Source organism: Pantoea sp. JZ2 (genome assembly GCF_035191405.1).
Classification (GTDB): domain Bacteria; phylum Pseudomonadota; class Gammaproteobacteria; order Enterobacterales; family Enterobacteriaceae; genus Pantoea; species Pantoea stewartii.
Genome location: NZ_CP045247.1, coordinates 916127 through 1031469, shown reverse-complemented (window position 1 = coordinate 1031469; position 115343 = coordinate 916127). Strand labels below are relative to the sequence as shown.

The following is a 115343-nucleotide window of genomic DNA, read 5'->3' as shown; positions in this document are numbered from 1 at the left end:
AAATGGAAAAAATTAATACGTCATTAGCCATTTTAATGGGCGGCGGCTGCCGCCCATCGGCTTAACGGGTGACCGCAGTTTCCGCGTCAGGTTTGTTCACCTGATGCAGATGGACATCCATCTGTGGGTAAGGAATACCAATGCCTTTGTTATCCAGCGCACGTTTGAAGTTCTTGAGCAGATCCCAGTAAACGTCCTGCAGATCGCTACTGTTGCTCCAGCAACGCACAACGAAATTCAGCGATGAAGCGCCCAATTCATTCAGGCCAATCTGGATGCCACGATCTTTTAAGACACGCTGATCGGCTTCCACCACTTCACGCAGCAGGGCAATCACCTCATCCACATCGGCTTCATAGGCCACGCCGACAATGAATTCATTACGGCGCACGGGTTCACGCGAGAAGTTGATGATATTCCCGCTGATGATTTTGCCATTGGGCACCACCACAATCTTGCCATCCGCCGACCGCAGTGTGGTCGAGAAAATCTGCACATTCAGTACGGTGCCCATCACGCCGCCCAGATCAACAAACTCACCGGTACGGAAAGGACGGAACGTGACCAGCAGTACACCGGCTGCCAGATTGGACAATGAGCCCTGTAGCGCAAGCCGACGGCCAGACCTGCCGCACCCAGCACGGCAATGACCGACGCGGTTTGCACGCCAACGCGTCCCAGCGCAGCAATCACCGTAAACGCAATGACGCCATAACGAACCAGCGCGGAAAGAAAGTCTGCCACGGTGGCGTCAATATGACGCGCGATGAGCAGACGATTAACGGCGTTTGAAATCACTCTGGCGATGACCATCCCGACAATAATGATGGCAACAGCCGCAACGATATTCACGGCATAACTCAGAATCAGCGCCTGGTTGTGTACTAACCAGCCACCGGCACTATTGATACCATCCACAACATTCAAGTCTTCCATTTGTAAGCCCTGTTGATGAATCCCCGAGGGGAAAAACAAAAACTGCCAGATGTAATCCGACACCCAGGGATTAAGGGTAATCAATTATTTAGCCTGGTGCCAAATTACATGGCACCATAATGAGGACGGGCAGCCTGAATCGTCGCCACAATGCGTTTGACTCCCCTCGCTTCGCCCTTCCCTGTTGAGAAGTTTTTGAGCATAAAAGGTGGTAAGCGATGCCGCTGTAACCGGACGTCGACTCATCAAAAGCGCAAAGAGAAAGGTGTGCAAAGGCGGGATAAAAAAAGTCCCGATCAGCTGATCGGGACAGAGTCAGTCACGCTGACGTCCTGACGACCTCAGCGCTGAGCAACGCTACTTACAGAACGTCAACGGCGTTGAGTTCTTTGAACGCCTGCTCCAGACGCACCACCATGGATGCCTGCGCAGCGCGCAGCCAGACGCGTGGATCGTAGTATTTCTTGTTCGGCTTATCAGCGCCTTCTGGGTTACCCAGCTGCGCCTGCAGATAGCCTTCGTTCTTTTTGTAGTACTGCAGAATACCGTCCCAGGTCGCCCATTGAGTATCGGTATCGATGTTCATCTTGATCACGCCGTAGCTGATAGACTCTTCGATTTCTGCAGCAGAAGAACCTGAACCACCGTGGAACACGAAATCCAGCGCATTGTGCGGCAGGCCATGTTTTTCACAGACAAATTTCTGGGAGTCACGCAGGATGGTTGGGGTCAGTTTCACGTTACCGGGTTTGTAAACGCCGTGGACGTTACCGAAGGATGCCGCAATGGTGAAACGCGGGCTGATCGCATTCAGTTTTTCGTACGCGTAGTTCACGTCTTCTGGCTGGGTGTACAGGGCAGAAGCGTCCATGTGGCTGTTGTCCACGCCATCTTCTTCACCGCCGGTGCAGCCCAGTTCGATTTCCAGGGTCATGTCGATTTTCGCCATGCGCGCCAGGTATTTGCTGCTGATTTCGATGTTTTCTTCCAGTGACTCTTCAGACAGGTCGATCATATGAGAAGAGAACAGCGGCTTGCCGGTTTTTTTGAAGTGCTCTTCGCCTGCGTCAAGCAGACCGTCGATCCACGGCAACAGTTTTTTGGCACAGTGGTCGGTGTGCAGGATAACCGGCACGCCATACTGTTCAGCCATCAGATGCACGTGCTGTGCGCCAGAGATCGCACCGAAAATGGCGGCGCCCTGTGGCTTGTCGGTTTTAAAACCTTTACCGGCGATGAACGCAGCACCGCCGTTAGAGAACTGTACGATAACCGGGGCTTTAACTTTCGCGGCGGCTTCCAGCACAGCGTTTATTGAGTCAGTACCGACGCAGTTAACCGCTGGCAGAGCGAATTTATTCTCTTTCGCTACTTTGAAGATCTTCTGAACGTCGTCACCAGTGACAACGCCGGGTTTTACGAAATCAAAAATTTTAGACATGATTGTGTCCTGTTTCGTGACCGGTTATCCCCAACATGGGGACAGCGATTTAAACGCCCGGTATCGGGCGAGTTTTCAGGCAGTGCCGCCAGGCACCGCCCCCAAAGGATTACTGCTTCGCACGCTCTTCCAGCATGGCAACGGCAGGCAGTTTTTTGCCTTCAACGAACTCAAGGAACGCGCCGCCGCCCGTCGAGATATAGGAGATTTTGTCTTCAATGCCAAACAGATCGATAGCAGCCAGCGTATCACCGCCACCTGCAACAGAGAACGCGTCACTGTCTGCAATCGCGTTAGCGACAATCTCGGTGCCTTTACGGAAGTTCGGGAACTCAAACACACCAACCGGGCCATTCCACAGAATGGTTTTCGCATTCTTGAGGATGGTTGCCATGGCCTGAGCGGTTTCGTCGCCGAAGTCCATAATCTCTTCGTTATCTGCCACTTCCGAAACCTTTTTCACGGTTGCCGGGGCAGTTTCAGAGAATTCCGTGCCAACGCGTGAGTCGGTTGGGACAGGAATACCGTACTGATCGCGCAGGCCTTTTGCCGCTTCAACAAAGTCTGGCTCATACAGCGATTTACCCACTTTGTTATCGATAGCGACGAAGGTGTTCGCAATGCCACCGCCGACAATCACGGTGTCAGCAATCTTGACCAGCGACTGCAGCACATCAAATTTGGTTGAGACTTTTGAACCACCGACAACGGCCACCAGCGGACGCTCAGGGTTTTTCATCACTTTACCCAGCGCGTCCAGCTCAGCCGACAGCAGCGGGCCCGCACAGGCGACAGGCGCAAATTTACCCACGCCGTGTGTAGAGGCCTGGGCGCGGTGCGCGGTGCCAAAAGCATCCATCACGAACACGTCACACAGTGCTGCGTATTTTTTTGCCAGCGCTTCGTCGTCTTTCTTTTCGCCTTTGTTAAAGCGAACGTTTTCCAGCACAACCAGCTCGCCCGCGCCGATATCGACGCCGTCAAGGTAGTCTTTCGCCAGCGTTACCGGGGTGCCGTTCAGTTTTTCTTTCAGGTAGTTCACTACAGGCAGCAGTGAGAATTCGTCGTTGTATTCACCTTCGGTCGGACGACCCAGGTGAGAGGTAACCATCACTTTAGCGCCCTGCTTCAGGGCTGCTTCGATGGTAGGCAGAGACGCACGGATACGTGCATCTGACGTCACTTTCCCTTCTTTTACCGGCACGTTGAGATCGGCGCGGATTAGAACGCGTTTGCCAGCAAGATCCAGATCGGTCATCTTAATTACGGACATGGTGAACCCTCTCGTTGATTCTCATAAGTTTTGCCAGACGCAAACCGCGTCTTACCTGAAACCGCTTGCGGCCATCGCTAACGTCGTGTCGATCATTCGGTTAGCAAAGCCCCATTCGTTGTCGCACCAGACCAGGGTTTTGATCAGATGCTGACCGCTGACCCGCGTTTGTGTACCGTCCACAATGGCACTGTGCGGATCATGGTTGAAATCTATTGAGACTAACGGCAACTCCGTATAGTCAACTATACCACGAAACGCCCCTTCTGCCGCGCTCAGCAACAAGGCGTTAACCTCACAGGCCTTAACCGGCTGACGCACAGAAACGCTGAGATCAATGGCGGTCACGTTGATCGTCGGCACACGCACTGCGATGGCTTCAAAGCGATCGTTAAATTTCGGAAAAATACGCGTAATGCCTGCCGCCAGGCGCGTGTCCACCGGAATAATAGACTGACTGGCTGCACGCGTGCGGCGCAGATCGCTGTGATAAGCATCGATCACCTGTTGATCGTGCATCGCCGAATGGATCGTCGTCACCGTGCCCGACTCAATCCCAAACGCATCATCCAGCAGCTTAATCACGGGAATAATGCAGTTGGTGGTGCAGGAGGCATTCGAGACAATGCAGTCCGTTTGTTTCAGTTCCTGCTCGTTAACACCGTACACGACGGTGGCATCAAGATCGTGACCACCCGGATGGGAAAACAGGACTTTTTTAGCGCCAGCGCGCAGATGGGCTTCACCATCCTGGCGGGAACCATAAACGCCGGTACAGTCCAGTACCACATCGACATTGAGTTCGCGCCAGGGCAGCGCGTCCAGTCCGGCGTGGTGCAGAATACGAATAGTATCTTCTCCCACCCACAGCAGGTCCCGCTCCTGGCGAACATCCAGTGCAAAACGGCCATGACTGGTGTCGTATTTTAATAAGTGCGCCATGCCTGCGGCTTCCGCCAGCTCATTAATCGCCACCACGGTGATTTCAGCACGGCGTCCCGTTTCATACAGTGCACGCAACACGTTGCGTCCAATGCGACCAAAGCCGTTTATTGCAACCCGAATGGTCATCTTTCTCCTGCCAAACCAGACTGAAAAAAAGGTGCAGATAGCCTGAGCGTTTCACCACGTTTTGTACAGGAGATTCTTACCCGATGCAGGGTGAACGCGCCATAACTGAAACGGTTCAGCGAGAATAATAGAAGTGAGGAATAACAGGAATGACTGCGATCAAGCGAGCTGCGAATTTTTGGATCTGCATCACATAATTGAGCAAAAATGAGCGATTACTCCAGGAATAATTGCGTCAGTCAGGGGGCAGAAAGCGCCCCCTTTTTATTGCAATCCTGACGCGCAGGCACGCGTCAGGATTGTGGCATTACGCCAGCAACGCTTTTGCTTTTGCGACAACGTTGTCGAGCGTGAAACCGAACACTTCGAACAGCTTCTCAGCAGGAGCCGACTCACCAAAGGTGGTCATCCCAACAATAGCCCCGTTCAGCCCGGTGTATTTAAACCAGTAATCGGCAATACCAGCCTCAATAGCGACGCGCGCCGCAACGGCTTTTGGCAGAACAGATTCACGGTATTCTTCGGACTGTTTATCGAAAGCATCGGTCGATGGCATAGACACCACGCGCACCTTGTGACCTTCTTCAGTAAGTTTCTGGTAAGCCGCGACGGCCAGTTCCACTTCGGAACCGGTGGCAATCAGAATCAGTTCTGGCGTGCCTGCGCTGTCTTTGAGGACATAACCACCGCGGGCCACGTTGGCCAGTTGCTCGGGTGTACGCTCCTGCTGTGCCAGGTTCTGACGCGAGAAGATCAGGGCGCTTGGGCCGTCTTTACGCTCAATGGCATATTTCCACGCCACGGCAGATTCAACCTGGTCACATGGACGCCACAGGCTCATGTTCGGCGTCGTGCGCAGGCTTGCCATCTGCTCAACAGGCTGGTGCGTCGGGCCATCTTCACCCAGACCGATTGAATCATGGGTATACACCATGATCTGACGGATCTTCATCAGCGCAGCCATACGTGCCGCGTTACGCGCATATTCCACGAACATCAGGAAGGTTGCGGTATAAGGCAGGAAACCGCCGTGCAGGGCCAGACCGTTAGCAATCGCGGTCATACCAAACTCGCGCACACCATAATGGATGTAGTTACCCGCAGCATCTTCATTGATTGGCTTAGATCCCGACCAGATAGTCAGGTTACTGGGTGCCAGATCCGCTGAACCGCCCAGATATTCCGGCAGGATCTTACCAAACGCTTCAATCGCATTCTGCGAAGCTTTACGGCTGGCAATTTTCGCCGGGTTCGCCTGCAACTGCTCAATGAATTTTTGCGACTCTTGCTGCCAGTTAGCTGGCAGTTCGTTGCTCATGCGACGTTTGAATTCGGCAGCCAGTTCCGGGAAGGCTTTAGCGTAAGCGGCAAATTTTTCATTCCACGCGGCTTCTTTCGCCTGGCCCGCTTCTTTAGCATCCCACTCGGCATAAATCTCAGACGGGATAACAAATGGCGGGTACTCCCAACCCAGTTGCTTACGGGTCAAGGCCACTTCGTCGTCACCCAGTGGCGCGCCATGTGAATCATGGGTGCCCGCTTTGTTTGGTGAACCGAAACCAATCACGGTTTTGCACATCAGCAGTGAAGGCTTATCGGTTACGGCTTTCGCTTCTTCGATGGCTTTCGCGATCGCATCCGCGTTATGCCCATCCACACCGCGCACCACATGCCAGCCATAGGCTTCAAAACGCTTAGCGGTGTCATCGGTAAACCAGCCGTCGATATGGCCATCAATTGAAATACCGTTATCGTCATAGAAGGCCACCAGCTTACCGAGCTTCAGCGTACCGGCCAGTGAGCAGACTTCGTGTGAGATGCCTTCCATCATGCAACCATCGCCCATAAACACCCAGGTGTTATGGTCTACGATGTCATGACCCGGACGGTTAAACTGCGCCGCTAATGTGCGCTCAGCAATGGCAAAACCCACGGCATTGGCAATGCCCTGGCCCAGCGGACCGGTGGTGGTTTCCACACCAACGGTGTAGCCGTACTCAGGGTGCCCCGGGGTTTTAGAGTGCAGCTGACGGAAGTTTTCCAGTTCGCTGATGGGCAAATCGTAACCGGTCAGATGCAGCAGGCTGTAGATCAGCATCGAACCGTGACCATTTGACAGCACAAAACGGTCGCGGTCAGCCCACAATGGGTTAGTTGGATTATGATTCAGGTAGCCACGCCATAACACTTCGGCGATATCCGCCATGCCCATAGGGGCACCCGGATGTCCCGATTTAGCTTTTTGCACTGCATCCATACTTAACGCGCGAATGGCATTGGCAAGATCTTTACGAGAGGGCATCTTCTACTCCATTTCGGATTAACGATTTGCGCCTTAACCTTTTGTAATTAATCAGTTATCGGGCAAAGCGAGGGGAAACTTTCACAACAATGTACATGAAAAACGGCCTAAAAGTAATGTTGTAAAACGCGAAATATGCCCGGCGCGTTTGGCTTTTCCGGTAATGTCTGCTAGCAAAACGGTTTACCGCCGACTATAACCAGTAAGTTCGATCACCAGCCACCGCGTCAGGTGATTGTTTTTTATCTTGTTACTATTGGGAAGATGGAATGAAAATTCAGAAAACGGTACTGGCTTTGGGGATGATCGCGCTGTTAAGTGGCTGCGAGGGGATGAATAACAACGGCCTGCTGCAGTCAGGTGCACAGGCTTTCCAGGCGTACACATTAAGCGATGCCCAGGTGAAGCAGTTGAGCGATCAATCCTGTGCCCAGATGGACAAAGACAATCAGGTCGCGCCGGCGAACAGCGAATACCAGCAACGTCTGAATAAAATCGCGGCCGCACTGGGCGACAACATTAACGGTACGCCGGCTAACTATAAGGTCTACCAGACCAAAGATGTGAATGCCTGGGCGATGGCCAACGGCTGTATTCGCGTTTACAGCGGCCTGATGGACATGATGAACGACAATGAAGTGGAGGCGGTGCTGGGGCACGAAATGGGTCACGTCGCGCTGGGCCATACACGTAAAGCGATGCAGGTTGCCTTTACCACGACCGCCGCGCGCACCGCTGCCGCGTCCGTAGGAGGCATCATTGGCTCGCTGTCGCAGTCACAACTGGGCGATATGGGCGAAAAACTGGTGAATGCGCAGTTCTCCCAGACTCAGGAAACGCAGGCGGATGACTACTCTTACGATCTGCTTAAAAAACGGGGAATTGACCCTGTCGGATTAGCGACCAGCTTTGAAAAACTGGCGAAACTGGAACAGGGTCGCCAGAGCTCTATGTTCGATTCGCACCCTGATTCTGAAGCCCGCGCACAACACATTCGCAATCGTATCGCGGCAGACAGCAAGTAAGCCTGAATCAGCGGGATAACGCTGCGTTATCCCGCTGTGGCATTAGCCTTTGTTGGCGGCCTGAACGTGTAACATATCCAGTGCCAGCGTTGCGGCAGCCAGCGCGGTCAGATCGGCGTGATCATAGCCCGGGGCCACTTCCACCAGATCCATCCCGACAATATTCATGCCCTGCAAACCCCGAATCAACTTGGTCGCTTTGTCGGTCGTTAAACCACCGATCACTGGCGTACCGGTACCCGGCGCATGCGCAGGGTCCAGGCAGTCAATGTCAAAGGTAAGGTAAACCGGCAGATCGCCAACGGTGCGCTTAATTTCCGCCAGGATATCGTCCACGCTGCGGTCGTTAACCTGTGCCGCATCCAGCACGTTAAAGCCCAGGCTCTTATCGAACTCGGTACGGATACCGATCTGGACGGAGTGCTGCGGATCGATCAGGCCCTCTTTTGGCGCCGTAAAGAACATGGTGCCATGGTCAAACGTGGGGCCGTTAGAATAGGTATCGGTATGCGCGTCGAAGTGCACCAGCGCCATTTTACCGAAGTGCTTCGCGTGGGCACGCAGTAGCGGCAGCGTGACGTAGTGATCGCCGCCAAACGTCATCATACGTTTACCGTTAGCCAGCAGCTTCTCTGCGTGAGCCTGCAACTTGTCAGACAGATCCTGAGAGTCGCCAAAGGCATAAACCAGATCGCCACAGTCCACGACATTCAGGCGCTGACGCAGGTCAAAATCCCACGGCCAGCGACAGCCTTCCCAGGCCAGATTCGTTGAAATCTGACGGATGGCACCAGGGCCAAGACGGCTGCCTGGACGGCCAGAGGTTGCTGCATCAAATGGAACGCCGGTGATCACCCACTCTGCGTCGCTGTCGTAAGGCTGAAAATTGACTGGAAAACGCATAAAACCAAAGGCGTTAGAAACCAGTGAATTGTCGTACTGATTACCGAGGGTATTGTACATAAGTCGTCCTCTGTTAATGTCTGAACCGGGCCGGGCCCGCACACCTTTCAGGTTGAGATAAAAAAAATCCCCTCCGCGTCGTTAGGCCCGACGAGGAAGGGATGTGTTGCCGCCGATTATCAACAATGTCCCGCCCGGCTGCAAGCGCTTCGCAGGGCGTTATTCGTCTTCTAAATACGTGTAGCCATACAGACCGCTTTCAAACTCCTGCAGGAACTGCTCACGCAGGTCTTCGTCCAGTTCAGAAGTCTGAATCTGTTTACGGAACAGCGTCATCAGCTCATTGGGGTCCAGCTGCACATACTGCAACATGTCGGCCACGGTATCGCCTTCATCGGAAAGCTGTACTTCCACTTCGCCATCCTGGAATGCGAAGACATCCACCGCTTCGGTATCACCAAACAGGTTGTGCATGTTGCCCAGAATTTCCTGGTACGCGCCGACCATAAAGAAGCCCAGCATCGGTGGGTTCTCCACATCATATTCCGGCATCGGCATGGTCGTCGCGATGCCGTCGCCATCCACGTAATGATCAATGGTGCCATCGGAGTCACAGGTGATATCCAGCAGCACGGCCCGACGTTCGGGCTTTTTATTCAGGCCTTCCAGTGGCAGCACCGGGAACAGCTGATCGATGCCCCACGCGTCCGGCATCGACTGGAACAGCGAGAAGTTCACATAGATCTTATCCGCCATGCGCTCCTGCAGCTCATCAATAATCGGGCGATGTGCGCGGTTGCTGGGATCCAGATGCTGCTGAATATAATGGCAAATGCTCAGGTACAGCTGTTCAGCCCAGGCGCGCTGCTTAAGGCTGTAAATGCCTGACGAATAGCCGGTGTGAATATCAAACAGGTCCATCTGGCTGTCGTGCAGCCATTCACGCAGAGAGCGGCGCGTATTCGGCTCGTGCATCTCCTGCCAGGTTTCCCACATGCTCAGGATAGGACGTGGCGCATCATCGATATCGGGCGCTTCAGGTTTGCTGAATTCGTTCCGCTCAACACCAATGATGTTAGAGACCAGCACCGTATGGTGCGCCGTTACGGCGCGACCGGACTCGGTGATGACGGTAGGATGTTCAAGTCCGTGTTCGTCGCAGGCGGCACCGATGGCCCAGATAACATTATTAGCGTATTCATTCAGCCCGTAGTTTACCGAGCAGTCAGACTGTGAACGCGTCCCTTCATAATCCACGCCCAGGCCGCCGCCGACGTCGAAGCACTTAATGTTGACGCCCAGCTTCGCCAGCTCCACGTAAAAACGTGCCGACTCGCGCACGCCGGTGGCGATATCGCGAATATTCGCCATCTGAGAGCCAAGGTGGAAGTGCAGCAGTTGCAGGCTGTCAATGCGTCCGGCTTCGCGCATGATTTCAACCAGCTTCAGCACCTGCGTGGCAGACAGGCCAAATTTGGATTTCTCGCCACCGCTCGACTGCCATTTACCGGAACCTTGCGACGCCAGACGCGCACGTATGCCGAGGCGCGGCACCACATTCAGGCGTTCCGCTTCTTCCAGCACCAGGCGCACTTCGGTCATCTTCTCCAGAACCAGATAAACCTTGTGCCCCATTTTTTCGCCGATCAGCGCCAGACGAATGTATTCACGATCTTTATAACCGTTACAGACAATCACTGAGCGGGTGTGGCCGGCATGCGCCAGCACCGCCATCAGTTCCGCTTTTGATCCGGCTTCAAGGCCCAACGGCTCACCGGAGTTCACCAGCGATTCAATCACGCGTTTGTGCTGGTTAACCTTGATGGGATAAACCAGGAAGTAGTCACCGGTATAGCCATAGGATTCACGCGCGCGTTTGAACGCGGCGTTGATTGAGCGCAGGCGGTGCTGAAGGATCTGCGGAAAACAGAACAACGCCGGCAGACGCTGGCCTTGCGCCTCACGTTCTTTCACCAGTTTTGCCAGATCAACGCGCACGTCCGGGCGATCCGGGTCGGGACAGACACTAATATGACCCAGTTCATTCACGTCATAATAGTTATTGCCCCACCAGGCAATGTTATAGGTCCGCAGCATCAGGCTGGCGTCCTGATCGTTCATCGCCACCTCCTGCATAGAGCGGAGAGCACCTTGTTCGCCAGCTGACGAACCCTTGATATTCTTCATGCCGTCAGACATCACGAACCTCAATTTTCCGTTGAAAGATAATACTGTAATCCGACTCAACAGCCGGATGTAGGGAAATTCGTTGCCACATATTACGTCATGCTCTGTCAGCGTCACGCGCCCAGATAATCCCCTTGCATGACCTAAGTGTAAAACACTCCGCCACGACAGGGGAAAAAAGGGCCGCGAATAATTCACACCACGTCGGTCGGGCCACTTGCCCACGTTGACGTGTCAGAGGTTAGCCAGCGCTTGTGTCGGGATAATTACCGAAGCGAATAAAAGGGTGGCAGGAAAGAAATAAAGACGGGAAACAGGATAACGCTGACGCAAAGCCAGCACGCAAAGAAGCCGTGAAGGAGAAGATAAGGCTCATGACGTGTATCACCTCCGCACATGACGCCGTCATGTGGCAAACCATCAGGGTGAAAGCCAGACAGTGGTCTGACGGGCGCGACGCGATAGCGCGTCATCCTTTTTCTGCTGCAAACGCAGCGGCGTTTTATACAATTTGCGCCTGAAAAATGCAAAGAGATTATTCGCTTAATGCTGGCCCTGCCCGCAGCATTATTCACTACTCAGCACCAGGCCGGCAGTGCATCAGAAAAAAGGGCTGGTAATTCGCTCATCTCGTAACCTAAAATAGACGTCCAGATGGTTTTCCATCTAAACAGGTTAATATCCAGGCGGTGTTGGCCTGGCGTGCTGACACTACCTGACTGCTCTCGGCTTTGCCTTAAGGGGCGTTAAGTCAGCTAACACTCACTTGCGCTACGCAGTCGAACTCAAACCATTGGTAAGGTAAAGAACATAATGGCTAAACATCTTTTTACATCCGAGTCCGTATCAGAAGGACATCCTGATAAAATCGCTGACCAGATTTCCGATGCGGTGCTTGATGCGATCCTGGAGCAGGATCCTAAAGCGCGCGTGGCCTGCGAAACGTACGTGAAGACCGGTATGGTTCTGGTCGGCGGCGAAATCACGACCAGCGCCTGGGTTGATATCGAAGAAATCACCCGTAATACCGTACGTGAAATCGGCTATGTTCATTCCGATATGGGCTTTGATGCCAATTCCTGCGCTGTGTTAAGCGCCATCGGTAAACAATCTCAGGACATCAACCAGGGCGTTGACCGCAGCGATCCGCTGGAACAGGGTGCAGGCGATCAGGGCCTGATGTTCGGCTACGCAACCAACGAAACCGACGTGCTGATGCCCGCCCCGGTAACCTATGCGCATCGTCTGGTTCAGCGTCAGGCTGAAGTCCGCAAAAATGGCACGCTGCCATGGCTGCGCCCGGATGCGAAAAGCCAGGTCACTTTCCAGTATGACAATGGCAAGATTGTAGGCATCGACGCGGTCGTGCTCTCGACTCAGCACAGCGAAGCCATCAGCCAGAACGATCTGCAGGAAGCGGTGATGGAAGAAATCATCAAGCCGGTACTGCCTTCTGAGTGGCTGAACGCGTCCACCAAATACCACATCAACCCTACCGGCCGTTTTGTTATCGGCGGTCCAATGGGTGACTGTGGCCTGACCGGTCGTAAAATCATTGTCGATACCTACGGCGGGATGGCGCGTCACGGTGGCGGCGCATTCTCAGGTAAAGATCCCTCAAAAGTTGACCGCTCCGCGGCGTACGCTGCGCGCTATGTTGCCAAAAATATCGTGGCGGCTGGCCTGGCCGATCGGTGTGAGATTCAGGTTTCCTACGCCATCGGCGTGGCAGAGCCGACATCTATCATGGTGGAAACCTTTGGTACCGAGAAAGTCTCTACTGAACAACTGACGCTGCTGGTCCGTGAATTCTTTGACCTGCGTCCATACGGTCTGATTCAGATGCTGGATCTGCTGCACCCAATCTATAAAGAAACGGCCGCTTACGGTCACTTTGGTCGCGAACATTTCCCATGGGAAAAAACCGACAAAGCGGCACAGCTGCGCGAGGCTGCTGGTCTGTAAGCATTGGTGAGTAAGTGCACCTGAAAGCCCTGCCCGATGGCGGGGCTTTTTTATGGGCTTTATCCCGCATTCGTCCTCCGCTTTTTTCCTGCGGCACATTTTTTTAACTCAACTACACTTTCTTTCAGTTTGTACCCTGCCCTTGTGTTAACGATTACAATTTGAAACGCTTTAAATATCGGCTATTTAGGAATTTATCGCCGTAGTTATTCTTTTAAAAATGCGTTATTTTCAGCGTCATCTGATAGGCGTTAATCAGGACATTGTCAGAAACTTCGAGGGTACTATACCTCACTGGTTACTTGACCTTTCTGGGTTGTAAATGCTGGATTTCAGGGTTTCAGCATGTGTAAGCGATTACATCAATGTGATCGGGCTCACTTTTAACCCAGATAAGGTTTTTTAACATCGATAACAACAATGATGGATAATTTGGAGGCAACCATGCCTGGCAACTCACATAAAAGCAGAACCTCAAATAAGGCAATGACCTTATTTGTCTGCTTTCTGGCAGCGCTCGCAGGCCTGCTCTTTGGGCTGGATATCGGCGTTATCGCAGGTGCCCTGCCCTTTATCGCTAAGGACTTTAATGTTACTGCCCACCAACAGGAGTGGATTGTCAGCTCCATGATGTTTGGTGCAGCCATTGGTGCTATCGGCAGCGGCTGGATGTCATCACGTCTGGGCCGTAAAAAAAGCCTGATGGCCGGTGCGATTCTGTTTGTCATTGGATCACTCTGGTCAGCGATGGCACCTAATCCAGAAATGTTGATCTGCGCGCGCGTCCTGTTAGGTCTCGCCGTGGGTGTCGCCTCGTATACCGCGCCACTTTACCTTTCTGAAATCGCACCAGAGAAAATCCGCGGCAGCATGATCTCGCTGTACCAACTGATGATTACCATCGGTATTCTGGGTGCGTATCTCTCCGATACCGCATTTAGCTTTACCGGAAACTGGCGCTGGATGCTGGGCGTGATCACGATCCCTGCCATTCTGCTGCTGATTGGTGTGTTCTTCCTGCCGAACAGCCCGCGCTGGCTGGCGGCGAAAGGCAACTTCCGCGACGCACAGCGTGTTCTGGATCGTCTGCGTGACACCAGTGAACAGGCAAAACGCGAACTGGATGAGATCCGCGAAAGCCTGAAAGTGAAGCAGTCTGGCTGGGGTCTGTTTACCAATAACGCCAACTTCCGCCGCGCGGTCTTCCTCGGCATTCTGCTTCAGGTGATGCAGCAGTTCACCGGGATGAACGTCATCATGTATTACGCGCCGAAAATCTTTGAGATCGCCGGTTTTGCGAATACGACTCAGCAGATGTGGGGAACGGTTATTGTCGGTCTGGTTAACGTACTGGCCACCTTCATCGCCATTGGCCTGGTGGATCGCTGGGGCCGTAAGCCTACGCTGATTCTGGGCTTTCTGGTCATGGCTGCCGGTATGGGCATCCTGGGCACTATGCTGCACATGGGCATCCATACACCAGGCGCGCAGTACTTCGCCATTGGTATGCTGCTGATGTTTATCGTGGGCTTCGCCATGTCAGCCGGTCCGTTGATTTGGGTACTGTGTTCCGAAATTCAGCCGCTGAAAGGGCGTGATTTTGGTATCACGGTTTCAACCACCACCAACTGGATTGCCAATATGATCGTTGGCGCAACCTTCCTGACCATGCTGAACACGCTGGGTAATGCACCGACCTTCTGGGTTTACGCGCTGCTGAACGTGTTCTTTATTGTGCTCACCGTTATGCTCATTCCGGAGACCAAAAACGTGTCGCTGGAACATATTGAACGTAACCTGATGGCGGGTAAAAAACTGCGCGATATCGGCCAGTAAATTCCTTCGCGCCCGCGCCCGTGAAAGCCAGTCAGTGTAAACTGACTGGCTTTTTTTAACCCTTTACCCACGCCAACAGCTCAGCGTATTCACGCTAAAACCCTGCCACGCCTGGCTTGCGCCGCCCCGCTTCGCTTTTCTTTCGTTAAAGTCGAAAAAATATACGCCGATAAATGACCTGACGTTTCCCTTATAAAAACCCGTTTTCAGACTTTATTTTCATCAGGAAATCCAATGAACAACCCCAGCGTTAAAAAGACAATGAGCACCCGGGCTCAGATGCTGCTGGCAGGGGGAATGACGATTGTCGTGGGCTTTGCAGCGACCATCGGATTGCTCAGCTGGCAGTCTTCAAAAGCGCAAAAATCTCTGGCCGCTGACTACCTGCAACAAATTGCTGCCAGCCATGCCGGACAAATTCAACAGGAACTGACACATGCACTGGACGCGGCACAAAACCTGGGGCAAAGCCTTGCCGCGCTGCCTGCGGCCGGCGTGACCGATCGCAACGTTGCCCATAAGCTCATGGAATATGCCCTGCAGAAAAATCCTGACTTTGTATCGATGACCGTGGTGTTCGAACCCAACGCCTTCGACGGTCGTGACAGTGCTTTCGCCGGCCAGCAGGGAATGCCACCCGAGGGGCGCTATGCCTGGTATATTGATCGGGATAAAGACGGGCATTTTAAAATGAATCCGGCGCTGGATTTTTTACAACCCGGTGCGGGCAATTACTATCTGCTGCCGAAAGAAACGCTTAAAGACACGCTGATTGAACCCTACAGCTTCGCCTATGATGGTGCGAAACCCGAGTGGTTAACCTCAGTCGCCACGCCTGTCATGGTGAACGATAAGCTAAAACTGGTCGTCAGCTCGGATATTCTGCTGTCGTCTATCCAGAAAAAAATCAACCAGATCAAACCCTGGCAAGGCACCGGTTACGCGCTGCTGATTTCGAACAGCGGTAACGTGATTTCCTCCCCCGATACAAGTGAAGCGGGCAAGAAATGGCCGGGGAACGTAAACAGCACCAGTACCAACGTGACGGAGCAATACGATCCGGTGCTCAAAGAACAGGCCATGTATACGTGGTATCCCGTGCGCGTTGGGAAGAGTGATAAACCCTGGTATGTCGGGATCGTGGCGCCCGTCAGTCAGGTGATGGCGGCCGCTGACCGCCAGCTGTACTGGGCAATCGGGCTGATGATCATCAGCATCCTGTCGGTGGGTGCCGTACTGGGGCTGCTGTTCAGTCGCAAAGTGATGCGCCCGCTGGGTGGTGAACCGGCAGAGGCTGCGCGTATCGCGCTGGCTGTGGCTGAGGGGCGGTTAAACAACAGCATTGGCGTTGCGCCCGACGATAGCCGTAGTCTGTTCTACGCGTTGAGTACCATGCAGTCACAGCTTAGGACGATGGTCGGCCAAATCAAAGATGCCAGCCTCTCTGTCCAGCAGGGCGCGGGCGAAATCGCCAGCGCCAACCTGAACCTGTCCTCCCGAACTGAGGAGCAGGCTGCCGCCCTGGAGGAAACTGCGGCCAGCATGGAACAGATTAGCGCGGCCATTCGTATGAACGCTGACAACGCACAACAGGCGACAGGCCTGACGGAAAATGCCACCCGTATCGCTAACCGTGGCGAAACGCTGGTGGATCAGGTCGTGACAACCATGGCGAAGATCGATGAAAGCTCGCAGAAAATTGGTGATATCACCACGCTGATTAACAGCATTGCTTTCCAGACCAATATTCTGGCGCTTAACGCCGCCGTTGAAGCGGCACGTGCAGGGGAACAGGGACGCGGATTTGCCGTGGTGGCCTCAGAAGTGCGTAACCTGGCGCAGCGCACCACCAGTGCCGTAAAGGACATCGCCGCCCTGATTGAAGAGTCAGCGCTGCGCGTCGAGAATGGCGTTGTGCTGGTCAATGATGCGGGCAAAACCATGCATGAAATGACAAATGCCGTTTCATCCGTGCAGCGCATCATCGGTGAAATTGTTGCCGCATCCGATGAACAGGCGCGCGGTATCGCTCAGGTCACCATTGCCGTTAATGAAATGGACGGCACGACTCAGCAAAATGCGGCACTGGTTCAGCAGATGTCGGCGGCCTCCAGTTCGCTTGAGGATCAGGCCCGCCAGCTGGCACAAACCGTCGCGCAGTTCCATTAAGCCGTGGCGATGTCCGTCGTGACAGACGGGCATCGCCATCTTTGCCCCGCGCATTCATATTGAGTTCCGCCTCTGCGGCGCTTATGCTGAGCGCCATGAAAACACCTCGTCTTCCGATTGCCCTGCAACAAGCCGTTATGCGCGCCCTGCGTGATGCTCTTGAGCGCGCTAATCGCACGCTTGAACGCACCTACCCTGAGCCCACGCTGGTTTATCATCAACGGGGCACCGCCGCCGGTACCGCCTGGCTGGAAAAATGGGAGATTCGCCTCAATCCTGTGCTGCTGCTGGAGAACCAACAGGCGTTTATTGATGAAGTCGTTCCTCACGAACTGGCCCATTTGCTGGTGTGGAAGACCTTTGGTCGCGTGGCACCGCACGGGAAAGAGTGGAAGTGGATGATGGAAACCGTCCTCGGTGTTCCGGCCCAGCGTACCCACCGTTTTGAAGTCGCGTCCGTCCGTAGTCGCACCTTTGCCTACCGCTGTCAGTGCCAGCAGCACCACCTTACCGTACGGCGTCATAATCGCGTGATTCGCGGCGAAAGCGAATACCGCTGTGTCCATTGCGGCAACGTATTAAAAGCCGGCCTTTTCCTTCCATCCTGACCGGATTCTCATTCCGCCTGCCCCCGCATTCTGGTACCCTGCCGCCCTTTTTAGGATCAAGGTGATAACTGGAATATGTCTCGCAAAATAATCATGACCGCCGCGCTGCTGCTGGCCTCCTTTCATGCTACCGCGCTTAACCTGAATAATTACCATCAGAATAATTTTCAGCAGGCAAAAGCTTATGCGGCCGAGATTAATGCCGATGCACCGGGCAGTTTTTATTGCGGCTGCAAAATGACCTGGCACGGTAAAAAGGGCGAACCTGATCTGAGCAGCTGCGGTTATCAACCGCGTAAAAATGCCAACCGTGCCGCGCGCATCGAGTGGGAGCACGTGATGCCTGCCTGGGAGTTCGGTCATCAACGTCAGTGCTGGCAGAATGGTGGACGCAAAAACTGCAGTAAAGATGCCGACTATCGCCATATGGAGACCGATCTGCACAATCTGCAACCGGCAATAGGTGAAGTAAACGGCGACCGGGGTAACTTTGCTTACAGCCAGTGGAACGGGACAGAGAAGCAATATGGTCAGTGCAGCATGCACATTGATTTTAAAAACAAACAGGCAGAGCCACCAGAACGGGCCCGCGGTGCCATCGCGCGCACCTACTTCTATATGCGCGATCAATATCATCTGCGCTTGTCGCGCCAGCAAACCCAGCTATTTACGGCCTGGAACAAGCTCTATCCGGTCAGCCAGTGGGAATGCGAGCGAGACCAACGTATCGCACGGGTACAGGGGAATCACAATCCTTATGTGCTCGAAGCTTGCAAGCGTTAAAATCCCTGCCCTAAACTAACTGTCTTTACGGCCTCGCCGCGTGGATCGCGCGGCGTTTTGCTCTCAGGTACTTTATGCGCATACCTCGCATTTTTCACTCACAGCCGCTGCATGTTGGCAGTGAGATTACACTGGATGACGATGCCTCTAACCATGTTGGTCGCGTATTACGCATGACCAGTGGACAGCATCTGGAACTGTTTGATGGCAGTAATCTGACTTTCGCAGCAGAAATCACGCAAGTTGATAAAAAACGTGTAAAAGTATCCATCACAACGAGTCAGACAGACGATCGTGAATCGCCCCTTTATCTCCATCTCGGTCAGGTGATGTCGCGTGGCGAAAAAATGGAATTTACCATCCAGAAATCAATCGAACTGGGCGTTAATGTTATCACGCCGCTGTTTTCTGAGCGCTGTGGTGTCAAACTGGACGCCGAACGTCTGGCGAAAAAAATTCAGCAATGGCAAAAGATTGCGATTGCCGCCTGTGAACAGTGTGGCCGTAACCGGGTACCGGAAATCCGTCCGGCGATGACGCTGGAAGCCTGGTGCAGTGAAGCGGAAAGTGGGTTAAAACTGAATCTGCATCCGCGCGCCAGCCACAGTATTAACACCTTGCCCCAACCGGTCGAGCGCGTCAGGTTGCTGATTGGCCCGGAAGGTGGGCTGTCCGCTGAAGAAATTGCCATGACGGCACAGCATGGATTTACGGATATTTTGCTTGGCCCACGCGTTTTACGCACCGAAACCACCGCGCTGACGGCCATTACGGCACTTCAGGTGAGGTTTGGCGACCTGGGTTAAGCGATACTTTTAGCACGTTCAGGTCATGCAGCCTCACCGCCAGCCTGAAAGATCAGCCCCTTTTGCCCGAACGGAACGAGACGGTTAGTGCCGCCTCCTTCAGGAGAGAATAATGATTAAGCTTGGCATCGTGATGGACCCGATCGCATCCATCAACATTAAGAAAGACTCCAGCTTTGCAATGCTGCTGGAAGCCCAGCGCCGGGGCTACGAAATTCACTATATGGAGATGAACGATCTCTCCCTGCGCGGCGGCGTGGCCTTTGCCCGCACGCGCCTGCTCAGCGTGGAACAGAATGCCGCGAGCTGGTACCAGTTTGGCAGCGAACAGCAGATCAAACTGGCCGATCTTGATGTCGTCCTGATGCGCAAAGACCCACCGTTCGATACCGAATTCATCTACTGCACCTACATTCTGGAACGTGCCGAAGAACAGGGCACGCTGATCGTTAACAAGCCGCAAAGCCTGCGCGACTGCAATGAAAAACTCTATACCGCCTGGTTTGCCGAATTTACGCCGGATACGCTGGTGACCCGTTCGAAGCAGCAACTCCGTGCATTCTGGCAGGAGCATGGCGATGTGATTATGAAGCCGCTGGACGGCATGGGTGGCGCATCCATCTTTCGCGTGAAGCAGGATGACCCAAACTTTGGCGTAATCGCCGAAACGCTGACAGAGCATGAAAGCCGCTACTGCATGGTGCAAAATTATCTGCCAGCGATCAAAGAGGGCGACAAACGCGTACTGGTCGTCGATGGCGAACCCGTTCCCTATTGCCTGGCGCGTATCCCTCAAGGCGGTGAAACCCGTGGTAACCTGGCCGCCGGTGGACGCGGTGAAGCGCGCCCGCTGAGCGAAAGTGACTGGGCGATCGCCCGCAAAGTCGGACCCACGCTTAAAGCCAAAGGCTTGATTTTTGTCGGACTCGATATTATTGGTGATAGACTGACAGAAGTTAACGTGACCAGCCCAACATGCATTCGTGAAATCGAGGCCGCTTTCCCTGTGTCCATCACCGGTATGCTGATGGATGCCATTGAGAAGCGTCTGGGCTCAGCATAACGCTGGGACCATGCTCCGTGATCAACCCAACACCGGTGCTGACGTTACGCACCGGTTATCTTTGGTAAAGCATGTGAGAATGAATTTACAGCATCACTTTTTGATTGCCATGCCAGCGTTGCAGGATCCCTTTTTCAAACGTTCTGTGGTCTACATTTGCGAGCACAACGAAGAAGGGGCAATGGGGCTGATTATTAACAAGCCTATGGAAAACCTGACGGTTGAAGGCATTTTGAAAAAGCTCAAGATTGCCGAGGAAAACCGCGATCCGGCAATCAACCTGGATAAGCCGGTATTCAGCGGCGGCCCGCTGGCAGAAGATCGCGGGTTTATCCTGCACTCTGCCCAGCGCACGTTTACCTCCAGCATCCGTGTCTCAGACAACACGGTGATCACGACATCACGCGATGTCCTGGAAGCCATAGGTACCGCCGATCAGCCCGATCATGTTCTGGTGGCGCTGGGCTATTGTGCCTGGGAAAAAGATCAGCTTGAAAATGAGCTGATGGAAAACGCCTGGCTGACCACCCCCGCAAACAGCAATATTCTGTTTCAGACGCCCATCGCTGAGCGCTGGCGCGAAGCGGCACGAAGCATCGGGGTGGATATTCACAATATGGCCAGCGATGCAGGTCACGCCTGATGACACACCAAACCTTGTTAGGCTTCGACTTCGGCACCAAAAGCATTGGCGTTGCCGTCGGGCAGCAGCTGACGGGCAGCGCCCGTCCGTTAAGTGCCCTCAAAGCACAGGACGGTACGCCTGACTGGCTGCAAATCGAAAAGTTGCTGAAAGAGTGGCAGCCTGATTTTGTGGTGGTGGGATTGCCGCTTAATATGGACGGCAGCGAACAGCCACTGACCGCGCGTGCGCGCAAGTTTGCCAACCGCTTACACGGGCGTTTCGGCATTCGCGTGGAGCTGCAGGACGAACGCCTCAGTACCGTTGAAGCTCGTGCGGGCCTGTTTGAGCGTGGCGGTTACCGTGCGCTGAACAAAGGGTCGGTCGATTCACAGTCAGCGGCCATTATCCTGCAGGACTGGTTCGACACTCACTAGCGAATGACCCCTTCAGCCTGACGGGCTGCGCGGCTCTGTTCGAACGTCTGCATCCCGGCCCGAGCGCCGGTTTGCAGAAGCGCCGGAATCTGATGCATTTTGCCTTCCCGAATCAGATTGACCACGGCACTGGTCGCCATCAATACTTCAAACAGCCCGGTCCTCTTCTCATCACAGGCTGGCACCAGTTGCTGCGCGATCACTGCGTTGAGGCTGCTTGCCAGTTGAGTGCGCACCAGATTTTTTTCTTCCGCAGGAAACACATCCACCAGCCTGTCTACCGCCTGCACCGCACCGCGCGTGTGCAGCGTGGCCAGCACCAGATGGCCGGTTTCTGCGGCCGTGAGCGCCTGACGAATGGTATCGCTGTCGCGCAGTTCCCCCAGCATAATAACGTCAGGATCTTCCCTGAGTGCGGCTTTCAGGCCCTGGCTGAAACTCCGGCAATGCACACCGACTTCACGCTGTTGAATCAGGGATTGCTGACTGCGATGGATAAACTCAATCGGGTCCTCCAGGGTCAGGATATGGCGGGCCTGCTGCCGGTTAATCGCATCCACCATTGCCGCGAGGGTGGTCGACTTACCGCTGCCCGTCGCCCCGGTGATTAATATCAGTCCGTCCCGTTTCTTTAGTAACGCCTGCACCCCTTCCGGTACGCGCAGATCGGTCAGCGTCGGGCATTCGCTGGCGATGGTGCGTAGCGCCAGAGACAGCCCGTTACGCTGCATAAACAGGTTGGCGCGCAGGCGCTGTCCCGCCGCCAGGGTCAACGCGAAATCCAGTTGCCCTTCCCGCTTAAGTTGCTGCTGCTGTTCGCTGTCCAGCCACACCGACGTAAACTGCGCCATCCAGTCAGGTGACAGCGCAGACCGATCGGGCAGCGGCTCCAGCCTGCCCTGACGCCGCCAGTACGGCAAATGTCCGCTACAAAGGTGCAGATCGGCAGCGTTATGCTTTACACTAAGCGCCACGATTTCATCCAGATTCATTGTGTTCTCCCGACTATGACTTCAATCCAGCACAACCTACAGCAAGTCCGCCAGCGAATCGCCGCTGCTGCAACGCGTTGCGGCCGGGCTCCCGAAGAAATTACGCTACTTGCAGTGAGCAAAACGAAACCTGCGAGCGCAGTCGAAGAAGCGGCGGCGGCGGGTCAGCTCGCGTTCGGGGAAAATTACGTTCAGGAAGGGGTTGAAAAGGTTCAGGCGCTGACCTCACATCCCAATCTGATATGGCACTTCATTGGCCCGCTGCAGTCCAATAAAAGCCGACTGGTGGCAGAACACTTTGCCTGGTGCCACACCCTTGATCGTCTGAAGATTGCACAGCGGCTTAACGATCAGCGGCCTGAACATCTGGCACCGCTCAATGTGCTGATTCAGGTAAATATCAGTGACGAAAACAGCAAATCTGGCATCATGCTGGAGGCCGTCGACGAACTGGCGCAGGCTATTGCCGCGATGCCGCGTTTGCGTTTGCGCGGGCTGATGGCGATTCCGGCACCCGAACAGGATTATCAGAAACAGCTGGCGGTATGCCAGCAAATGGCTGATGCATTTCACCAGTTAAAACAGCACTATAGTGATGTTGATACGCTGTCGATGGGAATGAGTGATGATATGGAGGCGGCGATTGCCGCAGGCAGCACCCTGGTGCGCATTGGCACCGCAATATTTGGCGCACGTGATTACACACAGCCTTCACAACAATAATTGAGGAACTTCATGTTAACAATGACGTTTTTGGTAAAAACGCTAATCGATCTCTACGTCATGGTGCTGTTGCTGCGCATCTGGATGCAGTGGTCACGTTGCGATTTTTATAATCCGCTTGCCCAGTTTGTCGTGAAGATCACTCAGCCGATTGTGAAACCGTTGCGTCGCATTCTGCCTGCGTTGGGTCCGATTGATACGGCTTCTCTGCTGCTGGCGTTTGTGCTCACTACGCTGAAATATCCGCTTCTGCTGCTGATTCAGGTCGGCGTGTTCTCTGTCGATCCCGCTAACTTGCTGGTCGGCCTGCTGTCGCTACTGAAATCCGCCGGTTATCTGGTGTTCTGGGTCATTATTATCCGTTCCCTGATGAGCTGGATCAGCCAGGGCCGCGGTCCGATGGACTATGTGCTGATTCAGCTGACCGAGCCGTTAATGGCGCCGATTCGCCGCATTCTGCCCGCGATGGGCGGCATCGACTTCTCCGCCATGATCGTCATTCTGGTGCTGTATGCCCTGAATTTCCTCGGCATGGACCTGTTCCCGGGTCTCTGGTATTTGCTGTAAATGAACCAAACTGGAACTGTTATGCAAAAAGTTGTTCTTGCCACCGGTAATCCCGGCAAAGTCCGTGAACTGGCGGATCTGCTCTCCGCCTTTGGTCTGGATATCGTGGCGCAAACCGACCTCGGCGTTGAATCCGCCGAGGAGACCGGCCTGACCTTTATTGAAAACGCCATCCTGAAAGCGCGCCATGCCGCGCAGGTGACCGGGCTGCCCGCTATCGCAGATGACTCCGGGCTGGCCGTCAACGCGCTGGGCGGCGCACCGGGCATTTATTCGGCCCGCTATGCCGGTGACGACGCCAGTGACCAACAGAACCTGGAAAAGCTGCTTCAGGCGCTGGAAAGCACCCCGGACGGACAGCGTCAGGCCCAGTTCCACTGCGTGCTGGTGTATTTACGTCACGCTGCCGATCCCACGCCGCTGGTGTTTCACGGCGCCTGGGACGGCGAAATCACCCGCACCCCAGCCGGTGAAGGCGGCTTCGGCTACGACCCGGTGTTCTACATTCCGGCATTGGGTAAAACCGCCGCCGAGCTGACAAAAGCAGAGAAAGGAAAAGTCTCTCATCGAGGTAAAGCATTGACGCTGTTACTGGAAGCGATGCGTAATGCCTGATTTACCCCCGCTGAGTTTATATATCCATATTCCCTGGTGCGTCCAGAAATGCCCTTACTGCGATTTTAATTCTCACGCGTTAAAAGATGAGGTGCCGCACATTGAGTATGTGCAGCACCTGCTGCGCGATCTTGAAAACGATCTGCCGCTGATTCACGGACGTGACGTGCGCACGATATTTATCGGTGGCGGAACGCCAAGCCTGTTAAGCAGTAGCGCGATGCAGATGCTGATGGATGGCGTACGCGCGCGCCTGACGCTGGCAGAAGGGGCGGAGATTACGATGGAGGCGAATCCAGGCACGGTCGAAGCCGACCGTTTCAGCGCCTATCAGCGCGCCGGGATTAACCGCATCTCCATTGGGGTACAAAGCTTTAGCCCGCAGAAGCTGGAACGTCTCGGTCGCATCCATGGTCCCGAGGAAGCGAAGCGCGCCGCGGCGCTGGCGCAGGGCCTGAACCTGCGCAGCTTTAACCTCGATCTGATGCACGGTTTGCCCGACCAGTCACTGACGGAAGCGCTGGACGATTTGCGTCAGGCGATCGCGCTTAATCCTCCGCATTTGTCCTGGTATCAGCTGACCATCGAACCGAATACGTTGTTTGGCTCACGTCCGCCTAAATTGCCCGACGACGATGCGTTGTGGGACATCTTTGAGCAGGGACATCAGCTGCTGACCGCTGCCGGTTATGAGCAATATGAAACATCGGCCTATGCCAAACCGGGATACCGCTGTGAGCACAACCTGAATTACTGGCGTTTTGGCGATTATCTAGGGATTGGCTGTGGTGCCCATGGCAAGCTGACCCAACCCGATGGCCGTATTGTTCGCACGGTCAAAGTGCGCCATCCGCGGGGTTTTATGAAGGGCAACTATCTCGATAAACAGTACGAGGTAGCAGACAGTGACAAGCCGTTCGAGTTCTTTATGAACCGTTTCCGGTTGCTGGAGCCTGCGCCACGCGCGGACTTCAGCCGCTATACCGGGCTGAATGAAGCGCTGATTCGTCCACAGCTCGATCAGGCTATTGCCGCAGGTTACATCACTGAAACAGCGGACATCTGGCAAATTACCGAGAAGGGCAAACTGTTTCTGAACTCGCTACTGGAACTGTTCCTGGCCGACGAGTAACGCGCTTCGGGTTCGGCGTGCAAACTGCGGCTGTATGAAGGAGGCCGAATCCTTATCCGCGCTCAGTATTCTGTCTCAGTTGCAACAACCGGGTATTGATGATGGCAATGTTCACCTCGCAGGGCATGCCATCATCCAGATAAACCGTCTCATTAATCTCCAACGCCGCCTCATTCGCACTAAAATTCAGCAGTCTGAGCTGCTCACTGTCGGTCACGTTAATCGCATTAAGCTGCTGGTCGCGGCGCTGAATCTTTTTGCCGGTGATTTGTTCAATGTAAGAGTATTTCGAGATTTCCAGCCGGCCAAACTCCATGCTGCTGAACAGGCTGACAGGCAGGTGGATATATTCCAGCGCCACGGGAATATCGTCAAAGCACATCAGTCGAAGAATTTTGTATATCTGATCGCTGTTTCTGATACGTAACGCCTGCGCCATCTCCGGTCCGGGCACCTTGATGATGCTGGCAGTGAGCACCTTCCTGACCGCTTTATGGCCTTTTTTATGAGCCTGATAATCAAAGGGCGAAAGCGCATGGAACCGGCCGGCGTGATTGCTCTTGCCGATAGAACCGACAAACAGTCCCGACCCCTTCACGCGATAAATACGCTGCTGCTCAATCAGAATACGGGTTGCTTCCCGTACCGTCGCCCGGGTGATACCGATGTTCTTTGCTATCGCAATTTCGGTATCCAGCTTGTCGCCCGGCAGCAGTCCGTCCTGCATGATCTTGGTCAGAATATAGTCGACAACCTCTTTTTGTTTCTCTGTTATGCCATCGAACATCACGCTGTTCCCGAATAGTAAGCCCGTGCCTGCGGTGCGCCGCCGCATCGCCTGTATGCCTGATTTCCGTCACTGCGTATGAGTGAGACAGGAACCAGTGTGATCCAGCTAACGATTTTGCACTCCAGTGTCGCCTGTCCAGCCAGAATTGATTCTTGCATATTGTATCTGTACAGGTCGAGGTGCATCATCAAGATGACTAGACACGTTAAACATGTCTATACGTATAAATAAATTTGTGCAACAGGCAATTGTCAGAACTGACGCCTGCTTTAGCAATAAAAGTCATTACTAATCAAATAACTGGTTTTGACTTTTTATCTACCCTGACGTGTGTGGAAGAGAATCAGGAAAAACAAACAGGTTGACCGCCTAAAAAAGGCAAAAAGCTGACTGTACATCTTGCAATGACAAGCAGCCTGCCTGCTGGCCCAACTTTTTTATCCAGGACACCGTATGGCAAATCTTACCCAATGGCTGAATGCTGAAAAAATTCAATACATTGAGCGCGTTTCCGACTGGAAAGAGGCGATTCAGGTCACCGGTAATCCTCTCTGCCGTGAAGGCGCCATTTCGCAGGATTACATTGACACCATCGTCCGGCTCAAAGAAGAGACCGGCCCCTACTTCGTGATCGCCCCCCGAATCGCGATGCCACATGCGCGTCCTGAACAGGGCGCGAAGAAACTGGGCTTGTCCGTCGTGAAACTGGCAACCCCTGTCAACTTTGATGCTGATGAAAACGATCCTGTCGACATCCTTTTTATGTTCTCGGCCCCTGACAGCAACAGCCATATCGAGATGATTTCGCAGCTGGCTGAAGTGCTGACAGACGAGGACATCATGCAACGCGTTTATCACGCACAAAGCCAGCAGGAACTGTGCACGGTTCTGCTGGCAGACGACCTTATCAGTTAACAATTTCAAATAAGAAGAGGTAGTTATGAAAATTATGGCAGTGTGTGGTTCAGGCCTGGGAAGCAGCTTCATGATGGAAATGAACATCAAAAAAGTGCTTAAAGCGATTGATATGACGGCGGAGGTCGAACATGCCGACCTCGGCTCGGTGACGCCGGACGTCGCAGATGTATTCGTGATGGCAAAAGACATTGCCTACAGCGCTAATCTGCCCCCGGAAAAAGTCATTATCATCAACAACATCATCGACCTGAAAGAAGTTGAGCAGAAAATTCGCGACTACTTCAACAAATAACACCGTTATCCCCTTTGATAAGAACACTTACCGCTGAGGTTATTATGTTTATACAAAACCTTTTACTGGTAGTTGTCGATGTGCTGAAAGTCCCTTCGATTCTGGTCGGGTTAGTCGCGATGTTCGGCCTGATCGCGCAGCGCAAGCCGTTGCCGGATGTGATAAAGGGAACGGTAAAAACGATTCTGGGCTTTTTAGTGCTGGCAGGCGGTGCCACCGTTCTGGTGGGCTCGCTGACGCCGCTCGGCGATATTTTTAAGCACGCATTCAACGTTCAGGGCATTATTCCTAATAACGAAGCGATGGTATCCATCGCGCTGGCGAAATACGGCGCGCCTACCACGCTGATTATGGCGTTCGGCATGGTGGCAAACATTACCGTCGCCCGCTTTACCCGCCTGAAATATATCTATCTCTCTGGCCACGTCACCTTCTATATGGCCTGTATGATTGCCATTATTCTGTCCGTTGCCGGTTTTGAAGGTGTGCAGCTGATTTATACCGGTTCGCTGACGCTGGGCATGCTGATGGCCTTTTTCCCGGCCCTGGCTCAGCCCTATATGCGTAAAATTATCGGTCACGATCAGGTTGCGCTGGCTCATACCGGCACGGTGGGTTATGTCCTGTCAGGCTGGATAGGCTCTATAGTGGGCAAAGGTTCAAAGTCCACCGAAGAGATGAACATGCCCAAAAACCTGAGCTTTTTGCGCGACAGTACCATCTCCATCTCTCTGACCATGATGATCATCTATTTTATTTTGTCCGTCTCGGCGGGCAGAGAGTATGTTGAAAGTCAGTTCAGCCATGGTCAAAACTATCTGGTGTATTCGTTTGTGCAGGCCATTACCTTTGCTGCCGGGGTCTTTATTATCCTGCAGGGCGTGCGCTTAATTCTGGCGGAGATTGTACCGGCCTTTACCGGGTTTTCAGAGAAGCTGGTGCCCAGCGCGCGTCCTGCTCTGGACTGCCCTATCGTGTTTCCCTATGCGCCCAATGCCGTTCTGGTCGGCTTTATTTCCAGCTTTATCGGTGGACTCGTCGGGTTGTTTATCCTTGGGCAGCTGCACTGGGTGCTGATTTTGCCCGGCGTGGTGCCGCACTTTTTCTGCGGGGCGACGGCGGGCGTCTTTGGCAATGCGACGGGCGGCAAGCGGGGTGCGATGATTGGCGCCTTTGCACACGGTATTCTGATTACCTTCCTGCCGGTTGCGTTACTGCCTGTGCTGGGTGCGATTGGTCTGACGAATACCACATTCTCCGATACGGACTTTGGCGTGACAGGGATTCTGCTGGGTAATATGGCGAGGTTCCTCGATAAAGGCACCATTACCATGATTATTACGGGCATCTTTGCGCTGCTGGTGATCTATAACTATGTCGCCGGTAACAAGACCGTGACCAAAGAAGCTAACGGCGACTGAGACAAAACGGGGCTGATGATTCAGCCCCTTCTTAACAGGGCAGGACATAAAACGGGTTAGTTAAATGATTTAACCAGCGTTTTACGGTCTTTTTCCAGCGAGATAACCCGGTTACAGACGTCTTTACCAAACTGCTGGAAGTCCGTTTCCTGATTATTCCATTCGCTCTGAATGGCGTTCTGCAGACCACCAAGGTTACCCATCAACCCCTGCAGCCCGCTGCCGCCACCGTTGGTCATGGCTTTCGTCCCCATCTCATTAATGCTGTCCTGCAGGATACCGCCCATCGCCTGATTCACCAGTTGCTGCCCATCGGCACGAACCTGATCGATCGCCTGGTGATGGAACGTCAGTCCGTCACTGCGATGTTCAATAATGCGGTTCATCTGGGTTTTTAACTGGGCATTCAGCGTGGCCAGTCGGCTGTGCAAGCGGCTTGATTCCCCTACCTGCTCAGTGATGATCTTATCCAGCGCCAGCCGACCTTTCTCCAGACGGGAGGTGGCACCGTTATCGATCCACGGCAGATCGCGACGTAACGCATTTTGGTAATTAATGGCCTGCTGACGACTGGCGGCGTTCATCGTGATTTTTTGCCCGTTGAACTGCACATCGCCCTGCGGCGAAATCACAAGATTGCCGTTTGCGCCAACAACCTGCACGTTTTGTGGGCTAATGACCACATCATCCTGTGGTTTAACGCTGCATTCCCAGGCCGCCTGGGCCTGCGTTGCCGCCAGCAAGAGGCCAGCGACCAGCACGTTACGAATCATACGTTCTCCCTGTCTGGGTGTGAAAGCGATATCGCTGGTAACTTAGTCCCACCAGACGTCAAAGAGTTCGGTCACCTTTACATCCAGTAACTGGCGATCTTCCAGCCATTTACGTACCAGCTCGCGATGTTCCTCGGTACATTTACCGGTTTGCTGCAGGCAGATTAGCCCTTCCCAGGCCAGATAGCCGCTGCCGTCATAAGCCAGGCCATTGGGATCGATCGCTTCGTTAATAAACTGATTCAGCGTTTCGTCGATAACCTCTTCAGAGGTGCCGTCCGGGAAGCGCCAGGCTACGGAAAAGCCCAGCTCCTGAAACTCATCAATATGCAATTTTTTACGTAAACGACGGCTGCGTTGTGTGGCCATTATTTCACCCTCTCAAACATTAAATCCCAAACGCCATGGCCCAAACGCTGCCCGCGCTGCTCAAATTTGGTCAGTGGACGCGTCTCAGGACGCGGCACATACGTATTGTCTTCAGACAGGTTTCGATAACCCGCGATGCTGCTCATCACCTCAAGCATATGCCCGGCATAGGCTTCCCAGTCGGTCGCCATATGGAACACACCGCCCAGTTTCAGTTTACGCATCACAAGCTCGGCAAACGGCACCTGCACGATACGGCGTTTGTTGTGACGGGCTTTATGCCACGGATCGGGAAAGAACAGCTGAACCATGCGCAGTGAATTATCCGGGATCATTTTCTCCAGCACTTCCACCGCATCATGACACATCACCCGCAGATTGCTGACATTGGCCTCTTTCGCCGACGCCAGGCAGGCTCCCACGCCGGGCGCATGCACTTCAATGCCCAGGAAGTTTTGATGCGGATTATTTTGCGCCATGGTGACCAGCGACGCGCCCATACCAAAACCGATCTCCAGCGTGACAGGCGCATCGCGCCCAAACAGCGCGGGCAAATCAATGGGCTCTGGCTGATATTCAACACCCATTTCCGGCCAGTGGTTGTCCAGCGCCTGCTGCTGGCCTTTGGTTAAGCGGCCCTGGCGGCGCACAAAACTACGAATCCGACGCAACGGGCGTCCATTTTCATCATATTCTGGGGTGATGACGTCATTAATCATGTTGAAGCCTGCTGGTTAGCCTGTTCAGGGAAACGGGCATTATGCAAAGTTCAAAAGCAGAAGCAAGCCTTTGCCACTTTCCGCGCGCACCCGGCGTGTTTTGACATGCGTTTTCCTGCCTGAGTGTAGAGTAATGCAAGAAAATTGCCTGGGAGGCTGCTGGCCGGAAACAGAATTATAACGTCATGGTCTGCCGCCGTTGCTGACTGAGCTTGCGGTACTGTTGTGGCGACATGCCGACATACCTGGCAAAGGTGCTGTAAAAGCGACTACTGGAACGGAAGCCGGCCGTCAGCGCCACATCCAGCACGGTAATATCGGTATCGCTCAGCAGCGCCCGGACGTGATTAATGCGCATCGCGGTAATGTACTGTTTTAGCGTAAGCTGCATGACGCGTTGAAAGATACCCATGGCATAGTTTGCATTAAGCTTGACGTGCTCTGCGACGTCATTGATTGTCAGGGCCTGGTCATAATTGTCGGCAATATAGCTCAGCATCTGGCTGACATAAAACTGCGCATGGCGCGACACGCTGTTTTTGTGTGTCCGCGACGTTTTGTTCACCAGCACAGGCTGCCACCCTGACAGACTAAAGCGTTTAAGCATCAGGCCAATTTCATCCACAGCAAGCTGGCGAATCTGTTCATCCGGGCTGTTCAGTTCCTGCTGCCAGCGCTGCACTTCAAAGGCGCTGAGCTGCTGTTTTGCCACAGACTTAATCACCATGCCATGTGTGACATGATTGATGAGTTCCCGGTCGAGCGGCCATGACAGAAACAGATGCATCGGCAGATTAAGGATAGCCATGTTCTGGCAGTTACCGGGCCGGGTAAGCTGGTGCGGTGTACAGGCCCAAAACAGCGTGATATAGCCCTGCTTAATCTGTACGACTTCATTATTGATTAAATATTCCACGTCCCCGTCGAACGGCACATTGACCTCAACCTGCCCATGCCAGTGACAGCTGCTCATCGCCAGCGGCCGACGCAGTTCGATATCCATACGTTGATATTCGGAATAGAGCGACAGCGGGCTGCGGGTTTGCTTTTCGTCACTGCTGCACATATGCGGATCGGGCGGCAGCGTGGCAACGGGCTGTAATGTCGTCATGATTCTCTCCTGAATTATCAGAACCCCGCCCAGCGTACCCGCGGAGACGGCCAAAAACAGCAGTGGATTCCCTATACTAAGCGCTCTTTCAGACCAGATACTCTTCTTTTTACGTTAATTTATCCCAAAAACTCAGATCTGTTCGTTGCCAGCATCTGATCTGAGTTTTTGGGAATGCTCATCCGATAAGACGGAAGTTTTCGCCCGCACAGCGTGCCACCATGAGATTATCCCACCCTGTCATGGAGCGTTCTGATGTCTGCACCCAAAATTACCTTTATTGGCGCGGGTTCCACTATCTTCGTCAAGAATATCCTTGGCGATGTTTTCCATCGCGATGCGCTAAAATCGGCCCATATTGCCCTGATGGATATTGATGCAACCCGGCTTGAAGAATCCTATACCGTCGTCAGTAAACTTATGGATTCCGCGGGCGCGGCTGGCCAGATTACCTGCCACAGCGAGCAGAAAGCGGCCTTAGCGGATGCGGATTTTGTCGTGGTCGCCTTTCAGATAGGCGGCTATCAGCCCTGTACCGTCACCGATTTTGAGGTCTGTAAACGCTATGGTCTGGAGCAGACCATAGCAGATACGCTGGGCCCCGGCGGCATTATGCGCGCCCTGCGCACCATCCCGCACCTGTGGCAGATTTGCGAAGACATGACGGAAGTCTGCCCGCATGCCACCCTGCTTAATTACGTCAACCCCATGGCGATGAACACCTGGGCAATGTATGCGCGCTATCCCCATATCAAACAGGTTGGGCTGTGCCACTCGGTACAGGGAACGGCGGAGGAACTGGCCAACGATCTGAATTTAAATCCTGCCGATCTGCGTTACCGCTGCGCCGGGATTAATCATATGGCGTTTTATCTGACGCTGGAGCGTAAAACCGCTGACGGCAGTTACGTTGATCTCTATCCCGACCTGCTGGCGGCCTGGAACGCTGGCCAGGTGCCGAAGCCCAACCTGCACGGCAATACGCGCTGTCCCAACATTGTGCGCTATGAAATGTTCAAAAAGCTGGGCTATTTCGTCACCGAATCCTCAGAGCACTTCGCAGAATATACGCCGTGGTTTATCAAACCAGGCCGCGAAGATCTTATTGAACGGTATCAGATTCCGCTGGATGAATATCCCAAACGTTGTGAAGAACAACTGGCGGAATGGCGAGCAGAACTGGCACGTTACCGTCGCGCCGAACGTATTGAAAGCAAACCCTCACGTGAGTACGCCAGCACGATTATGAACGCTATCTGGACCGGCGAACCGGCGGTCATTTATGGCAACGTGCGTAATGATAGCCTGATCGATAATCTGCCGCAGGGATGCTGCGTGGAAGTCGCTTGTCTGGTCGATGCCAATGGGATTCAGCCCACCAAAGTCGGCACGATTCCGTCACATCTGGCCGCCATGATGCAAACCAATATCAATGTGCAGACGCTGCTGACCGAAGCCATTCTGACTGAAAACCGCGATCGGGTTTATCACGCCGCCATGCTGGATCCGCATACGGCAGCGGTATTAAGCCTTGATGAAATCTATGCACTGGTGGACGAACTCATCACTGAGCATGGCAGTTGGCTGCCCGCCTGGCTTCATCGTTAATTCTTTGTCGCCGGATGCTATGTCCGGTCGCGATTCTACGTCATAACAGTGAGCGGGCGCTGGCAACAGCGACCCGGCAACCGATGAGCATTTCGATAACGACAAAACTCAGTTACGGATGTGGTGCGTTTGGAAAAGACTTCGCGATTGACATTGTTTACCTCTACCTGATGTATTACTACACCGACGTGGTGGGATTATCGGTTGGCATGGTCGGCACGCTGTTTTTAGTCGCCCGAATCTGGGATGCGATTAACGATCCCATTATGGGATGGATCGTTACCATTACACGTTCTCGCTGGGGGAAATTTAAACCCTGGATTTTAACTGGCACGCTGACAAACTCGCTGGTGCTGTTCGCGTTATTTAGCGCCCACCTGTTTGAAGGGACGACACAGCTGGTTTTTGTCTGGGTCACCTACATTCTGTGGGGAATGACCTATACCATAATGGATATTCCGTTCTGGTCACTGGTACCGACCATTACGCTGGACAAACGTGAGCGCGAAGAGCTGGTGCCCTGGCCACGCTTTTTTGCCAGCCTCGCCTCCTTTGTCACGGCCGGCATTGCGCTACCGTTTGTCAGTTATATCGGGGGCGACGATCGCGGCTTTGGCTTTCAGATGTTTACCCTGCTCCTGATCGTGTTTTTCATCGCGGCAACCCTCATCACGCTGCGTAATGTTCATGAGGTTTATTCATCAGACGGCGCGCAGACCCAGGACGGCGGCCGGATGGGACTGAGCGCGATCGTCGGCCTTATCTACCGCAACGATCAGCTTGCCTGCCTGCTCGGTATGGCGCTGGCCTATAACATTGCGGCGAATATCATTACCGGTTTTGCGATTTACTATTTTACCTATGTGATCGGCGATCCCAGTCTCTTCCCTTACTACCTCTCCTATGCTGGCGCGGCGAACCTGGCAACACTGGTTCTTTTCCCCAAATTAGTGAATCTGCTGTCACGCCGGATACTATGGGCGGCGGCGTCTGCCCTGCCGATTCTGAGCGGCGGTGTGCTGTTCGCTATGGCATTAGCAGGCAGTCACGCGACATCCTTAATCGTTATTGCCGGGATTTTATTCAATACCGGAACGGCGCTTTTCTGGGTGCTTCAGGTAATTATGGTGGCGGATACCGTAGATTACGGCGAATACAAACTGCATGTGCGCTGTGAAAGCATTGCCTATTCGGTGCAAACCATGGTCGTTAAAGGCGGCTCTGCGCTGGCGGCTTTCTTTATCGCTGTCGTGCTGGGCATGATTGGCTATCTGCCCAACGTCAACCAGTCGCAGGAAACCCTTGCTGGCATGCAGTTTATTATGATCGTGCTGCCCGCTGTCTTTTTTGCCCTGACGCTGCTGCTCTATTTCCGTTTCTATACACTGAACGGCGACATGCTACGGAAAATTCACATCCGCCTGCTGGATAAATACCGTAAGCCACCGGAAAAGGAAGCGGTGCCGATCGCAGCAACCAAAGAGATAAAAATTTAAACGCGAAGCCCCGACCCGGGGCTTCTGTTTTAAGTCTGACTTTCGGCTATGCCCGAAAACGAGAAACAACCCGTGTTTTATCAGCAACATTTCCATCGCCTTCTTGTGTGTAACCGGCCTTATCTGACAACCGGGCGTCAGTGGCCACCAGAAAGAAACAGGCCTTTGCAATCTTCAGGTTTACTCTCAGTGGCGCTTATGCTGGAATTCCCGCCTGAATGTCGCGTAATCACGGAAATATCCCCTTTATGATGCAAGCCCCGCAGTTCGCGCAACAGGTGCTGGACTGGTATCAACGCTTTGGCCGCAAAACCCTGCCGTGGCAGTTGGAGAAAACACCTTATAAGGTGTGGCTGTCCGAAGTGATGTTACAGCAAACCCAGGTCGCCACCGTTATCCCCTACTTTGAGCGCTTTATGGCGCGCTTTCCGACCGTCAGCGATCTGGCCGCCGCGCCGCTGGACGAAGTGCTGCATCTCTGGACCGGTCTGGGTTACTACGCGCGTGCGCGTAACCTGCACAAAGCCGCCAAACAGGTGGTTGAGGTGCACGGCGGCGAATTCCCGCGCAACTACGATGACATCGCCGCGCTGCCCGGCGTAGGCCGCTCGACAGCGGGTGCGATCTTATCGCTATCGCTGGGCCTGCACTTCCCGATTCTGGACGGTAACGTGAAACGGGTTTTGGCTCGCTGTTACGCAGTGGCTGGCTGGCCGGGCAGGAAAGATGTTGAAAAACGGCTGTGGCAAATTAGTGAAGACGTGACGCCAGCCGAGGGCGTCAGTCAGTTTAACCAGGCCATGATGGATCTGGGCGCCATGGTTTGCACCCGGTCGCGCCCGAAATGTGAAATCTGCCCGCTCAGCGATGGTTGCGAAGCCCGCGCGACGAACAGCTGGGCAAACTATCCGGGCAAAAAACCTAAGCAGACGTTGCCTGAACGCAGCGGCTGGTTTTTGATGATGCAAAACGGCGACAATGTCTGGCTTGAACAGCGTCCGCCGGTGGGTTTATGGGGCGGTTTATTCTGCTTCCCGCAGTTCACCAGCGAAGACGATCTGAACGCCTGGCTGTCGACGCGCGGCATCCATGCCAAACCGCAGCAGCTTACGGCATTTCGTCACACCTTCAGCCATTTTCATCTGGATATCGTTCCCATGTGGCTGTCATGGCCTTCTGCCGGGGCATTAATGGATGAAGCTGGCGGTCTCTGGTATAACTTAACGCTGCCGCCATCTGTGGGATTAGCCGCACCTGTAGAGCGTCTTTTACACGAACTGCGCCATCCCCAGCCGTTGCCTGTGGGCGACGGTGAGATTAATGAGGAAGAGTAATGAGCCGCACCATTTTTTGTACTTTTTTACAACGCGACGCTGAAGGGCAGGATTTTCAGCTCTACCCTGGCGATCTGGGAAAACGCATTTACAATGAAATCTCGAAAGAAGCCTGGCAGCAATGGATGGCTAAGCAGACGATGCTGATCAACGAGAAAAAACTCAATATGATGAATCCCGACGATCGCAAAGTGCTGGAAAAGGAAATGATCAATTTCCTGTTCGAAGGTAAAGACGTTCATATTGAAGGCTACACGCCACCCGAAGCATAACTTTATTGGCCTCCGTGTTGAGGCCGTTTTCCAGGTCAGGCACGTATTTTAGATGAATAAAAAGCTGATAGCCCTGCTGGTGATTGCCCCCCTTTTGGTGTCCTGCTCCGGTAAAAAACATCCGGAATATTCAGAGGAATGGGTCAAAGATACCAACGGATTTGACATTCTGATGGGGCAATTCGCCCATAACATTGAGAACATCTGGGGTATCAATGAGGTCCTGATCGCCGGACCGAAAGACTACGTTAAATACACCGACAATTATTACACCCGCAGCCACATCAACTTTGAAAGCGGGAACATCACCATTGAGACCATTTCCGGTACCGATCCTGCCGCCAGTCTGCGTCAGGCGATCGTGACTACGTTACTGATCGGTGACGATCCGGGAAATGTCGATCTCTACTCTGATGCCAACGACATTCAGATCAGTAAAGAGCCGTTGTTGTACGGACAGGTGCTGGATAACACCGGTCAGGCGATTCGCTGGCAGGGACGTGCTCAGGCCTTTGCTGACTACTTGATTGCCAATAAACTGCAACGCCGTACGTCCGGCCTGCATGTGATCTACTCGGTCACGATTCCGATGGTGCCAAACCATCTGGATAAGCGTGCGCATAAATATCTGCCTATGGTGCGTAAAGCCGCCGAAGAGTACGGTGTAGATGCGTCTCTGATTCTGGCTATTATGCAGACCGAATCCAGCTTTAACCCCTACGCAGTCAGCCATTCTGATGCGCTCGGCCTGATGCAGGTAGTGCAGCATACCGCCGGTGTGGATGTATTCCGCATGAAGGGCAAATGGGGCAAACCGAGCCGCAGCTATCTGCTGGATCCCGAGAACAACATTGATGCCGGTACTGCCTATCTGTCGTTGCTGCAGAGCAACTATCTGGCCGGTATTCAGGATCCGGTTTCACGCCGCTATGCGGTTATCACCGCCTATAACGGCGGCGCCGGTAGTGTACTGCGCGTGTTCTCCAGCGATAAAGATCGTGCCTTTACCATTATTAACAGTATGTCGCCGGGTCAGGTTTATCAGACGCTGTCGAAGCAGCATCCGTCGGCGGAATCGCGGCGGTATTTGTATAAGGTGAGTTCGGCGCAGCGGAGTTATCACAGGTATTGATTTGGCGGGGTTCCGCTCAGCAGGTGCTGCGGGTTGCTCTGAGCGGGTTCTGCTCACCAGGTGGCGGGGGCTGCGGGTTGCTCTGAGCGGGGTCCGCTCACCAGGTGACGGGGGCTGCGGGTTGCTCTGAGCGGGTTCCGCCCGCCTGGTGGCGGGAGCTGCGGATTGCTCTGAGCGGGTTCCGCCCGCCTGGTGGTGGGGCTGCGGGTTGCTCTGAGCGGGTTCCGCCCGCCTGGTGGCGGGAGCTGCGGGTTGCTCTGAGCGGGTTCCGCCCGCCTGGTGGCGGGGCCTGCGGGCTGCTCTGAGCGGGTTCCGCCCGCCAGGCGACCGGGAGTTTCAGCCTGCCCGTGCAGGCGGACGTGTTAAGGGGCTCGCGCCAGCCCCTTAACAATCCCGGCGGCCGTCAGCCGTCGCTGTTCCTTCGTCTCTCACTCCGGCCCCACGGGCCGTCCGGATGCGCCCTCCCTGCCGCGCCGCCCTGGCCTCCGTTCTCTCCTCAGCGCGCCGGATGCCGGCAGAACCCCCCCCCGCCTGCCAGTCCTGGTTTCTTTTAAAAGCGGGTGTTGTCTGTTTGAATGTGTTCAGTGAGGCTTAAAAAGAGCAGACTTGATAAACGGGGAGTGCTTCAGAACCCACAAAAGCAGGTTTTGCGATTACTTACAGCGGCACCGGAAGTGGCTTTAACACAGAGACAGTGAAGCGGGGGTTTGGGGCGGCCTTCCCACCCGCTGAGCGGATGAGGGATTTCCGGATGAGCCGACAGGACGTCGGCGAGAGCCGGGCCGCGCCACGGATGGCGCGTCCTGGCGGTCCGCAGAAATCCTGAAGGAGCGAAGGCACCGCGAAGCGGCGGGCGGGCAGGACGGGAGCCCGGGGTCAAGGGGCCGCGGCGGCTGGCGGCCCCTTGTCGGTCGCCCGCACCGGGCTGGCTGAAACTCCAGGCCGTCTGGCGAGCGAAACCTTCTCAGCGTTTCATAAGCAGTCAGCGACTCAAACCTTCCCAAAGCCTGCTCACGCAAGCATCACTGCCGCGCCGCCCAGGCCTCCGTTCTCTCCTCAGCGCGCCGGATGCCGGCAGAAAAACCCCCGCCTGCCAGTCCTGGGTTTTTAAAAAGCCGGTGTTGTCTGTGGTCAGTGTATGAAGTGAGGATCAAAAATGAACGCTTTAATAAACAGGGCATTGACTCAAAACCAGCCGACTGTAGGACTTTCCGGTCACCTACAGCGACACCGGAAGTGGCTTTAACACAGAGATAGTGAAGCGGGGGTTTGGGGCGGCCTTCCCACCCGCTGAGCGGATGAGGGATTTCCGGATGAGCCGACAGGACGTCGGCGAGAGCCGGGCCGCGCCACGGAGGGCGCGTCCTGGCGGTCCGCAGAAATCCTGAAGCAGCGAAGGCACCGCGAAGCGGCGGGTGGGCAGGACGGGAGCCCGGGGTCAAGGGGCCGCGGCGGCTGGCGGCCCCTTGTCGGTCGCCCGCAACGGGCTGGCTGAAACTCCAGGCCGTCTGGCGAGCGAAACCCTCTCAGCGTTTCATCAGCTGCCAGCGACTCAAACCTTCTCAGTACCAGCCATGGCCCCTGATTCCAGCCAGGCTGTGCAAACAGCCACCCAGCACTTACCCCTGCATCATGTTCGCCACCAGGTACTTACGTCCCTCGGCATCTTCCTCGGTGTAAACGCCCTGTAGCTCGGGTGAAAAACCCGGGAGCTGGTTGATGCCTGCTTCCAGCGCAAGAAAATAACGCTGTACCGCCCCACCCCAGGCTTCACCGGGAACAACACAGAGTACGCCAGGCGGATAAGGCAGCGCGCCTTCCGCGGCGATGCGCCCTTCTGCTGACGCAATCGGCACCAGCTCCACATCACCGCGAATATAAGCCTGATGTGCGTCCTGTGGATTCACTTTGACCTGAGGTAAGCCCTGCTCACGGAACATGAGACGTTGCAGATCTTTCACATTGAAGCTTACGTACAGGTCATGCATCTCCTGGCACAGGCGGCGCAACGTGTAACCGGCGTAGCGTTTGGCGTTCTTACGGTAAAGCGTGGGCAGGACTTCAGCCAGCAACGTGTCGTCTTTTACATGCTGCTCAAACTGCGCCAGCATGGCGACCAGGTTGGCCATTTTCTCCGGGCTTTCCGCTGGCGTAAGCAGAAACAGGATGGAGTTAAGGTCACATTTTTCCGGCACGATGCCGTTTTCACGCAGATAGTTGGCCAGGATCGTCGCCGGAATCCCAAAGTCAGCATATTCGCCGCTTGCCGCGTCAATGCCCGGCGTGGTCAGCAGCAGTTTGCAGGGATCGACGCGGTACTGATCGCGATCGTATCCCGCAAAACCGTGCCATTTGGCGTTGGGTTCAAAGCTGAAATAGTGCAGATCCCGCGCGATCTCCTCTGTGGGCGCATCCTGCCAGCGTTTGCCGTTCACCGTTTCAGGAACAAAAGGCAGGATCATATCGCAGCGCTCAAAGATTGCCTTGCGCGCCTCAATGCCCAGCATGACGCACTCGTCCCACATGCGACGTCCCGCCTCGCCCTGGTGCATTTTGGCGTTAATATCCAGTGCGGCAAACAGCGGATAAAACGGGCTGGTAGAGGCGTGCAGCATAAAGGCGTTATTCAATCGCTTATGCGGGCAGAAACGCTTCTGACCACGGATATGGTTGTCTTTTTTATGAATCTGCGAGGTCTGTGAAAAGCCCGCAAGCTGCTTGTGTACCGACTGCGTCACGAAAATGCCGGGATCGTTTTCGTTTAACGACAGCGTCAGCGGTGAGCAGCCTTCCATCAGCGGAATAAACTGTTCGTAGCCCAGCCAGGCGGAGTCAAACAGGATGTAGTCACACAGATGACCTATGCGATCCACCACCTGACGCGCGTTGTACACCGTGCCGTCATAGGTGCCTAACTGGATAATCGCCAGGCGGAAAGGACGTGCTTCCTGCGCTCGCTCAGGGGCCACGTTGGCGATCTGAGCACGCAGATAATCCTCATCAAAACAGTGCGCGTCAATGCCGCCAATGAAGCCAAACGGATTACGGGCCGCTTCGAGATAAACGGGCGTTGCGCCAGCCTGAATCAGCGCCCCATGGTGGTTGGACTTGTGGTTGTTGCGGTCAAACAGCACTAAATCGCCGCGCGTCAGCAAGGCATTCGTGACCACTTTGTTGGCGCTTGAGGTGCCGTTCAACACAAAGTAGGTTTTATCGGCATTAAAAACTTTGGCAGCAAACTTCTGTGCATGCTTGGCCGATCCCTCATGGATCAGCAGATCGCCCAGCTTGACATCAGCGTTACACATGTCTGAGCGAAAAACGTTTTCGCCATAAAAATCATAAAATTGCTTACCTGCCGGATGCTTTTTAAAAAAGGCACCGCCCTGATGACCGGGGCAGGCAAATGTACTGTTTTGCATATCGACATAGCGGGTCAGCGTTTCAAAGAACGGGGGCAGCAACTCAGCTTCATACGCCTGCGCCGCCGTTTCCAGTGCCGCCCAGTCCTGCGGTTCACCGTTCAACTCACCCGTCACGCCGGGCAGATGCATGACCTCTTCTTCAAAGGCATTGGCAACAAACACCGGTAAGTTAAAACCGGTATGCCGCAATAAGGCCAGCACGCCACTGCGTGTATCCGCAAGCGAGACGACCACAGCCGCCACATCGGTAAAATCAGTATTATCCAGCGTGACCACGTCGCGCGCAGTATTCAGGGACAGACTTGGCGCAACGGCAGCGCTGGCAGCAATTTTAAGTGGTGTCATAACACAAATCCCTAACAGTCAGGGAGTGGGTGCCTGAGGCACGGCAATAGGGAAATTTCCCCGGCGAATGATATCTGACGGGCCAAACCGATAGACATCAGTAAAGAGTAGTCCTTACTCATGTCCAACAGCAACGACCAGGCTGGCGTCACCGCATAGTGACGGAAATTTGTGTAACCGGTATGACGGCGGAAAACAGGTCACGCGCCAGGTCTGGCGAGTGGGAACAAGTGCAAAAACGCATTGATCCGGACATGGTAGCGTCCTCTGTCTGGGATGGCGGCGGGGAAAAATGTGGCGGCAATAATGTCATTTTTTACTGACAGGGACAACCCGACAACGTTAAATATCAGGTCAATAACTTTAAAATAAAAAACAATACATATCATTCAGTTGCAATATCTTTAAGCGACTAAACCTCTGTAATCAATGCAAAATTATGCCATGTCCGGACATTGCCGCCCCGCCACCTGAATGTTTGATAATGCCTCAGAGCGGGGTACTTGTCGGGCCAGTACCTGGCCCTCTCAGGCTGTCGGGCGTAAACTTGCCTGATGATTCTTACGCCTGACGGAGGCTGTATGTTTAAGGCACTGGTCATTGAAAATGACGAACAAGGTTACCGTACCGAGTTAAAAGAACTCTCCGAAACACAGTTGCCCCACCAGGATGTCACGCTCGACGTGCACTATTCCACCCTGAACTACAAAGATGCGCTGGCCATCTGTAATAAAGGCCCGATTGTCCGTGAATTTCCCATGGTGCCGGGGATTGATTTCGTCGGTCGCGTAGTCGCCAGCCAGCATTCCGACTGGAAGCAGGACGACACCGCTATTTTGACCGGCTGGGGCGTGGGAGAAAAACACTGGGGCGGCCTGGCGCAAAAAGCCTGTGTCGCAGGCGACTGGTTAGTGCCCGTGCCAGACGGCTTATCGCCACTGAATACGATGGCCATTGGCACCGCCGGTTTTACCGCCATGCTGTGCGTGCTGGCTTTAGAAAAACAGGGCGTTACGCCCGATCGCGGCCCCGTGCTGGTCACCGGTGCCAGCGGTGGCGTGGGCAGCTTTAGCGTCAGCCTGCTGGCAAAACTCGGCTACGAGGTGATCGCCTCCAGCGGCCGCGCCAGCGATGAAAACTGGCTGATCAACACGCTGGGCGCGAAAAGGATTATGGATCGTGCTGAACTGTCTCAGCCGGGCAAACCTTTGGGCAAAGAGCGCTGGGCCGCGGCTGTCGACAGCGTGGGCAGCCATACGCTGAGTAACGTTCTGGCGGGTACGCAGCGCGATGGCGTTGTCGCCGCCTGTGGCATGGCTCAGGGGCTGGATCTGCCCACCAGCGTCGCGCCTTTTATTTTACGCGGCGTGACGCTAGCGGGCGTGGACAGCGTGATGTGCCCTAAACCGCTTCGCCAGCAGGCCTGGCAACGGCTCGGACAGTTGATGAATGATGCGCAACTGTCTCAGATGATCACGGTCATCCCACTGAGCGAAGCCAGTCAGGGCGCGCGGGATCTACTTGAAGGCAAGGTTCGCGGCCGCCTGGTGGTGGACTGCCGCTAACGGTCTTTATGGGGCGGCGCATTCTGCTGCATTAGTAACGCGCTTAGCCCCTGCAGTGCACAGCTCGCGCCCTGCTCCATGACGGCTTTGGGGTCGCCAGAAAAGTGCTGACAACGGGCCACGACTTTGCCATCAGGCAATGTCCATCCTACCCAGACAGTGCCTGCAGGCGTACCATCTTCGCCGCCGTCCGGTCCGGCATAGCCGCTTATCGCCAGACTCACCGGTTCGCCGGACCGTTCACGCGCCCCCAGCGCCATTTCACACACGGTTTCTCTGCTGACTGCAGTGTGATTTTCCAGCGTTTGCGGGTTAACGCCAAGCAGACGCACTTTGGCGCTTTCGCTGTAGGTGACGAAGCCGCTGGTAAAAAAATCACCGCTGTTTTCGACCGCCGCCAGCGTAATACTGATCAATCCCGCCGTGCAGGACTCTGCGGTTGCCAGACGCAAACCAGAGGATAAAAGCTGCTGACCCAGTTGTTCAGCAGCCTGACTGAGTTTCATGGTCATGAGTTTTCCTTTGTTTTCTGTCACAGGTAAAGTATGGCTGAAACTCAGTAATCTGATGCGGCTAATCTGATGTTTTATCAGCGTAAACGGGAAAATGGCTTGTGCCGTTTCGGCTAACACGTCGCCCATGGTTCTCTGCCGTTTCGGCTGGCAACGCGAACCGGTTTGTCCCGGTCAGCCTGTAGATGTTTCATGTAGCCTGTCTGCCATTGCGTAACATCGCTGACAGCCCTTATTCAGGAAAAGGAGAAAAGAATATGCAAAAACCTGTCGTTGTGATCCACTACTGTACTCAGTGTAACTGGCTGCTGCGCTCAGCCTGGATGGCACAGGAATTGCTGCACACTTTTGCTCAGGACCTGGCCAGCGTCACGCTTCGCCCCGGCAGCGGCGGCATATTTGAAGTCACGGTAGATGACCATCTGGTGTGGGAACGTAAACGTGACGGCGGCTTTCCCGATGCTCAGGTGCTCAAGCAGCGTGTCAGAGACATCTGCTTTCCGGAACGTTCACTGGGACACATCGACAAAAACAAAACTGACGGAAGCTGACGAGCGCGATCCGGCGTTAACTGCGGCTGATTTGCTCAGCGGCTGCGTTCAGCGCAGCCACAATCTTATGCCGTGTTTCGTCCGTGATGTCCTGCTGTGCCAGACGGCCATTTAAGGCGTTTTTAAACTGAAAGATGGCCTGTTCTATGTCGGGAATACTGCGGTTGTTGACTAATACAGCCAGCGAGGAAAGGCGCGTAATCAAACGCGACAATGGCTGGGCTTCGGCCTCTAACATCGCCTGGCCCGTTGCGGTCACTACATAAGCCTTTCTCGCCGCCTGAGGATCGACAATCTCAATGGCCTCCATTTCCTCAAGCAAGGTCAGGTTGGGATAAATGATACCCGGGCTGGGGGAATATTCCCCTTTCGACAGTTCTTCAACGCATTTAATCAGCTCGTAACCGTGCGAGGCACGCTGAGCGATAAAGTGCAGCATCAACAGGCGCATTTCACCCGCATCAAGCATCTTTTCCCGGCGCTTCCGCCGCGCTGCGCAAGGCCGCGCAGACTGGCTGCGGTTATCCTGTTCTGAATGGGCCGAATCCATCTGTCGCCTCTGCCTGTTTAAGGAGAAAGAGCCTGATGGTAGAGGGCCACTAGGTAAAATTCAATCAACGGCAGGTCACTCACTTGTGATGCCAGTAAGCAACCGCACGCACAAGATCAGCATCCACGCCGCGTTGCGTTGTGAAGTAGTCAGCGAGCTGTTTAACGACGCGCCCTTCTCCCGTTAGCCAGATAAAAGCGTCATGCGACGGTATCGCTATCTTATCCAGCGCCGCCGTCAGGGCTGGCAAAGCCGCCTGCGTCATCTGCTGGCTACCGAGCCAGGCCACCTTTGCCTTGCCGGTGTCCGCTAAGTAGTCACGCCCCGTTTTTTCATCGGTGAAGGCAAACAGGTGCAGGGTTTCGGCTTCAATGCTGCGGCTGCGGCGCTGAAACGCAGGCAGACCAGTTTCATCACAGACATAAAGCTGGAAAGCATAATCCGTTGGGACCAGCAGAGAACCGCGAGGTCCACCGATAATCAGGCTGTCGCTGGTCTGTGCCTGCGCGGCCCAGTCGCTGGCGACACCGCTTTCATGCAGGTAAAAATCGATTGTCAGCGAAGATTCACCATCAAAGTCAAACGGCGTGTAGTCACGCGCAGCCGGCCGCAAGCCGTCTTTCCAGTGAATGCCGTCCTCGTCCATCGTCGGCAGTTGCAGCGTCGTGTCAGCGGTGGGCGGGAAAAAGACTTTGATGTGGTCATCAAAACCGGGCGAATTAAATCCTTTCAGGTCGTCGCCCGTAAACTCGATGCGCCAAAACCGGTCAGCCACTTTGGTTTTGGTGGCAACGTGAATACAGCGAAAGCGGAGCGCGTTACGGATACGTTCAGGTAAACGGCGGGAAGAAGATGCAGGCACAGTGGCTCTCCGAAAAACAGGGTTGTACGCAACCTTAGTAAACAACAATCATTCTCATGTCAGTCGGAGAGAATAGCTATGATATATCTTAAGAACAATGACTAAAAATGCGGTCCGGCAGTAGGTGCAGGCACATCTGTCGGCCTTTTATCGCTGAAAAGCAAAAAGGCGCTTACGCGCCTTTTAAAGGAGGACTGTCGGTTACCGGGCGGTTACTGCGCCTGATTTTGTCCGCTGTTTTGCGGCAGCGAGCTGTCACCGAGTATCTCGCTGTGGCCGGCCTGACTGCCGGGATGTAATCCTGTGCGAACATTGCCGGGATCGGTGAGTTGTGCAGTCGCCAGGCCGGGAGCGGCACACAGCGCGACAGTCAGAAAAAAGGCGGCTATTTGCGTTATTTTGGTCATGGTATTTTGCCTGTTCAGGCGTAAAAAGCAGGTGAATATCTAGCACTGAGAAGGAAATACAGTATGCGTAGCTGTGCTCAGCGCTTCGGGAAGGATTTTACGCCTTGCCTGCCAGCCTGCTTATAAAATCGTGCGCTTTATCACACAATGACGCACATAATGTGCATTATCCCTGCGTGACAGGAATAGAGAACACGCCTTCAATGTTGTCGGCTGTGCATCGGGTTAAATCCAGACAGAGCAAATCCATTCCCGGCCGGCAGGCCACATTCAGCTGCGGCAGATAAAGGTAGTAAATATCCGCGATGAAACGCGTCAGTTCTTCCGGTGAGCCACGCCATGCCAGGCGGGCGTAAAGCCCCGCAGGCACCGTGCGGCATTGAAGATCGCCTGGCCCGGCATCCGTGTTTGCCAGCGCGACGCCACGAAACAGGCTGATGTGCTGTTGATCGACGGACGCGTTGCCGGGGCCATACTGAAATCCCAGCCATCCTTGCGCGTCGCCCTGCTGCGTACGGACAAAATGGCGTACCAGGCCGGCCATACGCTGATGCCGGTCGCGAATATAGTCGCCATACGGGCATTCCCATTCCAGCGTATCGCCCTGCAGGAGCAACTCCTCTTCGCGCCGGTAAAGCGATACCGGCATGACCGGCTCGCGCTGGGCAATACGGCCGTGAAAATACCGGACAGGCAGCACGTTAAGACGGCGAAAACCGCCCGGCGTAACAGAGAAGTGATTTTTAAACACGCGGTTGAAGTTTTGCTGATTTTCAAACCCGAAACGGACGGCGATATCAATTAACGGCATGCGCGTCAGTCTTAACGCCATAGCGGCAAGGGTTAAGCGGCGCTTGCGCGTATAGGCCGCCAGCGTTTGTCCGGTCATCTCCTTGAACAAACGTTGCATATGCCATTTGGAATAGCCCGATTTGAGCGTAATCAGATCAATGGAAATGTCGTTGGTCAGGTTGGCTTCAATCCAGTCGACTAAATCATTTATATGCTGTTTTTTTATGGTTTGACTTAGCATTTTAAAAACGTGAAAAGAAAAAAGAGGGAAAGATTTGTAATAAAATAGTAACAAAAAGCGTTGCAGGATGTCATGGCTCATGGGCCAGCCAGGGCCGGATAGCGGCAAAAAGCGCATTAATTGCCTGGGTTACTACTTTAAAAAGCCAACACACAGGCTGGCTTATGGAAGGACGAGGGGAGCAATGGAGGCAGTCAGGAATGCACTGCCTCGTTCGGAGGACTCAGTGGCTACGCATGCCTGCGGCGGTCATCATCATTCTGAACAGCGTCGCGACCACACCGAGTGCCAGCACGCTGGCACTGTAGATGACCACCAGCCACAGCACGCGTTTCCACCACGGTGACCGGGTTTCATTCTGACGTTCTTTGCTGCTGACCTGGGTCTGCATATCAATGGTATCCTTCGTCTGCTTTGATTTTTCCACGGAACACGTAGTAGCTCCAGAAGGTATATCCCAGAATCATTGGAATGATCAGTAAGCTACCTACCAGCATAAAGGCCTGGCTCTGCGGCGGGGACGCGGCGTCCCAGATGGATACCGAGGGCGGAATAATATTCGGCCAGATACTGATACCCAGACCCGAGAAGCCCAGGAAAATCAGGGCCAGCGTCAGCAGGAAAGGCGAATAATGCGCCTCGCGCTTGATTGCGCGGCGCAGTCCCCATGCACACAGCAGCACCAGTACAGGCACCGGCAGGAATAAGAACAGATTTGGCGTGGTGAACCAGCGATGTGCAATGTTCTGATGCGTGAACGGTGTCCAGATACTGATGATGCCAATAATTAACAACAGCGCAATCAACAGCGGTGTCGCCAGGGCTGACATTTTACGGTGCAGTTCATGTTCGGTTTTCATGATAAGCCAGGTGCAGCCCAGCAGTGCATATGCCACAACCAGCCCGACGCCGCAGAACAGCGGGAACGGGGCCAGCCAGTCCATCGTCGAGCCTGCAAAGCTGCGGCCTTCGACAGGAATGCCATCCAGCATCGCGCCGACGGCAACGCCCTGGCTAAAGGTTGCGAGGAGTGAACCGGCAATAAACGACTTGTCCCAGAAGGCCCGATGGTGCTCGACAGCCTTGAAGCGGAACTCAAAGGCGACGCCACGGAAAATCAGCCCAATCAGCATGGCGGTTAACGGCACGGAAAGCGCATCGGCTATTACCGCATAGGCCAGCGGGAAAGCGCCATACAGTCCTGCGCCGCCCAGCACTAACCAGGTTTCGTTGCCGTCCCAGACAGGCGCAACGGTGTTGACCATCATGTCGCGCTCGCCTGCGTCTTTGTTAAAAGGAAACAGCAGGCCGATGCCCAGGTCGAAACCGTCCATGACGATATACATCAGGACAGCAAAAACGATAATCGCGAACCAGATAACAGAAAAATCAATCATCTCAACGCTCCTCATGATGGTGAGTGGCCGCAGAGAGCGGGCGCGCTGGCGTTTTGATTTGTCCGGGGCCACCTGTTTCTACGGTATCGCCTTCGCCGGTGACCGGCCCTTTTTTAATCAAGCGCATCATATAGTGATAACCCACACCGAAGACGGAGGAGTAAACCAGAATAAAGGCGAGCAGGCTGATACTCATGTGCATTTCGCCATGGGGAGATACCGCATCAATCGTTCGCTGAACGCCATAAACTACCCAGGGCTGACGACCGATTTCGGTAGTAAACCAGCCTGCTAAAATCGCGATCAGGCCGGAGGGTCCCATGAGCAAAGCAAACCACAGGAACGGACGCGACTGGTACAGGCGTCCTTTGTAACGCAGCCACAGGCTGACTACGCCAAGGGTGATCATTAACAGTCCCATTGCCACCATGACGCGGAATGACCAGAAAATGATGGTGGAGTTAGGACGGTCCTCTTTCGGGAAAGATTTCAGCGCCGGGACCTGTTTATCCAGACTGTGCGTCAGGATAAGGCTGCCCAGATACGGGATTTCGAGCGCATATTTAGTACGTTCCTCTTCCATATCCGGTAAACCAAACAGTATTAATGGCGTGGCTTCACCGGGTGGGTTTTCCCAGTGGCCTTCAATGGCCGCAATTTTTGCAGGTTGATGCTCCAGCGTGTTCAGTCCATGCGCGTCACCAATCATGGCCTGCACAGGGGCGACAATCAGCGCCATCCACAACGCCATTGAGAACATTTTACGGATGGCAGGATTGTCATTTCCTTTAAGCAGATGCCAGGCCGCCGACGATCCGACAAAGAACGCACTGGCCAAAAATGCCGCCACGGACATATGTAACAGGCGATAAGGAAAGGACGGGTTAAAGACAATTTTAAACCAGTTTTCTGGCACCACGATGCCATTCTGAATGAGATAGCCCTGCGGTGTTTGCATCCAGCTGTTAGAAGACAGGATCCAGAAGGTGGAAATCAACGTTCCCAGTGCCACCATGCAGGTCGCAAAGTAGTGCAGCCCCGGGCCGACGCGGTTCCAGCCAAATAACATCACACCTAAAAAGCCCGCTTCAAGGAAGAAAGCCGTTAACACTTCATAGGTCAACAAGGGACCCGTGATACTGCCGGCAAACTGGGAGAAACCACTCCAGTTGGTCCCAAACTGATACGCCATGACCAGCCCGGAAACCACGCCCATGCCGAAATTCACCGCAAAAATTTTCGACCAGAAATGATAGAGATCGCGGTAGGTTTGATTACGTGTTTTGAGCCACATTCCCTCCAGCACAGCAAGAAAGCTGGCCAGACCGATGGTGATGGCTGGAAAGATAATATGGAAGGAAACAGTAAAACCGAACTGGATCCTGGCGAGATGAAAGGCATCTAATCCAAACATTGCTTACCTCTTTGCCACATAGAGCACCACATATAGTTACTTATAATTAACGACTTATACACAAAGCATGTCATTCCATTGCATGGAAAAATGCCATGACGAATGTAAGATGCTTCGTCCTGGTAAAACAGAGACAATCAGATAAGTAAAAACTATAACAGTATTTTTTGATTAAGATCATTTTTTTGTTGAAAGTTTTCTTATTTAGGACGGATAAGCAAAACGTTAATTTCAAAGGGGCAATGTGACATTATTGTTATTAAAACAGACCCTGCACGGAGCCGTAACGGCCAAACGAGATTACCGCTAAAAAATAACGCAACTCGCTGTTTTTAAGCGTCATTCGCCATTTCCGCGCTTCGTTAAACAGAGAAAAGTACCGTTCTGACAGGGGAATCACGTGTTTTATTATATTGTTAGCAGGATATTTATCTTATCTGCGCTTTATGATGCTTTTTTTTAGAATACGTCCGGTTTTTCGCACTCTGGCTTCGCTATTTCCGGGCAGGAAAACGAAGCTCAACCGGTCAGGCATGTTAAAAATCATATGCAATATGTAAATAACTCATCACATCTTTATCGCGCGCAATAATTAACGCAGCCAGAAACCTCAGGAAAAAGTCGCCTGGTAAAAAGGATGTTAAAGAAATGCTGTGAGTAATTAAGACCGCCCGACGCAGAATGAATCTGTTATGTCGGACAGGCATTTTTTTACGGTGGCGAGGGGAGTGTTTCTCTGCGCGCTTCGGTCCCGTCTTATGAACGGTCTTACGCGTCGGCGGACTGTTTCTCCCGGTGGGCGAGGATGCGTTCTACATTCATCTCCAGCCAGTCGGCCAGTCCTACCACCTGCTCCCCTACTTCCAGACCCAGCGGTGTCAGTCGGTATTCAACATGCGGCGGCACAACATCGTAAGCGATGCGCTCAACAAAGCCGTCTTCCTCCATATAGCGCAGGCTCTGCGACAGCATACGTTCGCTGACGCCGCCGACTGCACGCCGGAGTTCGCTAAAACGCAGCGTGTCATTTTTCAGCGCCAGTAAAATTAATACGCTCCAGCGACTGGTAATGCGCTTTAACACATCGCGCGACGGGCAGTTAACATTCAGCAATTCGCCGCGCATAAATTTTTCGCTTAATTTATCAGTCATTTAAACAAAACCCTTCATCCTAACAATTCTGTAAGTACTTACGGAAAGTTAGCATATCGCATAGGCTGCTGTTGACCAACTATCCTCTTAAAGGAGCTATGTGATGATCGCAGTGACTGGAGCAACAGGCCAACTGGGCCGTTTAGTTATCGACGCATTACTGAAAAAAGTAGCCGCAGATACGCTGGTTGCCGCCGTACGCACGCCGGCGAAAGCGAGTGACATCGCCGCCCGTGGTGTTCACGTTCGTGAGGCGGATTACAACCGCCCAGAAACCTTAACGGCCGCCCTGCAAGGGGTCGACAAACTCCTGCTGATTTCCGGCAGTGAAGTGGGCCAGCGTGAAGCGCAGCACCGTGCAGTTATTGATGCCGCTAAAGCCGCAGGCGTGAAATTTATCGCCTATACCAGCCTCCTCCATGCGGATAAGTCTCCGCTGTCGCTGGGCGCTGAGCATCGGGCTACCGAAGCCCTGCTGGCAGCGTCTGGCGTCCCTTATGCCCTGCTTCGCAACGGCTGGTACACCGAAAACTACGCGGCGAGCATCGCCCCTGCCCTGGCGCATCATGCGTTTCTCGGTGCGGCAGAACAGGGCCGTATCGCTTCAGCGGCGCGTCGGGATTATGCCGACGCGGCAGCCGAAGTTATGGTGAGTGACGGCCAGGCGGGCAAGGTGTACGAGCTGGCCGGCGATGACAGCTATACGCTGGCGGAGTTTGCGGCTGAAATCGCCGCGCAGAGCGGCGAAAAGGTGGATTACGTCAATCTGCCACAGGCAGATTTTGCCGCCGCACTGAAAAGCGCAGGCTTGCCAGCCCCGCTGGCAGAGCTTCTGGCAGATTCCGATGCGGGTGCCGCTCAGGGCGGTCTGTTCGATGCGTCCCGCACACTGAGCCAACTGCTTGGTCGCCCCACCACGCCTTATGCCGAGGTGATCCGCGCGGCGCTGACAAAGGGATAACGCACTCACGCTTACGCTGCGGTTAAGCCCTGCCGGTTAACCGCAGCGATTATCCTCTCTCACTCCCTTTCTCCCCTTTCTGTTGCTCCATCAGCCACGATTCGGTGCACACCGAAGTAACCGCTTTTGCATCGGGTACGCTGTCTGCAGGCTGACTTAAGGGAGAGAGAAATGATTGCCGTACTTTTTGAAGCAGAGGCCTTACCGGCAGCGCAACAGCGTTACATTGAACTGGCGGCCGAACTTCGGCCCGAACTGGACAGGATACCGGGATTTATCGCGATTGAGCGCTTTCAGAGTTTGAGCGAGCCTGGCAAGATATTGTCCCTGTCGTGGTGGGAAGATGAACGGGCGGTGCGTCACTGGCGGGAAAACAACCTGCATCAGTCGGCACAGCGGGAAGGCCAGAACACAATTTTCAGCCATTACCGCCTGCGCGTTGCGAAGGTTATGCGTGATTATGCTGGTCCAGAGGAGAACACCCGGCATGTTTAATCTTTATGTGGTCTTCAGGAACGAACCGGGATCGCTGGCCGCGTTTGGAACACTGCTTGGGCAGCATGGCATCGGCCTGGAAGGCGGCGGCGTCTTTTCAACGGGCAAGGAAAGTCACGCTCATTTTCTGGTGGAGGATGGCCCGCGCGCCCGGCAGGTGTTAGTGAATGCCGGTTTCGATGTCAGGGACGTCCGAAGGCCACTGCGCCGAAAACTCCCTCAGCAGCGGCCAGGTGAACTGGGTGAAATTGCGCAGTGCCTGGCGCAAAATGGCATTAATATTCGCGCGCAGTACAGCGATCACAGCAACTGGCTGGTGCTGATTACCGATGATGACAGGCGGGCCGAAGCACTGACCCGCCAGTGGAAAGGATGAGCAGAATGACACGCATGGCGGCCCGGTGTGATGACAGCACACACTCTTCTCTGACCTTCAGCATGGCGACGGTGGCCACTGCGCTGGCGGATACCTCGCGCATGCACATCCTCTGTGCCCTGATGGATGGCCGGGCCTGGACGGCGACCGAGCTGAGCGTGGTCGCTGACGTTGCGCCCTCCACTACCAGCGGCCATCTGAATAAGCTGACGGAGACAGGGTTGCTAACCTGCGTGGTACAGGGACGGCATCGTTATTACCGTCTGGCCAGCCATGAGGTGGCGGGCCTGCTGGAAAACCTGATGGGCATTTCGACCCGGCCCGGTTCAGTCCTGAAAACAACCACGCCAGACCGGCTCCGGCGAGCCCGCACCTGTTATGACCATCTGGCCGGTGAGATTGCCGTCGGTATCTATGATGCTATGCAGTCAGCGGGCTGGCTGATGTCGGATGGCACGGCGCTCACAATGGAGGGCAAGGCGCATTTTGCCGCAACAGGCATCGAGCTGACTTCGCCGTCGCGACGAAAGCCCTGTTGCCCCTGCCTGGACTGGAGTGAGAGGCGCTTTCATCTTGGTGGCGAGGCCGGTGCAGCCTTGCTGCGCTTCATGATACAAAAAGCCTGGCTACAGCAGACGCCCGGCTATCGGGAGCTTGGCGTCACCGCACGCGGCCAAACTGGGCTGTCGCGCATATTTAACCTCCGCCTCGGCTGACAGCCTCCTTTTCGCCTTATACCACGCGCGGGCATGCTGGCAGTGTGCCTCAGCCGATAGTCGTCAAGTCCAGCCGCATCAGCACGGTATCGTGGAACACACCGTCGACATACAGCGCCGCGACGTCTGTTCCGTAGGTCGTAAATCCCGCAGACCGGTACAGGGCCGTTGCTGCTGCATTGGTGGCGCTCACGGCAAGCCGGATGCTGATGCATTCACGGGCTTGCGCGATTGCGGTCATGAGCAGCGTCTTCGCCAGGCCGCTTCCCCGCCACTCAGGCAGCACATACATTCCCCAAATCGTGGCGACGTGCCGCTGTTTCTGGCCGTGATGAAAGCGTAAACCCGTCACGCCCACGATCTCGCCCTGGGGATCGAATCCGGCCAGCACAGTATTGTTTTGCAGCAGAGCCGCAAAAAACGCGTCAGGTTCAGAGCGCTCACGCGCATAATCCGCGCCAAACGCCTCAGGATGGCGTTGTAATCCGTCCAGCCGAATGGCGCGATAGCCTACACTGTCGCTGCCGGTGAGTCGTCGCAGAGTAAAGGAACGCACGATCATTCTCCTTAACAGGGCACCCCAGAGGGTATTTTCTTACATCATGCCACTTTTGCTTCATTTTCCTGCCGCACAGGGAAAAAACAGCCCCTTTTGGCCCAGGCAAAATTTTATTAAGCCTGCCGTAAGAGATTCATCTGAAATGCATTTACGTCATAAGTCGAGATATTCGGTTGAATTGTCTGTGTTTTATTCAATCTATACGATTAATAGACAATTTTTATTACGTTCATAGACAATCTGCATTGTTGTTCCTGCCTGCGAGAGGTCTATAATTTCCTTTTTGTGCAACCCCGTTCGCTCAGGAGGCCGTTATTAATACTTATCGCCAGCAACTCAATGCATTCGAAGAGAATCGTGCCGGGGCGGAAGTTGAGTATCAATACGATCCCCATGAACTGAAGCTGGAGCGCATGCAGGATTCTGAACCCGAGCCAGAGCTGATCGAAGGTCTGCCTGCCCCGGATGCGTTGACGCCTGCCGATCGCTATCTTGAGCTTTTCGAGGCCGTTCAGATGTCGGGCATCTTCGAGGACAGCAAAACGTTCCCCGACTGCTCGCCCAAATACGATCCGCTTGATGTGCTGATGCGTTATCGCCGTCAGAAGCGCAGCAAGGACTTCGATCTGGCGCGTTTCGTTGCCGACCATTTCTATATGCCAGGCATCAACGAAAGCTTCTACGTTTCGAACCCTGACAAAACGCTTAACGAGCACATCGACGATCTGTGGCCGGTTCTCACCAAGATGCCGCAGCAGCATATGCCGCATTCGTCGTTGCTGCCGTTGCCTAAACCTTATGTCGTGCCCGGTGGTCGTTTTGGCGAAACCTATTACTGGGACTCGTACTTCACGATGCTCGGCCTGGCGGAATCAGGGCGTGACGATTTGTTACGTCATATGGCCGACAACTTTGCCTGGCTGATTGATAACTACGGGCACATTCCGAACGGGAACCGCACTTATTATCTGAGCCGCTCACAGCCACCTGTGTTTGCGCTGATGGTGGAACTGTTCGAAGAGGACGGCGTGCAAGGCTCACAGCGCTATCTGGATCAGCTGATGAAAGAGTATCAGTTCTGGATGGATGGCGCCGGCTCACTGATGCCCAACCAGGCTTATCGCCATGTGGTCCGGATGCCGAACGGCTCGCTTCTGAATCGTTACTGGGACGACCGCGACACACCACGTGATGAATCCTGGATCGAAGACATCGAAACAGCGCGTCATTCTAAGCGTCCGGCAAGCGAAGTTTACCGCGATCTGCGCGCGGGTGCCGCGTCAGGCTGGGACTATTCATCACGCTGGCTGCGTAATCCAAAACGTCTGTCGAGCATCCGTACAACGCAGTTTATCCCTATCGATCTCAATGCGTTTTTGTACAAGCTTGAGCTGATGATTGCGACGTTGTCTCACGTTAAAGGCGAAGAGCTGACTGCGCTGGCCTGGCAGAATAAGGCGGACGCCCGCAAACGTGCCATTACCCGTTACCTGTGGGACAGTACCGCAGGCGTTTTCCGTGATTATGACTGGCGCCGCGCCCGCTTTGGCGCGTTCACCGCCGCTGCGGTAGTGCCGCTTTTCGTCGGACTGGCAACGCCTTATCAGGCGCATTTACAGGCTATCGCGCTGCGCCATCTGCTGCTCAGCAATGGCGGGCTGCTGACCTCTATGGTGGAAAGCGGCGAACAGTGGGATAAACCTAACGGCTGGGCGCCTATGCAGTGGATGGCGGTGGTGGGCCTGAATAACTACGGCGAAGAAACCCTGGCGAGCGAAATCGCCGTGAACTGGCTGACAACCGTGAATAACTTCTACCAGTTACACCATAAACTGGTCGAGAAGTACGATATCAGCGGTGACCGCGCGCGTCCCGGTGGTGGCGGTGAATATCCTCTGCAGGACGGCTTTGGCTGGACAAACGGCGTAACCCGTCGGCTGATGGCAATGTATGGCCATATGATGATGGATTAATCTGTGTCGCAGGCACAAAAAAGCCGGGAAACGTTCCCGGCTTTTTTCTGGCTATTTCTCTGTAGAGAACTTACTTTTTCGCTTCAACGCCTGGCGCCGCAGAGCGCTGCAGAAACTGCTGAGTGACTTCCGGCAGATGCGTGAACAGCCATTCGGCCATCGCAATTTCCTGATCGCGAATTTCGGTCAGGACTCTGACGCCATCACTGTCGCCGACCTGCTCGGCAGCCGCGATCAGGCTGGTGTAGCTGGCGATTTCCGCGTTTTCGAACACATAGCCGCTCATCGCGCCTTTGACGACTTCGTCAGAAGTAAACATGCCGCCAATCGCCTGTCCTGTGGCGGCCATTTTGCCCATCACGTCTTTCATAATGGAATGGTCAATGCCGTGGCGATCCAACAGTTGTTCAAGCAGAGTAAGCTGATGCTTAGTTTCATCCAGATGCTGGGCAAGGCGCTGCTCCAGAGCGGGATAATGCTCCAGACGACCCGCCATTTTGCTCAACATGCTCTCGGCCTGCTTCTCCATGGCATGCGCGTCACGCAACCAGTCATGATAGTTTTCAATGGCTGTCATTTCGCGACTCCTTCAGCCGAACTGATGGTCTGTGCAACGCTGGTCAGTTTTTCATCTGTCTGCTTTTCCTCCGCAAGGGTTTGGGCCAGCAGCTTCGCGGCTTTGGTATAACCCAGCTTTGAGGCCAGCGCGTGCAGCGTACCGTAGGTCGCAATTTCATAATGCTCGACCTTCTGCGCCGCCCCGATCAATCCCTGATCGCGTACTTCACCCTTTTCAACAGACTCAATAATTTCCTGGGCTTCTTCTACCAGGCCTTCCAGGGCATGGCATTTCATTCGCTTGATTTTCACTTCAGGCGTAACGTCGACTAATTCGTCCAGACGTTCGATTTGCCCGCGTGTCTCTTCGAGATGCTGATTAAACGCAGCGATAAGATTTTCATCACTTGCCGCACGCGCCATTTTAGGCAGTGCTCTCGCGATTTGTTTTTCCGCACTGTAAACATCGGACAAGTCATGGATAAAGAGATCGTTTAACGTTTTGACAGTCATAAAAGAGCCTCATTAATTGAACGGCTACGCCACTATTTTTTAATGCAGCGCCAGTGACAATGTACTCACTAACCTTAGACTATTTAACGAAGAATGCATTCGGCTCCGTTTAATTCAGATTTTAAAGTAGCATTGAAAATGCCTTTTTCCCTTAATTACCAGCACTTTACTCAAAATGAGTTATTTTGATAAATGCTCCGCCTCACCTCAATTAAGACAAACCTGTACAGAATTAGCAAAAACCGTACAAGTTAACCTTCAGTTAAAATAGAGGCGTTTCACCTGGTGAACCCGGATTTCATTTTTTCGTTCAGACAGCCGTGCGTTGACCGGAAAAACAGCAATAAAAAAACCGGAAAGGAATATCCTTTCCGGCAAGATTGACCAAATCCTAAACCAGAGGTGGTTTATTTCATGGATTAAACAGCGAAGTTTATATATTGAGTAGAAGTCAGCTTCACTGAAGGTTTCAGTTTAAATAGCTAACCCATTGTTAATATTGAATTAACCCCTTCGACTGACCTTACCTCCCTTACGCCCCGCCTCAATAGCTCGCTGGGGATCGTTTTTGAAATTCCCACCGCTGTTTTGTCCGCCTTTACGGCCTGCTTCTGCTGCTCTCTCTTTGTCTGCAGCGAAATTACCGGCCCCACCACGATATTGAGTCATTCTGTGTTCTCCGCAAGTTTAATTATTGAAATAGCACAGTGGAAGTTGCATCAACTAAAGAGTGCACAAACAAATGTAGCTGTAAAAATCACCTAATCAAGCATGACGGCCACGACACTCACAAAGGCAGATACATATACCTTATTTGTACATCCAGTTAATTCTTTAGTGATGAAACTATTTTTCGAGGAAACTCTAGTTTAACGCTCCTGGCGAAAACTTTAATGAAAACGCTCCTCTAAGGCTCTATTAATCGATCTATTTATTAAAAAGTCCACACTGATTTTATTTTCAATCGCAGCACAGGGACGGCCAGGTGACATTGCCTATCGTCAATATGATCAATAAATGATCTATTTAACTAAGCGCGATAAAATCGAATTCATTACGGCAGGGTTTGCAACATGCAAAAATAAGCGAAGCGGTAAACGTCTCGTTTATTAGAATGAAGAGAAAGAAAAGATCATAAAATGACCAGGCAGGCGACAATTAGTAAAATGGCACTTCTCACAAGCGGAAGAAATACCGCTCATCACATTTCAGGTAAGCGAAGCGGCAATAAAAATAAAAACGCCCTGACGGGCGTTTTTTTCGGACTATTCTGCCCTGCTGTTTTGCAGGAAGGCGAGTAAATCGTTGTTGAGCTGAGCCTGATGCGTGACAGCGAATCCATGAGGCCCCTGATCGTAGATCTTGAGCTCTGAACCCGTAATCAGTTCATGGGCCAGCTTTCCGGTTGCCTCGAACGGGACGATCTGATCATGGCTGCCATGAATGATTAAGGTGGGCACATCAACGCGAGCGAGATCCGCGCGAAAGTCGGTTTCAGAAAAAGCGGTAACACAGTCCAGCGTTCCCTTGAGCGATGCCAGCAGGGCCATGTTTAACGTCTGCGTCAATACGCCCTCGGATACTGACTGGCCAGCATTGGTGCCATAAAAGGGGGCGGCAAAATCCTTAATAAACTGCGCTCTGTCGTCAAGCAGTCCCTGTTTGATATCGTCGAAAACCGATTTCTCTACGCCTTCGGGATGATCGTCTTTCTTACCAAACACGGGCGTGACTGCGCCTAACAGAACCAGCCCTTTAACGTTGCCCGTGCCATATTTTCCAATATAACGCGATACGTCGCCGCCGCCCATTGAGAACCCGACCAGCGTGACATCCTTGAGCTGTAAATGTGTGATCAGGCTATGAATGTCGTCAGCAAACGTATCGTAGTCATATCCTTCCCATGGCTGGTCGGAACGTCCAAAACCGCGCCGGTCAAAAGCAATAACCCGATAGCCGCGTTCGGCAAGGAAGTTGAGCTGGCTATCCCACATATCCGCGTCCAGCGGCCAGCCATGGCTAAACAGTACCGGCTGCCCTTTGCCCCAGTCTTTGTAGTAGAGGTTAAATCCATCTTTGCTTTTAAACAGACTCATAAACGCCTCGCTATGGATGAAGGTGATGACGCTTCCGGCCATCGTCTGAGAAGCTCAGCGACGTTCCGGCGCGCGGCACTACCTGTCAAGCATGGCAGAGGGAAACCGATGGTCAAACCAGAAGCAGAAAAAACGCGTTTTTACAACGCTACACCGCGTTTACCGTTTTTTTTGATGCGGTACATCGCCTCATCAGCACGGGCCAGCGCACTGTCAAAGTTTTCTGGCTCCTCAACCTGAACAACCCCAATGGATGCGCCAATGACGGCAGTACCGTTGGTCAGCTCAAAAGGTTGCAGGGCAGCATTAAGACAGGCGTGCGTGAGCCTCTTCGTGAGTGGATGGGTTAACGCGAGCGGAATCAGTAAAACAAACTCATCGCCGCCCAGTCGCCCAATAATGACACCTGGTGGGCAGGCTGCGATAAAGCGCAGACTAAGTTGAATCAGGACTTCGTCGCCACTGCGATGCCCTAACGTGTCGTTGACATGCTTAAAATTATCTAAATCAATAAAGGCAATACATAATGCCTTTTTCTTCATATCGCGAAAATGATTGATCAACGCATGCCGGTTGGTTAATTGCGTCAGGGGATCGTGCATGGCCAGTGAAGCCAGTTGCGCTTCGTACTGTTTCTCTTTGGTCATATCAATGTGCGTGCCCGTCACTTTGATCGGTCTGCCCTGCTCGTCCCATTCACTGACGCGGCCCCGGTCCAGCACCCACGTAATTTTTCCTGTTTTACCAATCATCCGATGTAAGGCTTCATAGAAGGGTGCTTTGCCCTCGATATGGTCATAGAACGCCTTCAGAACATCTGCGGCATCCTCAGGATGCAGGCAGGATTTCCAGACATCAAAATGGGCATCCGTTTCTTTAGGCTGAAAACCCAGCATGGATCCCCAGCGGCGGTTAAAAATAACCAACTTGCCCGTGGGAATATCCAGTTGCCACAAGCACAGGCCCGTGCCGTCCAGCGCAGCACCCAATTTATCGCGGGCATCATGCGCAATACGCCTTAATCGCGCATTGTGTTTTTTTAAATTCGCAATTTGCTGCCGCAGGGCATCTTCAGACATATCGATAGCGGGAAAGGGAAAAGGCTATTTTGCCATTGCCATGCGCACTGTAAAGCAACATGTTCAAAACACGATGAGACAGGGATAAAGTCAACCCGTTCAGAATTAACCACGCTTAGCCGCATCAGAACCAGCATACGGCAGACGCTCAGTGACAGCGCGCTGAATGATTATCTTGCACAGAGAGTGATCAACGACGGCGCGGCTGATGTGGCTTCTTTTATGACCCGACTGTCAGCCTGTACGCTTTCTTCTATAGAAAACTCAGGTTTTTTAAAGAAGCGGTAAGATGTAACAAACACTGATTCGCAAGCCATTGAATTAAAATGATAAAAAAACCATGCAATTGTAACAGTGACATTTTTCTGCAAACTCATAATTACAATTAAATATCCTCCGGGTGTTAAGTAAAGACGTCAAGACGACATCAAGGAGATAACATCATGGCTCTGCCCCTTCTGCTTTCTTACCACGGTAACCTGTGTAAAAGTGATTATTCACGCCAGGATTCACATCTGACCGACGCCCTGTTTGTTGGCGATATGTTTTTCTCAAAAAACAGCCCGGACATTTCGCAGGCGGATTATGTTTTCAACGCCGTTTCACCTCATTATTTTTGCGTGAAGAATGCCATTCTGGATAACTGTTTCCCAAACAGCAAAAACAGCGACGTTGCATTTGTCTGACAACGCAGTGTTATTGCTTTTTCGAAAAAGACAGTCCTGGTAAATGAACACTACAGATGTAATCAATGACGTTAGCACCTTTCGGATGCATAAATACAGAGGATAAATATCATGAAAAAGATGATTATTAGCTCAATGATTGTAGCCGTATTAGTGTTTACTGGTGGCGCTGCGGCCGCTGAGTCCTTTAAAGACAGCCATACATTAAATAATGAAGTAATTTCGGCCCAGGCCGCGCAGGCCATGAATGATATTCAGCTTTCACGCAACGCGTTATTTAATGGCCAAACTCAACAAGCAAAAGCGCTGGCGACTCAGGCTGACACCTATTTAAAAGATAATAGTGTGGACTGGACAAAGTATATTCGCTATGACAAAAAAGCCCCGATGACGGGAGATAATTATATTCGCATCGGCTCCGATGTATCCGTGTCGGAAGATTACCAGTTATCAAAACAGAAAAATGACGCGATCGATAAAGCCAATCAGCATATTAAAGCAGGTGATAAGCAAGGTGCGCTTGATGCGCTGAAGCTGGCTGGCGTAGCCGTCACTGAAACGCAGGAACTGATGCCGCTACAACAAACAGAAAATGATGTTTCAAATGCCCTTGCTTTAATGAAACAGGATAAATACTACCAGGCAGGCATGCTGCTGAAATCCGCAGAAGAAGGCGTGATTTACGATACGCAAACTTATTCTGAACTGCCTGTGAGCCCGACCCTGCATCACTCACAGACCGGTGCCAGTGCATCACAGAGTAATAAAGGCTCGTAATTATCAATAAGCGTGACATTAAATACACGATGACGATGTTAAACAACAAGGCCGCTTTCATTTCATCGATAAGGTGAGATGAAAGCGTCAACCTTATTTAATCCGTTCAGATATCAAGCGCACAATGATACAGCCTGATTATCATCCATTTTTTTCTCCCCACTCCAGCGACTACGCTCACTTAACACAAATCCCCCGCATCTCCTTTTCATTATCACTTTTATTTTCAGTTCATTTATACACCTTACGCTAATCTCGTCCTTTCTATCGAATACTATAGATAACTCAGGAAATTAACTTTTTACTAAACTTAAGGATAGTTTTTAAACTTTTTTTTAAAAAACGGCTTCGCTTTCATAAACTGCCTTCCTTTGTTGCCGATACTCGAAAAGCAAGGGTTGTTATTACAAAAATAAAAAAATTACTAAACGGGGAATCAACATGAAAATCACAACAGGCCGCAAAATCGCGTTCGCGTTCGGCATCATCGTTCTTGTGTCATTAATAGGCAGCAGCTTGTCAATTATTAACTTTCTCAAGCTACGGCAGGCCAATAGCTGGAATATTCACAGTTATAAGGTGATGAGTCTGAGCGACAGCATGTTAACTGACATGGTTAATATGGAAACGGGCGTGCGGGGATTTGTCATCTCCGGTAATGAAGCCTTCCTGGCACCGTTCAACGCAGGCAAAACGGCGTTTGACCAGAAATATAATCAGCTCCGCACCATGACGGCAGATAATGCCAGTCAACAGCAAAGACTGACGTCATTACTTGACCTGCACAACAGCGTCCAGGCCATTGACGATCAGCTAATCGCATTGCGTCGTCAGGTTAATGGTGGACAACAACCGCTCGATGCCCTGACGCATTTTTTTCAGGAAGGGCGTGATAAAGCCTTTATGGATCGCTACCGCGCCGTCGCCGCCGGGTTCAACAACGCAGAATCGTCGCTGCTGGCTACGCGTTCTGACGACGTAAACAGCCTGGCCTTTGCCACGAAAATGACGCTCAGTCTGGCCGGGTTAACCACCATCGTGCTCTCGTTGGTGCTGGGCACCATCATTACACGCAGTATCGTTCGCGCACTGGGCGGCGAACCCAAAGCGGCTGCCGATATTGCTGGCATGATTGCTCAGGGTAACCTGACGGTAGATATTGCTGTGCCGCTTAAAGGCCAGGGCAGCCTGATGGCCTCGCTGGAAGCCATGCGCCAACAGTTGGTCACCATTGTGAGTGGCATTCAGTCCTCTGCGGAACTGATCAATAACTCAGCGAGCGAAATCGCCCAGGGCAATATTGACCTGGCTCAGCGCACTGAAGAGCAGGCTGCCGCACTTGAACAAACGGCCGCCAGTATGGAGGAGCTGACCGCTACCGTCCGTCAAAATACCGATAACGCCCGTCAGGCAAATTCTCAGGCGGATACCACTTCGCACGTGGCCCTGCAGGGGGGAGATGTGGTGAAACAGGTTGTCGAAACCATGCGCTCTATTTCAGAAAGCTCAGGCAAAGTGGCCGAGATTATCTCTGTCATTGAAGGGATTGCATTCCAGACGAATATTCTGGCCCTGAACGCCGCCGTTGAAGCCGCACGGGCTGGTGAAGGCGGACGCGGATTTGCGGTGGTTGCCGGAGAAGTACGTTCGCTCGCCTTACGCAGTTCTACCGCGGCTAAAGAAATCAAAGATTTGATCACCCAGTCGGTTGAACACGTGGCAAAAGGTTCGGGCCTGGCGAAACAGGCAGGTAACACGATGGAGGAGATCGTGAAATCCGTACAGGGCGTGACGACCATTATGGGCGAAATCACCATTGCGTCGGATGAGCAAAGCAACGGTATCGGGCAGGTCAGCATTGCCGTAAGTCAAATGGACCAGGTTACCCAGCAGAACGCCGCGCTGGTGCAGCAGGTCTCCTCTGCGGCCCAGGGCATGGTGGAACAAACGACCCTGTTACGTAATGCCGTGTCCATTTTCCGTATTGACCGACACCAGCCAGCCGCTGTGCTGCGCTAAACAGCCTCGGTGTTTAGCTGCGGCATGACGTAAAGCCCACCCGGCACGTGTCTGGATGATTCTGGCGCGTGCCGATTTTACTGTTAGCGTGAATCACTCACCTTCCTCTGTCGCCTGAAAAAAGCCGTTTAAAAAAACAGCCATGCCGACTAAAGTGGGCCTTCCCTCACTTACCAGTGGCCATACTATGTTTAGCAAAACGTATCAGGTTGACGAAAAGCATATCGATTTTCAGGGCGTTGTAGACGGACTTTACTATCCCTTCTATATGGAATGGACACGCCACGCGTTTATGAAAGAGCACCTTGGCGTGGATCTGGAAGCGGAGTTTGCCGAAGGCCGTATCCATATGCTGCTTGAATATACGCTTCGCTTTAAAAAGAGCCTGAAAAAAGGCGATGAGATGCAGGTGACCTGCGCACTCGCGGCAAACGAAAAGCGTAACCGTGTTAATTTCGTTCAGCAAATTTTGGTTGATAACGTTGTTTATGCTGAGGCGGTTTTCACCGGCACCTGTCTGGAAAATGGGCGTCCCGTTATTCCGGCTTTTTTACGTAGTGCGATACCTGACGCCGGAAACTAACGCGCCGGCTTTCCGCCTGATTACCGCGACGCTCGATCACGACATTCTCATCATGTTGAGATCGAGACGTCCTCTCCTGTGTCGATGTACCTGCCTTGCCCACCACCTGTAACGTGACGCATCTCACTGTGCGCTCACCGTGGCTGAAATGTGACCTAAATATGACATGCGCAATGCCGATAACCGAAGTAGACCCGAGCCGATCGACTTCCCCTTAACCGGGTCGCTGTCTCTCCACTACGCGGTCATCACCTTTCGAGCTTATTACAGCGATATCTGGAGAGATCTATGTTTTCCCTTATGCGTTTACTTCGCGGCAAAAACGCGCGGAGCGCCTCGGATGATCAGAATAATATCCAGGCCATCCAGGCCTGTAGCGGCTGGATTGAATTCACGCCCGAGGGCATTATTCTCACGGCTAACCCGGCCTTCCTTGCCGTAACGGGTTACCAGCTCAGTGAGATCACCGGTCAGCACCATCGGCTGTTCTGTAAGCCTGATTTTGTGCGCTCCCGTGAATATGCCCTGTTTTGGGAAACCCTGGCCTCAGGCCAGTCATTCAGCGGCATTTTCGAACGCTACCGCAAAGACAACAGCCTGCTCTACTTAAGCGCTAACTATTTCCCCGTGAAAGATAAACACGGCACGGTCAAAAAAATTATCAAAATCGCTAACGACATTACCGATCGGCATGAAGAACTCACGCATAAAGAAGCGATTATTACGGCGCTGAACAACACCATGGCCATGATTGAATTTACGCCACAGGGCGAGGTCATTAATGCCAATAAAAACTTCCTTACGCTGATGGAGTACGATCTGGCCGCTATTCAGGGCAAACATCACCGTCTGTTCTGTTTTGACGCGTTCTATAAAGAAAACCCGGACTTCTGGCACAGAATTCAACAGGGGCGCGCGTTCACCGGGCGCTTCGAACGGGTAACAGCATCAGGAAAACGCGTCTGGCTTGAGGCCAACTACAACCCGGTGAAAGATGCCTCGGGACACGTTTATAAAGTGATTAAGCTGGCGTCGGATATTACCGAACGTGTCGTCACGGCGCAGGACGTGGCGGATATCGCCATGACCACGTCTGAAAAAACGTCACACATCACCGTGAATGCCAATGATGTTCTCAGTCAGACGGTGCGTAACGCCGAATCGATGGCTTCGCAGGTCGCTGCGGCAGCGGGAATCAGCGACAAACTGAATTACTCAGCCAAAGACATCAAAGAGATTGTCTCAACCATCCATAACATTGCCGGACAAACCAATATCCTGGCGCTCAATGCTGCGATTGAAGCCGCACGGGCAGGCGAAGCAGGACGCGGTTTTGCCGTGGTAGCAGAAGAAGTCAGACGTCTTGCTGCTTCTACCTCACAGGCGACGCAGAAAATCAGCAAGGTGGTCGAAGAAAATGCCAGCCTGATTGGCGAAATGCACCAGCAACTCGACGGCATTAACAGCTTTCTTACCACAGAAAACGACAAAATCACGCATCTGTCCGACAACATTCAGGAAATTTTCAGCGGCGTGAACGAATTCGTAACGGTGATTCATCGACTGAAGGTCTGAGGGCACAGGCAGCATTGATGCGATTCACGGCACTGCATACGGTTTTATTGTCAGGGTTACGCCCCACACACGGGCGCGTCATTGTTTGGCGCGTCAGCCTTTTCTGCTGCCGCCAGCCTGTCGACGCCGCCGTGTGGTGATGCAGCTCACGGGTATCACAGCGGCGACATGCCTGCCCGACAGAAAATCCGGCTCATCGCCATCGCAGGCGCGTTCTCGGGTGTGCATGAAAACGCCTGGCGACGCCATTGCCATCGGCTTCGCTCTCGCTGATTCACGCTTTCCTGTCATAAAAACGTCCCTACACTGCAACAAGCCCTAAACACTTTATGTTGACTGTATAGCCCCTCCTGATGTCTTCTTTTACCTCGTTTGACAAACTCTGGTTAACAATCTTATCCGGTCTGTAGCGGTTGCCGCTGACATCTGCCCGGAAAAGCCCCCGCTCATCCTGCTTTTTTATCTGCCGTCCTGTCTGGCAGCGGGAAGCAATCCGCCACATGGCTGCTGTTTTTCTGCTTTCGCCATCTTTTCACTGTTACAGGCAGTCTGTCAGAAGACGTAGCTCGTTATCTGTGTGCACTGACAGTCACTGTGATAAGCATCAATTTTTTTAATACATTTCTAAATATGAACCGGCCTGTGCCGATAAGTTAAATGACCCGGGCCGGACGCTTTACTTTCCATCAGACAGCAAACTCTCCGCCACGAGGCCCGACGCTTTACGCCCCTTTAACTGAATCAGATGGAGAGAAGTATGTTAGCCCTGACACGTTTTATGCCTGGTAAAGCTTCACTGGGGTTAGCGGACGACCAGACCAATACACAGGCGATCAAAGCCAACATCGGCTGGATTGAATTTACGCCCGACGGTCGCATCATTACGGCAAACACGCCTTTCCTCGAACTGACAGGCTACACGCTAAATGAGATCGCCGGTCAGCATCATCGCCTGTTCTGCGATGATGAATTTGTGCACTCCAGCGACTATACCCACTTTTGGCAAACACTCGGCTCAGGTCACTCGTTCAGCGGTATCTTTGAGCGGTTTCGCAAAAATCACAGCCGGCTGTATTTGAGCGCCACCTATTTCCCTGTGAAAGATCGTCACGGTGCGGTGAAAAAAATCATAAAAATTGCCAACGACATTACGCATAAACATGAAGCGTTAAAGCATAAAGAAGCCATCATTACCGCGTTGAATAACTCCATGGCCATGATTGAGTTTACACCGCAGGGTGAGGTCATTGACGCCAATAACAATTTTCTGAAATTAATGGGCTATCAGCTTGAGGCCATTCAAGGTAAACATCATCGCATATTTTGCTTTGATGAATTTTATAAGGAGCAGCCTGATTTTTGGCAAAAGATTCAGCAGGGGCGTGCTTTCACAGGGCGTTTTGAACGTGTGACAGCGTCTGGAAAACGCGTCTGGCTGGAGGCCAGCTATAACCCTGTCAAAGATGCCTCCGGGCATGTTTATAAGGTTATTAAACTGGCGTCTGATATCACCGACCGCGTAGAGAATGCCAAACGGATCGCTGACATTGCCGTTACAACGTCGGAAGAGACGTCGCAAATCACCTTTAATGCCAATGATGTCCTGGGTGAGACCATCCGCAATGCGGAATCCATGTCGTTACAGGTGGGTGCGGCAGCAGACATTGGCGACAGACTCAATCATTCTTCCATGGACATAAAAGAAATTGTTTCGACGATCAACACCATCGCCGGACAAACCAATATTCTGGCGTTAAACGCGGCGATTGAGGCCGCGCGGGCAGGCGAAGCGGGACGTGGGTTTGCCGTGGTGGCCGAGGAGGTCCGGCGACTGGCGGCTTCGACATCGCAGGCGACGCTTAAAATCACGAAAGTTGTGGAAGAAAATACCGCGCTCATTGAAAACATGTCCCGGCAGCTTGATGAAATCAGACGCTTTCTTACGACTGAAAACGATAAGATCAGCAACCTCTCGCGCAGTTTCCAGGAGATCAATCGCGGGGTGAACGAATTCGTGACGGTCATCCACCGGCTCAATGTGTAAGCATGAAAACGTCATGCCAGCGGCGCATACGCTGGCTTTTTTTTCTCAGACGAGCAGAAAAAAGCGCGCAGATGAACAAGCCACAACGACGCTGCATCGGGCGTTATAAAGCGTGCTGAAAGCTCTAATGCGGCCCGCTTAGTCATAACAGGTATTCCTCTTTCGCTCGTTGTACGTCTTCAGTCATTTTTTAGTCACAGATCTTCACTAAGCTTCCCGATTGAGAAGCGCCCTGAGCGGATCACCGTGCAGGATGACGTCGGGTTCTTTGTTTCTGCGCATGCGCGTTATTGTCCCCTTATCACAGCCCCCCCGCCTGTTAAGCCCGGTCAGGCATGAGAACAGCTTCTCACGAATACAGCACGCGCAGATACGGGTGGCGTTGCGCGGGGAAACGGTCCCGTTACCGACCTTGTCGGAACCGGCTAAATGCAGAGGTTATTCGATGACAACACGGAGAAGGCTGTTGAAAGGTACGATTGCCACCCTGGGCGGTCTGGCCGCTTCCCTCGCCATCGGTGCGGAACACCGCCCCAACGACGTGGGTCGTAAGTTTGACGCAGATGGCCGGGTTCTTCCCTTTAAAGGAAACACGATTATCTGCCATCTGCCGCAGCAAGGTGACGGCTCAGAACCCTTTGATGCCTTGCTTGATGTCTATCGTGAATTGCCTGGCGAAAGCTGGTCAAGGAAGGTTACCGCACTGCCGCCCTCCAGTTATCACATGACTGTTTTCGGCGGAGCCAACGACAAGGCAAGACGCTATCCCTTATGGCCTGCCGGGCTGCCGCTGGACATGCCCATGGACGAGTGCGACCGGATTCTGGCTGAACGCCTGCGGACATATAAACTGGGTGAGGATGCCTCGCCTTACCACATGCGCGTCAATCCGGAGGCGCCGCCTGCGCGTGAAACCCCGTTAACACTGCGCCTGCTAACGGCGGATGCGGAGACAGAGACGCGGTTGCGCCGTTTACGCGATCGGCTGTCCGAGGTCACCGGCATTCGCGAACCAGACCACGATCGCTACCAGTTTCATATCACGCTGGGATATCAGGTTGCGCCGTTGACCGACGACGAAGACGCCGCCTGGCGACGTTCACTGGCGAACTGGAAAACGATAATCGCGCAGCGCGCGCCAGTTATTACGCTCGGTAATCCCGAGTACTGCCTGCTGAATGATATGTTTGCCTTTAAGCGACAGTTTTATCTGACCTGATCCGCCTCACTGTGCAGCGCGACGCCCCTGCTTCGCGCCTTTGTTTTGATTCCTGACTTTACGCGCCAGCCACGGTTTACCGGTGGTGGCTGAAACGTTTACAGCTTTCGCGTTTATGCCGATAAAAAGATGACATAACAGCATTAATAAGCATTTTAAATGTGAGCAACATCCCACTAACACGCTTAATCCTGCCTGATTTTCCAGCAGGTGAGAGAAATCACGTTTCCGCGTAGCCCAAATCAGTAAATTCCTCTCACTAATGAAAAAACGATTCAGCCAGAGAGGTAAACGATGAAGACGAAACTCGCACTGACGGTGCTGGCCGTAATGATTTCGGGTTCGGTATCTGCAAAAACCTGGGTGCTGACGAGTGCTGAACAAGGCACCGACAAAGGAAACTGGCAGATAAACAGCAGCGAGCTGAACATTCAGGGCAAACCGTTCAGCATTGAGCAGAAAATGTTGCATGGCGGCAAGCAGGAAGGCAGTAAGCTTCTGGTCATCCGCAGTCAGGATGGCCTGACTATTACGCTTATTCCGACACGCGGTATGAACCTGCTCCGCGTAGAGGGATTCGGCACCCGCCTGGGCTGGGATTCCCCCGTTAAAGAGGTGGTAAACCCGGCGTTCATCAATCTTGAAAGCCGCAATGGCCTGGGCTGGCTGGAAGGATTCAACGAAATGATGGTGCGTTGTGGCTACGAATGGACCGGCCATCCGGTGAACGACAAAGGCCGCATCTACACGCTGCATGGCAAAGCCGGAAACACGCCGGTCTCGCAGCTTGAAGTCGAGGTGGCGGATGCGGCTCCGCATGAAATTCGTATTCGCGGTTTGATCAAAGAGAGTACGTTTAAGAAAGCCGATCTGCAGACGTGGACGGAATTGCGTTATGTGCCGGGCAGCGATCAGTTCAGCCTGCACGACGTGCTGACCAACCATTCCGATTACCCGCACGATTACGAGATCATCTATCACAGCAACTTCAGTACGCCCATTCTGGAGGAAGGTGCCCGCTTTATGGCCCCGATGTCGGGCATCAGCCCGTTCAATGACTATGCCAAAGCGGGGCTGAAAAACTGGCAGACCTATCAAGGCCCAACCAAAGACTTCGATGAAATGGTGTTTAACATCAAACCGCTGTCCGACAAGAATCATCAGACGGTCGCCGCCGTGGTTAATAAAGCGGGCAACAAAGGCGCGTCCATTCAGTTTGATACTCAGCAGTTACCGCTGCTGACCTTGTGGAAAAATACCGACACGCTTAAACAAGGCTATGTCACCGGGATTGAGCCCGGCACCAACTATGCCTATCCGGTCACGATTGAACGGGAGCAGAAGCGCGTGAAACAGCTGGCACCGGGCGCGAGTGCAACCTTTGATCTGACCTACACGCTGTTGCACAACAGCGATCAGGTAAATGCGGTAGAGAAGCGGATTCAGGCGATTCAGGGCGACACCAAAATCGAGGAAAATTCGACGCCGATCGCGAATGAATAAGCGCGGTTTACTGCCACAAAAGCGGTAAAGTTTCGCTGCTCATCACAGAGCCGGGGGCAACCCCGGCCAGTTGGTATTTACGCGAACAGCGTGGACAGGTTTTTTATTGCGCCGCTGAACGCAATATGGCGTTACGCTGAAAACTGGCCGGGATTATCCAGCTCGTCCAGCTTCTTCTCCACCAGCCACTGAAACGTTTTACCATCCGGTTGTGAGTAGAGCGTCTTTCTCACCGTTGACAGTGCAACCCACTTTTGGGCGATGGTCATTTTTCTGACCTCCGCCAGCGGCAGCCCCTGACTCTCGCTAATCACGCGGTTGACGGCCTGCTCCGCGCTGATATCAGTCCAGTTGTGGTTACGTTTCAGCGCCTCGCCGAACCACAGCAGACGAAAACTCTGGTGACGTTCGATAAGCCCTTTCATCGCACTGACGCGCTGCCAGAACGTTTTACTGAGGGTATCAATGACATCCTCAGGAAAGAAAGAATCCATGGTGGTTCTCCTTTGCAGATGAATGTTCAGGTCAGTATGTGCACTGTTTTCTGTTTTATCGGCAAACTTCCGACTGAGTGACAGTGACGTATGGCAGGAATGATAAGCGCGTCACAGGCTAAAAACGCGCGTTTTTACAGCCTTTTACGTCCTTTACACTACTCCACAACGCAGCCGTACTGGCGATCAGATAAAGCGGAAAAGCGATAAGGCGAAGTCCGAAAAACGCAGTCTGCCTTCACAGCGGGTGCGTAACCTCATGACGTAATCAAACGGCTGAAGAATGAAGCGGCCCAGGCAAGTGAACGCACGGCGCTTTCGTCATCCGTCAGGGGATCGTGGCCGTTGCAGAGCAAAGAGGCGGGCTTGCAGGGCGTTGAGCGGAAACGCTCTTATCGTCTGGGAAGCCCTACCTGAACCTACCGCTTTATAACCCGGCGTCTCAGGGCTGCGTGAGTGCCTCCAGCGCCGTTAACTGCTGCCGCGCAAACGCTAAAAACATCTCCAGCGCAGCGCTGCGGGGCCGACCAGAAGGCACCTGCAGTTGCAGATTGCGCTGGCTCAGTTGATCGATGTTGACAGATCGCATCACCAGTCCATGCGCTTCGGCTTCCTGTAGCACGCTGAAGGCACTACAGATGGTCATCGCCAACGGCGTACGCAGCAGAAACTGGAATAAGGTAGAGAAATTATCGCAGGTCACCACCGGCTCAATCAGGTTGCCACTCATATGGCTCGCCAGCTCAAACAGCTGACGCACGGTGGTATTCTGCTGGGGCAGTGCCAGCGGATAGGGACTGATATCACGCAATGTCACCTGCGGCGCGCTGGCGAGTGGGTGGCTCTGATGCATCACTAACAACACCGGCGCAGGCCAGGAGCCGATAATTTCCACGCCCGTTTCGGCATGGAGACTGAACTGCAGCGCCAGGTCGCACTCGCCGCTGCGTATTCGTTCGGACACGCCCTGCGGGCTGGCGACATTAATGTCAAAGAGGATGCCGGGATTCGTCTCGCGAAAATCGGCAATCATGCGCGGCAGCAACGTAAAGGCCAGCCCGTCGGTACAGGCCAGCCGAATCAGCGTGCGCCGCACGGCTTTCAGTCCTTTGATCTCGGCCAGCGCATAGTCCATATCCAGCATGTTCTTGCGCACATGATGGGCAAAAATTTCCCCGGCTTCATTCAGCACCATCCCGCGTGCATGACGTTCAAACAGCGGAACGCCCACCTGGGTCTCCAGCCGCTGAATCTGACGGCTGATAGCCGACACCGCAATAAACAACTGTTCGCTCGCCGCACTTAACGAGCCCGTATTCGCCACGGCGAGAAAATAGCGGATTTCATTACTGATCATGCGCGCCTCATGCTGGTGCATGCCTCGAAAACGGGCAGGTTAGCTTTGCTTTAAAAGCAAATCTTACTCGATAAATTGATAATTGTGGCAAAGCAGCGTTTCGGAAATGATGGGACAACATAATACGCATAAAAGATACGCAAACATGACAGCGCAAAACGCCATACAACAGGCCACCGCCTGGTTCGACAGTGGTGAATTTCAACGCATTCTGGCGCGTCGCGTGGCGCAGCGCACCGAGAGCCAGCGTCAGGATCGCGACGGCGAGTTGCATCACTATTTACACAATGAGATTGGGCCGCAGCTGCGCGCGCTGGGCTTTACTCTGCACTTTATTGAGAACACCGAAGCAGCCCATCGTCCCTTTCTGGTGGCGGTACGCATTGAAGATCCCGCTCTACCCACCCTGCTGAGCTATGGTCATGGCGATGTGGTGTTTGGCGATGACGAAAACTGGCGCGCAGGGTTAACGCCCTGGGAGCTTGTTGAAGAAGACGACCGCTGGTATGCCCGCGGCAGTGCGGATAACAAAGGTCAGCACTGCGTTAACCTGGCCGCGCTGGAACAGGTGTTTCAGGCGCGCGGCGGCAGGCTGGGTTTCAACTGCAAGCTGCTGTTTGAGATGGGCGAAGAGATCAGCTCGCCAGGTTTGGCACAGCTGTGCCAGCAGCACGGCGATCTGCTCAAAGCCGACCTGTTTGTCGCCTCAGACGGTCCACGCCTGAACGCGGTGCAGCCGACCCTGTTCCTGGGCTCGCGCGGCGCCGTCAATTTTCGCCTTACCATCACGGCTCGCGACAACGCCTATCACTCCGGCAACTGGGGTGGCCTGTTGAGTAACCCCGGCACGCAACTGGCCAATGCCATTGCCTCGCTGGTGAATGCTCAGGGCGTGCTTCAGGTGGCGGCGCTGAAACCCAGCTCACTCACTCAGCAGGTACGCGATATTCTCCGTCAGATTCACGTCGGCGGCATGCCTGGCGATCCCGAGATTGACAGAGACTGGGGCGAACCGGCACTTACCCCCACAGAACGCCTGTATGGCTGGAACACGCTGGAGGTACTGTCTTTTCTCACCGGCAATCCTGCCCGCCCCATGAACGCCATTCCGGGCGAGGCGACCGCGGTATGTCAGCTGCGGTTTGTGGTCGGCACCGACTGGGAAAATCTGGCGCAGCACGTCAGGAAACACCTTTCACAGCACGGCTTTGACAACGTGAACGTCGAGTTTATGCGCGGATCGCCTGCCACGCGGCTGGATCCCACCGATCCGTTAGTCGACTGGGTGCTGACCAGCATGGCCGAAACCAGCGGCAAAACGCCGGCACTGCTGCCGAACCTGGGCGGTTCACTGCCTAATGAGGTGTTCTCCGACATTCTCGGCCTGCCCACGTTGTGGGTGCCGCACTCTTATCCCGCCTGCGGTCAGCACGGCGTGAACGAGCATATGCTGAAGTCGATTGCGCGCGAAGGCCTGCAGATCATGACCCGACTGCTGTGGGATTTGGGCGAACAAGGCCGCGAACTGGTCGCGAAGCATCGTCACCATGCCGGAGGTGCCGCATGAGCACACTTAATACCACCGCATCTCTGCACGCGAATAAACCCAGCCTGCACAAAACCCTGTTTGCCACCTGCATCGGTAATGCGCTGGAGTGGTTTGATATTGCGGTTTACGGCTTCTTTGCCAGCTATATCGCCCATGCGTTTTTCCCGACCCGCGATCCGTCCGTGTCGATATTGCTCACGTTCGGCAGTTTCGGTGTGTCTTTCCTGATCCGGCCGCTGGGCGCGATTGTGCTGGGCAACTATGCTGACCGCCATGGCCGCAAAAAGGCGCTACTGCTCTCCATCAATCTGATGATGCTGGGCGGTGCCGTGATTACGTTTATGCCGGGTTACGACAGTATTGGGTTGATGGCCCCTGTACTTATCCTGCTGGCGCGGCTGGTTCAGGGTTTTTCTGCCGGCGGCGAATTTGGCAGCTCGACGGCGTTCCTGGTGGAGCATTTTCCCGAGCGCAAAGCCTTTATCGCCAGCTGGCAGTTTGCCACTCAGGGGGCCAGTACGCTGATGGCATCCGCGTTTGGTCTGGGATTAACGAAAATCCTGACGGAAAGCGAGATTCAGGACTGGGGCTGGCGCATTCCCTTTGCCTTTGGTCTGCTGATTGGCCCACTGGGAATTTATATCCGCCGCCATGTGCATGAACCTGCCAGCTTTGCCACACATCAACCTGATGTTGCCCCGCTTAAACGCCTGTTTGGCCGCCAGAAAGAGCTGATGTTGCTGGCGATTGGCCTGATGGTCATCTCCACGGCGGTTAACTACATGCTCAACTATGTACCGACCTATGCCACGCGCAATCTGCACCTGCCCGGCTCTGTGGCCTTTACCGCGACGTTAATGGCGGGTGTGATCCTGACCGTGGTGACGCCGGTTATGGGTCTGTGGGCAGAACGCATCGGCCGGGTTCCGTTGATGTGGGGATCGCTGATTTTACTGATCGTCACCATCTATCCCGCCTTTAAGCTGGTCGTCAGTCACACCACGCCCATCACGCTTGTCGCGCTGGTCTGCTGGATGGCGTTGCTGAAATCGATCTACTTCTCAACCGTGCCATCGGTCATGGCCGATCTGTTTCCGATGGGCACCCGCGCCAGCGGCATGGCGATCAGCTATAACATCGCAGTGACCGTATTTGGCGGATTTGCACCGCTGATCTGTTCGCTGTTAATCACCGCCACCGGCACCAGCCTGGCACCCGGCTATTACCTGATGGCCATGTCGGTGCTGAGCGGCCTGGCACTGCTGCGCAGCCAGAAGCGCGTGAAGTAGGAGAACAGGTGCACAGGGTTGTGCACCTGACGGATTTTATAAGGTGGCAGAAGTTTGGCTGTTAACGCTTCATTTGCTTCAATAACCCCAGCATCAGTCGGGCTGAGAAAGCTGACTGATTTTTCCTTTCTTTATACCTTGCTAAGAACCCCACCGATTGCTGTCAACAATATTCATCCCCACCCACTGTAGAATGTAACAGTCTTCATAAAACCCGGTAATGGCTCAATGTGTGGTCTGCTACCCCGAAAACGGAACGGTAGAAAAGACGCATTAATACTGTAAACAAGATTAACTTACTCACATGAGGCATCATCTTTATGCCGTCTGGCAAGCTGACGATAATGAAAAATAACGACCCAGTCACGATAAAGAAGCTCTGTGAACCATCATATTCTGCTGCGTTCCAGCAGCAAGACTTACGGAGAACCCACTAACACTTAACACGCACCGTTTTTATTCCAGTGATGGAACGGCAGAACAATAAGGATGCGTTCACCAATACGAGCAAAGATTATTACAGCGTTATTAAGAACAACCCATATCGGAAATATTTTTTAGCAGCATTAAAACTATCAGACCATGACTTTTCGCCTGGCCAGTGAGCCATCTTTCCTCCGCCTGAATATGCTGTTTGTCAGCGACCCGTTCGCCTTTTTCCTGTTGCGCGATTTGGCAGGGATCTGTGAATCATTTCAGATCGGCTTTAACTGTAAAATCTATCCCGTATTCTGTTTAACTCATACCGGCTCTGTTAACCATTTTGATCTCGCTCAATGTTCTTACGCTTAATGTTGCCTACCCAGGCAGAAACCCGTTTTTTATTACGTGCAATCATGCAAACTTGCCATTATTCAGCCCTCCCTTGCTGAAGAAGCAGTAGAAACACTGCGTAATTTACATTAAATACGGACAGACACACCATGCAGATCAAGTAGGTTTTACGTTAAAAATGAGGTGAATATGGATACGTTATATGACTATATTTTTGCGCCCGACATGGGTATTTACCCTGATACATCCGAAGATCTCTCTGAAAAACTCATTGCGCTATTAAATATCAGCACGCAACAGAAAAAAGGCATTTATTTCCCCGCAGGCGTCTACCTTTTCTCGCAGGATATCCAGCTCAAATCGTTTAACTCACTGAAAGGTGATGTTACCGGCACGGTATTTCGCGGTATCAACAACAAACGCGCCGTCATGTTTGGTGACGGTCAATATGGCAATACCGTCGCTAACCTGACAATAGAGAATATTATCTTTGAGAATGCGACGCTGTATTTTTACGGAAGAAAAACCGGCATTAATGTTAACTATAATGTTTTTATTAATACGGTGAGCGATACTAACGTGGCCCAGTTAACCTGCTCAACAAAGGCTTACCTGATTAAGGGCAATGTTTTTATGCGTGGCCGGGGTTATCCCGGCGTGGCGATAAATACCTATGGCAATGCGCCCGGCCTGATAATCGAGCAAAATTTTCTGGGTTCAATAACGGACATTTCTGTTGCGGAAGCGTGGATTGATGCAACCACAAAAGCGATGCTGCTGACGCTTATCGCATTACGCACACGGGGGATAATGACATTTGATGATGAGCAGGGACACTTTGTTGCCGGTTGGTACTCGACCAGCAATTTGAAAAAGGGGTTTTCCGTAAAAATTTCTTTTCAGGTAGCACGACTCCCCGCTTGTATAATCCAGCCAGCGGTGAAAATGATATTGTCCGGGATCATGCTGTTTATATTAAAGCCTACGACCAGGTTGAAGTTGTTGAGAACTATTTTTCAGGCTGGCCTGCTGATGCGTCCGGTCAGTTGAAATTCCGTAATGCCCGAGGCCTCGTATTTGCCGGTAACTATCTAAAAAGTATCTCATTTGATGCACGTCCCTACGACGATTTAGCCGTTCAATGGCGCATCATGCAGGATACCTTTATATTCAATAATTATTTGAACGATGGAATGATTAGCTACTGGAGTAATATTTATGATACGCCAGAGAAACACATCACCGTTTCAAAGTATCTGGTGTTCTCTAATCTGTTTATTAATCGCAGCGAAGATTCTCAACTCATTGGCTCGCCTGGCCCTGGCGTCACCCTGTTCCCTGACGCTTTTCTTTGCGCGGAAAACCGCTTTGCCGACAGTGGAAAACGGGTGGTGGTAGCAGGCGTCATCGCAGAAATACCCCTGCCAGCGATCATCGACCTGTTACCTGACTATGCGTTGCCCTATCTAAATCTTCAGCCGATCATGCCAGCCGTGTAGCCTCTCGCTTCGCCCCGGTACCGGCCGGGGTTTATTATTAGCCTGGGCCAGGCTGGACAGCCTGATTTACGCAATTTGAATGGGGCAGCAGGCCGTAGCAGTAAACTGGATGTCAGTCCTTGCGTCTGGCAGGCGTCAGCGACGTGATCCCGTTAAGCTGATGATAACAGGCTTCCGGTAAAAAGAGGTCTTTCTGCTCTGCTACCGGACTGCATACTTTTCGGAGAAGCGCATGACATAGGGAAGATCGAGGTGCTATCACCGCTCAGTCAGCCTTTTTATGGGCAGATGCCGTAACAGGCTGGCAAACGACATACGCCTTGTCCCTCGCCACGAAGAGGCTGTTTTGCACGTTTAGCCGTCCCGATAACTACGGCCTTGCCCCCAAACGCAAAAACCCCCGCCGAAGCGAGGGTTTCAAATTTGTGGTGCCCGAACCCGGAATCGAACCAGGGACACGGGGATTTTCAATCCCCGTGTTTCTAAATCACAGGAGAATGCGCATTTGCTCACACTTGAATAATGATTCTGTTATTCAGGTGAAAAAATGCATACAAAAACAAAAGTTATACCCGTTGTTTCTACCAAAGGCGGAGAGGGTAAATCAACTCAAACCGCTAATCTTGGTGGCTTTCTGGCCGATGCCGGCCTGAAAGTACTGCTCATTGACGGCGACCATGCCCAGCCAACAACCAGCAGTATATTTCCTCTGACTTATGAAGCCCCCTGCGGACTGTATGAACTGCTCATGCAGAGCGCAGACCTGTCGGTGGCTGATAACATTATCTCCCGCACAGACATAAATAATCTCCATCTTATTGCATCAAACGATCCCCGTAACCTTCTCCCGACCCACATGCTCAATGTGCCGGACGGTCGTGTTCGTCTGCGAAATGCGCTATCAGCACAGCTGTTCAGTAATTACGACGTGGTTCTCATTGACTCTCAGGGCGCCAAATCAGTGATGCTGGAGCTGATTATACTGGCCTCGACAGGTGAGATGATTGGCATGGTTAAACCTGTATTGCCGGACGTCAGGGAGTTTTTAAGGGGTACGGTCGCGCTGATGGAAGACCTGCTGCCTTACTCTGCATTCGGGATAAAACTACCGGCCATTCGTATGCTCGTTAACTGCATGAAGTATAACTCTCTGGCAAAAGCGACTATCGGCCATGCTGAAACCATCATCAACAGCAAAGAATACAGTGCCCATACTGATGAGATAGTCGTGTCGATGCTGCAGACCCGTATTTATGACCTAGCCGTATATGAACAGGGGCATGCCAGCGGAAAACCCGTGCACCGGCTGGAAAACAAAACGTCCCGTGTCAGCGATTCGGCATTTGATTCTATGCACAAGCTTGCAAGCGAACTTTTTCCTGAGTTTAAAGCGCGTTTTGACGCCTTTGCTGTCGGCGGAGGTGTGAATGTCTGATAACCGCAGAAATATACCGGGTCTCTATGCACTGGACGCGGAACAGAGCGTCATTGGCGGCCTGATGCTGGATAATGAGTGCTGGGATGAAGTTGTGATGCGTGTCGGGCCTGATGATTTCTTTCATAAGGCTCATCGGGAAATATTCAATGCCATGTCGCATCTTGTAGCGGCAGGCAGGCCGATTGACTTGCTGACGCTGACTGAGAGCATTGAAAGCCGGAGCAAGGACTCCCTTGAGCAACTGGGCGGCTTTGCTTACCTGGCTGAGCTTGCCAAAAACACCCCGAGTGTGGCCAACATCGTACACTACTGTGACATTGTGGCTCAGTACAGTCGCGGGCGTCAGTTGGCAGCCATCGGTAGTGAGATCCATGCGTCAGCCACCGCACCGGGCGCAGACATTGCCGCCGCGATGGAAACAGCCGAGCGGAAAATCACACAGTTGGCAGAGCGGGCCGAACCGCAGCAGGGCGTGACCATAATAGACGGACTGGAAAAACTGGCGGCCGAGCTGGAACGCCGCTGCCAGACTCCTGACGGCATCACCGGCACGCCGACGGGGTTTGACGAGCTGGATGACTTCACAAGCGGTCTTCAGCCAGGTGACCTCGTTCTCGTCGCGGCACGCCCCTCCATGGGTAAGACTGCGTTCCTTATTAATATCATCATGAATTCTCTGATGAAAAAAACAGACTCCAACGGCCAGTTCTACAGTCTGGAGCAGCCAGAAGAACAGATTCTGATGCGTGTGGTGTCATCGCTCGGTAACGTTGAACTGACCCGTATGAAAAGCGGAATGATGGACCAGGAAGACTGGGCCCGCGTATCAGGTGTATTCAAATTGCTTACTGAAGATATGAAAGATCGTTTGCTCATTGATGACACCAGTGATCTGACGCCGGCCATGCTCCGTGTGCGGACAAGACGCAACGCCCGCCGCTACGGTAATCCCTCCATTATTGGCCTCGACTACCTGCAGCTCATGCGCTGTCCTGACCAGGAGAATCGTACCCAGGAAATTGCCGAGATATCACGCTCTCTCAAAGCGCTGGCGAAAGAGATGGCCTGCCCGGTGGTAGCACTTTCCCAGTTGAACCGTGCACTGGAAAGTCGGGCCGATAAACGCCCCAACAACGGCGATCTACGCGATTCAGGTGCGCTTGAGCAGGATGCGGACGTCATCATCTTTGTTTATCGCGATGAGGTCTACAACGCAGACTCCCCGGACAAAGGACTGGCTGAGCTCATCATTGGCAAGCAGCGCCAGGGGCCTACAGGCACCCTGCGCCTGCGGTTTGAGGGCCGGTACACCCGCTTTGAGAATCTTAAGGCCGACACGGGGAGATTCGCATGAGTAACTTACGTAACCTCGATCTGGGTAAAGCCATGCTGCAGAGGGGCAAAAGCCCCGTTCAGCTGGCTGAAACACCTGCTGTTCCGCTTCCGGTCAGCGAAATGGCGATGGTGCTGACGCTGGATCAGCTCAGGCCCAATCCTGACAACCCGCGCAAAAGTAAAAATCCGCGTTATGACGAAATCAAGGCGTCAGTGCTTGCCGGCGGGCTTAATACGGTTCCTAAAGTCACCCGTGACCCAGAAGGAGAAGACGTTTACATTTTCAGTGACGGCGGAAACACCCGCTACCAAATCCTCAGTGAGCTCTGGCAGGAAACAGGAGATGAGCGTTTTTATCGCATTCTGACCGTCTTTAAGCCCTGGCCGGGCCGCCTCAAATGCCTTGTTGGCCATCTTGCTGAGAATGAAGTCAGGGGAGACCTGACATATATAGATAAAGCGTTTGGCATCCATAATGCGAGGTCCATTCAGGAGGAGATCCTAGGCCGCGCGGTGACATTACGTGAGCTCTCAGAACTACTTAACAGAGAAGGACTTCCTGTAGATTTTTCAACTATCAGCAGAATGGAAGATACCATTAAGTACCTGTGGCCATGCCTGCCCACATTACTGAACAGTGGTTTTCCTCGCCTGCAGGTTCTTTCTCTACTCCGTATACGCTCTCAGGCCAGTAAAGTCTGGGCACAGTATGTTAATGAGTCAGACCCTGCCATCACTTTTGATGAGGTGTTCTCTGCCAGCTGCCGCTCTTTTGATCATCCTGACAGTTATGCTTTTGAGACCTTCAGGGATGAGTTTATCGGGAAACTGGTGAAGGCTCTGCCACACCCCAGCCTAAACTATGACCGCTGGCTGATTGAGCTTGACCCTAAGGAGCAGAAGCGCCGCGAGCAGTTTGGAGAGCCGCCGGCCATGCCGCCGCTGACGCTTACTCGCCTGTCAGAGGGTTCTGGCGGGAAGGCTCCCCCTGTCACCGTTCTGCCGGATGATCCGACCACTGTCACGCCTGTTACCGGCCTGCGCTCAGGCACCCTAACGGGCTCAACCCGCCCCGAACCGGCTTCTGAGCCAGCTGGCCTTACAGTGCTGCCTGACAGCACTGGCATCAGCGCCGGCAGCCTGCCCAGAAGTGAAATCCAGAATGACCTGTTTGGTGGCCGTTCCGTTATTACCGGTGATGCCGTTATCACAAACAGTGAGCACGGCGCCGATCTGGGTTTTTCAGGCAGCCATTCCCTTGTTTCTGCGTTCAGCGAGCATGACGACACGGTGCCGGTATCCGCCGGCTCAGTGAGCTTTGCCGAAACCGGCCTTGAACCCGTCAGCGACATCTGGCTTATACCGGCTATGCAGGATGATGTTGAGCATCTTCAGGACATGGCCTACCGGCTGGTCTACGAAATTGCCGAGGGGATGGGCTGTGTAAGCGACATCAGTGAGGACAAAAGCCCTGAGTCTGCCGGTTTTTCCGTATCCGGCGGCAGTCGCGAGTTCAGCCTGTTCCTTGCGGGCCTGTCCGGCCGTCTGCCTAATCAGCAGTGCAACATGTTCATGTTCTGTCTGAATTTTTTTGGTTCACAGGAACCGGATGATACGCCGGTATTTGACGACGTCATGGTGGTCAAAATGATGCGCCTTATCCGCATCATTCGCCGCCTGCGTGAGCTGCAGCGCCTTACCGCAACAGGGGGAGAAAATGTCTGATGATTTGAACGACGAAATGGCACAGGCCAGTACGGCTTTATTCATTCAGCGCGGCATTGACGCCGTCCGGTCGCAGCTCCGTACCGATGAGCCTTCAAACGAGTTCTGTGAGTGCTGCGGTGCTGACATTCCAACAGGCCGCCAGCGTGCGATTCCGGGTGTGAAACTCTGTGCCGGCTGTCAGTACGTCAAGGAGAAAAAGGCCCTACACATGGCTGGCAGTTACCGGGGGGCTCATCATGGCAGATAAGTCAAAACTCACCCGGCGTATCCGTCGCCTGATGGCGCTGGGGACGCAGAACAGCAACGATCATGAAGCAGCCCGTGCGGTTGCGCTGGCGCAGCGCCTAATGCGCCGTCACGGCCTGAATGACGAACAGATTACGCTGAGTGCGATAGGTGAATCGGTCTGCGAACAGCTGACCAGTAACGCCGAGAAAGTGCCTTCCTGGATGCACTCGCTGGCCACAGTGGTGTGTATGGCCACAGGCTGCAGATGCTGGTTCGGCTGGTACGGTTACGTAAGCACGGGCGGGTTACGCCTTGTACGGAGGTCGCTTCACTTTTACGGTTTCGGCGAGCGCCCCGAGCTGGCCCTCTACATCTATACCGTCCTGCAGCGCAAGCTACGGGCAGCAACTGACAGCCATATGTCTGCTTACCGCAAGCGCCGCATTCTCAGGAGCACGCTGCGCGGCCGCGCCGACCAGTTCCGTGAAGGCTGGGTCTGCGGCGTCTGGCAGGTTCTTCAGTCTTTCAGTACGCCTGATGGTGAGAATCAGGTGCTGCAGCGCTGGCTGGCGCAGCGGCATTCGGGACAGGCTTTCTCTGCGCTAGTCACGCGTCAGGCGAAAAGCTGCCGCGGCGACTTATTGGCAAGAAACGCCGGATGGTTCGCAGGCCGTCAGGCCGAACTCAGTCACGGCCTGGCAGGGGCGCAGGCTAATAAGCAGCTTACGGCGGGAGACACACGCAATGATTAACACACTCTTACTGGGGGCCTGTCTGTCGGGCTGGCTTTTTGATGCAATACAGTTGACCAGCCAGGTCTGCCCGGGAGGTGGTCTGTGAACCAGCAAAATCTTTCCGGCGCGACAACCAGCATTCTGAACTCGCTGCTGATGGACATTAAAAGCGGCAACATACGTCGCTGTGAATCGATGGGCCTGTCCGTTGAAGAAATTCGTGCGCTCAGCGGACTCAGCCTCGACGAGCTGCACTACATAGGTCAGTCGAAGGTGTCCGTCCTGGACGTCACATTCAACCATGAGAACTTCTGGCTGATACTCAACCAGGCACGTAACGAGCAGGCCCGTATGCTGATGATCGACCGCGCCCTTGAGCTCGGCGGCTCTATGGAATTGATGGACAAATACTTTGGCATGTCACCCTCTGATGTGAGCAGCCGTCGCCGGCTGATGGGTATTGAGAGCCGCCAGGGCCGGACGCAGTCTCTGACCGAGGAGCAGGATGCGCTTCTGTGGAACGAGTGGAAAAACGCCGGTATTGAGTCGCCGGAATCACACAAGGCACTGGAGGCGATGATGCTGGCGGCTGAGCTTCACAGCCTGTCGCTGACCGCCGTGTGGACGAAGGTCTGCCAGTGGTGCCGTGAGGTATCAAAACGGATTCCCCCAGTACCTGCGCTGCGTAAGGAGGCCTGATGCGGTTAAGCGACTTTACACGGCGTCAGCAGGTTTCCCCGTCGGTTCGCCGCCGGTCTCAGCAACTGTTCCTTTCGGTCTGCAGCGGCAAAAAGGTATTCCGGCGGCTTGCCCGCAACGGCTACCTCAAGATTGATGTCGGTCCCTGCTGGCGTATTCTCAGCAAGGACGGAGGCCGGCAGTGGTGGCTGATGGATCATGAGACGTACAACCGTGAAATACGCAGGTAACGGACGACCAGCGATGACCAGACAGTGCCGGGTTAATCCCGGCACTGTGCTGTCTCAGGCAAAAAAGGGGAACAAAAAATGAACATACCCGCCGACAGCATCGTGGCGCATACCCTGTCCCGTATGGAAAAAAACCTTGAGCGCAGGGCAGTGAGCGGCGACGCCGGTCAGGAACGAAACGGCCTGCTGTTTATGGGCAACGTCCACGACGCGTTTCCCCGCCGTTTATTTCTCGACACGCGCCTGTCGCCGCTCGACAAAACTGCCTGGGTGATGATACGCCTTTATGCACAGCAGAATGAGGGCGCAGTATTTCCGACCTATGATGAACTGCAGGCACAGCTTGCCTCAGCACACTCAGACAAAGCCTCGCGTGAAACCGTGAGCCGTACGCTGCTAATGCTGCGGCTCACGGGCTGGATAAGCCTGTGCAAAAAGGTGCGCGACGAGGGCGGCCGGGTACGTGGCAACATCTATGCCCAGCACGATGAGCCGCTGGGCTACCGTGATGCAGAGACCTTCGACCCGGGCTGGCTGACGCTGGTTGAGCAGAGTTGCCAGAGTAAGAACAAATCCGTGCGCATGACGGCGCTGGCCATCGTTAACGATATTCTCCTGGACAAAAGTATGCGCCACCGTCACAGCCGCCTGGCGCTGATTGAAAGTCGCCTGAATGCTCCGTCAACGCCGATCGCCATGGTGCGGAAAAGCGGCTCGGCACTACCGGGTTCGAAAAACGAACTCAGTCAGAAAGCTTCTGAAAAATCCCCTTTAGCACTGAGTTCGGAATCCGAACTCAGTAATGTGCAGGGCCGAAAATCACTGAGTACGGAATCCGAACTCAGCCTGAAATCAGTAAGTTACAACAGAGTTCGAAAATCGAACCGTAACGTACGTCCTTTCACACACAGTGTGATTAAAGAAACGTACGTCCCTGACGCGCCGGTGCTGCCTGACAGCTTTCTGGCCATGCTGAGCAGTGAAGACAGCCAGATGGTCAGCGTGCAGTTCGGTGCGCTGCCGGTGCAGGTGGCTGACGCACTGAGCGGCCTGCTGCAGGAACAGCTGCGCAAAGGCCGCCTGGCGAATCCAGCCGGCTGGATGTTCGCCATGCTGAAACGCGCCAGACAGGGCGAATTCCGGCAGCCTGAAGCTACGGGCACACCCGCAGTCCGGAGTGGATCGGCACCTGTTAACGTTGCCGCAAACAGGCCTGCAGCGGTTGCCGCCTCATCTGTCACTGCTAGGGTGCTGCCTGAGAACCGGGCATCGGCTGAACAGGTCATCGCTGCCATTGCCGCTATCAAGAAGCAGTTCAGATAAGCGATTAAGTGTGTCTGCTCAGGAGTTTTGTTTGTTGCCAGTGGCAACAAGATTAAAAATTGAGCAACCCTGTTTGCCGGAACTTCCGATTTAACTATTGAAGTGTAGAACCCGTATAGGTACTGGTTAAAAACTGACCCTGTTGCCAGTGGCAACAAGATTAAAAAATAAGCAGCACTGTTTGCCGAAACTTCCGGTTTAACCATTGAAGTGCAGAACCCATATTGGTGTTGGTTAAAAACCGACCTTGTTGCCAGTGGCAACAAGATTAAAAAATAAGCAGAACCGTTTACCGGAACTTCCGATTTAACAACTGGAATACAGGCCCCGCATCGATACTGGTTAAAAATCAGCCTTGCTGCCACTGGCAGCAAGGCTGATAAATGAACAGGATAAATTGCGATCAGCTGATTATGAGTTTCACATTGTTGTAAAACCTTGGATTTCAGGAAGATGTCACCTCATCTTAACTGACGGCAGGTGACAACAATGGCTGATAAAACGGACAAACGGACGGGCGCATTGCAGTCCGAAATGACGATAGCGCTTCATACTAATTATGCAATTGGGCTCTGGCAGGGACGCAAACCTGAAAAGAATGAGTCTGATAAGCCCGGGCGGCACGGAATCATCGGTATGCCTCAGTTTTTCCAGAGAGCGGGCCAGATAAATCAGGATTCGCTCAGGAATAACCCTTGGGCAGATCAGGCGATGTTCCAGCTTGAAGAGAAAATAAGGTCTGCTTCTGAAGCCATGACTTCTCTGCTGGAACAGATAGATAAAGACATGAGTATGCTGCCTAAGGGTGTGTCGGTCAGCGACGTGGAATCAGCTGAGCCACTCGACATTAATGTCTTTACCAGGACCCCTCTGGGTTATCGCTGTGTATTCCTGCTCATGGGATTCGATCAGTTTGCCAAAAAGGTTTTGCAGGCATCACATTATGGTCTGATAACACGTTCTAAAAGAGACCAGTATCTGAGCGAAGGTGGCCGACTTTTACGACAGATTTACGGTACGGTACTTTCATACCGTCATGTTGACGCCACTCGTATCGATGCCGCTGAAGATAATGAAACCTGGCGAAAAGCCTGCGAAGCAGCTGGTGAACCCGACCGGGCCGTTCTGCTCGGTGACAAACGCTCGGCGTTCTCCCCGCCAGTTAATGAAGCCAGCGTGAACCTTCTGCGCCTGCGCTATAAAGCTGGCCAGTAAGCGGGGGGCCGGTGATGCGGTTATTCTTGTGCGAAAAACCCTCCCAGGGCCGCGATCTGGCCGGGGTACTGGGCGCGACCCGCCGGGGTGACGGTTTTATGACGGGTAACGGCGTTACGGTCACCTGGGCGGTCGGTCATCTGCTGGAGACCGCGCCCCCAGAGGTCTATGGCCAGCAGTACGGCAAGCCCTGGTCGCTGTCTGCGCTGCCAATCCTCCCTTCAGCGTGGCAGGTTGTCGTTAAAAAGGACACGCAGGATCAGTTCAAAGTCATTGAGAAACTGCTCAGGGTGGCAGATGAAGTGGTGATTGCCACCGACGCCGATCGCGAAGGTGAAGTCATCGCCCGCGAACTGCTGGACTACTGCGGCTGGGAGGGGAAAATACTGCGCCTGTGGTTCTCGGCCCTGGACGAGCTCAGCGTCCGGGCTGCTCTGAGCGACCTGCGTCCGGGACAGGCTTCGGTCGGGATGTACCATGCCGGGCTGGGTCGTTCACGCGCGGACTGGCTGGTCGGCATGAACCTGTCCCGGCTGTATACCCTCCGGGCAGCCGAAGCAGGTTTTGAGGGCGTGGTCTCAGTCGGTCGGGTACAGACGCCCACGCTGGCACTGGTTGTTCGTCGGGACCGTGAGATTGCCGCTTTCGTGCCGAAGCCCTACTGGCAGGTTAAGGCAACGCTCAGCGCCTCAGGTGTCAGTTTTCAGGCGTCATGGGTGCCGGCCGCCGTCTATGCGGATGAGGAAAAGCGCTGTGTTCACCAGAATATTGCTCAGCAGGTGGCGCAGCTCTGCCGTCAGGCGGGTGTCGCTACGGTGACGGAGTACGAAACAAAACGCGAGAAAGAGCCCGCCCCGCTGGCTTTTTCACTGGGAACGCTGCAGCGGGCCTGCGGCAAGATGTGGAATATGTCGCCACAGCAGGTGCTGGACACTGCTCAGAGCCTGTATGAAAAGCATAAGGCCACAACCTATCCCCGCACAGACTGCGGCTGGCTGCCGGAATCAATGCGGGAAGAAATCCCGGCCGTGTTTGATGCCATGGCGCGGACTGACCCCTCACCTGAGTTCGCATCCCTGCTTTCACAGCTGGACAGAGGATTTGTTTCCCGCATCTGGAACGATAAAAAAATCACGGCGCACCACGGCATTATCCCCACACGCAATGCCGTTCAGCTGTCCACCCTGACTGAGACTGAGCGTCAGGTTTACCTGCTTATCCGCCGCAACTACCTTGCCCAGTTCCTTTCACTCAGTGAATCGGACGCAACGCGTATTTCCTTTGATATCGGTGGCCAGCTGTTCCGCACGACTGGCCGCACTGAAGTCTTAAAGGGCTGGAAACTGCTGTTTACAAAGGATGAAGAGGATAAGAAAGTTAATGACGAAGAGAGCGCAGGAGCCCTTCCACCGCTCAGCAAAGGGTCACAGTGCGGCGTTACTGGCGCAGACGTTAAACAGCTGATGACCCAGCCGCCTGCGCACTACAGCTTTGACACGCTGATTGGTGCCATGATGAACGCCGCTGCTTATGTCACGGACCTTCAGCTGCGTAAAATCCTCAAAGAAAACGCCGGGCTCGGCACTGAAGCAACGCGGGCCGGCATCATCGAGCAACTGCTGAGCCGCCGTTTCATCACACTTAAAGGCAGCAAACTGCTGGCAACAGACCTGGGGGCGGACGTCATTGATGCCCTGCCACCGCAGTTGACCGACCCGGGTATGACTGCGCTGTGGGAGCAGGCGCTTGATGAAGTGGCTGCCGGCCGTATGAACCTGAACGACTTTCTGCAGCGTCAGACCGCCTGGACCTCGACGCTGGTCAGCCAGGGGATGCAGCAGCGCATCAGTATCCGGGTTCCGCCTTCGCCTCCGTGCCCGCTCTGCGGCAGCAAAACTGCCCTTCGCAGGAGCCCTAAAGGAGAATTCCGCAGTTGTACGCGTTACCCGGAATGCAAAGGCATCATCAGTCTGGATTCAGGCAGGCGTAAAAGCCCCGCCCGCGCTAAGTCGCCAAAAAAAAAAAAGAATTAACCCGTTTTATCCGATTGCGGGCGGGTAGCGCCTTTGTTATTGTGACGCCGGCTCTGAAGCCTCACCCCGTGACTGCGGGCTCCGTCAGCATCTAATGCATGTGTTGCCGGAGTACAGTCTGACCGCCCATGCACACACCTGAGCGTGAGACGGTAAGGCACGAAAACTCCGTGAAACCCGTGCCGGGCGCTGAACACGCCAGCGGAGCAACTGCCTCAGGCAGGTTAACAAAAGGTCGATGGTGCAGACCCCGATGGCGGTGCCGAGAGGTGCCGCTTTTTATTATCCGCGCACTGATGAATTTTTATACGCGGCCAGATTGACAAGCGCCGCGTGTACGTGAAAGATAAAGAGGCTAAACGTTGTCCTTCCGACAACTGCCAATGTTCCGGTGATTTGAGAGGAACGCCTTCGGGTAATCACATGCCAATGCCATCACAACCTGAGAGATGGCGCTTTCGGGCGGTTTAAACCTGTTTAACCTTTGCAAACAGGTGCCTTTTAAGGTCAAGGTCCACTTCACCAATACAGCCTGTCGGCAGTTATCTGCTGACCCCCTGCGGGAAACTCTCTCCCGCACGGGACTGATGTTTCTCCGCACCCTGTTTCGTTTTACTCCGGAGATAACATCATGACTGCAACTGCAAACACCCCTGCTTCAAACAACACTGCCTCTGCTGGCTCTGTCACTACCGGCAACAACCAGAAAGAGTATTTCAACCTCAACGTCAGTGGTATCGGTTACCTCAGTTCGATTCGTCGTCTTGAGGGGCAAAAAGGTGAATTTACCTGCGCCGTTATCAATGCCCTGACTGGTCCGACTGACAGTGCATCCTATACCCGCTTCGACATTACTGTATCGGGTAAAGAAGCGACCTCCCTCATCAACCGCTGCCAGAAAGCCGTTGATGAAGAGGAAAAAGTCCTGATTGGATTTGTCCTCAGTGGCCTGAAAGCCGATGTGTTTACCCTGCAAAGCGGTGAGCACGCCGGTGAATCACGTCCCTCCCTGAAGGCCCGCCTGATAAAGGTCGAGTTCATCAAAAAGGGACAGGACATTGTTTACAAGGCTCCTAACGCTTCCCAGACGCCAGAAACCGGTCCGGCCACTCAAAAGGCTTACGATCCGGAATCTTTCTAAGCGTCACGGACACACCGCCGGAACACATCCCGGCGGGTGTGTTCCTCTCAACCCCATTTCTAAGAGGAATTCATTATGTCCGCACGCGGCGTCAACAAAGTTATCCTGGTCGGTAATCTCGGTCAGGACCCCGAAGTTCGTTACATGCCAAACAGTAAAGCAGTAGCCAGCATTACAGTGGCCACTTCCGAAACCTGGCGTGACAAACAGACCGGTGAAAACCGGGAAATAACCGAATGGCATCGCGTCGTTCTGTTTGGAAAGCTGGCTGAAATAGCCGGTGAATACCTGCGTAAGGGTTCACAGATTTACATTGAAGGTCAGTTGAAAACCCGCAAATGGGAAGATAACGCAGGCGTTACGCGTTATACGACCGAAGTAATTGTGGGAATAAACGGAACGATGCAGATGCTGGGCGGGGCTAAAAACAGCACCAACACCAGTGGAAACAATAAGCCTTCAGGCCAGCAGAGCGCATGGGGCCAGCCACAACAGCCTCAGCCCTCTCAGGCACAACAGACGGCTCCGAGTAATCCGGCGAACGAGCCGCCAATGGACTTTGACGATGACATACCGTTCCTCGGACACGGTTACGGCGTCTGTCGTAAGGCCATTTACGCAATTTCGTAAAGGATTCATTAAGTTATACCCTCAGGAGCGCCAGTTTGACTGGCGCTTTTTTATTCACCATAATCGAGCCATGCACAGGGTAAAACGTTTATGCCCGTTATACTCAGAGTACGCGGATTCAAATTTTTCTTTTATTCAAACGAAGGTAACCCCCTCGAACCTGCTCATATTCATGTTCGCAGTGCAGAGGGTGAAGCTAAATTCTGGACGCAGGGTGAAGTCCGGCTGAGCATTAATGATGGATTTAATTCCAGAACGCTCAGAGAGTTAACAAAGCTGGTTAAAGATAACCAGACGCTTTTTGTGGAGGCCTGGAATGACTATTTCAGCTAAAACGGTAAAGTTCGACGAAAGCACCATGTGGGTTGAGCTGAGCGATGGCAGAACGATGGGAGTGCCACTTGTGTGGTTTCCAAAACTTCTCAACGCATCAGAACATGACAGAAACGACTTTGAGCTGAGTAAGCGAGGCATTCACTGGGATACACTGGATGAAGATATTTCAGTGGATGGTCTGCTGGCTGGTCGTGGAGACGTTACTCACAGTCCTCACCATGTTGCATGATGATTCAGAAACTAAAACGCCAGCTCATGCTGGCGTTTTTTTACAACTGACAGAAGCTGCCTTTAGCGTGTCACATTAGAACTAAAAACAAAATTATTTTAATGAGCGTCGATTTGCGTGACTTTGAAGTCATCAGGCTTGAATTTAGCACTGACGAATGGAGCGGTGATTGTAAATTTTTGGTTAGGCTCAATGTTGTTTGCCCCACTGATAGCCTCACCGATTACTACACCGTCTTTTAGAAGATTGAAGTGAACAAAAATATTTGCCAGATTCTTGCCGGAAACATTCTTTCCGATTCCATCGATCTCATAAACACCGCCTGAAGTCTGATTAAGCTTTAGGTCACTTACGTCCACCTTATTTCCCTCAGCATTAACATGGCCTGCCGCCAGAGAGGCAAAAAATAATGCTGAGACAAGTAATTTCTTCATAAAAAATCCTTCTTAAATTTGAGTTAGACACTAATCGGTCGCATTGCTAATACTTTATCGGCTGCCTTCTTTTTTTTCTTTAATACTCAGACAGAGTTTCACATTGCCCGTATTTACACCACAGCCAGAATAGCAGTCCTGATTAAGACTATTCCTGGGGTGGAACCTGATGGCAGTACCTTCCGGACAGGCCGCTAAACGTGCCGGCATCATTGCCTGTACTGTGATGCTGGCAGGCTGTGTGAATGCAGCCGCGACAGACACCGCATCGGTGTATTCCCGCAGCCGCACACCGGCCCGGTTTGATGATATCTACCGCAACCGCTCGCCTGAGGTGGTGCGCTACGATCGCTATACCCTTGTCAGCACCCGCCCTGCCGATGCGCAACTGGACCCGCTGAATCAGGTTGTCGATATCACTATGCCGGCACAGCTGGTCAGCACGGTCGGCGAGGGATTCAGGTATCTGCTCCTGGAATCAGGTTATTCACTGTGTTCAGCAACGAGCGCTGCGTTTTCCGAACTCCTGAGCCGCCCGCTGCCCGCCGTTCAGCGCACCATCGGCCCGCTGAAGCTCAGCGAAGCGCTTCAGGTTGTCGCGGGTCCCGCCTGGCGTCTGAAAGTGGACGAAGTAAACCGTGAGGTCTGCTTCGAGCTCCGTGACCAGTACCGCAGTTTTTCAGCGCCGGCTGCCAGCCTTCCGGCCATTCGCCCTGCGGTCAGCGGCCCGGTTACCAGGCCATACGTAGCTCCGGTTGTGCAGGCTAAATCCGTATCAGTTCCGACACCTGCATCCGGGCTTGCCAGAAACCCTTTCACCGGCGATGTGGTCACGCCCTCAGGGCTTAAACCGCAGAGCCTCAGCGTTCCCTCGCCGGTACTGCAGCAGAGTCAGTCGTCAGTAACCTCAGGCAGTTTACCGGCCTCTTCACAGAAGCCGGCCTCTTTAGCTTCAGCGGGAACCGCAGCTGCTGCGCACACCACCGCGCAACAGAATCACGTCGTCATTACGCCGGCAGCCGTCAAAACCAAAACTGCCCCCCTGACTACAGTGAATGCCACGCCGAAATCGTCTGCAGTCGTGCATCAGCAGCCGTCCACGGCTGTCACACCGGCACCCGCTGCGGACAGCCGCATCGTACCCACTTACTCGACGGGTACACCGGTAACGCCGCCTGCAACGGGCCAGACCTGGCGGGCTGAGCCGGGCACCACGCTTAAAGAAGCGCTCACCGCCTGGACGGCAAAAGCGCCCTGCGCCAATGGCGGCAACTGGGTCCTGATCTGGCCCGTTGCGCTTGATTACCGCATCGATGCCCCCCTGGTATTTCACGGCAATTTCGAGTCGGTTCTGGTGCAGGTGTTTGACCTGTACCGCCACGCTGAAAAGCCGTTGTTTGCCGAAGCAAACCGCATTCAGTGCCTGGTGTCCGTCAGCGACACCCCCACGCCCGGAGGGCGCTGAAATGGGTTTTGCCCTGCCGGTTATTGCGCTGGCCATGTTCTTCTGGCTGATGGCCAGTGACGCCCAGCGCCGTAATTCTGACGTTGTCACGCAGTCAGTGACCGTGGCCGCGCCCGCCCGGCTTGCCACCGACATGCTGCGTACGGCTGATGCGGTGAACGACTGGCGGCATGGCCGCTCAGTGGGTGACGGCCCCGTTTCGCCGGCGGCGACCGGCATGATGCCGCCCCCTGATGCACGGATTCAGAGCGTCATCCAGAACGGCAGGCTGTGGGTCTGGGTCGCTGACACGCCGGGGGTTTATGCCGCGCTCCGTAATCAGTCGACATCCTCTGCGCTGGCGCTGACCGTTTCCGGGGGCCGGCTGCGTATGTATGACGGCACCGACATGAATCTTTCCCTTCCGTCCGGCGTGACGGAGGGGAGCATTGTTTACCTTAACTGAGGAGCAGCAGATGTCGCGCACCCCATTAAAACTGATGCTGCTGGCCGCTGCGGTGATGTTGTCTTCGTGCTCAGTCAGAGACGTCTCAACCATCGAAAAAGAGAATAATGCGCAGGCTGACACAACCCAGCGTGTGCTGAAGAGTCGCCAGGAGATTACTCAGCCGGCTGTGGTGTGGTCTGATAAGCCATGGGTCAATCTCAGACCGATACAGCCTGTGATATCGGCACCTGACGGCGTAAAACTGCCGCCCTGTCCGGTATTTCTGAATAACCCTGAAGGGCTGACGCTGCCGCAGATAGCGAGCCGCATTAATGCCATCTGTGGATTCCGTGTTTACATCTCGCCGGAGGTGTCCGCAGCGCTGCTGCAGACGCCGGGTGGCGGCTTCGTCACTTCCCAGATGAATGGCCGCCTTCCTGCGCCGGACGACAATGGTCGCGTTCCGCTGGCACAGATGGGAATGTCAGCGCAGCCAGCGGCCATGTCGTCGTCTGAACCTCTTCTCTTCCAGGGAACACGCTTTCAGGGCGATGCGCAGGAGGCGCTTAACATCGCGGCGAGCACGCTGGGTCTGTCCGTAAGGCGCTCAGCAGGCCGCGTAGATTTTTATATTCAGGACACGCGCACCTTCCAGCTCGCCATCCTCAATACCAAAGTCAACAGCACCGCATCGATAACGTCCGGTGCAGGTACACAACTGGGTTCAGAAGGCGGCACCGGCGGCACTAAAGGCGAGGTGAGTTCGAATCAGAAAACGGACTACGGCATGAACAGTGACCTGTACAACGATATCCGCAAAACTGTTGAGCAGATCCTGACGCCGAAAAGCGGTCGCTACTGGCTGTCCGACGCCACGGGCACGCTCAGCGTGACTGACACTCCGGAGGTGCTGGACCGGGTCGGTCGCTACATCGATTACCAGAATAAAGTTCTGAGCCGGCAGGTCCAGCTTAACGTGCAGATTGTCCGGGTTACCCAGACCAGTAATGTCGACAGAGGCCTGGACTGGGGCCTTATTGTGAAAAGCGTTACCGGCTTTGGCGCAACACTTGGCAGCACATTTGCCGGCGCACCAACCAATGCCGGCAGCGCCGGTATTTCCATCCTGGATACAGCAAGCGGCGGTGCAGCGAAGTTTTCCGGTTCGCAGTTGATGCTGAAGGCACTGGCTCAGCAGGGCACTGTCACCATGGCTCTTAACCAGACCGACCCGACCGCCAACCTGACACCGGTGGCCTACCAGCTTTCAAAAAGCACCGGACTGCTGAACAGTTCTACCTCGACGGCCGTTGCCAACGTGGGCGTCACGTCAACCCAGACCGTCTCAAGTATCACAACCGGCCTCTTTATGACCATGCTTCCGTTCGTTCAGGAAAACGGGGATATTCAGCTGCAGTTCGCCTTCAGCTATACCACCCCGCCTGACGTAACACAATTTATCAGTAAGGACGGCAATACCCGTAACGACGTGGCCAACACGGCAACCGAAGGGCTTGCCCGTAAGGTCAACCTGCGAGCCGGCCAGACGCTGGTGCTGACCGGTTCTGAACAGCAGAACGCCTCTTCCAATAAACAGGGAACGTTCACGCCTGACAACTTTATCCTGGGCGGCGGTCAGAGCGGTGCGAAAAGCCGCTCCACGCTCGTCATTATGGTTACGCCGGTTTTGCTGGGGCAATAACGATGAAAATCAAAATGAAAGCATCACTTCATCTCAACAACGGCGTAACTGTCAGGGACAGAAAGAACCGCCGGGAATGGGTTGCCGGTGTGGAATGGGAAAAGGCTTCTTCAGGCATTCAGTGGCTCCGCCACGGCGTCAGGGCTGCGGATACGCATTACCGGATTCAGGGGAGTCGCCCGCATACCATGGTGGGTAACGTTTCGCCGGGCCGGACCCGCAGTGGCGTGTATTCACTGGCCGTGGCGTTTCAGCTCTGCGAAGGCGGCAATGCCTGGGGTATATACCGGCTGAGCCGTGAGCAGGAATGCTGGGTGTTTTTTGCGGTCAGCAACGGTCACCTGTCCGTTATGGGCGACGTGACCGGCACCCGGGCTGACGTGGAGGCAGCGGCTGAAAATTTTCTGCTTTTCAATGATTCAGGTGAAATCCGCTGCGCCGCCAGGGCTGAAGACGGCACCAATGCGCTTTCCTTCACGTCGCGCCTGACAAGAACGCAGCTCAGACGCTGCCGCTTACACCGCCGCGTGGCCCCGGTCGCGCTCGCGCTTCCTTCTTTGCTGCTCATTACACTGCTGGGCGCCGGCTGGTATGCCCGGGACACCCTCAGCGAACGGGCGAGACAGGCCGCCGATGAAGCCGCATTCCGCGCAAGGCTTGCCATGACGCCGGCAAAACCTGTGATGCCTGCCTCGGCGCCGCATCCCTGGGCGCATCAGCTGCCGGTGCCTGTAATGCTCAGCTTCTGCTGGCTGACGCGTGAACCGCTTTACGCCTCTGTTGCCGGCTGGCGCGTTTCAGATGCGGAATGCATTCCGAAGGGCATCCGCCTGCGCTACACCGCGACGCCGGGCGCGACGGTGAGTGATTTTGCCAGACGCGTCAAAGAGTTGTTTGGCCTCGATGCGGTCTTCAATCTTCAGGAAGGCGGCAAAAACGGGGATGTGTTTATCCCTGCCCGGGTTAACGCGGAGATGTTTAAAGATGAAAAGCTGCCCGGTACAGATGCGCTTCTGATGCGCTTTATCTCTCATCTGCAGCGGCGAAACATTGATGTGAAGTTTGACGAAGTTAAGCCGCCTGTTCTCGCCCCCGGGCAGGAAATGAAAACAGCACCGCAGGACTGGCGGAAATTCACCTTCATCATCAACTCCCGCCTGCTGCCCGATCTGCTGTTTCAGGGGCTGGATGCGACGGGGATTCGTCTGACGAGCGTGGCCATCACCATGAACGAGCAGGCGAAGTTCAATTACACCATTAAGGGGAGCGTTTATGCGCAGAAATAGCCCTGCAGTTATCTGTCTGCTGCTGTCATGGACGCTGATGCATCACGCTCAGGCAGCAGACAGCGGCTCTCTTCCGCCCAACGTCACCCTGGGCGAGCTGGAATCTGCTCAGGCGCAAAACCTGCTGCTTGAGCAGAGGGTACAGACGGCGCGACTGCAGCAGCAGCTGCGTGAGAGCCTGGCGCCTGTCACCTCTGGGCCAGCGCTGTCAGCCGTCGTTCCGCCGCTCTCCTCTTACCCGTCAGCAGGTCAGATGCCGGCATCATCTGCACAGGTGAAAGAGAGCAGTTCAGCGGCTGCTAAGTCAGCCGGCATCCGGCTGGTCGAGATTTACGGTAAGCCTGGCGAGCTTCGCGCCCGCCTGCTGTTACCGAGCGGTGGTATCGCTGAAGTGGTCAAAGGCGACCCCGTCCCCGGTACGTCTAAGCGCGTGACGGCCGTAACCGAAACCGTTGTGCGTCTTAGTGACGACACCGAACTCTCATTCTGAGGTGAACATGATCCCGGCTAAGGAAATCGCAGACTTTGTGTTCGCCGAGCACCACCCTGTTCAGGGCGTGACGCTGCTTGTCGATAAAAACCGCCGCCAGGACCCGGCCATTCAGCGCTGGGCGATGGACTCGGCGAAACAGTATCCGGGTGCCAGAACCGAATTTGTTTCGCTCAGTGAGCTGAACCAGCGTCGTGAAAGCGCCGCCGCACTGGGCCCGGGCGTGACTGAGGATGACCTGAGCACAAAGGACGTCAGCCGTTCACAGGATAAAGTGCTGAGTTATTTCCGCCTGGCTAACGAACTGAATGCGTCAGATATTCATATGGAAATTAGCGCCGACCGCAAACTCACCGTCATTCAGCTGCGCATACACGGCGAGCTTGAGGTGATTGACGAGCTGACCGACGAGGAAGGCACAACGCTGGCATCCACTGTGTATATTTCCATGTGTGATGTACGCGAACAGTCATTTGTCGCGGGGCGCGAGCAGTCGGGGCGTGTCAGTTCAAAATTTGCACGTCAGGCCGGCCTTTTCGGAGCCCGGTACGAACACCGCCCTACGCCGGACGGCCTCTACCTGGTCATGCGCATGATCCCCGATGACAGCAAAAACATTCCCACACTGCCGCAGCTGGGTTTTCTTGCTGAGCAGATCAAAATCATCACGCAGATCCTTCGCCTGCCGTCTGGCATGGTGCTGGTGACCGGGCCGACCGGGGCCGGAAAAAGCGCCACTCTTCGCGTGTTAAGCGATATCTGGCTGACGCTCTCCGGCGGTAAAAAGCGCCTGCTGACACTGGAAAACCCGCCGGAAGGCCTTATCCCCGGCGCAATCCAGACGCCGGTTATGCCCGATGACAACACGCCGGAAGCCATCAGCCGGGCCTGGAATAACGCCAACGCCTCGGCGCTGCGTCTCGATCCCGACGCCATCCTGAACGGTGAAATGCGGGACTTCTATTCCATTATGGCGGGCATTTACGGCACCGAAACGGGGCATATTTTCATGTCTACCCAGCACACGCTCAGCGCTATCGGCGCCCTGAGTCGCATGGAGCATTTTGGCATCAAGCGACAGCTTCTGGCCGATGCGTCCCTTATCACCGGGCTGGTTGGTCAGCGTCTGGTGCCGCTGCTGTGTGACAACTGCAAAATCTCCTGGGCAGACAAATTGCCTGAGCTGGACAGCGATACCCGCGAGCGTCTGGAAAAATACTGCACAGTGAAGGGGGTCTGTCGTCCTGAGCAGCTTTTCTTCCGCAATTCGGAAGGCTGCGACCGCTGCCGCAAAGTCATCCCGGTCACGAAGCGCGTGGTCAGCAAAGGCATCATCGGCCGTACTGCTGTAGTGGAAGTCGTCCGCACTGACGCGATGATGATGCAGTTGTGGCTCACTCAGGGACCGGCCGTGGCCCGTCAATACTGGGTGAACAAAGGCGGCATCACCCGCGTGATGCACCTAGTGCGCTACCTTGCTGAGGGGCGCGTTGACCCGCTTGAAGGTGACCTGGTCTGCCCACTGGACGAAGACGAGCTGATGCGCTGCGAGGTTCCCAATGTCGCGTAATCTGCGCTTTCGCACTGAGCGGGACTTGTCCCTTTTTGAAAAATGCCGCTATCACGCCGTCAGGCTGACCTTCACCGGCTCACACCGGCAGGTCTTCTATGAAAACATGCGTTTTCTGTTGGAAAACAGAAAGCATCTTGAGACCTCGCTGAAAATGATTGGCGAGGTGCACACCAGTTTCGGTGAGAAATGGCATCCCTACTTTGAACTCACCGAAGACTGCCTTGAGGGGCTCCGGGATAATTCGCCAGGCCGGACTCTGGCGGATGTATTGGCGGTATGGGTGCCCTACGAAGAGGCTGCGCTTATCAGTGCCGGGATGAAGACGGGCAATATTCCCGTTGCCCTGATGCAGGCAGACAAACTCATCAATGCACGTGAGCAGATCTTCGGTCAGGTCGTTTTTGCGTCGATTTACCCGCTGGTTCTGCTCGTGCTGGGCGGCGGTCTGCTCGGGGTTAATAACCAGTCCCTCGTCCCGATGCTGAGCAGAATGTCTGATCCGGCCAGCTGGAGCGGGGCACTCGGGTTCATGAAGGGGCTTTCTGACTGGACAGAACAGTGGGGACCTGCAGTGGCATTCTCCGGTGCTGCTCTGGTTGTGGCAAGCCTGTGGTCCCTTCCCCGGTGGCGCGGCAGAATTCGTCGTCTTGCTGACAGCATTATGCCCTGGTCTCTCTATAAAGATTTGCAGGGTGCGGTGTTCCTGATGAACACCGGTGCCCTTCTTGGGGCCGGCGTGCATGAGCTTGAAGCCATGCAACTGCTGCACAGCTTCGCGCCGCCCTGGCTGCAGGAGCGCCTTGATGCGGCGATGGACGAGATGAGTGAAGGCAACTCACTCGGTATGGCGCTGCGCAAAAGTGGTTACGACTTCCCGAGCCGAGAGGCCGTGAACTACCTGTCACTGCTTGACGACGGAGACGGCGCCGCTGAGCTTATCAGCAACTATGCCGACCGCTGGCTGACACAGACCCTCAGGCGGGTGGCCCGCAGGGCTAATGTAACCCGTCTTTTATCCATGCTTCTGATTATGGGGTTCTTCGCGCTGATCATCATGATGGTCATGCAGATCCAGGACTCCGGCTCACTTAACCTTCACTGAGGACGCACCATGTCTTTTTTAAACACTACTGCAGGAAAGCACCCTGATCGGGGCTGGGGATTTATGGAACAGGGTGCCATCGGCCTCCTTTATGCCATTGTCATCACAGTGGTTTTGGGGGGCGTCTGGAAGCTCTTCAGTGCCAAAGACTCCACAACGGAGGTGTCCAGCCTGCAGACAATGATGAGCAACGGGACGGCACTAAAAGGACCTAACGGCTATGACTTCAGCAGCGGCGCCTCTATGACCGGCTTCCTGATCCAGAAAGGCGGCGCACCGTCCGGCTTTACCGTGCACGGCACGGCCTCATCCGGCACTGCGACGCTCACCAACAGCTATGGTGGACAGGTGGTCATGGCGCCGGTGGCAAACAGCAATGGTTATAACAATGGATTCTCAGTGACGACCCAGAGCGTGACGCAGGCCGGTTGCATTGACATTGCCACCCGCATGGCTTCTGCAGGCTCCTCCAGCTCAATGGTCATCAACAGTACCGATTTCAGCAGCGGTCAGGTGAGCTCTGAGGCGATCGGTCAGGCCTGTACCGCAGACAGCGGCCGGACCGGCAATAACACACTGGTCTTCACGCACAACGGCTGATGTCATGCCTCGTAATGTGCTGATCGTGTTGATGCTAATGGTTCTGTTCTGCGCCCGCGCGCACGCGTTTTGTTTTGACGCAGCGGGCGCAAAGTACCACATCGACCCGCTTCTGATTCAGGCGATAGCAACCGGTGAGAGCAGCCTGCACGCGGGTATTACGCACATTAATCGTGATGCGCGCACCGGGAGGGCACTCAGCACGGATTACGGACTGATGCAGGTGAACTCAACCCATATTCCGTCGCTTATCGCAAAGGGCTTTATCAGCAGCCCGCAGGATCTGCTGACAAAACCCTGCCTCAACGTGCAGATAGGCACCTGGATTCTGGCCACCCATTTTCAGGTCTGTGGCATCAGCTGGAACTGCCTGGGTTCGTACAACGCAGGATTTCGAAAAGACCGGCACGAAACCCGCGAGTCCTACGCACACCGCGTGTATGCCATTTATAAAAAACTGCTGTTAAAAGAGCGGGGAATAAAACTGTGACACTGCTGACCCTGAGTATGCCCTGGCAGTTTGCTGCGGGCCTTTTTCCATTGTTTCTTCTTTTGCTGTGTCTGATGGCCGCCCGCGTTCGCTCAGACCTGAAATTGTCTTTGTACTCTTCAGTCACTATGGATCAGGATGTCACCGAATCGGCTGTGTGCTGGTTGTTTGCAACGGCCGCGACCCTGACCATGCTCTCCCCCCTGTCAGCGCGACTGCCGGCTTTCTTCTTTATCCTGTTCCTGTTCCTGTTCAGGCTGACCCTGACCGATGCACTCACCGGACTGCTGCCACGTTCCGTGACGGTCAAGTGCCTGATTGCCGGTCTGATGGCTTCGCTCTGGCAGCCGCTGACAGGTGCCTCTGTATCCGCTCTGTCAGCTCTGCTTTCACATATTGTGGCGGCGACCACCATGCTGGTCATTACCGGCGGTCTGCGCTACGTCAGTCTGCTCAAGGGGGGAAGAGAAAATCCGGCAATGGGTGATGTGTGGATGAGTGGTGCCGTCTGCGCCTGGCTGGGGTTCAGCGGTTTTCATGCCGTCGGCATTGGTGTCATGCTTTTTGCGATGTGGCAGTTACAGTCTCGCCGCGCTTCTGAGGGCGGACCATTAGGCCCCTGGCTGGCAGCCGGAGCTGTAATGGTAACGCTCTTTCAGCTCTATCAGCCCCTTATTACCTGGTGAACATCATGCCAACACAAAAATGTCACGATCGGGGCTGGGCAATACTCAGTATGGGCGCTGCGCTTATCGTTCTGGTTTATATTACCACCTGGGGGAGTTCACTGATTCAGGACTGGAACGCAAGACAGAACTGGCTCAGGAGCGCCACGCAGGCCTCGCGTTTTACCCAGGCCGTGAAAAGCTATACGGGCCGTTATTACGATACGCTACTCTCGACCGCACCCGTCACGGTGACGCCGGCCATGCTGAAAAATACGGGTTTTCTGGAGCCGGGATTTACTGAAAACAACGATTATGGTCAGCAGTATCTGGCCACGGTGGTGCGTAATCCGTCCCAGAATAACCAGCTGCAGGCGCTGGTTTACACGCAGAACGGGAATCCACTGCCCTTTATGGCCATGGATCAGATTGCCGTCAGCATCAACTCAGGAATGGGCGGCTACATCAATACAGCCGGCACCGTAACCGGTGCCCGGGGCGGCTGGTCGGCTCCTCTTCAGACCTTTAACGCGAACACCACACCCGGCCATATCGCGGCGCTTCTGACCACGGATGACCTCGGCGCCTCCCGTGCAGAGAGTGACCGCTTATACCGCTTTGCGGTGAACGGCAAACCCGACCTCAACACCATGCATACCAGCATCGATATGGGCGGGAATGACCTGAACAATACGGGCAATGTTAACGCGGCAAACGGCAATTTCAGCAGCAACGTCACGGCGAACGGCACCGTAACGGGTCAGGACGTTAACGCACGCGACAATATGTCTGCTGGCAGCAACATCACGGCGAACGGCGATATCCGCAGTAACAATGGCTGGCTCATCACCCGCGACGGTAAAGGCTGGCTCGATGAATCTCACGGTGGTGGTTTTTATATGTCGGATAACGACTGGGTAAGGGCCGTGAATAATAAAAACATTTATACCGGCGGTCAGATCCGGGGGAACTATCTCAGTTCAGAAGCCAACATCAACGTCGGGGGCCAGCTGGAACTTAACCAGGTGAACAGTCCCGGTGCCTGGTGTCCCCGAAACGGGAACGTCAGTCGCGACTGGAACGGTGCAATAATTTCCTGTCAGAACAACGTCTGGGTGGGAGCGAAATCAAGCGGTCAGTACGGTGACCTGGGATACATCACGGGGCAGTATAATGGTTATAACGGTCAGCCTTATACCATTACCGTTTATGCTACGGGCGGCGCGTCAACTGTCCACAGACAAATTGGCGATGGTGACTGCTCTAACACTTATGACCTTGTCGGTTACGCTGGAGGAAAGTTTGTGGCGCAGGCGCACGACAACAATACGGGCTGGGCAAAGGCGGGATTTATCAGCTTTCAGGTGCCGGCAAATACGAGCTACAGCATCGTTTCCAATCCCCTGCCCGAATACGGGTGTTCACCGGGCGCCTTCAACGGCTTCATTTACCAGTGATGTCTTTATACAGAACGGGCGTGCAATAAAAGACCGCCCTCTGGCGGTCTGAATTTCATATTGCTGACCGGGATACCCGGGGTTGCTCTTCTCTGATGTGTTCGTCGGGTGTTTCAGCCGTATCGGCTATACCCGAATGGCCGGTATAGCCGCTGCGGTGCCAGGGCAGCGGTTTGACATGGGGAATGTCTCTGGCCATTGCGGTAAAGGTGACGAACATACACAGAGCTGCAAAACGGAATCCCGCTTTCATGTGCTTTCCTCCTCGCTGTTGAACAACCGGAGCTATCCTGCAAAAAATTCCGTAAAGCTGCGTCAGTCAGATTTAAAGCTCCCGAGGAGCCTGTAACGGATTCATAAATCTTTGAAAGCGGCTGATGAGTTAATCATCGCCAGTGCTGCGTTAATTTTGCACCTTATGGCCGTTCTGCTGTGCAGCCATAAGGAATTCACCGATGTCACTTTCCCATGCCTCACCTGATGAACTGGTTGCGCCCGTTTCGGGGGCCAGCATCACAACAGATGAGCCCGTTATTTCTTCGCAATCCCCTGAAAAACGCCTGCCCGACATACGGCGACTGTTACGTCAGGGGGGGGCGGCTTTACTGGGTATCGTTCTCCTCGGCACCCTGGCGGCTTCAGCGGTCCTGCTTGTTCGGGTGTCGAACCTGACTATCCGGGTTAACACCCTTGATGCCGCTTTTCGCAGCGGCGAGATTGGCCAGCTGTCTTCGAACGTTACCATCATGCAGGAAAAGCTGAAAACGCTGGAAAAACAGGTCTCAGCGCTTGCGCCGGTGCAGGACAAAGTCACCTCGCTGTCGACTGAACAGCTGAAACTCAGCACCCGTGTGAATCAGCTCAGCGATGCGAGCCTCTCCGATCAGCAGTCTGTTGAACAACTGCAGCAACAGCTGGGGCAGCTTCGTCAGGAAGTTCAGACGTCGACCTCGGCTGTTGAGGCGCTCAAACAACAGGCGGTGGCCACGCCAAAAGCCCCTGAGCCGGAAAAGGCTAAGCCGCAGCCGTCTCAGAAGGCGGTTTCCTCACCAAAAAAGGCTAAACGGTCAGTCCGGCACGCGGTGATGCCGGCTGCACCGTTTGAGCTGACCGGCATCGAACGTCGCGGCGGCCAGACCTTCGCCGTCGTCATTCCCCGTGGCGTCACCGTGATTTCCTCCATGCGCCTGCTCTCACCGGGGGACGGCTTTATGGGCTGGACCCTGCGTGCACTTGAGGGCAACGCCGCGCTGTTCAGCGTTAACGGCAGTGCCGTTCGTCTTCAGGTTCAGTAAAAGGACAACTTATGAAAAAAACACTGACTGCAGTTCTCATATTACTGCCGCTCTGGGCGCTGGCATCCACTGCGCAGACGCCGGCAGTTAACAGCCGTGTGGCGCCGCTTCAGGAAAATACCTCTTCCAGTCTGAGCACTCAGCAGCAGGCCCAGCAGTGGGGATTATCTGACAGCGACTGGAGCCGTTATCAGACGCTGATGAAGGGCGAGCGCGGGATCATGTCACCGGGTCTGGACCCGCTCACGGCGCTCGGCGTGGAAACCGATAACAGCGCGGAACGTCGCCGCCTGGCTGAGTTGTGGGTAAAACACGAATATCAGCGAACCGAGAAGGAGCTGGCTTTTCAGCGTGACGTCAACGCGGCCTGGCTTCGCCTCTATCCGGAAACGCTCGCGGTAAACATGGGCGCCAACGCCGCCGGCATTGCGCACGACACACAGGGTCGCCTGGCACTGTTCCTGAAGGATAACTGCTCACGCTGTGATGCGCGTCTTGCTGCCGTGCTGGCTGATAACCGACCCGTCGACCTTTATCTGGTCGGCATCGACAGTGATGACGGTCTGCGTGCCTGGGCCGTTAAGCACAATATTCCGGTTGAAAAAGTCCGCAGCCGTCAGATAACGCTTAATCACGACAATGGCCTGTGGTTCAGGTACGGCATGGGTCAGATGCCGGTCATTCTGCAGCAGGGGGAGATCGGATGGCAGGTCGCGGCGTACTGAAGAAGGTGGCTGTCATGATCTGCTTTGTCAGCTGCGCCTGCAGTGCGGCTGAAAGGCGCCAGGTCATTCCGGATGCCTACCGGCAGATAGCGGCAGCAGAACGCGTGCCGGCAGAGTCGCTTTATTCGCTGGCCATGGCGGAGAGCACCCGAAAAACCGCCTGGGGTTCAAAACCCTGGCCGTGGACCATCAACGTAGCCGGCCGGGGTTATCACTATGAAACGCGTGAAGCGGCCTTCACCGCGCTGCTCGGGTTCATGCAGCGCTGGCCACTGAAGAACATCGATGTCGGCGTGGCTCAGGTCAACCTGGGCTGGAACGGGCATTTTTTCCCGACCTACCGCGACGCCTTTGACCCGTATCTCAACCTCCGTGCCGCCGCCCGCATACTTCGCGCCTGTTACGAAGCACGCCCCGGCAGCTGGTTAAACGCGGCGGGCTGTTATCACCATCCGGCCGGCGGTAAAGAGGCGCAGACCTACATCGCCATCGTCCGCCGCAAGCTTGGCCAGATTGCCCCGGTGTCATTGGGTGCACAGTCTGTCACGCCGGTCGAGCTCGCCAGTAACTCCCTTACCTGGATCGAACCGAAATGATGAAACGCAACTGCTTTATCCGGAATGTTCTGTTCAGCGTATGTCTGCTCTCCGTCGTCACGGGGGCCAGCGCGGCGCTGGTTGTGGTTGGTGACCTGGGCGGTGAGCCCACGGCGCCGTACTTTGATGCCATCAACGCCGATAAAGATGCTGTTGCCGGTGCATCCTCTGTGCCGGCTGCGCCGCCTGAATCGCTGTCCATTTCCGACATGCTGCCCGTCAGCACGCCGGAAATGAGCCCGGGCCCTGTGTCGCCTCAGCCTCTTGAGCTTTCAGGCATGCCACCGGTGTTTGTGGTGGGTGACGACAATCTGTCAAAACAGTGGCTTTCACAGCATGCGGCAGCGCTCAGTCAGATGCGTGCCACAGGCATGGTCGTGAGCGTGAAGGACGCGGCTGCGCTGAGCGCGCTTCGTGCGCTGGCGCCGTCCACTGAAATGGTGCCGGTGAGCGGCGGTGATCTTGCCCGTCGCCTGCACATCGCCCATTACCCCGTGCTGATTACTGATAAGGGGCTGTCACAGTGATGCCCGTTACTGTTATTGTGGAGCTGCTATTTACTCACCCTTATCAGACAGCAGCTGTAGTTATTTTTGCACTGGGTTTTGTATGCCTTTCTTTCCCTTTATGTTTCAGAAACGCGAGCCAGCGTCGTCACGGGCAGTATCAGAAGCGTGCAGCGTCTGCATTAGCGCGCCTGCCACAGCTGCGCGATGACGCTGCCAGGATGGTGTGGCTGCGCAAAATGAATCCCTACGTGTTTGAGGAGATGTTGCTCACGGCGCTGTCCCGTCAGGGGTTTCGTATCAAACGCAATGCCAGCTACAGCGGTGACGGCGGTATGGACGGTCAGGTCTGGATAGCCGGACAGCGCTGGCTGATTCAGGCGAAGCGCTACGGCGCCACTATCAACGCACAGCACGTTGTTGCATTCGGAGAGCTGGTCCGTAAGGAAGCGTGCGGTGGGCTCTTCATCCATACCGGGCGCACGGGTGAAGTCAGTCGTGAAGCCTTCAGATGTTGTCCGGATGTCACGCTCATCAGCGGTCAGCGTCTTCTTCAACTGCTTGCCGGCGACCGGCGCTGGCTGGATTTCCCGGACAATGTCCATCACCTGAAGCTGCAGTCCGGTTTCAGCGCCCCTTCATCCCGCCATTGAGGTAGTCTGTTATGCATATTTTCTTCAGAACCGTGCCGGTCGCTGCCATTAACCTTCTGCAGTCACTGAACGCAGGCGGTGCATTTAACGCCGTATTCAAACCTTTACTTAAAGTGCTGACGTATGTGCTCCTGCTGTTTATGTACCTGCTGAAGCCCGTGTTCCTCTGGCCATTGATGTTCCTCTCCGCAGTCCTGACCCTCCTCACGATGGCGGTTCCGATTCTTTTGTTTGCCAGTCCGGCGTTTACCCTGGGTAACGCCTTCAGCGGGCTGTTAAAGATAATCGATCAGTTTCCTGCAATGTGGCCGGTGTTAATCCTGCTGAGCCTCCAGATCGACATGCTGATGTTTTTGCGTCGCGAATATAATCGCGAATTTAAGAAGATGCGCGACCGTATATTTATAAGGGATATCTGTAAAGGACAAGCCAGGCAGGGATCGGTTCGCGGTGATGATTTAACAGACAAGCAGAGAGGCTGAACGATGAGCGAATTTCTGTCGAAAATTGATGCAAATCCGCCACACTGGGCAGGTGAGACGATTGGCACCTGGGACGACAGCCGGCTGCGGCTGCACGGGGGATTCCTCAAACGTCATTACTGGGCTGATGCCGGCAGTATTAACGTGTTCTGCATCAAAGGTACGGCGCATCCGGATTACCAGGGGCTGACCTGGCATGAGTTCCTGCACCGGGGCAAACGCATGGACCGTAATGTCCCTATGCTTGAGCGAAATCCCGACTATTACTTTGAGACGTCAGCTAAGAAGCCGTCCATGTATTACAACAGCTATGACGGCATTGACTGGTATATTGGTGCTGACGGCAACCACCGCAGCGGACTGGCCCGCTTTCTGTTTCACGAACGTGAGGCCACCTGGCTTCACGGTGTCCATCTGAACCACTACGAATTTAATGAGTCCCTGCTGGCCGTTTATCTGGCACTGCGGGAAGAACTTTCCCTTCACAGGCCGCTGGGTCTGTATGCTGAAACCGGCGTCAGCCATGTTCAACTCAGCAGAGCGGATAATCCCGGATGGAAGACGGACACGTTTTCCTCTTCTCTGTGTTTTACCTCAGTAGACGTGAGTGGAGAGCTGCTCAGCCACCCTCTGGTGCAGTGGCTCAAGGGTCCGGGTGTCATTGAAAGCCCGGCAGAAGGCTGGAAACTCCTGCATGAACTCCGTACCTGGCGAAACGCGCCCGCTGTCAAAGGCAGGCGTCAGGTATTTTTCAGCAGGCTGTTCAGATAAACCGCCGGGAGTATTCATCGTGAGCGATCGCTATGTTATGGAGTCGCTGCTCCGTCCCGCCGTCGAGCTGTATTCGGCAACCGTGGCGGGCAGCGCCACATTCATCTGTCTGACTGCGCCCTGGTCTGTTGCGCTGGCACCCTCGGTGAGCTGGGTAACCGCCGCCGGCTTTGGCGTTCTGGCGCTGAAGCGCACTTCTCAGGGATTAAAAATACTGCGCTACCGCCGCAATATCCGCCGCCTTTCCCGCTACGCGCTGACCAGTGACCAGATACCGGTCAGTCGCCGGCATCTGTTCCTCGGCAAAGGTTTTCAGTGGTCCCCCCGGCACACACAGCGGCTGATGGAAGCTCGCCGTCCTGAATGCGAAATCTACGTCCAGCCCTCATTCATGTACCGCATGGCCCGCGAGCTGGAAAAAAAGATGGAGTACAGCCTGCCGTGGCTTTGCCGGATGACGTCGGCAGACTCTGCCTTAAACCCGTTCCGGCCGCTGCCCCCGGTCGGCGGCAGTTCCGTTTATCACGGGGTTGAGCCTGACGAGGTTAACGTCATGTCTGACCTGGGCGAGCGTGTGGGCCATATGCTGGTCATGGGCACCACCCGCGTCGGTAAAACCCGCCTGGCGGAGCTGCTTATTACGCAGGACATCCGCAGGCGTAATGCCGCCGGCGAATTTGAGGTGGTCATCGTCTTTGACCCCAAAGGTGATGCAGACCTGCTGCGACGCATGTATGCCGAATCGCACCGCGCCGGACGTCAGCATAACTTCTGGGTTTTCCACCTGGGGTGGCCGGACATCAGCGCCCGCTATAACGCCGTGGGTCGCTTCAGCCGTATCTCCGAGGTGGCGTCGCGCGTCGCGGGTCAGCTTTCCGGCGAGGGTAACTCTGCCGCCTTCCGCGAGTTTGCCTGGCGGTTCGTTAACATTATCACCCGTGCGCTGGTTGCCCTTGGCCAGCGTCCGGATTACAGCCTGATCCTGCGTTACGTCACCAACATCGGCGAGTTGTATGAGACCTATGTCGATAATCTGCTGAGCGAAAAGGCTCCAGAGCTGGTCGCTTCAATGCAGGCTAAGATAGCGCTCCCGTTAGCAGACAGAGATCTGCCCCGACACCTCCAGGGGCGGGAGAACGGCAAGAAAATCTGGGCGTCTGAGCAGGTGCTCGGCAGTCCTGAGGGTAAAAAGCTCTGGGACCCGGTCCTCGATGGCCTGCGCAGTGCGGTGCAGTATGACCGGACGTATTTTGACAAAATCGTGGCGTCGCTGCTGCCGCTGCTGGAAAAGCTCACCACCGGCAAGACGGCCGCGCTGCTGGCACCTGATTACACCGACCTCAGCGACCCACGTCCGATACTCGACTGGCACAATATCATCAAGTCTCGCGGCGTGGTTTACGTGGGCCTCGATGCACTGTCTGACCCGGTAGTGGCCGCCGCCGTGGGTAACAGTATGTTTGCCGACCTGGTCTCTGAAGGTGGCCATATCTATAAGTTTGGTCTGGGCGATGAGGCCGACAAAAAAGCCGGTAAGGCCGTCATCAACCTGCACTGCGACGAGTTTAACGAGCTGATGGGCGATGAGTTTATCCCGCTCATCAACAAGGGGGGCGGTGCCGGCTTTCAGGTTACGGCCTACACGCAGACGCTGTCCGACATTGAGGCCCGCATCGGGAATGCGGCCAAAGCCAGCCAGGTCATCGGTAACTTTAACTCACTCGTCATGCTCCGGGTTCGCGAAAAAAACACAGCCATGCTGATGACCGACCAGTTACCTGAAGTGGGGGTCTACCAGAAAACCCTGACGTCAGGTGTAACCGACGTCTCCCGCCCGGGGGAAGGCACGGACTTCAACAGTAACGTCAGCGATCAGGTGACGCTGGTTAAGGTGCCGATGATAAGCCCCTCTGACATCATCAATCTGCCGAAAGGTCAGGCCTTTGCCCTGCTCGAAGGCGGAAGGCTGTGGAAAATCCGTATGCCGCTGCCGGTCAGCGACGACAGTGACCGCTTTATGCCGGCGAGCCTGAAACAGCTGGCTGACATCATGGAGAAAAACTACCACAGCGGCGAATCCTGGTGGACGGGTGGCGACACCGGTATTCCGGGAGGCCTTCATGTCCCAGAATGACGGCGGAAATACCCGGCAGAGCGCTCCCGCGAAACACAGACACCCGGGCCCTTTTACGCTGCTGCTGTGGGACATGCCGCTGAGCCTTGTCGGCATCCTGATCGGTTCGTTGTTCGTCAGCCTGGGTGTTGAATATGCGTGCATGACGTTCTTCTGGCCGGACGAGGGTGCCACGCACAGCTATCAGGTGATGCTGGCTGAAAGTCACTGGCTTTCATCGGGATATACCCGAAGCCTGCTGATGGCCACGCCGGTGGAAACCATCACCCGCTGGGTTCAGGCTGCCTGGCACTGGCTGTTTGTGGACAGCGGATTCAGTCACTGGCTGGCCTCTTTCAGGGAAACGAGCCGGAAAGGGAGCGGTCTCATTCCGTCCCTGAACGGCTTCGGCGCATCCCTCATCAGCAGGCTGGGAGAGTACCTGCAGGCCACGCTCTGGGTGACGCTGATCTTCTTTATCCGCGTGATGATCCTGTTTCTCAGCATCCCGCTGTTCGGGCTGGTCATCATCACCGGCATCGTTGAAGGACTGGTCAGGCGTGACCTGCGTCGCTACGGGGCAGGCTACGAATCAAGTTTTGTCTATCACCACGCCAAACGCTTCGTTAAGCCTGCGCTGTACGGGCCCTGCATGCTGTATCTGGCATGGCCGACAGCAGTCTGGCCAAATCTGTTTTTGCTGCCCTCTGCGCTACTGGTTGGTGGCGTCCTGGCTGTTGTGACAGCGTCCTTCAAAAAGTATCTGTGATGTGTGTGCTTGCGGGGGATGTGCCCGGAGGGCCTGCGCTGCTGCAGGCCTTTTTTATGGCTAAAAGAGGATTCAGAGGTTCATGCCCAGAACGTGCACCGTAACATCCTGAGTAGCAGTGTTATAAAAAATATCTTTGATAAACGTCATACCCTGTCTTTCATAAAATCTACGCGCACGGTTATTTTCTTTAAGCACCTCAAGCCACAGAAAGTCACTCCCTCTTTCTTTCGCCATCTCAGCCACTTCACCAAATATGAGTTGACCGTAGTTTTTCCCGGTTGTGCCTTCTGAAAGATAGAGTTTTTTAAGAAGAGTTCCCTTTAAGGGCGTCCCCGGAATGCTGCACCGCCATATGACCTTAACAAATCCGATCGGAGCCGACGTCTCGACTATATACCAGCCTGCGTTAGGGTCAGCGAGGCTGCTTTCGATGACCTGTGGCGAATACTCCTGATAAAGGAACTCGTCCAGTTCCTCGCTGTGGGTCCAGTATTGCTTAAAATGATGGGTGTATGTACTGACACCCAGCTCACTCAGGAGCGAAACATCACACTGTCTTACTTCGCGCAGAATTAATGTCATTCATTTATCCCGGACTATAAATGTCATCGTGTTGTTCAGGGGAAAAGCCAGCGTCCGGCTTCAGCAGACTCAATCAGCATTCTGACGGTCAGAGGCGCAGGTTCATGATGGTCGGTACGCATGAATTTAGGCAGGATTGCATTAGGCAGAAAGCGTATGCCCTCGTTAGGAAAGTATTTCCTGAACTCAAAATGGGTCATGTCGACGCCAAACTTCTCTGCATATTCTTCGATGAAATCAGCGGCCTCTTCAGGGAGTACCATCTGATCCCCTGTACTCAGTGAGACATCATCTGACATTTCCCAGAAGTATTTTTTAAGCAGATTTCTGACCTGAACTGAAGTTTCCATGCGCTTAATCCTTTTCACCCGTTATCAGTCGGTAGCGATGTATGACGTTATTCGTAATGATGTAGATGTCACGGGCAGTAATAACGGCGCCTACCCACGGCACCCAGCGTCCAATGTAGGCGCCCACACTTGTCGTGTAGGCCCATTTGCCCCGCATCATGCTACTGAGCGTCAGCGTTCGGCGGCGTTTAGCAAATCGTTTTTTGATGAGTTTGCGCATTACCATTGAGAGAGGACTGGTGCCGGTCGTGGCCGTTTTCGCATCCAGTTTTCCTGAGACAGGAATAAATGGCAGGCTGGCCAGCATTGAGGCGACGGCCAGAATATCCGTTATGCCGCTGAAGGTTTTAGTGAATTCGTCAAGAATCAGCCACATCAGCAACTCTTCTTTATCCACACTCATGCCGTCAAAGTAATACTTCCCGTCCAACTGTTCGGTCGTGTCCATGTGACATCAGCCCCGTCTGTAAATGCATTGTGTATTTAATCATCGCCCAGCCGGCGCGGTTTCTGCCAGAAACAATCTGCTTTTATTTTCAGAAATCCATAAAGATTTTACTGCTGTCAGGCGGGCGCGGTTGCGTCACTCTCACCCTCATCTGTTATCCGGGAGAGCCTTACATGCGCCGTTTACCCCCTTTCATTGCACTCCTTGCCTGCGTCATGCCGGCAATTGTGTGCCATGCCTCCGAAAAGGACGAGCTCGCGCTGGTGATGCGCCAGCTGGATCAGGTCCAGGCGGGCCTTGACCGCGCCCGCGTGGTGGCGAACCAGAATCAGGATGCCCGCTTTTACTTCGACTATCAGCAGGCAACACGCGACATCGCCACCATGAAACAGGGTATTTCCACCTACCTCGAACCGTCCCGTGCGCAGCCTAACACCGGCTCAGCGTCGGTGAGCGGGCAGTATCGTGCGCAGGAGCCTGCGTGGCGATGAACGGCGCTCAGACCTCCGGCTGGGCGGCAGGCACCGGCGGCGGCCTCACGCCCTCCCAACTGAACATTCTGATCCTGAGTGCGCTCGCCATCGTCATCCTGCTGTTCTCTGCCTGGGCGCTGGTTCAGGCGTACCGGGGCCTCGCGTCTAAAAGGGTGACTTTTCGGCAGTTTACCGAGACGTTCATCCGTCTGGCACTCCTGTGGCTGCTGACCCTGTTTTTCTTTTTTAACTGAAAGGACACCACAATGAAACTCCGTTTTATCAGGTTCTGCCGTGCCGCACGACTACGTGCCACGCTGCTCATTCTTCTGCTTTCTGACGGTCAGGCGCGAGCCGGGCTGCCTTCCGTTCAGCAACCGACAACGGGCGGCGGTGGTGGGATCTGGAACACCTGGATGGGCTACGCAAAAATGGCCGGTTTGGGTTTTGGTCTTCTTGTAACCGTCTCTGCTTTCCTGGCTGTTGCACACGCCGTCATTACTTCGTTTCACGATGTCCGTAAAGGTAAGGGCACCTGGACCGAACTTATTCTTTACAGCGTCGTCGGCATCATCCTCATCCTGGTGGTGATTTTCCTAGCGACACAGGCAGCAGACATTCTCTGAGGAGCAACGATGGCCGTTATCGACTTTCTCCCCGACCGGCTCAATTACCCGCCCGTGGTGTACCGGGGATTTACCGCCGGCGAGTTTCTGCTTGCGGCAGGTACGGGCAGCCTAGTGGGCATTCCACTGGGCGTACCGCTGTGCCTGGTGCCCCACGTCGGCTGGCTGGCGTTCCCGACATGCATGTTGCTGATGCCGATTCTGACTGTGTTTTTCGGCGGGAACTGGATTGCTGCCTACAAGCGCGGCAAGCCTGAGAACTACATCTGGCAGCGGCTGGAACAAATCCGCTGCCGTCTGGGCCTGTCGCGTTCGATGATTCTGGCCAGCCGCGCCTGGGAGCTGCAGCGCACGTCCGCGCGGGCAATGAGGAGGGGTTTATGAGCCGGTTTCGTAACGGTATCACGGCGCGTGATAACCACATCTTTTCCCTGCGGATTTTCTGCGTGCTCTTTTTCGCCGGCATGCTGGTCACATCAGTCGGCTGGATGCGTGCGCCCTCGGACATGACCATCCACATTCCCCCCGACCTGCGCTCAGGCAGCACGCAGAAATGGTGGGTTATTCCGCCCTATACGGTGTACGCCTTTGCGTTCTACATCTTCCAGCAGCTCAACGCCTGGCCGACCAACGGTGAGGTGGACTATTCGGCGAAGATTGCCCAGCTCAGCCCTTACCTGACGCCGTCCTGCCAGGATTTCCTGAACAGGGACTATGAGTTTCGTAAAAACAGTGGCGAACTCAAGGACCGCGTGCGCGTGGTGTATGAAATTCCCCGTCGCGGCTACAGCGACAGCAGCGTCGACATCCTTAGCGACGATCGCTGGGTGGTCCGGCTCGACCTGATAGCTGACGAGTACTACCACGCTGAGAAGGTCAAGCGGGCGCTTGTCCGCTATCCCCTCAAGGTCGTGCGCTGGGAAGGTGATCCGGCGCGCAACCCTTTTGGCATGGCGCTTGACTGTTATGACTCCACGCCGCAGCAGCTCGAAGCCATGCCGCAGCCGGAGCCGGAGAAAAAATCAGGAGTATTCCAGTGATGAAACGTCCTCTGATACTGCTTTGCCTGCTTCTGGTCTCAGGCCTGACGCAGGGGGTTGAGCTCATGAAGTGGGAGCGTATTCCGCTGCAGATACCGCTCACCGTCGGCCAGGAGCGCATCGTGTTTGTGAATAAAAACGTGCGCGTGGGGTTCCCGCCCTCTCTCAACGGTAAAGTGCGTATTCAGAGCACCGGCGGCGCGGTCTACTTCGATGCCAGAGAGGCCTTTCCGGTGACGCGCATTGAGCTGCAGAGCAAGGAAAACGGCGAAGTCATCCTGCTTGACGTCAGCGCCGTGCCCGGCAAGGTGACGCGCGAACCGGTGAAGCTGGTCTATGACGGTGAAGTGGCCACTGCAACGGCCAGTGACAGACAGTCGGTGAGTAGTGATGCAGGCAGCAGCAGTAAAAACACTTCTTCGGCGTCGGGTACTGACACTGCGCCGGCACGCAAAGCACCAAAACTCAGCGCGCCGCTGCCGGTGGTACTGACCCGCTATGCCGCGCAGAGCCTCTACGGGCCGGTCCGGACCGTGGAGCCGGTGCCGGGCATCAGCCCCGTGTCACTGAAGCTGCCATCGTCCATTACGACGCTGATGCCCGGCGAGCCCGTGTCGGTCACGCCGATGGCGGCCTGGAGACTGATGGGCGACAGCGTGGTGGCGCTGCAGGTGCGTAACCGCTCGGCCGATAAGGTTGTCCTCGACCCGCGTGAGCTGCAGGGCCAGTTCGAGACGGCGACTTTTCAGCACCGCTGGCTGGGCCGTGCCGGCACGCCGGAAGACACAACGGTCGTGTACCTGGTCATTCAGGGACGCCCTGAAGGCGCGTTTATCGCTGAACCCGTCACGGTTATGCCCAAAATGGCGCGGAGGGCGAAGAAATGAGCCAGCCCGGCACAAACCTGATAGCGAAAATTGCGGTGCCAGTGGTCGTTACTGTCGCCATCGTCGTGGGCGTCAAATCCTGCTCGGATTCAAAGAACAAAACGACGTCGACGCAAAAAACCACCAATGCAGCGCTGAAAGACCTGACACCTGATGAGCTCAAGGCGCTGGGCGTAGAAGGCGACACGCCGCAGGATACCCTGCGCACGATAGTGGGCAACTTTCGCCGCGTTCAGGACCGCCTCGATACGCTCGCCAATGACAACAAAAAGCTGAACGATGAAAACACGGAGCTGAAAAAGACCAACAGCAACGTGGATGCACAAATCAACGAAGCGGTGGCAAACGCCCGGGCTGACGAGGCTGACAAGCGGGCAAAGCTCAGCGCACAGGTCTCCGACCTCAGTTCGCAGGTCGGTCAGATGCTTGAGCAACT

At 54.3% G+C, this 115343-nt stretch carries 117 protein-coding genes and 1 pseudogene (1 of these 118 cut by a window edge); 82 read left to right on the top strand and 36 right to left on the bottom strand.

Translation table 11 applies throughout. The features are described from left to right. Positions 1-61 precede the first annotated feature (61 nt). From mscS to tkt, 5 genes and pseudogenes are all read right to left on the bottom strand, one after another. A pseudogene (gene mscS / locus GC087_RS05090) lies at positions 62-936 on the bottom strand (small-conductance mechanosensitive channel MscS). Positions 937-1297: 361 nt separating this feature from the next. After that, complete coding sequence (gene fbaA / locus GC087_RS05085) at positions 1298-2377, bottom strand: class II fructose-bisphosphate aldolase (protein ID WP_039339288.1); 1080 nt, start codon at positions 2375-2377, stop codon at positions 1298-1300. Between the two features lie 109 nt (positions 2378-2486). Then, complete coding sequence (pgk, locus tag GC087_RS05080; protein WP_033739641.1) at positions 2487-3650, bottom strand: phosphoglycerate kinase; 1164 nt, start codon at positions 3648-3650, stop codon at positions 2487-2489. A 51-nt stretch (positions 3651-3701) separates the two neighbouring features. After that, a complete protein-coding gene (gene epd, locus GC087_RS05075; protein ID WP_033739643.1) occupies positions 3702-4721 on the bottom strand; it encodes an erythrose-4-phosphate dehydrogenase in 1020 nt (339 codons plus the stop codon). Between the two features lie 307 nt (positions 4722-5028). Continuing rightward, positions 5029-7023: a transketolase gene (tkt, locus tag GC087_RS05070; RefSeq protein WP_324029848.1), complete on the bottom strand. Its 1995-nt coding sequence runs from the start codon at positions 7021-7023 to the stop codon at positions 5029-5031. A 269-nt stretch (positions 7024-7292) separates the two neighbouring features. Here tkt and GC087_RS05065 point away from each other — a divergent pair, with 269 nt between their 5' ends. Then, positions 7293-8048: a metalloprotease LoiP gene (locus GC087_RS05065; RefSeq protein WP_058708973.1), complete on the top strand. Its 756-nt coding sequence runs from the start codon at positions 7293-7295 to the stop codon at positions 8046-8048. Between the two features lie 42 nt (positions 8049-8090). Here the strand turns inward: GC087_RS05065 and speB are convergent, their stop codons facing one another. Beyond that, positions 8091-9011, bottom strand: coding sequence for an agmatinase (speB, locus tag GC087_RS05060; RefSeq protein ID WP_033739645.1), 921 nt, complete (start codon positions 9009-9011; stop codon positions 8091-8093). A 159-nt stretch (positions 9012-9170) separates the two neighbouring features. Beyond that, positions 9171-11150: a biosynthetic arginine decarboxylase gene (gene speA, locus GC087_RS05055; RefSeq protein ID WP_033739647.1), complete on the bottom strand. Its 1980-nt coding sequence runs from the start codon at positions 11148-11150 to the stop codon at positions 9171-9173. Between the two features lie 801 nt (positions 11151-11951). On the opposite strand from speA, the gene metK reads away from it, so the two are divergent. From metK to ruvX, 9 genes are all read left to right on the top strand, one after another. Next, a complete protein-coding gene (gene metK / locus GC087_RS05050) occupies positions 11952-13103 on the top strand; it encodes a methionine adenosyltransferase (RefSeq protein WP_006120844.1) in 1152 nt (383 codons plus the stop codon). A 444-nt stretch (positions 13104-13547) separates the two neighbouring features. Next, positions 13548-14939, top strand: a complete 1392-nt coding sequence (locus tag GC087_RS05045; protein ID WP_006120845.1) for a sugar porter family MFS transporter — start codon at positions 13548-13550, stop codon at positions 14937-14939. A gap of 234 nt (positions 14940-15173) precedes the next feature. Next, complete coding sequence (locus GC087_RS05040) at positions 15174-17108, top strand: methyl-accepting chemotaxis protein (RefSeq protein WP_054687090.1); 1935 nt, start codon at positions 15174-15176, stop codon at positions 17106-17108. Between the two features lie 95 nt (positions 17109-17203). Beyond that, positions 17204-17716: a SprT family zinc-dependent metalloprotease gene (locus GC087_RS05035; RefSeq protein ID WP_152999677.1), complete on the top strand. Its 513-nt coding sequence runs from the start codon at positions 17204-17206 to the stop codon at positions 17714-17716. Between the two features lie 75 nt (positions 17717-17791). Further along, the gene (endA, locus tag GC087_RS05030) at positions 17792-18499 is read left to right on the top strand and encodes a deoxyribonuclease I (protein WP_039339282.1); all 708 of its coding nucleotides are present in this window, start codon (positions 17792-17794) and stop codon (positions 18497-18499) included. Between the two features lie 74 nt (positions 18500-18573). Then, complete coding sequence (gene rsmE / locus GC087_RS05025) at positions 18574-19305, top strand: 16S rRNA (uracil(1498)-N(3))-methyltransferase (protein WP_006120849.1); 732 nt, start codon at positions 18574-18576, stop codon at positions 19303-19305. A gap of 112 nt (positions 19306-19417) precedes the next feature. Continuing rightward, complete coding sequence (gshB, locus tag GC087_RS05020; protein WP_058708975.1) at positions 19418-20368, top strand: glutathione synthase; 951 nt, start codon at positions 19418-19420, stop codon at positions 20366-20368. A 79-nt stretch (positions 20369-20447) separates the two neighbouring features. Then, positions 20448-21011, top strand: coding sequence for a YqgE/AlgH family protein (locus tag GC087_RS05015; RefSeq protein ID WP_033739653.1), 564 nt, complete (start codon positions 20448-20450; stop codon positions 21009-21011). Then, entirely contained in the window at positions 21011-21427 is a 417-nt protein-coding gene (ruvX, locus tag GC087_RS05010; protein WP_006120852.1) for a Holliday junction resolvase RuvX, read from the top strand. The genes GC087_RS05015 and ruvX overlap by 1 nt, the downstream gene beginning before the upstream one ends. Here ruvX and GC087_RS05005 read toward each other — a convergent pair. Continuing rightward, on the bottom strand, positions 21424-22419 hold the full coding sequence (locus tag GC087_RS05005) for a type IV pilus twitching motility protein PilT (RefSeq protein ID WP_054633201.1): 996 nt from the start codon (positions 22417-22419) through the stop codon (positions 21424-21426). The two genes, ruvX and GC087_RS05005, sit on opposite strands and share 4 nt — an antisense overlap. A 15-nt stretch (positions 22420-22434) precedes the next feature. On the opposite strand from GC087_RS05005, the gene GC087_RS05000 reads away from it, so the two are divergent. The 4 genes from GC087_RS05000 to hemW are packed head-to-tail and all read left to right on the top strand — an operon-like array spanning position 22435 to position 25456. After that, complete coding sequence (locus GC087_RS05000) at positions 22435-23142, top strand: YggS family pyridoxal phosphate-dependent enzyme (RefSeq protein WP_039339277.1); 708 nt, start codon at positions 22435-22437, stop codon at positions 23140-23142. A 12-nt stretch (positions 23143-23154) separates the two neighbouring features. Next, on the top strand, positions 23155-23709 hold the full coding sequence (locus GC087_RS04995; RefSeq protein ID WP_006120855.1) for a YggT family protein: 555 nt from the start codon (positions 23155-23157) through the stop codon (positions 23707-23709). Between the two features lie 21 nt (positions 23710-23730). Next, on the top strand, positions 23731-24324 hold the full coding sequence (locus tag GC087_RS04990; RefSeq protein WP_006120856.1) for an XTP/dITP diphosphatase: 594 nt from the start codon (positions 23731-23733) through the stop codon (positions 24322-24324). Beyond that, complete coding sequence (hemW, locus tag GC087_RS04985; protein ID WP_033739660.1) at positions 24317-25456, top strand: radical SAM family heme chaperone HemW; 1140 nt, start codon at positions 24317-24319, stop codon at positions 25454-25456. The genes GC087_RS04990 and hemW overlap by 8 nt, the downstream gene beginning before the upstream one ends. Before the next feature lie 52 nt (positions 25457-25508). On the opposite strand, the gene GC087_RS04980 is transcribed toward hemW, so the two are convergent. Next, positions 25509-26243 (bottom strand): GntR family transcriptional regulator, encoded by a 735-nt coding sequence (locus GC087_RS04980; protein WP_039339294.1) that lies wholly within the window; start codon positions 26241-26243, stop codon positions 25509-25511. 456 nt (positions 26244-26699) lie between these two features. Between GC087_RS04980 and GC087_RS04975 the strand changes: the two genes are divergently transcribed. Genes GC087_RS04975 through GC087_RS04965 form a run of 3 tightly spaced genes read left to right on the top strand, consistent with a single transcriptional unit; the run spans position 26700 to position 28877 of the window. Further along, positions 26700-27161 carry a PTS sugar transporter subunit IIA gene (locus GC087_RS04975; RefSeq protein ID WP_054633250.1) on the top strand — a complete coding sequence of 154 codons (462 nt, stop codon included), beginning with the start codon at positions 26700-26702 and terminating at the stop codon, positions 27159-27161. 25 nt (positions 27162-27186) lie between these two features. Then, positions 27187-27456, top strand: a complete 270-nt coding sequence (locus GC087_RS04970; RefSeq protein WP_006120860.1) for a PTS sugar transporter subunit IIB — start codon at positions 27187-27189, stop codon at positions 27454-27456. Between the two features lie 44 nt (positions 27457-27500). Then, entirely contained in the window at positions 27501-28877 is a 1377-nt protein-coding gene (locus GC087_RS04965) for a PTS ascorbate transporter subunit IIC (RefSeq protein ID WP_324029845.1), read from the top strand. 56 nt (positions 28878-28933) lie between these two features. On the opposite strand, the gene GC087_RS04960 is transcribed toward GC087_RS04965, so the two are convergent. The 4 genes from GC087_RS04960 to melR form a co-directional block, all read right to left on the bottom strand. Beyond that, the gene (locus GC087_RS04960; RefSeq protein ID WP_006120862.1) at positions 28934-29650 is read right to left on the bottom strand and encodes a YggN family protein; all 717 of its coding nucleotides are present in this window, start codon (positions 29648-29650) and stop codon (positions 28934-28936) included. A gap of 42 nt (positions 29651-29692) precedes the next feature. Then, entirely contained in the window at positions 29693-30019 is a 327-nt protein-coding gene (locus GC087_RS04955; protein WP_006120863.1) for a YggL family protein, read from the bottom strand. Further along, on the bottom strand, positions 30019-30738 hold the full coding sequence (gene trmB, locus GC087_RS04950; protein ID WP_324029844.1) for a tRNA (guanosine(46)-N7)-methyltransferase TrmB: 720 nt from the start codon (positions 30736-30738) through the stop codon (positions 30019-30021). Before trmB ends, GC087_RS04955 begins: the two co-directional genes overlap by 1 nt. Before the next feature lie 175 nt (positions 30739-30913). Continuing rightward, the gene (melR, locus tag GC087_RS04945) at positions 30914-31849 is read right to left on the bottom strand and encodes a transcriptional regulator MelR (RefSeq protein WP_006120865.1); all 936 of its coding nucleotides are present in this window, start codon (positions 31847-31849) and stop codon (positions 30914-30916) included. Positions 31850-32101: 252 nt separating this feature from the next. On the opposite strand from melR, the gene GC087_RS04940 reads away from it, so the two are divergent. The 5 genes from GC087_RS04940 to mltC all read left to right on the top strand — a co-directional run bounded on the left by GC087_RS04940 (position 32102) and on the right by mltC (position 37691). Then, the gene (locus GC087_RS04940) at positions 32102-33457 is read left to right on the top strand and encodes an alpha-glucosidase/alpha-galactosidase (RefSeq protein ID WP_110268370.1); all 1356 of its coding nucleotides are present in this window, start codon (positions 32102-32104) and stop codon (positions 33455-33457) included. Between the two features lie 83 nt (positions 33458-33540). Continuing rightward, on the top strand, positions 33541-34953 hold the full coding sequence (gene melB / locus GC087_RS04935; protein ID WP_324029843.1) for a melibiose:sodium transporter MelB: 1413 nt from the start codon (positions 33541-33543) through the stop codon (positions 34951-34953). A gap of 248 nt (positions 34954-35201) precedes the next feature. Then, positions 35202-36287, top strand: a complete 1086-nt coding sequence (gene mutY, locus GC087_RS04930; protein ID WP_054633249.1) for an A/G-specific adenine glycosylase — start codon at positions 35202-35204, stop codon at positions 36285-36287. After that, positions 36287-36559, top strand: coding sequence for an oxidative damage protection protein (locus tag GC087_RS04925; RefSeq protein WP_006120869.1), 273 nt, complete (start codon positions 36287-36289; stop codon positions 36557-36559). Before mutY ends, GC087_RS04925 begins: the two co-directional genes overlap by 1 nt. A gap of 52 nt (positions 36560-36611) precedes the next feature. Continuing rightward, complete coding sequence (mltC, locus tag GC087_RS04920; RefSeq protein WP_033739669.1) at positions 36612-37691, top strand: membrane-bound lytic murein transglycosylase MltC; 1080 nt, start codon at positions 36612-36614, stop codon at positions 37689-37691. Between the two features lie 1619 nt (positions 37692-39310). Here the strand turns inward: mltC and GC087_RS04915 are convergent. Next, positions 39311-41461: an ornithine decarboxylase gene (locus GC087_RS04915; RefSeq protein WP_039342318.1), complete on the bottom strand. Its 2151-nt coding sequence runs from the start codon at positions 41459-41461 to the stop codon at positions 39311-39313. A 581-nt stretch (positions 41462-42042) separates the two neighbouring features. On the opposite strand from GC087_RS04915, the gene GC087_RS04910 reads away from it, so the two are divergent. Beyond that, positions 42043-43026 (top strand): acrylyl-CoA reductase (NADPH), encoded by a 984-nt coding sequence (locus GC087_RS04910; protein ID WP_039342315.1) that lies wholly within the window; start codon positions 42043-42045, stop codon positions 43024-43026. On the opposite strand, the gene GC087_RS04905 is transcribed toward GC087_RS04910, so the two are convergent. Beyond that, positions 43023-43538, bottom strand: a complete 516-nt coding sequence (locus GC087_RS04905; protein WP_324029841.1) for a CinA family protein — start codon at positions 43536-43538, stop codon at positions 43023-43025. The two genes, GC087_RS04910 and GC087_RS04905, sit on opposite strands and share 4 nt — an antisense overlap. Positions 43539-43795: 257 nt before the next feature. Between GC087_RS04905 and GC087_RS04900 the strand changes: the two genes are divergently transcribed. After that, a complete protein-coding gene (locus GC087_RS04900; protein ID WP_006118282.1) occupies positions 43796-44089 on the top strand; it encodes an Rdx family protein in 294 nt (97 codons plus the stop codon). 16 nt (positions 44090-44105) lie between these two features. Here GC087_RS04900 and GC087_RS04895 read toward each other — a convergent pair whose 3' ends face one another. The 8 genes from GC087_RS04895 to GC087_RS04860 form a co-directional block, all read right to left on the bottom strand. Next, on the bottom strand, positions 44106-44639 hold the full coding sequence (locus GC087_RS04895; protein WP_006118281.1) for a PadR family transcriptional regulator: 534 nt from the start codon (positions 44637-44639) through the stop codon (positions 44106-44108). A gap of 79 nt (positions 44640-44718) precedes the next feature. Then, positions 44719-45501 (bottom strand): siderophore-interacting protein, encoded by a 783-nt coding sequence (locus GC087_RS04890; protein ID WP_324029839.1) that lies wholly within the window; start codon positions 45499-45501, stop codon positions 44719-44721. Positions 45502-45713: 212 nt separating this feature from the next. Further along, a complete protein-coding gene (locus GC087_RS04885; protein ID WP_006118279.1) occupies positions 45714-45908 on the bottom strand; it encodes a hypothetical protein in 195 nt (64 codons plus the stop codon). 166 nt (positions 45909-46074) lie between these two features. After that, a complete protein-coding gene (locus GC087_RS04880) occupies positions 46075-46941 on the bottom strand; it encodes a helix-turn-helix domain-containing protein (protein WP_006118278.1) in 867 nt (288 codons plus the stop codon). A 223-nt stretch (positions 46942-47164) separates the two neighbouring features. Further along, a complete protein-coding gene (locus GC087_RS04875; RefSeq protein WP_006118277.1) occupies positions 47165-47332 on the bottom strand; it encodes a DUF2474 domain-containing protein in 168 nt (55 codons plus the stop codon). A gap of 1 nt (position 47333) precedes the next feature. After that, on the bottom strand, positions 47334-48338 hold the full coding sequence (gene cydB, locus GC087_RS04870) for a cytochrome d ubiquinol oxidase subunit II (protein ID WP_033739704.1): 1005 nt from the start codon (positions 48336-48338) through the stop codon (positions 47334-47336). A gap of 1 nt (position 48339) precedes the next feature. Then, positions 48340-49752, bottom strand: a complete 1413-nt coding sequence (locus GC087_RS04865; protein WP_033739705.1) for a cytochrome ubiquinol oxidase subunit I — start codon at positions 49750-49752, stop codon at positions 48340-48342. Positions 49753-50520: 768 nt separating this feature from the next. Further along, positions 50521-50904, bottom strand: coding sequence for a winged helix-turn-helix transcriptional regulator (locus GC087_RS04860; protein WP_033739707.1), 384 nt, complete (start codon positions 50902-50904; stop codon positions 50521-50523). Positions 50905-51007: 103 nt separating this feature from the next. On the opposite strand from GC087_RS04860, the gene GC087_RS04855 reads away from it, so the two are divergent. The 4 genes from GC087_RS04855 (at position 51008) to GC087_RS04840 (ending at position 53452) form a co-directional block, all read left to right on the top strand. Next, the gene (locus GC087_RS04855) at positions 51008-51865 is read left to right on the top strand and encodes an SDR family oxidoreductase (protein ID WP_277283107.1); all 858 of its coding nucleotides are present in this window, start codon (positions 51008-51010) and stop codon (positions 51863-51865) included. 171 nt (positions 51866-52036) lie between these two features. Next, entirely contained in the window at positions 52037-52360 is a 324-nt protein-coding gene (locus GC087_RS04850) for an antibiotic biosynthesis monooxygenase family protein (RefSeq protein WP_277283108.1), read from the top strand. Continuing rightward, positions 52353-52736, top strand: coding sequence for an amino acid-binding protein (locus GC087_RS04845; protein ID WP_006118271.1), 384 nt, complete (start codon positions 52353-52355; stop codon positions 52734-52736). The genes GC087_RS04850 and GC087_RS04845 overlap by 8 nt, the downstream gene beginning before the upstream one ends. Positions 52737-52741: 5 nt before the next feature. Then, entirely contained in the window at positions 52742-53452 is a 711-nt protein-coding gene (locus GC087_RS04840; protein WP_054687067.1) for an ArsR/SmtB family transcription factor, read from the top strand. A gap of 49 nt (positions 53453-53501) precedes the next feature. Here GC087_RS04840 and GC087_RS04835 read toward each other — a convergent pair whose 3' ends face one another. After that, a complete protein-coding gene (locus tag GC087_RS04835) occupies positions 53502-54014 on the bottom strand; it encodes a GNAT family N-acetyltransferase (RefSeq protein WP_324029837.1) in 513 nt (170 codons plus the stop codon). A gap of 311 nt (positions 54015-54325) precedes the next feature. On the opposite strand from GC087_RS04835, the gene GC087_RS04830 reads away from it, so the two are divergent. Then, positions 54326-55984 carry an alpha,alpha-trehalase gene (locus GC087_RS04830; RefSeq protein ID WP_050504863.1) on the top strand — a complete coding sequence of 553 codons (1659 nt, stop codon included), beginning with the start codon at positions 54326-54328 and terminating at the stop codon, positions 55982-55984. Positions 55985-56054: 70 nt separating this feature from the next. Here the strand turns inward: GC087_RS04830 and GC087_RS04825 are convergent, their stop codons facing one another. From GC087_RS04825 to GC087_RS04805, 5 genes are all read right to left on the bottom strand, one after another. Then, on the bottom strand, positions 56055-56561 hold the full coding sequence (locus tag GC087_RS04825; RefSeq protein ID WP_033739715.1) for a ferritin-like domain-containing protein: 507 nt from the start codon (positions 56559-56561) through the stop codon (positions 56055-56057). Beyond that, positions 56558-57055 carry a YciE/YciF ferroxidase family protein gene (locus GC087_RS04820; protein WP_006118265.1) on the bottom strand — a complete coding sequence of 166 codons (498 nt, stop codon included), beginning with the start codon at positions 57053-57055 and terminating at the stop codon, positions 56558-56560. Before GC087_RS04820 ends, GC087_RS04825 begins: the two co-directional genes overlap by 4 nt. Positions 57056-57559: 504 nt before the next feature. Further along, positions 57560-57724 (bottom strand): con-10 family general stress protein, encoded by a 165-nt coding sequence (locus tag GC087_RS04815; protein WP_324029835.1) that lies wholly within the window; start codon positions 57722-57724, stop codon positions 57560-57562. A 596-nt stretch (positions 57725-58320) separates the two neighbouring features. Beyond that, positions 58321-59151 (bottom strand): alpha/beta fold hydrolase, encoded by an 831-nt coding sequence (locus tag GC087_RS04810; RefSeq protein WP_006118263.1) that lies wholly within the window; start codon positions 59149-59151, stop codon positions 58321-58323. Between the two features lie 140 nt (positions 59152-59291). Continuing rightward, positions 59292-60230, bottom strand: a complete 939-nt coding sequence (locus GC087_RS04805; protein WP_058702234.1) for a sensor domain-containing diguanylate cyclase — start codon at positions 60228-60230, stop codon at positions 59292-59294. Between the two features lie 443 nt (positions 60231-60673). Here GC087_RS04805 and GC087_RS04800 point away from each other — a divergent pair, with 443 nt between their 5' ends. From GC087_RS04800 to GC087_RS04765, 8 genes are all read left to right on the top strand, one after another. Next, positions 60674-60916, top strand: coding sequence for a hypothetical protein (locus GC087_RS04800; protein ID WP_033739719.1), 243 nt, complete (start codon positions 60674-60676; stop codon positions 60914-60916). A gap of 111 nt (positions 60917-61027) precedes the next feature. Continuing rightward, complete coding sequence (locus GC087_RS04795; protein WP_033739721.1) at positions 61028-61693, top strand: YfdX family protein; 666 nt, start codon at positions 61028-61030, stop codon at positions 61691-61693. 441 nt (positions 61694-62134) lie between these two features. Next, entirely contained in the window at positions 62135-63712 is a 1578-nt protein-coding gene (locus GC087_RS04790) for a methyl-accepting chemotaxis protein (RefSeq protein WP_324029832.1), read from the top strand. A gap of 187 nt (positions 63713-63899) precedes the next feature. Continuing rightward, positions 63900-64295, top strand: a complete 396-nt coding sequence (locus GC087_RS04785) for an acyl-CoA thioesterase (RefSeq protein ID WP_058702236.1) — start codon at positions 63900-63902, stop codon at positions 64293-64295. A 288-nt stretch (positions 64296-64583) separates the two neighbouring features. Further along, positions 64584-65870 (top strand): methyl-accepting chemotaxis protein, encoded by a 1287-nt coding sequence (locus GC087_RS04780; protein ID WP_058702237.1) that lies wholly within the window; start codon positions 64584-64586, stop codon positions 65868-65870. Between the two features lie 757 nt (positions 65871-66627). Beyond that, a complete protein-coding gene (locus tag GC087_RS04775; RefSeq protein WP_006118256.1) occupies positions 66628-67914 on the top strand; it encodes a methyl-accepting chemotaxis protein in 1287 nt (428 codons plus the stop codon). 466 nt (positions 67915-68380) lie between these two features. After that, entirely contained in the window at positions 68381-69133 is a 753-nt protein-coding gene (locus tag GC087_RS04770; RefSeq protein WP_324029829.1) for a DUF1868 domain-containing protein, read from the top strand. Between the two features lie 294 nt (positions 69134-69427). Further along, entirely contained in the window at positions 69428-70636 is a 1209-nt protein-coding gene (locus GC087_RS04765) for an aldose 1-epimerase family protein (protein WP_058702240.1), read from the top strand. Positions 70637-70767: 131 nt separating this feature from the next. On the opposite strand, the gene GC087_RS04760 is transcribed toward GC087_RS04765, so the two are convergent. After that, positions 70768-71130: a hypothetical protein gene (locus GC087_RS04760; protein WP_006118252.1), complete on the bottom strand. Its 363-nt coding sequence runs from the start codon at positions 71128-71130 to the stop codon at positions 70768-70770. 442 nt (positions 71131-71572) lie between these two features. Beyond that, the gene (locus GC087_RS04755) at positions 71573-72487 is read right to left on the bottom strand and encodes a LysR family transcriptional regulator (protein WP_058702259.1); all 915 of its coding nucleotides are present in this window, start codon (positions 72485-72487) and stop codon (positions 71573-71575) included. Positions 72488-72632: 145 nt separating this feature from the next. Between GC087_RS04755 and GC087_RS04750 the strand changes: the two genes are divergently transcribed. The 18 genes from GC087_RS04750 (at position 72633) to GC087_RS04665 (ending at position 90897) form a co-directional block, all read left to right on the top strand. Continuing rightward, on the top strand, positions 72633-74054 hold the full coding sequence (locus tag GC087_RS04750; protein ID WP_205958818.1) for a M20 family metallopeptidase: 1422 nt from the start codon (positions 72633-72635) through the stop codon (positions 74052-74054). Next, positions 74051-75325 (top strand): MFS transporter, encoded by a 1275-nt coding sequence (locus GC087_RS04745; RefSeq protein ID WP_006118250.1) that lies wholly within the window; start codon positions 74051-74053, stop codon positions 75323-75325. The genes GC087_RS04750 and GC087_RS04745 overlap by 4 nt, the downstream gene beginning before the upstream one ends. A 963-nt stretch (positions 75326-76288) precedes the next feature. Further along, positions 76289-77149, top strand: coding sequence for a glycosyl hydrolase family 28-related protein (locus tag GC087_RS04740; RefSeq protein ID WP_324029826.1), 861 nt, complete (start codon positions 76289-76291; stop codon positions 77147-77149). Further along, entirely contained in the window at positions 77146-77598 is a 453-nt protein-coding gene (locus GC087_RS04735) for a hypothetical protein (RefSeq protein ID WP_039342256.1), read from the top strand. The genes GC087_RS04740 and GC087_RS04735 overlap by 4 nt, the downstream gene beginning before the upstream one ends. A 547-nt stretch (positions 77599-78145) precedes the next feature. Then, the gene (locus GC087_RS04730; protein WP_210446433.1) at positions 78146-79033 is read left to right on the top strand and encodes a ParA family protein; all 888 of its coding nucleotides are present in this window, start codon (positions 78146-78148) and stop codon (positions 79031-79033) included. After that, positions 79026-80390 (top strand): SPI-7-type island replicative DNA helicase, encoded by a 1365-nt coding sequence (dnaB-PI, locus tag GC087_RS04725; RefSeq protein ID WP_324029824.1) that lies wholly within the window; start codon positions 79026-79028, stop codon positions 80388-80390. Before GC087_RS04730 ends, dnaB-PI begins: the two co-directional genes overlap by 8 nt. After that, a complete protein-coding gene (locus GC087_RS04720) occupies positions 80387-82096 on the top strand; it encodes a ParB family protein (protein WP_210446435.1) in 1710 nt (569 codons plus the stop codon). The genes dnaB-PI and GC087_RS04720 overlap by 4 nt, the downstream gene beginning before the upstream one ends. Then, positions 82089-82346, top strand: a complete 258-nt coding sequence (locus tag GC087_RS04715; protein ID WP_210446436.1) for a TraR/DksA C4-type zinc finger protein — start codon at positions 82089-82091, stop codon at positions 82344-82346. The genes GC087_RS04720 and GC087_RS04715 overlap by 8 nt, the downstream gene beginning before the upstream one ends. Continuing rightward, on the top strand, positions 82336-83079 hold the full coding sequence (locus tag GC087_RS04710; protein WP_210446437.1) for a DUF2786 domain-containing protein: 744 nt from the start codon (positions 82336-82338) through the stop codon (positions 83077-83079). The genes GC087_RS04715 and GC087_RS04710 overlap by 11 nt, the downstream gene beginning before the upstream one ends. Positions 83080-83163: 84 nt before the next feature. After that, complete coding sequence (locus tag GC087_RS04705) at positions 83164-83760, top strand: DUF2857 domain-containing protein (RefSeq protein ID WP_210446438.1); 597 nt, start codon at positions 83164-83166, stop codon at positions 83758-83760. Next, positions 83760-83990, top strand: coding sequence for a ParE family toxin-like protein (locus tag GC087_RS04700; protein WP_210446439.1), 231 nt, complete (start codon positions 83760-83762; stop codon positions 83988-83990). The genes GC087_RS04705 and GC087_RS04700 overlap by 1 nt, the downstream gene beginning before the upstream one ends. 78 nt (positions 83991-84068) lie before the next feature. Beyond that, positions 84069-85313 (top strand): STY4528 family pathogenicity island replication protein, encoded by a 1245-nt coding sequence (locus GC087_RS04695; protein ID WP_324029818.1) that lies wholly within the window; start codon positions 84069-84071, stop codon positions 85311-85313. A gap of 489 nt (positions 85314-85802) precedes the next feature. Continuing rightward, positions 85803-86528, top strand: coding sequence for a PFL_4669 family integrating conjugative element protein (locus GC087_RS04690; RefSeq protein WP_039338989.1), 726 nt, complete (start codon positions 85803-85805; stop codon positions 86526-86528). Positions 86529-86542: 14 nt separating this feature from the next. Next, positions 86543-88561, top strand: a complete 2019-nt coding sequence (locus GC087_RS04685; protein WP_324029815.1) for a DNA topoisomerase III — start codon at positions 86543-86545, stop codon at positions 88559-88561. A gap of 631 nt (positions 88562-89192) precedes the next feature. Beyond that, positions 89193-89702: an STY4534 family ICE replication protein gene (locus GC087_RS04680; RefSeq protein WP_194761733.1), complete on the top strand. Its 510-nt coding sequence runs from the start codon at positions 89193-89195 to the stop codon at positions 89700-89702. Between the two features lie 75 nt (positions 89703-89777). Next, positions 89778-90332 (top strand): single-stranded DNA-binding protein, encoded by a 555-nt coding sequence (locus tag GC087_RS04675; protein WP_324029812.1) that lies wholly within the window; start codon positions 89778-89780, stop codon positions 90330-90332. A gap of 90 nt (positions 90333-90422) precedes the next feature. After that, positions 90423-90665: a DUF4160 domain-containing protein gene (locus GC087_RS04670; protein ID WP_324029810.1), complete on the top strand. Its 243-nt coding sequence runs from the start codon at positions 90423-90425 to the stop codon at positions 90663-90665. Further along, positions 90649-90897, top strand: a complete 249-nt coding sequence (locus tag GC087_RS04665; RefSeq protein ID WP_042678053.1) for a DUF2442 domain-containing protein — start codon at positions 90649-90651, stop codon at positions 90895-90897. Before GC087_RS04670 ends, GC087_RS04665 begins: the two co-directional genes overlap by 17 nt. A gap of 98 nt (positions 90898-90995) precedes the next feature. On the opposite strand, the gene GC087_RS04660 is transcribed toward GC087_RS04665, so the two are convergent. Beyond that, entirely contained in the window at positions 90996-91331 is a 336-nt protein-coding gene (locus tag GC087_RS04660; protein ID WP_324029808.1) for an FxLYD domain-containing protein, read from the bottom strand. A gap of 169 nt (positions 91332-91500) precedes the next feature. Between GC087_RS04660 and GC087_RS04655 the strand changes: the two genes are divergently transcribed. From GC087_RS04655 to pilV, 11 genes are read left to right on the top strand one after another with little or no spacing between them, the layout of a single operon-like run. Then, positions 91501-92796, top strand: a complete 1296-nt coding sequence (locus GC087_RS04655; protein ID WP_324029806.1) for a PFGI-1 class ICE element type IV pilus protein PilL2 — start codon at positions 91501-91503, stop codon at positions 92794-92796. Position 92797: 1 nt separating this feature from the next. Next, complete coding sequence (pilM, locus tag GC087_RS04650; RefSeq protein ID WP_324029805.1) at positions 92798-93241, top strand: type IV pilus biogenesis protein PilM; 444 nt, start codon at positions 92798-92800, stop codon at positions 93239-93241. Between the two features lie 10 nt (positions 93242-93251). After that, entirely contained in the window at positions 93252-94925 is a 1674-nt protein-coding gene (locus tag GC087_RS04645) for a PilN family type IVB pilus formation outer membrane protein (protein ID WP_324029804.1), read from the top strand. A 2-nt stretch (positions 94926-94927) separates the two neighbouring features. Further along, complete coding sequence (gene pilO2 / locus GC087_RS04640; protein ID WP_324029802.1) at positions 94928-96211, top strand: type 4b pilus protein PilO2; 1284 nt, start codon at positions 94928-94930, stop codon at positions 96209-96211. Then, positions 96198-96701 (top strand): type IV pilus biogenesis protein PilP, encoded by a 504-nt coding sequence (gene pilP, locus GC087_RS04635; protein ID WP_324029800.1) that lies wholly within the window; start codon positions 96198-96200, stop codon positions 96699-96701. Before pilO2 ends, pilP begins: the two co-directional genes overlap by 14 nt. 7 nt (positions 96702-96708) lie before the next feature. After that, entirely contained in the window at positions 96709-98271 is a 1563-nt protein-coding gene (locus GC087_RS04630) for a GspE/PulE family protein (protein WP_324029798.1), read from the top strand. Then, complete coding sequence (locus GC087_RS04625; protein ID WP_324029797.1) at positions 98261-99376, top strand: type II secretion system F family protein; 1116 nt, start codon at positions 98261-98263, stop codon at positions 99374-99376. The genes GC087_RS04630 and GC087_RS04625 overlap by 11 nt, the downstream gene beginning before the upstream one ends. Positions 99377-99385: 9 nt before the next feature. After that, the gene (locus GC087_RS04620) at positions 99386-99976 is read left to right on the top strand and encodes a type 4 pilus major pilin (protein ID WP_324029795.1); all 591 of its coding nucleotides are present in this window, start codon (positions 99386-99388) and stop codon (positions 99974-99976) included. 4 nt (positions 99977-99980) lie between these two features. Further along, positions 99981-100466: a lytic transglycosylase domain-containing protein gene (locus GC087_RS04615; RefSeq protein ID WP_324029793.1), complete on the top strand. Its 486-nt coding sequence runs from the start codon at positions 99981-99983 to the stop codon at positions 100464-100466. Further along, positions 100463-101152: an A24 family peptidase gene (locus GC087_RS04610; RefSeq protein ID WP_324029792.1), complete on the top strand. Its 690-nt coding sequence runs from the start codon at positions 100463-100465 to the stop codon at positions 101150-101152. Before GC087_RS04615 ends, GC087_RS04610 begins: the two co-directional genes overlap by 4 nt. 5 nt (positions 101153-101157) lie before the next feature. Further along, complete coding sequence (gene pilV / locus GC087_RS04605) at positions 101158-102588, top strand: shufflon system plasmid conjugative transfer pilus tip adhesin PilV (protein WP_324029790.1); 1431 nt, start codon at positions 101158-101160, stop codon at positions 102586-102588. Positions 102589-102643: 55 nt separating this feature from the next. On the opposite strand, the gene GC087_RS04600 is transcribed toward pilV, so the two are convergent. Continuing rightward, on the bottom strand, positions 102644-102841 hold the full coding sequence (locus GC087_RS04600; RefSeq protein WP_206116493.1) for a hypothetical protein: 198 nt from the start codon (positions 102839-102841) through the stop codon (positions 102644-102646). 202 nt (positions 102842-103043) lie between these two features. Between GC087_RS04600 and GC087_RS04595 the strand changes: the two genes are divergently transcribed. The 9 genes from GC087_RS04595 to GC087_RS04555 are packed head-to-tail and all read left to right on the top strand — an operon-like array spanning position 103044 to position 110498. Further along, a complete protein-coding gene (locus GC087_RS04595; RefSeq protein ID WP_324029788.1) occupies positions 103044-103883 on the top strand; it encodes a plasmid transfer protein in 840 nt (279 codons plus the stop codon). 11 nt (positions 103884-103894) lie between these two features. Further along, positions 103895-104608 carry a TIGR03759 family integrating conjugative element protein gene (locus GC087_RS04590; RefSeq protein WP_324029787.1) on the top strand — a complete coding sequence of 238 codons (714 nt, stop codon included), beginning with the start codon at positions 103895-103897 and terminating at the stop codon, positions 104606-104608. Between the two features lie 14 nt (positions 104609-104622). Continuing rightward, entirely contained in the window at positions 104623-105204 is a 582-nt protein-coding gene (locus GC087_RS04585) for a transglycosylase SLT domain-containing protein (RefSeq protein ID WP_324030583.1), read from the top strand. Continuing rightward, positions 105201-105731 carry an integrating conjugative element protein gene (locus GC087_RS04580; RefSeq protein WP_324029785.1) on the top strand — a complete coding sequence of 177 codons (531 nt, stop codon included), beginning with the start codon at positions 105201-105203 and terminating at the stop codon, positions 105729-105731. Before GC087_RS04585 ends, GC087_RS04580 begins: the two co-directional genes overlap by 4 nt. Next, on the top strand, positions 105731-106363 hold the full coding sequence (locus tag GC087_RS04575) for a restriction endonuclease (protein ID WP_324030581.1): 633 nt from the start codon (positions 105731-105733) through the stop codon (positions 106361-106363). The genes GC087_RS04580 and GC087_RS04575 overlap by 1 nt, the downstream gene beginning before the upstream one ends. Positions 106364-106374: 11 nt before the next feature. Then, a complete protein-coding gene (locus tag GC087_RS04570) occupies positions 106375-106845 on the top strand; it encodes a hypothetical protein (protein WP_324029784.1) in 471 nt (156 codons plus the stop codon). Between the two features lie 3 nt (positions 106846-106848). After that, the gene (locus GC087_RS04565) at positions 106849-107616 is read left to right on the top strand and encodes a hypothetical protein (protein ID WP_324029783.1); all 768 of its coding nucleotides are present in this window, start codon (positions 106849-106851) and stop codon (positions 107614-107616) included. Between the two features lie 19 nt (positions 107617-107635). After that, positions 107636-109750, top strand: a complete 2115-nt coding sequence (traD, locus tag GC087_RS04560; protein ID WP_324029781.1) for a type IV conjugative transfer system coupling protein TraD — start codon at positions 107636-107638, stop codon at positions 109748-109750. Next, on the top strand, positions 109737-110498 hold the full coding sequence (locus GC087_RS04555) for a TIGR03747 family integrating conjugative element membrane protein (RefSeq protein WP_324029779.1): 762 nt from the start codon (positions 109737-109739) through the stop codon (positions 110496-110498). The genes traD and GC087_RS04555 overlap by 14 nt, the downstream gene beginning before the upstream one ends. Positions 110499-110570: 72 nt before the next feature. Here GC087_RS04555 and GC087_RS04550 read toward each other — a convergent pair whose 3' ends face one another. Genes GC087_RS04550 through GC087_RS04540 form a run of 3 tightly spaced genes read right to left on the bottom strand, consistent with a single transcriptional unit; the run spans position 110571 to position 111881 of the window. Then, positions 110571-111083 carry a GNAT family N-acetyltransferase gene (locus tag GC087_RS04550; protein WP_324029776.1) on the bottom strand — a complete coding sequence of 171 codons (513 nt, stop codon included), beginning with the start codon at positions 111081-111083 and terminating at the stop codon, positions 110571-110573. Between the two features lie 35 nt (positions 111084-111118). Further along, the gene (locus tag GC087_RS04545; RefSeq protein ID WP_205959054.1) at positions 111119-111433 is read right to left on the bottom strand and encodes a DUF1493 family protein; all 315 of its coding nucleotides are present in this window, start codon (positions 111431-111433) and stop codon (positions 111119-111121) included. A 4-nt stretch (positions 111434-111437) separates the two neighbouring features. After that, complete coding sequence (locus GC087_RS04540; RefSeq protein WP_058707895.1) at positions 111438-111881, bottom strand: STM2901 family protein; 444 nt, start codon at positions 111879-111881, stop codon at positions 111438-111440. A gap of 173 nt (positions 111882-112054) precedes the next feature. Between GC087_RS04540 and GC087_RS04535 the strand changes: the two genes are divergently transcribed. The 7 genes in view from GC087_RS04535 to GC087_RS04505 are tightly spaced (at most 12 nt apart) and all read left to right on the top strand, a layout consistent with a single transcriptional unit that may run on beyond the window. Further along, on the top strand, positions 112055-112372 hold the full coding sequence (locus tag GC087_RS04535; RefSeq protein ID WP_058707896.1) for an integrative conjugative element protein, RAQPRD family: 318 nt from the start codon (positions 112055-112057) through the stop codon (positions 112370-112372). Further along, the gene (locus GC087_RS04530) at positions 112369-112608 is read left to right on the top strand and encodes a TIGR03758 family integrating conjugative element protein (RefSeq protein ID WP_324030579.1); all 240 of its coding nucleotides are present in this window, start codon (positions 112369-112371) and stop codon (positions 112606-112608) included. The genes GC087_RS04535 and GC087_RS04530 overlap by 4 nt, the downstream gene beginning before the upstream one ends. 12 nt (positions 112609-112620) lie before the next feature. Continuing rightward, positions 112621-112980 (top strand): TIGR03745 family integrating conjugative element membrane protein, encoded by a 360-nt coding sequence (locus GC087_RS04525; RefSeq protein WP_024472250.1) that lies wholly within the window; start codon positions 112621-112623, stop codon positions 112978-112980. A 9-nt stretch (positions 112981-112989) separates the two neighbouring features. Further along, entirely contained in the window at positions 112990-113364 is a 375-nt protein-coding gene (locus tag GC087_RS04520; RefSeq protein ID WP_019105573.1) for a TIGR03750 family conjugal transfer protein, read from the top strand. Beyond that, positions 113361-114020 (top strand): PFL_4703 family integrating conjugative element protein, encoded by a 660-nt coding sequence (locus GC087_RS04515; RefSeq protein WP_064353005.1) that lies wholly within the window; start codon positions 113361-113363, stop codon positions 114018-114020. Before GC087_RS04520 ends, GC087_RS04515 begins: the two co-directional genes overlap by 4 nt. Further along, complete coding sequence (locus GC087_RS04510; protein WP_082208539.1) at positions 114020-114907, top strand: TIGR03749 family integrating conjugative element protein; 888 nt, start codon at positions 114020-114022, stop codon at positions 114905-114907. The genes GC087_RS04515 and GC087_RS04510 overlap by 1 nt, the downstream gene beginning before the upstream one ends. Further along, positions 114904-115343, top strand: the 5' end (the start) of a protein-coding gene (locus GC087_RS04505; protein WP_324029772.1) for a TIGR03752 family integrating conjugative element protein. The gene runs 1084 nt beyond the window's last position; 440 of the gene's 1524 nt are visible here — the first part of the coding sequence; its start codon is at positions 114904-114906; its stop codon lies beyond the right edge, outside the window. The genes GC087_RS04510 and GC087_RS04505 overlap by 4 nt, the downstream gene beginning before the upstream one ends.

Excerpts from the sequence above, each read along its gene's own strand:
- GC087_RS04860 (WP_033739707.1), bottom strand. The coding sequence starts at position 50,904 with ATGACTGATAAATTAAGCGAAAAATTTATGCGCGGCGAATTGCTGAAT.
- GC087_RS05065 (WP_058708973.1), top strand. The coding sequence starts at position 7,293 with ATGAAAATTCAGAAAACGGTACTGGCTTTGGGGATGATCGCGCTGTTA.
- GC087_RS04690 (WP_039338989.1), top strand. The coding sequence starts at position 85,803 with ATGGCTGATAAAACGGACAAACGGACGGGCGCATTGCAGTCCGAAATG.
- GC087_RS04740 (WP_324029826.1), top strand. The coding sequence starts at position 76,289 with ATGGATACGTTATATGACTATATTTTTGCGCCCGACATGGGTATTTAC.
- GC087_RS04520 (WP_019105573.1), top strand. The coding sequence starts at position 112,990 with ATGGCCGTTATCGACTTTCTCCCCGACCGGCTCAATTACCCGCCCGTG.
- GC087_RS04645 (WP_324029804.1), top strand. The coding sequence starts at position 93,252 with ATGTCGCGCACCCCATTAAAACTGATGCTGCTGGCCGCTGCGGTGATG.
- GC087_RS04900 (WP_006118282.1), top strand. The coding sequence starts at position 43,796 with ATGCAAAAACCTGTCGTTGTGATCCACTACTGTACTCAGTGTAACTGG.
- GC087_RS04730 (WP_210446433.1), top strand. The coding sequence starts at position 78,146 with ATGCATACAAAAACAAAAGTTATACCCGTTGTTTCTACCAAAGGCGGA.
- GC087_RS04615 (WP_324029793.1), top strand. The coding sequence starts at position 99,981 with ATGCCTCGTAATGTGCTGATCGTGTTGATGCTAATGGTTCTGTTCTGC.
- GC087_RS04855 (WP_277283107.1), top strand. The coding sequence starts at position 51,008 with ATGATCGCAGTGACTGGAGCAACAGGCCAACTGGGCCGTTTAGTTATC.
- ruvX (WP_006120852.1), top strand. The coding sequence starts at position 21,011 with ATGACACACCAAACCTTGTTAGGCTTCGACTTCGGCACCAAAAGCATT.
- GC087_RS04525 (WP_024472250.1), top strand. The coding sequence starts at position 112,621 with ATGAAACTCCGTTTTATCAGGTTCTGCCGTGCCGCACGACTACGTGCC.
- GC087_RS04925 (WP_006120869.1), top strand. The coding sequence starts at position 36,287 with ATGAGCCGCACCATTTTTTGTACTTTTTTACAACGCGACGCTGAAGGG.
- dnaB-PI (WP_324029824.1), top strand. The coding sequence starts at position 79,026 with ATGTCTGATAACCGCAGAAATATACCGGGTCTCTATGCACTGGACGCG.
- GC087_RS04915 (WP_039342318.1), bottom strand. The coding sequence starts at position 41,461 with ATGACACCACTTAAAATTGCTGCCAGCGCTGCCGTTGCGCCAAGTCTG.
- pilO2 (WP_324029802.1), top strand. The coding sequence starts at position 94,928 with ATGAAAATCAAAATGAAAGCATCACTTCATCTCAACAACGGCGTAACT.
- GC087_RS04665 (WP_042678053.1), top strand. The coding sequence starts at position 90,649 with ATGACTATTTCAGCTAAAACGGTAAAGTTCGACGAAAGCACCATGTGG.
- GC087_RS04710 (WP_210446437.1), top strand. The coding sequence starts at position 82,336 with ATGGCAGATAAGTCAAAACTCACCCGGCGTATCCGTCGCCTGATGGCG.
- GC087_RS04755 (WP_058702259.1), bottom strand. The coding sequence starts at position 72,487 with ATGATCAGTAATGAAATCCGCTATTTTCTCGCCGTGGCGAATACGGGC.
- GC087_RS04535 (WP_058707896.1), top strand. The coding sequence starts at position 112,055 with ATGCGCCGTTTACCCCCTTTCATTGCACTCCTTGCCTGCGTCATGCCG.
- GC087_RS04720 (WP_210446435.1), top strand. The coding sequence starts at position 80,387 with ATGAGTAACTTACGTAACCTCGATCTGGGTAAAGCCATGCTGCAGAGG.
- GC087_RS04960 (WP_006120862.1), bottom strand. The coding sequence starts at position 29,650 with ATGATTCGTAACGTGCTGGTCGCTGGCCTCTTGCTGGCGGCAACGCAG.
- GC087_RS04795 (WP_033739721.1), top strand. The coding sequence starts at position 61,028 with ATGAAAAAGATGATTATTAGCTCAATGATTGTAGCCGTATTAGTGTTT.
- GC087_RS04565 (WP_324029783.1), top strand. The coding sequence starts at position 106,849 with ATGAGCGAATTTCTGTCGAAAATTGATGCAAATCCGCCACACTGGGCA.
- GC087_RS04700 (WP_210446439.1), top strand. The coding sequence starts at position 83,760 with ATGCGGTTAAGCGACTTTACACGGCGTCAGCAGGTTTCCCCGTCGGTT.
- GC087_RS04540 (WP_058707895.1), bottom strand. The coding sequence starts at position 111,881 with ATGGACACGACCGAACAGTTGGACGGGAAGTATTACTTTGACGGCATG.
- pilP (WP_324029800.1), top strand. The coding sequence starts at position 96,198 with ATGCGCAGAAATAGCCCTGCAGTTATCTGTCTGCTGCTGTCATGGACG.
- GC087_RS04910 (WP_039342315.1), top strand. The coding sequence starts at position 42,043 with ATGTTTAAGGCACTGGTCATTGAAAATGACGAACAAGGTTACCGTACC.
- GC087_RS04815 (WP_324029835.1), bottom strand. The coding sequence starts at position 57,724 with ATGACTCAATATCGTGGTGGGGCCGGTAATTTCGCTGCAGACAAAGAG.
- mltC (WP_033739669.1), top strand. The coding sequence starts at position 36,612 with ATGAATAAAAAGCTGATAGCCCTGCTGGTGATTGCCCCCCTTTTGGTG.
- GC087_RS04845 (WP_006118271.1), top strand. The coding sequence starts at position 52,353 with ATGTTTAATCTTTATGTGGTCTTCAGGAACGAACCGGGATCGCTGGCC.
- GC087_RS04990 (WP_006120856.1), top strand. The coding sequence starts at position 23,731 with ATGCAAAAAGTTGTTCTTGCCACCGGTAATCCCGGCAAAGTCCGTGAA.
- GC087_RS05005 (WP_054633201.1), bottom strand. The coding sequence starts at position 22,419 with ATGAATCTGGATGAAATCGTGGCGCTTAGTGTAAAGCATAACGCTGCC.
- GC087_RS04790 (WP_324029832.1), top strand. The coding sequence starts at position 62,135 with ATGAAAATCACAACAGGCCGCAAAATCGCGTTCGCGTTCGGCATCATC.
- GC087_RS04975 (WP_054633250.1), top strand. The coding sequence starts at position 26,700 with ATGGCAAATCTTACCCAATGGCTGAATGCTGAAAAAATTCAATACATT.
- GC087_RS05045 (WP_006120845.1), top strand. The coding sequence starts at position 13,548 with ATGCCTGGCAACTCACATAAAAGCAGAACCTCAAATAAGGCAATGACC.
- GC087_RS04895 (WP_006118281.1), bottom strand. The coding sequence starts at position 44,639 with ATGGATTCGGCCCATTCAGAACAGGATAACCGCAGCCAGTCTGCGCGG.
- GC087_RS05000 (WP_039339277.1), top strand. The coding sequence starts at position 22,435 with ATGACTTCAATCCAGCACAACCTACAGCAAGTCCGCCAGCGAATCGCC.
- GC087_RS04675 (WP_324029812.1), top strand. The coding sequence starts at position 89,778 with ATGTCCGCACGCGGCGTCAACAAAGTTATCCTGGTCGGTAATCTCGGT.
- GC087_RS04695 (WP_324029818.1), top strand. The coding sequence starts at position 84,069 with ATGAACATACCCGCCGACAGCATCGTGGCGCATACCCTGTCCCGTATG.
- GC087_RS04980 (WP_039339294.1), bottom strand. The coding sequence starts at position 26,243 with ATGTTCGATGGCATAACAGAGAAACAAAAAGAGGTTGTCGACTATATT.
- GC087_RS04775 (WP_006118256.1), top strand. The coding sequence starts at position 66,628 with ATGTTAGCCCTGACACGTTTTATGCCTGGTAAAGCTTCACTGGGGTTA.
- GC087_RS04590 (WP_324029787.1), top strand. The coding sequence starts at position 103,895 with ATGAAAAAAACACTGACTGCAGTTCTCATATTACTGCCGCTCTGGGCG.
- GC087_RS05015 (WP_033739653.1), top strand. The coding sequence starts at position 20,448 with ATGAATTTACAGCATCACTTTTTGATTGCCATGCCAGCGTTGCAGGAT.
- GC087_RS04785 (WP_058702236.1), top strand. The coding sequence starts at position 63,900 with ATGTTTAGCAAAACGTATCAGGTTGACGAAAAGCATATCGATTTTCAG.
- GC087_RS04580 (WP_324029785.1), top strand. The coding sequence starts at position 105,201 with ATGATGAAACGCAACTGCTTTATCCGGAATGTTCTGTTCAGCGTATGT.
- pilM (WP_324029805.1), top strand. The coding sequence starts at position 92,798 with ATGGGTTTTGCCCTGCCGGTTATTGCGCTGGCCATGTTCTTCTGGCTG.
- pilV (WP_324029790.1), top strand. The coding sequence starts at position 101,158 with ATGCCAACACAAAAATGTCACGATCGGGGCTGGGCAATACTCAGTATG.
- endA (WP_039339282.1), top strand. The coding sequence starts at position 17,792 with ATGTCTCGCAAAATAATCATGACCGCCGCGCTGCTGCTGGCCTCCTTT.
- GC087_RS05040 (WP_054687090.1), top strand. The coding sequence starts at position 15,174 with ATGAACAACCCCAGCGTTAAAAAGACAATGAGCACCCGGGCTCAGATG.
- GC087_RS04800 (WP_033739719.1), top strand. The coding sequence starts at position 60,674 with ATGGCTCTGCCCCTTCTGCTTTCTTACCACGGTAACCTGTGTAAAAGT.
- speA (WP_033739647.1), bottom strand. The coding sequence starts at position 11,150 with ATGTCTGACGGCATGAAGAATATCAAGGGTTCGTCAGCTGGCGAACAA.
- GC087_RS04660 (WP_324029808.1), bottom strand. The coding sequence starts at position 91,331 with ATGAAGAAATTACTTGTCTCAGCATTATTTTTTGCCTCTCTGGCGGCA.
- tkt (WP_324029848.1), bottom strand. The coding sequence starts at position 7,023 with ATGCCCTCTCGTAAAGATCTTGCCAATGCCATTCGCGCGTTAAGTATG.
- GC087_RS04805 (WP_058702234.1), bottom strand. The coding sequence starts at position 60,230 with ATGTCTGAAGATGCCCTGCGGCAGCAAATTGCGAATTTAAAAAAACAC.
- GC087_RS04680 (WP_194761733.1), top strand. The coding sequence starts at position 89,193 with ATGACTGCAACTGCAAACACCCCTGCTTCAAACAACACTGCCTCTGCT.
- GC087_RS04555 (WP_324029779.1), top strand. The coding sequence starts at position 109,737 with ATGTCCCAGAATGACGGCGGAAATACCCGGCAGAGCGCTCCCGCGAAA.
- GC087_RS04765 (WP_058702240.1), top strand. The coding sequence starts at position 69,428 with ATGAAGACGAAACTCGCACTGACGGTGCTGGCCGTAATGATTTCGGGT.
- GC087_RS04850 (WP_277283108.1), top strand. The coding sequence starts at position 52,037 with ATGATTGCCGTACTTTTTGAAGCAGAGGCCTTACCGGCAGCGCAACAG.
- GC087_RS04620 (WP_324029795.1), top strand. The coding sequence starts at position 99,386 with ATGTCTTTTTTAAACACTACTGCAGGAAAGCACCCTGATCGGGGCTGG.
- hemW (WP_033739660.1), top strand. The coding sequence starts at position 24,317 with ATGCCTGATTTACCCCCGCTGAGTTTATATATCCATATTCCCTGGTGC.
- GC087_RS04595 (WP_324029788.1), top strand. The coding sequence starts at position 103,044 with ATGTCACTTTCCCATGCCTCACCTGATGAACTGGTTGCGCCCGTTTCG.
- GC087_RS04810 (WP_006118263.1), bottom strand. The coding sequence starts at position 59,151 with ATGAGTCTGTTTAAAAGCAAAGATGGATTTAACCTCTACTACAAAGAC.
- fbaA (WP_039339288.1), bottom strand. The coding sequence starts at position 2,377 with ATGTCTAAAATTTTTGATTTCGTAAAACCCGGCGTTGTCACTGGTGAC.
- melB (WP_324029843.1), top strand. The coding sequence starts at position 33,541 with ATGAGCATTTCGATAACGACAAAACTCAGTTACGGATGTGGTGCGTTT.
- GC087_RS04760 (WP_006118252.1), bottom strand. The coding sequence starts at position 71,130 with ATGGATTCTTTCTTTCCTGAGGATGTCATTGATACCCTCAGTAAAACG.
- GC087_RS04685 (WP_324029815.1), top strand. The coding sequence starts at position 86,543 with ATGCGGTTATTCTTGTGCGAAAAACCCTCCCAGGGCCGCGATCTGGCC.
- GC087_RS04825 (WP_033739715.1), bottom strand. The coding sequence starts at position 56,561 with ATGACAGCCATTGAAAACTATCATGACTGGTTGCGTGACGCGCATGCC.
- GC087_RS04585 (WP_324030583.1), top strand. The coding sequence starts at position 104,623 with ATGATCTGCTTTGTCAGCTGCGCCTGCAGTGCGGCTGAAAGGCGCCAG.
- GC087_RS04545 (WP_205959054.1), bottom strand. The coding sequence starts at position 111,433 with ATGGAAACTTCAGTTCAGGTCAGAAATCTGCTTAAAAAATACTTCTGG.
- epd (WP_033739643.1), bottom strand. The coding sequence starts at position 4,721 with ATGACCATTCGGGTTGCAATAAACGGCTTTGGTCGCATTGGACGCAAC.
- GC087_RS04655 (WP_324029806.1), top strand. The coding sequence starts at position 91,501 with ATGGCAGTACCTTCCGGACAGGCCGCTAAACGTGCCGGCATCATTGCC.
- GC087_RS04550 (WP_324029776.1), bottom strand. The coding sequence starts at position 111,083 with ATGACATTAATTCTGCGCGAAGTAAGACAGTGTGATGTTTCGCTCCTG.
- GC087_RS04745 (WP_006118250.1), top strand. The coding sequence starts at position 74,051 with ATGAGCACACTTAATACCACCGCATCTCTGCACGCGAATAAACCCAGC.
- speB (WP_033739645.1), bottom strand. The coding sequence starts at position 9,011 with ATGTACAATACCCTCGGTAATCAGTACGACAATTCACTGGTTTCTAAC.
- GC087_RS04750 (WP_205958818.1), top strand. The coding sequence starts at position 72,633 with ATGACAGCGCAAAACGCCATACAACAGGCCACCGCCTGGTTCGACAGT.
- GC087_RS04995 (WP_006120855.1), top strand. The coding sequence starts at position 23,155 with ATGTTAACAATGACGTTTTTGGTAAAAACGCTAATCGATCTCTACGTC.
- rsmE (WP_006120849.1), top strand. The coding sequence starts at position 18,574 with ATGCGCATACCTCGCATTTTTCACTCACAGCCGCTGCATGTTGGCAGT.
- mutY (WP_054633249.1), top strand. The coding sequence starts at position 35,202 with ATGATGCAAGCCCCGCAGTTCGCGCAACAGGTGCTGGACTGGTATCAA.
- GC087_RS04510 (WP_082208539.1), top strand. The coding sequence starts at position 114,020 with ATGAAACGTCCTCTGATACTGCTTTGCCTGCTTCTGGTCTCAGGCCTG.
- GC087_RS04875 (WP_006118277.1), bottom strand. The coding sequence starts at position 47,332 with ATGCAGACCCAGGTCAGCAGCAAAGAACGTCAGAATGAAACCCGGTCA.
- GC087_RS04955 (WP_006120863.1), bottom strand. The coding sequence starts at position 30,019 with ATGGCCACACAACGCAGCCGTCGTTTACGTAAAAAATTGCATATTGAT.
- GC087_RS04570 (WP_324029784.1), top strand. The coding sequence starts at position 106,375 with ATGCATATTTTCTTCAGAACCGTGCCGGTCGCTGCCATTAACCTTCTG.
- trmB (WP_324029844.1), bottom strand. The coding sequence starts at position 30,738 with ATGATTAATGACGTCATCACCCCAGAATATGATGAAAATGGACGCCCG.
- GC087_RS04670 (WP_324029810.1), top strand. The coding sequence starts at position 90,423 with ATGCCCGTTATACTCAGAGTACGCGGATTCAAATTTTTCTTTTATTCA.
- GC087_RS04630 (WP_324029798.1), top strand. The coding sequence starts at position 96,709 with ATGATCCCGGCTAAGGAAATCGCAGACTTTGTGTTCGCCGAGCACCAC.
- GC087_RS04600 (WP_206116493.1), bottom strand. The coding sequence starts at position 102,841 with ATGAAAGCGGGATTCCGTTTTGCAGCTCTGTGTATGTTCGTCACCTTT.
- GC087_RS04780 (WP_058702237.1), top strand. The coding sequence starts at position 64,584 with ATGTTTTCCCTTATGCGTTTACTTCGCGGCAAAAACGCGCGGAGCGCC.
- melR (WP_006120865.1), bottom strand. The coding sequence starts at position 31,849 with ATGACGACATTACAGCCCGTTGCCACGCTGCCGCCCGATCCGCATATG.
- GC087_RS04865 (WP_033739705.1), bottom strand. The coding sequence starts at position 49,752 with ATGTTTGGATTAGATGCCTTTCATCTCGCCAGGATCCAGTTCGGTTTT.
- gshB (WP_058708975.1), top strand. The coding sequence starts at position 19,418 with ATGATTAAGCTTGGCATCGTGATGGACCCGATCGCATCCATCAACATT.
- GC087_RS04625 (WP_324029797.1), top strand. The coding sequence starts at position 98,261 with ATGTCGCGTAATCTGCGCTTTCGCACTGAGCGGGACTTGTCCCTTTTT.
- GC087_RS04820 (WP_006118265.1), bottom strand. The coding sequence starts at position 57,055 with ATGACTGTCAAAACGTTAAACGATCTCTTTATCCATGACTTGTCCGAT.
- GC087_RS04965 (WP_324029845.1), top strand. The coding sequence starts at position 27,501 with ATGTTTATACAAAACCTTTTACTGGTAGTTGTCGATGTGCTGAAAGTC.
- GC087_RS04840 (WP_054687067.1), top strand. The coding sequence starts at position 52,742 with ATGACACGCATGGCGGCCCGGTGTGATGACAGCACACACTCTTCTCTG.
- cydB (WP_033739704.1), bottom strand. The coding sequence starts at position 48,338 with ATGATTGATTTTTCTGTTATCTGGTTCGCGATTATCGTTTTTGCTGTC.
- GC087_RS04515 (WP_064353005.1), top strand. The coding sequence starts at position 113,361 with ATGAGCCGGTTTCGTAACGGTATCACGGCGCGTGATAACCACATCTTT.
- metK (WP_006120844.1), top strand. The coding sequence starts at position 11,952 with ATGGCTAAACATCTTTTTACATCCGAGTCCGTATCAGAAGGACATCCT.
- GC087_RS05035 (WP_152999677.1), top strand. The coding sequence starts at position 17,204 with ATGAAAACACCTCGTCTTCCGATTGCCCTGCAACAAGCCGTTATGCGC.
- GC087_RS04905 (WP_324029841.1), bottom strand. The coding sequence starts at position 43,538 with ATGACCATGAAACTCAGTCAGGCTGCTGAACAACTGGGTCAGCAGCTT.
- GC087_RS04575 (WP_324030581.1), top strand. The coding sequence starts at position 105,731 with ATGCCCGTTACTGTTATTGTGGAGCTGCTATTTACTCACCCTTATCAG.
- GC087_RS04715 (WP_210446436.1), top strand. The coding sequence starts at position 82,089 with ATGTCTGATGATTTGAACGACGAAATGGCACAGGCCAGTACGGCTTTA.
- GC087_RS04530 (WP_324030579.1), top strand. The coding sequence starts at position 112,369 with ATGAACGGCGCTCAGACCTCCGGCTGGGCGGCAGGCACCGGCGGCGGC.
- pgk (WP_033739641.1), bottom strand. The coding sequence starts at position 3,650 with ATGTCCGTAATTAAGATGACCGATCTGGATCTTGCTGGCAAACGCGTT.
- GC087_RS04885 (WP_006118279.1), bottom strand. The coding sequence starts at position 45,908 with ATGACCAAAATAACGCAAATAGCCGCCTTTTTTCTGACTGTCGCGCTG.
- GC087_RS04835 (WP_324029837.1), bottom strand. The coding sequence starts at position 54,014 with ATGATCGTGCGTTCCTTTACTCTGCGACGACTCACCGGCAGCGACAGT.
- GC087_RS04970 (WP_006120860.1), top strand. The coding sequence starts at position 27,187 with ATGAAAATTATGGCAGTGTGTGGTTCAGGCCTGGGAAGCAGCTTCATG.
- GC087_RS04880 (WP_006118278.1), bottom strand. The coding sequence starts at position 46,941 with ATGCTAAGTCAAACCATAAAAAAACAGCATATAAATGATTTAGTCGAC.